This is a genomic window from Paenibacillus sp. NPDC057967 (assembly GCF_042887015.1).
GTDB lineage: Bacteria > Bacillota > Bacilli > Paenibacillales > Paenibacillaceae > Pristimantibacillus.
Window position 1 is genome coordinate 460,655 of the sequence record NZ_JBHVQB010000001.1, and the last position, 115,343, is coordinate 575,997.

Genomic DNA, 115,343 nt, shown 5'->3' on the forward strand with positions numbered 1-115,343 from the left:
CGTCTCCAGCAGCGCCGGGTCGCAGCCCTTGCGCGGTGGGTCGACGACGACGACGTCGGCTTCTACGCCTTCCTTGCGCCAGCGAGGCATGACGACCTCGGCAGGTCCTGCTTCGAAGCTGGCATTGTCGATGCCGTTCAGCGCAGCGTTGCGCTTCGCGTCTTCGATCGCCTCTGGCACAATCTCAACGCCGTATACATGGCCGGCCTGTCTCGCCAGGAATAGCGAGATCGTGCCAATGCCGCAATACGCGTCAATGACCCTCTCCTTGCCGCTCAGCGCCGCATATTCCACCGCCTTGCGGTACAGAGCCACCGTCTGCGCCGGATTGATCTGATAGAACGAGCGCGCTGAGATCGCGAATCGAATCCCATCCAGCTCATCATAGATGAACTCGCTGCCCCACAGGACGCGCGTCTCATCGCCGAAGATCGCGTTAGTATGCTCTTCGTTCACGTTCAGCACGATGCTCTTCAGTCCCGGCAGCGAAGCGCGCAGATGCTCAATCCACTCTGGCTGGCGAGGCAGCCGCTTGCCGTTCGTCACTAGCACAACCATGATCTCGCCGGTCACGACGCCGGTACGAGCCATAATATGACGCAGAACACCCTTACCCGTCGATTCATCATAAGGCTGGATGCGCAAATCCCGCGCCACCTTCTTCACGACGCGGACGACCTCGTCGTTATGCTCATGCTGGATCAGGCAATCGTCCATATCGATAATGCGGTGCGTGCCGCGCGCGTAGAAGCCGGCAACCAGCTCGCCATTCTCACCAGCTGCACCTACAGGCACAGCTGCTTTATTACGGTAGCGCCACGGATCATCCATGCCGATCGTAGGATGCACGATAACGCCATCCTGAGCGTCTCTCTCACCAGCTACACTCAGCTTGCCGATACGCGTCAAGTTATCAATGACATGCTGCCGCTTCCAAGCGAGCTGCGCCTCATAGTCGAGATGCTGCAGCTGGCAGCCGCCGCATTCCTTGTAGATATCACATGGCGGGTTAATCCGGTCCGGGCTAGCCTTGACCAGCTCCTGCAGTCGTGCGTAGCCGTATTGCTTCTTCAGCTTCATGACGCGCACGCGCGCCTGCTCCCCGGGAAGCCCGCCTTGAACAAACAGGGTAAAGCCGTTCGCCCGGCCTACCCCGTCACCATCATGCGTCAGGCCGACCAGGTCGACCGTGACTTCTTCATTTTTTTGAAACGGAGTGTCGTAGCTCGGCTTGGCCGGTCTCGCGTTCCTCACGTTTCTTCCTGATTTTCTAGTCATATAATCTCCGTTCTCTCATGCTTGCAGTTTGACTGTCCCCTTACCGATACGTCGATTCGCCTGTCTCGTCCGCGAAGATGCGCAGATGCGAAGGAAGCACCGAGAAGTGGGCAGGCAGCACGCCGCCGTATTCGCCGTCCAGATTAATCTGCACATAATCCGGTGTCGTTACCTTCAGGCTATTCGTGCGCAAATGAATGACATGCGGATCAGACAAGTGCTCACCCCGAAGAGCAAGCGTGACGAGCCTAATAAATTCCGCCAGATTCATCTTCCGAATCAGGAGTACGTCCAGCAAGCCGTCATCTATCTTGGAATCCGGCGCAAGCCGCTCGAAGCCTCCTACGGAGTTGCTGTTGCAGATCAGGAACAACATGAACTCGTCATGGAATTCCCCCACGCCCTCAGCTACAAACTTCAGCTCCGTCGGGCGAAGGCGTGTCATCTTCTCCAGACCCTTCATATAATAAGCCAATTGCCCAACCATCGTCTTCAGCTTGCTCGGCACATCATAGGTAAGCTCCGTCAGTGACCCGCCGCCAGCAATATTAATGAAATAACGCTCATTCGCCACGCCTACATCGACAGGTCTTGTATACTGTCCGATGATCAGATCGCAGGCATATTCCCAATGCTTCGGGATACCCGTCGCGCGTGCGAAGTCATTCGTCGTCCCGACAGGCAATATGCCCAGCGGCGGACGATTCGGCTTATTCGCAAGTCCATTGATGACTTCGTAGAGCGTGCCGTCACCTCCCGCTGCAATGATCATGTCATAGCCTCGATCTGCCGCATCAGCGGCGGCAAGCGTCGCATCTCCTTCGCCAATTGTCGCATGACAAGTCGCCTCGATACCGCCTTGATCCAGTCGCTGCAAAATATCCGGGAGCCGTCGTTTCATCTCTTCTCGGCCCGACGTCGGATTATAGATAAGCCTCGCGCGTTTCATTGCAACTCGCTCCTCCTTAATGGAACAACACTAACCATAACCGTTACGGGACAACCAGCCTGCCATCTGCCGGTGAAGCCATCTCTCGATTGCGGGATGAGGCAGCATGGCGCGGCCATTGTACCGGTAGGCCAATCCTTCAAGTCTTGCGGGTATTACTTTATTGGTGAAATAGCCTTGGCTTAGGAACACAGGCACGACAAGGACATCATCCACATCTTCCTGCCCCTGAAGAGCCTCCAGCTTCCCCACTGCCTGATCGGGGAGCAGCATGGCATAATCAGCCCTGCCGAATCCGCCGCGCCTTCGAACACGCTCTGCAAGCCCGGACAATCCGTCCTGCCAGCGTTCATGGAAGACTGGCTCCTTGCTGCCATGGCCGATCAACAGCACAGCCTCTCGCTCTGGGCAGGTCGACAGATTCGAAATATGCGAATATAACATCTCTGCAATGTCTTCGTCATCATCAATGGGAGAGCCGTAATGCACATTCGCCTCCACACGAAACAAACCCAAGTCTCCTTCAAAATCAGTCAGCGGCGCAAATCCGAACGCCTGACCGATCTCATCGACATGGGTACTGCCGGAAGAAACGAATAACGGGAGCACGAACATGTCCGTCACTCCCTGTCTCTCCAGCTCGTCTATACCATCCTGAATAAGTCTGCCCTCAACGATCTCCAAAAACGCAGAAACAACGGGCACATGAATGCTGCCCGATGCTTGGCGTACGGCTTCGTCTATAAGGTCGACCCAACTTTTTTCCCTGGAACCGTGACTAACGACCAGAATGCCGGGATTCATGTGGAGCCCTTCCTTCTAGCGGCCCAATCTCTCTAGTGTCATTTTATATCCATCGTTGCCGTAATTCAAACAACGCTTGACCCTGGAGATCGTCGCTGTGCTGGCACCTGTCTCCGCTTCAATCTGATTATAGGTGCTGCCTTTGCCAAGCATACGGGCTACTTCCAGACGCTGCGACAAAGATTGTATCTCGTTAACCGTACACAAATCATCAAAGAAAACATAACATTCCTCAACCGATTTCAATGTAAGGATCGCTTCAAATAGTTGGTCTATTGCTTTATCATTCAGCTTCTTCAGCTGCATTCGCATTCACTCCCATGAGTACTATTGCTATCATTGTAAAGGTTTAAGGATTTTTTTTCAAACGTTACCGTATTCACGCTTTACAGGATGTAAGAAGAAAGGCCCGTCCGATGCGGCATTGTCATCTTGCGACAGGGCATATATCACTAATTTTATTCCATAACCGGGCATTCGTCCAATCCACCTCTTAGCCTATTCCATAGACTAATAAAAAAAGGGTTGTGATCTCCTTGAATCATCATCAATATCCCGGCGTCGGCAACCGTGGAGGCGCTGGGCGTGACCAGGATTATGCGCATCGGCAAGGGCAGAATCCACTCAGCCGACCTTATAACGGCCAGCAAGGCGCCTTTCCTTATAACGGCGATGCCGCGCCGCCGCAGAACGTCCATATCTCGCAGACGCAGGCAAGCCCAAGCCTGCTGCCGGCCGTTATACCGCCGAGCCAGCCGCCCGAGGTGCAGCCGAAGAAGGGCTTCTCGCTTTCTAATCTGACCAGTATGGCCAATCTGAATGAAATCAAAGGCTTTGTCGACCGGATGGGCGGCCTGGATGGCATATTAACAACCATTACCAAGGTCCAAAAGGTCTTCGGCAGCATCACGCAGATGGCACCGCTTGCGAAATTATTGATACCCTCATTCGGCAAAAAAGGCTCAAAGGAAAGCAGCGGAGGAAGCTCAAGCAGCGACCGCAGACCATCCAGGCGCAAGAGCCGCCGGACCGGAACAGGCAGCGGCAGATCCAAGAGCGGGACGGCAAACAGACGACGAAATACAAAAAGAAGACGTTAATCCCATCTAGAGCAAGCAAGAAGGACAGCTATCGCCCTTAACCGGGCGCCAGCTGTCCTTCGTCTTCGTACGAAGTCCGATACTACAGGAATAACGCTTTAATGATCCAGAAGAAAATCATAGCAAGGAAAACAGTAATCGGGATCGTAATGACCCATGCGATCAGAATTCTGCCCGCAACACCCCAGCGTACAGCGGAGAAGCGCTTAGCGCTGCCCACACCTAGAATCGACGAGGTAATGACATGCGTTGTACTTACAGGCAAGTGAAGCATTGTTGCAGTCAGAATAACCGCTGCAGAGCCCATATCAGCAGCAAAGCCGTTGATCGGTTCGATCTTGAATATTTTCGTTCCCATCGTCTTGATGATTTTCCATCCGCCTACAGAGGTTCCGAGCGCCATCGCTGTCGCTGCGGAGATCTTAACCCATAGCGGAACGTCCATATCCGTCTGGATGCCGGCTGCGACAAGGGCAAATACGATAATTCCCATCGCTTTCTGCGCATCGTTCGTACCATGCGAGAAGGATTGGAACATGGCCGTAATGACCTGCCCGGAGCGGAAGCCTTTGTTCACGCTATGTGGACTTGCATTCGCAAATATCTTCTTAAGCAGCCACATCAGAATAAAGCCAGCTGTAAAAGCAATCAGCGGTGAAATCAGCAGAGCTTTCAAGATATCGGTAAAACCCGATGCATTAATCGAGCCCATCCCTGCACCCGCAATAACCGCTCCGGCAAGGGAGCCGATCAGCGCATGGGAAGAGGACGAAGGAATGCCAAACCACCAGGTGATTAAATTCCAGGCTATTGCGGCAAGAAGCGCGGCAATGACAATTTCGACCCCGAACTCCAAGTCAGCGGGATTGGCGACGCCGCCCCCGATCGTCTTGGCTACTCCTGTAAAGGTGAGCGCGCCGAGGAAGTTCATAACAGCGGCCATCAATACCGCAACTCTAGGCTTCAGCGCACGAGTAGATACGGATGTCGCAATCGCGTTGGCCGTGTCGTGAAAACCGTTAATAAAATCAAAAGAAAGCGCCAAAAAAACAACGATCCATAACACATACAATTCCATAATGACGACCCCTACTCCCTAAAGTTAGCTATTGCGCATGATGATCGATTCCAGCGTATTGGCTACATCCTCGCAGTAGTCGGTCGTCTGCTCAAGTCTTTCGTAGATTTCCTTGCGCTTGATCAGCTCAATTGGGTCCTTCACGTTAGCGAACAAAGTTGTAATCGATACACGAAGCACGTCATCGCCTTGATTCTCGAGCTCATTGATAGCGATGCAATGCTCGCGGATCGCGAGTAGTTTTTTCTGTGTCAACAGGTAGATTGCGCTCTTGATCTGATGCGTAGAACGTACGAGAACGTCTGCGAACAGCGTAATGTACTCGTCTTTCTCGCGAATATGGTACATTTCGAAACGGGAGGCGCAAGCCTCGATGCCATCCAGCACGTCGTCAAGGGAAGTCGTGAGTGCCATAATGTCCTCACGTTCGATTGGCGTAATGAACGTTTTGTTCAATTCCTTCAGTATCGTATGCGTGTACTGGTCGCATTGGCTCTCGAATTCCTTCATTCTTTTGGCGAAGGCCGTTACGTCAGATAAATCGGATACACCTTTCGCAAAGTATTCCGTCGCCTCAACGATTGTGTCTGCCATTTCCTCGAGCGTTTTAAAGAAAATATCCTTCTTCTTGAACATGTCAATCCCCTTATCGACTTAGAATGTTAAGCTGTCTGTGACACATACCTGAATCAGTTTACTACCGAATTGTTAACGGAGTGTAAACATTCATGAAAAATTTAATCATATTTCTTGAACCTTAACAATAAAAATATATAGTTTTGTCCAAAAATGACGAAAAAAGATGCGAACCCGTCCGGGATCGCATCTTCTCGCCGATCTTCAGAACGCTGGCGAGGCAGGCTCGCTACGTTCTTAGTATTGCCCATTGCAACCTTTTTATTGCTGATTTAGAACCACATGGTCGGCCAGTGCCGGCTTGTTCGGAACGATGTGAATGTACGTCTTGCCAGGCAGGAACGACACCTCGCTGCCATCCTGGCTGAACCGGATCATGCCGTCCGGACTGCGAACCCACTCGATATCGATCCGCTTGCCCTTCTGGAACAGATAACCCGCTCCGCCCGATTGCAGATCGACCGACAGCCTGCCGACATTATCCAGCGTTTTGTGTCCCGTCTCGAACACAACCAGATTGGTCGCGCTGAGCTGTTCATTGTTATTCAAATCAATATGCGGCTCGTCGTTAATGCTTCTTTTGTACAAGCCGCTTGCTTCATCATATATGTATCCGACCTTATAGCTTTGCATTAAGAACGTGATGTCGATTTTTGTCGCGGATTCAGCGCCTGCTTCTACACTCCCTGTAATGGTGCCCTCTGCTGTGAAGGGGTAAGTGGCTACCGGCAAGTCGTTCTTGTAGCCTTTCTTCTCTGCACCCTGGTGCATCTTCTCCAAATTCGAGTACAGATTATGCGGAGCCTTGCGTTCCTTGCTTCTCCAATAATAAGGACCTGCATTCGTAATCTCGTCCAGGTACGGCTTGCCTTGCTTTTGCAGAATGCCATAGGCTTCCGGGCTGCCGCCTGCATGAACCATAATCGCCCCGTAAGTATCCGCAATATCGATCAGGTACGCCCGATTGCTTCGGATCGGACCAATCGTATCCTCCATCGCATCGGTACTCTGGTAGACCGCAACAAGTCTCGTTATCCCGCCCTCCGCCAGCACTTCCCACACGACATCCGCATTCGTCAAGCCAGACTGCGGACGGGCTGCCGAGAAGTTGTTAATCAACACCGCAATGGGGCGATCCTTGGCTTCATCATCCCGTTCGACACCGGTTAGCGGAGCCGAGAACGGCTTCGGCGTTGGATCAGGGGTCGGCGTATCTGTCACGATAGGGGCAGGCGATTCGGTCGGATCGGTAATAGCGGCTTTATCCCCGCCGCATGCCGCCAAGAGTAGGAATAGACTGGCCAGAAGGGCAGCCGTCGAAGTTCGCAATCCGAATTTCATTCTAAAACCCGCCTTTACTAGATTAATAGGAGATCATCCGTATACCTGTTGGAATCCGCTTACACCTCATTTTTATTTAATCACAGATGATCCGGCTTGTCTCGACAAAATTACGGATTAATTGATTAAAATCCCATTAATTGAGCAAATTATCTCCATCTCCCATCGAAACGAGGTACGTACATGAGCAGCGGAAGAGGTCAAATCTCGACCTGGCTTTCATTCTCCATTCTCATCTTAAGCGCCGGCCTCGTCTCTCATGTGATGGCGATACCCGTCATTCTTGGCGTGTCCGGGCGGGACTCCTGGGTGGCCGTACTGGTCGCTGCGCCCATATTCCTGATATGGATATTTCTCATCTTCGGTATTGTGAGAGCCCTCAAGGGACAACGCCTCCCCGACTGGATCGATAGACAATTCGGCATTGTACCGGCATGGATGTTCCGGTTATCCGCCGTTGTGGTCCTCTTTATATCGGGGTCTTACACCCTTCATGACACCTCGATGTGGACGGTTACGACCTATATGCAGCAGACACCGCTTCCTGTCATTATCGTTGCGGCAGCCCTTATCTCGATGATGGCCGCTTATGGCGGCATCAAGTCGATTGCGATGACGGCAAGCATCCTGCTGCCGCTCGTTCTGCTGCTAGGCTATTTCGTCATGAGCTCGAATATGAAGTTCAAGGATTACAGCAGGCTCTTGCCTGCCTTCGAGAACGGATGGCAGCCGGTCGGCAGCGGTCTGATCTATGTTCTTGCCGCGCTATTGGAAGCGTGGATCTTGCTGCTGTATCAGCATGAGCTGAAGTCGAAGCTCCGATGGTGGCATGTCCTCCTGCTTGGTTTGTTTCTCGTCAGCATGACGCTGGGACCTACGATTGGCGCGATTGCCGAGTTCGGTCCGGCGGAGGCAGCCAAGCAGAGGCATACGGCCTTCGAGCAATGGAAGCTGCTTACTCTCGGCACGTTATTCCAGCATGTCGACTTTATGTCCATCTACCAATGGCTGTGCGGCGCATTCGCCAGAGTGTCCATTACCCTTTATTTGATCGTCGACATGCTGGATGTGCGCAGGCCAAGGAAACGCCTTGTCGTTCTCTCTATAGTCACGCTTGCTATGATCGTGCTGTCCATGCTCCCATGGCGGGATGATGAGACGCTGGCTTACTTGCAGTACATTCATTTTCCAGCGCTGCTGATCTATGTCGTTGGCATTACGTTATTGCTGGGGATCGCTTCCCTCATTAGCAGATGGAAGGAGAGCAGACGCCATGATCTCGACCGATCACAATCATGATGGAGAAGATATTCCGAAACCGTTCGACGAGCACATGCTGCGCAGCTGGTTCCAGCTTAGCAATGATGTCATCATCTTCAACCATTCGTTCGGCACTCCTCCTGCTACGGTAACAGGCCTGTTCATCTATTGCAGCGGCATGATCGAGACGAACTTGATTAACGATATCGTCTTGCCTGAGCTTAGACGGGTTTATGCCAAGACCGAGTTCATACGCAGTGAAGCGATTAACATGGCGGCGGATCTTCAGTGGAATTCGCTTGATTACGTCCGCGACCGCCTGAACCGGCTCAAGCTGGCTTCGTACGTCTTCGAGGGCCATCTGGTGTTCTGTCTGCCCAGCCTTCAAGCGATGTGGACGATCGATATCGCGAACGTTCCTTCCCGTCCCCCGGAGGAGTCCTCGACCGAGGTGTCTATTCGCGGACCGAAGGACGGCTTTACGGAGCAGCTGTCCGCCAATGTCGCGCTTATTCGCAAGCGGCTGCGTACGAATACGCTGGCGTGTGAGTACTATGTGCTGGGTACGCGAACGCTGACCAAAACAGCCTTGCTCTACATTAGCGATATCGCCAATATCGAGACGATTGACAACATCCGCCGCAAGCTCAGCAAGATCGATGTGGAGCAGATTATCTCCACTGGCAACCTGGAAGAGCTATTGGCATCAAGCCCGATTACGCTGTTTCCGCCGACGCATTATACAGGGAGGCCGGACTTCGCTGTGGAATGCTTGCTGAATGGGCGATTCATCATTATCGTGGACGGCAATCCGACCGCCATCATCGCTCCGATCAATTTGTTCCTGCTGATGAAATCGCCGGAGGATTCCTACTTTCCGTTCATGTCCGCCAATATCGGCCGCATGCTTCGTTTCTTCGGGCTGCTCACGACCATTTTTCTGCCCGGCTTCTACATCGCGCTGACGACATTTCATTCCGATCAAGTGCCTTTCCCGCTGCTGGCCACTATTGCGATGGGCAGGCATGGATTGCCGATGGAATCCGCGCTGGAGATGTTCTTTATCATGGTCCTGATGGAGCTGTTCCGCGAAGCCGGGGTCAGGCTGCCAAGCTCGATCGGCCAGACCTTGACCGTTGTAGGCGGCCTTATTATCGGCGATGCAGCCATTCGGGCGGGGCTGGTCTCCCCCATGATGATCGTCATTACCGCCATTACGGTCGTCTCGGGGTCAACCCTTGTCAATCAATCGCTGACCAGCACGACGATTCTGCTCCGATTTTTCTCTTTTCTCATGGGTGCGACGCTGGGCATGTACGGGTTCATTCTGTCCGTCATCGCCTTCGTCCTCTACTTGTCCAATGTGTACTCCTTTGGCGTCCCTTACCTGGCCCCAGCCGCACCGCTGAAGCTGAGGGAGATGATGGCCGCATTATTCAGGCTGCCCTACCAATGGAGAAAGAAAAGACCGGAATATCTGAACACCTCACAACCTGACAAGAGAGGGAACAAGCCTTGAGAAGACCGATAGCCATTGCGATTCTGCTGATCTTCTGCTCCACATCGCTATGCGGCTGCTGGAGCGCTTCTGATGTAGAGAGCAAGTCGTACGTAAAGGCGCTGGGCATTGATTATCATGACCATCAGTTTATCGTCTACGCCCAGATGCTCGATTTCTCCAATATTGCCAAAAGCGAGACCGGCGGCAAGAACAGCTCGACACCCACTACCTACATCGGTCGCGGCAAAGGCTCAACACTCAACAATGCGGTCAACGACCTGTACCGCTCTGCGCAAATTCCGATTACCTGGGGACATATATCCGCCATCATTTTATCCGAGCGAGCGTTGAAGACGAAAGGCATCAAGATGATTGATATGCTGAACCGCTATCCTGAGGTTCGTTATAATTTGTGGATTTATGCAACCAAAGACCCCATGGAGGAGCTGCTCGCAGCCTTTTCTCTGTTCAATATGTCTTCGCTGTATACGATCCTTCATAACCCTCTGCCTAATTACAACCAGCACTCCGTTATCCCGCCGATTGAGATGTTCCGGTACATCGCGGATTATAATGAACCTGCTATGACGGCAAGTCTCCCGATTATCGGAATCAATCGCGTCATGTGGAAGGATACCGGCAAGCCCTTAGAGATGCTGACCATGGCCGGCATTTATTTTATCGCCACCAACGGAGATATGTCCTTCTTCAGCCATACCAAGCTGAGTGGCTATCAATGGATGCAGAAGGGAACGAACCGTGCGCCGTTAACTGTCGAGAAGGATGGCATCGAATATGCGAACCTGAGCATCGGCAGGCCGAAAATCAAGATCAAGCCCATCGTCGAGGGTGACGAGGTTTACTTCGATATTAATCTCAAGCTGCTTGGAGCCATGTACGAATACAATGAACCGCTTAACTACAATGAGATGGTAGAGCTGGCGGAGCAGAAGGTATCGAGACAGATTCGGGATGTCTTGCTGGAGGGCGTAAAGAATGGCGTTGACATCTTTAGTCTGGGGAAGAGCCTGTGGCATGAGGATGTGAAGGAGTGGAAGCGCATCTCGCAAAACGGGAACAAAATCGTAGTGAAGGATAACTCCATACGACACTTGAATGTGGACATCGAGATTCCCTACAACGGGAAATACAAACGAATCTCCACGCCTCTGCCCAAAGAAGAACGCGCTCTCCAGAAGGAGAACGCGTCAGGGGACAGCACTGATTAATCGGCAGCTAGATGGACCAGTGATGCCATTCTTGCTGCTGGCGGTCAAGCCGCTCCAGCCACTCTGAGGTTACGCGAATCGCTTCCTCCTGATGCGGGCGGCTGGAGTACGTATGATTGGCTTGAAATATAATTTCCTTGTCGCACAGCCCCTCGCTGCGGGTCCAGAACACCTTCTGATACAGGAAGCTGTAATCGACCGGAATCAGGTCATCGCTGGTGCCATGCACCAGCAGGACCTCGCCGCCGAAGCGCGTCGCAGACTGAAATGGCTGATGCTGCATGAGGGAGTCGAAGAACACCGGCTGCAGCGTATAGCCCGCATGATCGGTGCTTCCCGATTGGATCGCATCATCATAGCTGTCGCGGCCTACGATGCGCACGATATCATTGAACGGATACGCGACAGGAGACCATAACACAAGCCGTTTGACCCGTTTGTCCTTCACGGCGGTCATAATGGATATCGCCCCGCCCAGACTGTGGCCAAGCAATACGATGCGGCGGGGATCTACGCAATCCATCCCGGCAATATAATCAATAGCTGTTCGCGTCTGATCCACCATAGAGTCGAAGCCCAGCGATCCATAATCGCCATTGCTCTCGCCGCAGCCGCCGTAATCAAATCGAAGCACGAACGAGCCTTGCGCAGCCAGCGCTCTGGCGGTCTTCACGAATAGACGATCTACGCCAACACGGCTCCCGATGAAACCGTGGCAGATGATGATCGCTTGCCGTTTGCCCGAATCCTTGCCTGCGTTATTAGGCTCAATCTCAGTCGGATAGTGAAGCGTTGCCGTAAGCTCCAATCCCTCATGTCGTAATATCAACTGCTTCTCCATGTCCGTACCTCCGCTTTTATATACAATAATTCCTACCCGTATACTATGAATTAATTAAATCTATACTAGCACCGATCCCTTCGGCTGTCAACGCCAAGATTCGTATCTGCATATCACGCTGGCACTAAGGGGCAACCTAGAGAAGATTTCTCCGGCTTATGAGAAAGCTTCTATCGAGGCCTTACAAAGATGAGCCACCTACAGGTTTGCATAGCAAACCCGCCTCGAAAGCATAAGCTGGGTCTTATCGCCAAATCGAATTTATAGGTCCGATACACCCGCGGAAATCTTATCAATTCTATTGTGGTAACAAATAAACAAGACCTCCGACTGGAGGTCCCATCTTGTATATGGAGGTGCCATATGCCTGCCTGGATTGCTTGGCTCAAAGAAAATTGGCTGTCTATCATGTTAGGCGCGGGAGCCTTGCTTGCCGTGATCTACGTCATTGCGAACCGCAAGCTGCTGTTCTACAAAGAATAATTCACCCTTAACCGTCAGCTTTCTGAAGGAGTGGCAGATGAATCGTCACAATCGTTCCGGCTCCACGCTCACTGTCGATGGCCATCCTGCCGCCGTGGAGCTCGACGATCTCCTTCGAGATGGCAAGCCCCAGACCGGAGCCGCCATGGCTGTTGCTCGCCTTATAGAACTTCTCCATGACATGCGGGAGGTCTTCCCGGGCAATCCCGCTCCCCGTATCGCTGACCGTCACGACGGCCAACGTCTCTTCGACGGTAGTCGATACGCGAATCGTCCCCTCTGCCGGCGTGAACTTGAACGCATTGTCGATCAGATTAATAATAACCTGCTTGAGCCGGTTCGCATCCCCATTCACCACTAGAGGACTGCCCGCATAGGTAGCAATCAGCTTCACCTTCGTCCCTTCCTCGCGAACCGCGAGCTGGCGTACCGTCTCCTTCACCGGACTGTTCAAATCCAGTGTCTCCGTATGCAGCTCCATCGTACTTGCAGACAGCTTCGAGAAGTCCAGCAAGTCCTCCACCAGTCCCGCAAGCCGCTCTGTCTCCTTGCTAATGATCGAGAGACCCATCTTGACCTCCTCGTCATCCTCCTTCGGCTCACTCTCCTTCAACGTCTCGCTCCAGCCCTTTATGGAGGTCAAAGGCGTACGGAGCTCATGGGAGATGGAGGAGATAAAGTCGTTTTTGAGCTTCTCCCTCTTGTTGAGCTCGCTCACCATCGTATTGAACGTCTCCGCAAGCTGGCCGATTTCGTCATGGCTTCGCTTAGAGGCACGCTTCGACCAATCCCCCTCCGCCATATACCGGGCAGCTCTGGTCAGCTCTCGAATCGGCATAACGATCCGCTGAGCAAGGAATAGACTAAGGCCAAGGAACAACAGAACGACCGCAACGCCCACAATGAACGTCATTCGGATCAACTGGGCGACCATATCATCCACTTGCTGTAGCGAAGACGTATAGCGGATCATTGATACCACTCTCGCTTCGTTCCAGAGTGGCGCCGTCACCGATATGACACGTTCGCCGAAGTAGGGATCAACGCCGGTCCAACTCCCCGTCTCGCCGGTAGACGCCGTCTTCACATCGCCTGTCGCATACCGGATATTCGGCGAGAAGCCGTCCGAATCAATGCGCAGTTCGCCTGCGCTGTTCAGCAGTTGAATGCGGGTCGGCCCTCCCTCTGACATGTACTGGAGCAAATAATCCGCCTGATCCTGCAAGGTCAGCGAAGACAGCGATCGGCTGTGAAGCGCCATCGCAGACTCCACCCGCTGCTTAACGGAGCTCTGTGCGCTGCCGTAATAGTAATTCCACATCAACGCGGTGAAGGCCGCGCCAAGCACGCTGACGACGAGCACAATAAGCAGCAGATAGCTCCATACCATCCGGGTCTGAACGCTTCTCATTCCGGCACGCTCCGTTTCCACCGGTAGCCATAGCCCCATACCGTCTCGATGACGGATGGCTCAGAAGGATTGGATTCAATTTTTTGTCGGATTCGGCGTATGTTGACGTCTACAACCTTAAGATCGCCCACATAATATCTGCCCCAGACTTCAGTCAGAATGTGATCGCGGCTGACGCTCTCCCCTTCCCGCTCCATGAGCAGCCGCACGAGCGTCCATTCCGTAGGCGTCAAAATAATCTCTTCGTCGTTCTTCCATAATCTTCTCTCTGATACCGACAGCCGGAAGCGCCCGCTGACAAGCTCCCGCTCCACATATAGCTTCTTGATAGCGTCGGTATGCCCCGCAGGCTCGCCGGTACCGCCGCCTTGCTGTTCGGATAATCCGTTGCCCCTCTCATCTTCCTCGCTGCCATGCTCATCGCCTTCAAGGGAGGATGAAGGCAGCATACGACGATGGAGCGACTTGATTCTGGCGATCAGCTCTCCCGGACTGAACGGCTTCTGCACATAATCGTCAGCGCCAAGCTCCAGTCCGCGAATCTTGTCCTCCTCCTGCGACTTGGCCGTCAGCATAATGATCCCGATGCGGGGATACTTCGCCCGCAGCCGCTCGCATACCTCGAAGCCGTCAATCGTCGGAAGCATGACATCCAGCAGCGCGATATCGAATGGCCCTTCCGAGTCGGCAAGCGCAAGCGCATCCTCCCCGTTCTCAGCCTCTGTTACTTCCATCTCGTTTCTTTTCAAGTTGATTCGAACAAATCCGCGTATGGACTCTTCGTCCTCCAATAACAAGATACGCATCGATTCACCGCCACTCATCTCTGTCATCGTGTACTATCTTCAAATAGGAAGCGAACTGCGCCTCCGCCTTTTTCATATTCGTAAAAATCTCTTTGTCTTCCTCCGGAAGCGTATCCGGCACATCGGCTACGAAGGACACCAGATACACATTGCCGCTGTCCTGGGCGAGCTGCCGGTAAGGACGATGCTCTTCCTTCCAGGCCGCTTCAACATTGCCCCATTGCTTAATGGGAACGACATACAGCGTCGCCAGCTCCGCCTTCAGCTCCTTGGCTTCGTTCCAGTAGTCGAAGGTTACGATGCCATAGGAAGCGGCTGGGGGCCTCCCCATTGTATACGAGCCCGTCCACTCCTCCGGGATATCCAGCTTCACGCCGTACGTATAATCAAGAAATTGTTCCGCAATGACATGAAATTCATCCTTCCCGTCCCACTGCATCCACTCGTTCATCCAGATGCTCTCTGCATAAGGAACGCCCTCATAGCCGGGCGACTCCTTCGACCATTGCAGCTCAATGATGGAATCACCGTTGATGTCCCCGCTGACGGTGGGCCTTCCGCTAAAGCCTTCGAGGCCAAGCCTTTCACTCGGGTATACCAGCTTCAGCTCCTGATTCTCCCAGGCATACATATAAGTCAACATACTGTGGGCGCCTGTGCCCCCTTCCAGCAAGAGGCCGTTATGATTCTTCGATACTTTGCCGACAAGCAGCCGCTCAAATGCGTTCGTGCCTTGCGGCAGCGACATGTTCAGCACGCGGTTCAACGCGTTTTTTTGCCACGAATAGATACTGAGGTAATGTGACGGCATCTCCAGCTCGCCGCTTGTCCCCAGCGAATCGATAACGACTAGCTCCTGCCTGCCGTTGCCCATTAAGTCGCCGACCTCCGCCTGGCTGTACGGCAGCGATTGAAGCGGCTTCAGCGTCAGCCTGCCCTTATCGTTGCGCACAGCCTTGGAATTGAAGGAATACAGCTCCAGCACATTCGGACTGTCGAATGCGCCGATCCAGCCTACGAGCAGCTCGTACTCTCCGTCGCCGTCCATATCCACCAGCTTGAGCCAGGCGATATCCCTGGCCAGCGGCTGCTCCACAAGAACGGACTGGCGCCAGCCGTATTCGGTCTGGCGAAGTACGACAATCTCCGGCGTGCTGTATTCATTGTAGTAGGTGACGACCGCTTCTTCGACGCCGTCGCCGTTCAGATCGAGGAGCCGGATTGCTTCCCTGTAATCATCGCGATGAGGAATCATCAGCATGCTGAACCGGGGCAGCGCCTTCTCGATCGCAGCGGACAGCTCCTCCTTGTCCTTGGCGATAGCCGGCTTCTGCAGCAGGTCAGCCGGGGCTGCCGTATATCTGCAGCCAGCGGCGACAACCGCAAGCGCCAGCAACGAGAAGAGGAGCAGGGATGCACGGCTCCCGCTCCTGATAAGTGAATATGTGTTTTGAACCCGGAAGCGCTTCTCCATGGGGTCTCCTTTTCGGTTTGCGGTTATTCAGGTATCTCGTCGACGGTGACCATCGTGTAGCCCATCTTCCGAAGATCGTCGATCACGTACGGAAGCATGTTTACCGTATTGCGTATATGTTTCCCGCCGAATGAATGCATCAATATTATACCATTAGGCTTCGTTTCTTTTCGAATCATGTCTCTCATGTCGGCGACCGACGTTCCAGCCCAGTCCCGGGTGTCCACCGTCCAGCCGACCATGCGGCGATTTTGCTCCTTCATCACTTTTTTCAGCGTATCCGATAGAGCGCCGTACGGCGCACGGAATAGGGTCGGCGTCCAGCCCAAAGCATCGTTAAGCGCTTTGTCAGCGTCATTGATTTGAGACAGGATACCCGATTTGTCCAGCTTGCTTAGATCCTTATGAGATTGGGTATGATTGCCGATCGCATGGCCTTCCTCTTCAATGCGTTTCATAATTTCCGGATATTTCTCCACTTGTGTGCCTACAACGAAGAATGTCGCCTTGACACCCTTCTCCTTCAATGTATCCAGTATGGCCGTTGTGTACTTCAAGTCCGGCCCGTCGTCGAACGTAAGCGCGACGCGTTTCTCATCCTTTCCAGGCGGTGTGACGGCCGGCTTCTCGACATCCTTGCCGCCCTCTTGGCCCTTCCCGGCTTCATTGCCAGCGGTATTGCCGTTATGTTCATTTCCCTTCGATTCAGAGCCGGTCGTTCCGCCCTTATCATCCGGGTTCGTATTTTCATGGTTAGTGTTACCTTGCCCATCCTTGCTTCCGTTGCCTTGCTCTCCTGTATGACCATTACTGCCGCCATTTCCAGGTTTTACGTTATTGCCTTCCTGCCCACCTGACTGTCCATTGCTGCCGTTTCCACTTTCCTCGCTGTCTCCAGGCACATAACCGGTGGTTGTGCCTCCTTTGTCAACGTTATTCCCCCCTCCCGAAGCATGCTCTCCGATGATTTGCGAACCATTTTCCTTCGACGGAATGATAGCCGATAAGCCGAATGAGCTACCAGCCGTACATCCTCCTACCCATGCGACAATTGCGACCAAAATGATGAAAGCTGCCAGTCTGCGCTGTTGTTTTTTTCTTGTTTTCATCTTATTCACCTTCTATTCCGCTGATATCTCTATGATAGTAGATTAGAAGAATGAGAGAGTTACAAATTAGTAACACCATTCGAGTCGAGTAGACAAAAAAGGAATCGGTTCCCAACAAAAAGACGCCCAGGTTCTGTCGAACTCAGGGCGTCTCGTAGTCATGGCTATCCATGCAGCCTCAACTATGTTGCATATAAAAGAAACTATACAAGCGCCTTCGCCGCAATATCCGTGCGGTTCTGCTTGCCTTCGAACTGGATAACACTCGCTGCCTCGTATGCTCTTGCGCGCGCCTCTGCGATATCGCGGCCGCGTCCGACGATGCCAAGCACGCGTCCGCCGCTTGTGACCAGCTCTCCATCCTTCATTGCCGTACCGGCATGGAATACGAGCGCTCCCTGCGCTTCCGCTTCCGCGATGCCTGTAATCACGCGGCCCTTCGGATAAGAAGCCGGGTACCCTTCAGATGCAGCCACTACGCACACTGCCGCCTCGTCGCTCCACTGAATGTCCAAATCAGCCAAGCGGCCATTCATCGCTGCAAGCACAATGTCAACGAGATCGGTCTTCAGCCTTGGCAATACAACCTGAGTCTCCGGATCGCCCATGCGCGCATTGAACTCAATCGTCTTCGGACCGTCCTTCGTAATCATCAGACCTGCGAACAATACGCCGCGGAACGGACGTCCCTCGCTCACCATTGCTTTCGCCGTCGGATTAATGATGTTGACGATTGCTTCGTCGATAATGCTTTGCTCAATATGCGGCAGCGGCGTATATGTACCCATGCCGCCTGTGTTCGGACCTTTGTCGCCGTCGAAGATCGGCTTATGGTCTTGCGCCGGTACCATCGGCTTCACCGTCTCGCCGTCCACGAACGCCAAGATGGACATCTCCTGTCCCTCCAGGAATTCCTCGATGACGATCTGGTTGCCCGCGTCGCCGAACACCTTGTCCACCATCGCTTCGCGCAGAGCCTGCTCAGCTTCCTCCAGTGTCGCTGCGACTGTTACCCCTTTGCCTGCCGCAAGTCCGTCCGCTTTGATTACAATCGGTGTCGATTGCTCCTTCAAATAAGCCAGTGCCGACTCATAATCCGTGAACGTCTCGTATTTGGCCGTTGGGATATCATATTTTTTGAGCAGGTTTTTCATAAAGATTTTGCTGCCCTCAATCTCAGCTGCCGCCTTGTTCGGACCAAAGGCCGGAATGCCAGCCGCTTCGAAAGCGTCTACGATGCCGTCTGCCAGCGGATCATCCGGACCTACGAATACGAGATTAATGGCCGCATCCTTTGCAAATTGGGTCAGTTCGTCGAATTGAGATACCGCCAACGGCACGCATTCCGCAATTTGCGCGATACCGGCATTGCCCGGCGCGCAGTACAGCTCCTTCACCTTTTCGCTTTTCTTCAGTGCCCAACAGATCGCATGCTCGCGTCCGCCGCCGCCAATAACCAAAATACGCATTTTCGCAAACCTCCCAAAAAGTTTAAACGGAACTTTTCTTTCGGAGAAAAAGGATCGAGCGCTGCTCAGGGACCTACAGCGCTCATCCAGTTCTACCTTATCCATCGTCCCTTAGCTTGCTAAATTGATGCTGATACCCGCATCTTAGTGCTTGAAGTGTCTTACGCTTGTGAACACCATGGCAATATTGTTGGCGTTAGCCGCTGCGATGGATTCCTCGTCCTTAATGGAGCCGCCTGGCTGAATGATCGCTGTGATGCCCGCTTTGGCCGCCAGCTCTACCGTGTCTCCCATCGGGAAGAACGCGTCGGATGCCAGTGCGGAACCCGCAGCTTTCTCGCCAGCTTGCTCGATCGCAATGCGAGCTGCGCCTACACGGTTCATTTGGCCTGCGCCTACGCCTACCGTCATATCGTCCTTCGCCAGCAGGATCGCATTGGACTTCACATGCTTAACGACTTTCCAGCCGAATAGCAGCTGCTTCATCTCTTCTTCCGTCGGCTTGCGGTTCGTGACCACCTTCAGATCCGCTTCTGCCAGGCTGTGAACGTCGCTCTCCTGTACGAGCATGCCGCCGTCCACCGAGGTTACGAGCCATTCCGGCTTGCGCTCAGCAGCTGCCTTCAGCTCACCCAGCTTCATCAGGCGGATGTTCTTTTTCTTCGTCAAAATCTCCAGCGCTTCCGGCGTGAAGTCCGGCGCGATAATGATCTCCAGGAAGATGCTGCCCAGCAGCTCAGCCGTATCTGCGCCAATTGTGCGGTTCGCCGCTACGATGCCGCCGAAGATGGACGTCGGGTCTGCTTCATACGCTTTTTGGTAGGCTTCATGGATCGTTGCTCCGATGCCCACACCGCAAGGATTCATATGCTTAACCGCTACAACAGCCGGCTCGTCGAATTCCTTCAGAATCGCAAGCGCTGCGTTCGCATCATTGATATTGTTGTAGGACAATTCTTTGCCGTGAAGCTGCTCCGCTGTCGTCACATTGCCGGAAGCGGCAAGCGGCTTGCGGTAGAAAGCAGCCTTCTGATGCGGGTTCTCTCCATAACGAAGCTCCTGCACCTTCTCGTAGGTTACCGTATACGATTCAGGCAGCGGCTCGCCCGTCTGCTTCGACAGGTAGTCGGAGATAAGCGCATCGTAAGATGCCGTATGACGGAATACTTTCGCCGCGAGGCGCTTGCGCGTCTCAAGCGTCGTGTCGCCCTGCGCCTTCACTTCTTCCAGAACGGAAGCATAATCGGAAGCGTCTACGACCACGGTTACGAAAGCGTGGTTTTTCGCAGCGGAACGGAGCATTGTCGGACCGCCGATATCGATGTTCTCGATGGCATCCTCATAGGTAACATCCGGCTTGGCGATGGTTTCTTTGAACGGATACAGATTAACGATAACAAGGTCGATGTAATCCAGACCAAGCTCCTTCATCGCCTTCTGATGCTCTTCATCATCACGAACAGCCAGCAGACCGCTGTGGACAGCCGGGTGAAGCGTCTTGACGCGTCCGTCGAGAATTTCCGGGAAGCCCGTCACGTCGGATATGCCGATGACCGGTACGCCTTCCTTTTGCAACAGGTTGAACGTGCCCCCTGTCGAAATAATTTGTACGCCTTGGTTCGCAAGTTCTCTGGAAAACTCTACAATGCCCGTTTTGTCGGAAACGCTAATTAACGCTCTGCGAATAGCCACGCCAATGTCCTCCTCTTATTTGATCAATTGGAATTGATGCTGCCTTGTCTTTCTATACATTCTGAGTGAGCTCATAACAACTTGTTCTCTTGAATAACAAGTTGTTGAATCGAATAAAAACTTGTTCTATTGAATAGCTTCGCTTTGAAGCTTTGCTTCCGGAATTCATGTTGAGCCAGATTCATGCATGCTACTGGCTCTTGCCAACAGCCACCCTGCGACCCTCGATCGTGATAGCGCCTTGCGCGATCAGCCTGATAGCTTCCGGATACAGCTCCCGCTCCGCCTGCTGAATGCGGACGGTAAGGGAAGCCTCGTCATCCTCTTCCGTAACGGCGACAGCCGTCTGTGCAAGAATCGGACCGCTATCCAGACCGCCATCCACATAATGAACAGTAACGCCTGTAACCTTCACACCATGCTCCAGCGCTTGACCAATGGCATTAATGCCCGGGAACGATGGCAGGAGCGAAGGGTGAATATTAATCATGCGGCCCATGAAAGGCTCGACCAGCGTAGGCGTCAGAATCCGCATATAGCCGGCCAGGACGACCAGATCCACCTGGCGTGCCCGCAGCTCCTCCAGAATCTCGCTCTCGTAAGCCTCGCGTGACGGGTAATCCTTGGGTTTGAATACAAAGGCGTCTACTCCCGCTTGCGACGCCCGCTGGATGACGGGAGCAGACGGCTTGTCACAAACAAGAAGCTCGATTGTAACATCGAGCTTCCCCTCCCGCACCGCATCGGCAATCGTCTGGAAGTTCGTCCCCTGTCCCGACGCGAATATCGCGATGCGAAGCGCCGCCATTATACGTCAGCTCCTTGGAACGTTACGATCCGGCTGCCTTCCGTTACCGTACCGATACGGTACGCTTTTTCGCCAAGCTCGGCAGCGACGCTAAGCGCCTGCTCCGCTTGCTCTTCCGGAACGACAATGACCAGGCCAATGCCCATATTGAATGTTGTGAACATATCGCGGTTGCTGATGCTCCCTTTTTCCTGCATCAGGCCGAAGATCGGCAGAATCGGCCATGAACCGTAATTGATTTCCACATTTACGCCTTCAGGCAGTACACGCGGAATATTCTCGATGAAGCCGCCGCCCGTAATATGTGCCATGCCTTTGACGTTGACTTTCTCGATCAGCGCCAAAGCTTGCTTCACATAGATGCGCGTTGGCTCAAGCAGCACGTCGCCAAGCTTCGCTCCGCCAAGCTCATCCAGCTGCTGATCCAGCGAGTAACCCGCTTCTTCCAGCAACAGACGGCGAACGAGCGAGAAGCCGTTACTGTGAATGCCGCTCGACGCAAAGCCCAGAACAACGTCGCCCGGCTTGATGGTGGAGCCATCGATCATTTTTTTCTTGTCGACGATGCCGACCGTGAACCCTGCCATATCATATTCGTCTACGGAATACATGCCCGGCATTTCCGCCGTCTCTCCGCCGATCAGCGCACAACCGGCTTGCACGCAGCCTTCGGAGATGCCTTTGACGATCGCTTCGATCTTCTCCGGCACAACTTTGCCGCATGCGAGATAGTCGAGGAAGAAGAGCGGCTCTGCGCCTTGTACGATAATATCGTTGACGCACATCGCGACCGCATCGATGCCGATCGTATCATGCTTATCCATCGCAAAAGCCAGCATCAGCTTCGTACCGACGCCATCCGTACCCGATACGAGCACCGGCTCTTCATACTTGTCCTTGTTCAGACCGAACAGGCCGCCGAAGCCGCCCAGCTCTGCCATGACTTCAGGACGATACGTTCTCTTCACATGCTTCTTCATCCGTTCGACGGCTTCGTTGCCTGCCGCAATGTCAACGCCGGCCTTTTTGTACGCTTCTGACAAATGGGTCCACTCCTTTAATATCTAGTTCAACCGTTTAAACGTATGTTGCGTGTGCTGTAAGCCGAGTTTCTCGGCTTAGAAGCTGCTCCGCCAGTTAGCAGCTGCAGCTTTTGTCCGACTCTTCGTTCACTGGTGTCGGGTAGTCGTTGTCGAAGCAAGCTAGGCACATGCCGCGATTGTACGCGCCTTCGTTGCCGCCGACGGAATCGACAAATCCATCATCGCTGAGGAACGCCAGCGAGTCTGCATTGATCTCTCGGCAAATCTCCTCAACGGTGCGGAATGATGCAATCAGTTCCTTGCGGTCCGGTGTGTCGATGCCGTAGTAGCAAGGGTTTTTGAATGGCGGCGATGTAATCCGCACATGCACTTCAGTCGCTCCCGCTTCGCGAAGCAGATTGACTATGCGGCGGGAAGTCGTGCCGCGCACGATGGAATCATCGATCATGACAACGCGTTTGCCTTCCACGACTTTGCGGACGGCAGACAGCTTCATCTTAACGCCCTTCTCGCGCAGCTCCTGGGACGGCTGGATAAATGTGCGTCCCGTATATTTGTTTTTGATAAGGCCAAGCTCATAAGGAATACCCGTCTGCTCGGCATAGCCGATTGCGGCAGAAATACTGGAATCCGGCACGCCAGTCACGATATCCGCGTCCATAAAGGACTCGATAGCGAGCTGCTGTCCCATCCGCTTGCGTGCGGAATGAATATTGATGCCGTTAATATCGCTGTCCGGGCGGGCAAAATAAATATATTCCATCGCGCAAGTTGCGCGACGCTCAATCGTTGCATAGCGATCGATTTGAAGGCCGCTGTCATCCAAAATCAACAGCTCGCCAGGCTGAACGTCACGCACATACTCTGCGCCGATCGTCTCGAATGCACAAGTCTCGGAAGAGAATACATAGCTTTCTCCCAGACGACCCATCGCAAGCGGGCGCAAGCCATGGGGGTCTGAAGCAACGAGCAGCTTGTCGTTCGTCATGATGAGGAATGCGAATCCTCCAACGATGCGCTGCAGTGCTTCCTTCGCCGCCGTCACAAAATCTTTGGACGACCGAGCGATCAAATGCGCGATTACTTCCGTGTCGCTGGATGTTTGGAAGATGGAGCCGCTCATCTCCAGCTCTCGGCGAATTTCCGGCGCATTGACGATGTTGCCATTCGTTGCAACCGCAAGATCGCCGTCACGATAGCGAAAGATCAGCGGCTGAGCATTGCCCAGCTGGCTTTCACCGGAAGTGGAATAGCGGACATGTCCAATGGAGCGGTCGCCGGAGAGCAAGTCCAGCCGGTCCTTCGTGAATACTTCCTTCACCAGTCCCATGTCGCGGAAATAATTGAACTTGCCGCCATCCTTCGAATCCGCGGTGCAGATGCCTGCGCTCTCCTCGCCCCGATGCTGCAGAGCGTGAAGTCCATAATAAGATAAGCCTGCCGCGTCAGGATGTCCGAATACGCCGAACACCCCGCACTCCTCACGCAGCTTGTCAAAAATATCGTCACGGCCGATGCCCTCGTTATAATGATCGCCTGTCCATAACCATGGAACAGACTTTATTTCATCAGACATGGAATCGCATCCTTCCAAACCTTCTCCAGTTGTTGTACCGGCGCATTGATGCCGGCTTTGCCATTGACGTTAATGGTCAGGCTGCTGCCTGTTACGGTTCCGATTGTCGCATGCGCCACGCCTTGCTCCGACAGCCAAGCCGTCAAAGCGTCTGCTTGATCCGGTTTAGCCGACAGCAGGATACGGGATTGCGATTCGCTGAATAGCAAATGGTCAGGACGCAGGTCGCTTGTCAGCGATACGCTTGCGCCGATGCGGCCGCTAATGCAGGACTCAGCCAGCGCGACAGCGATGCCGCCCTCGGACAAGTCATGCGCTGACGCGACCAGACCCTTTTGAATAGCGCCAAGGACAGTGCCCTGTACGTTCTTCTCAACAGCCAGATCGATCATTGGTGGTCTGCCGGAAGCAGCGCCGTTCAGCACGTATTGCAGCTCGCTGCCGCCGAACTCTGCTTTTGTCTCGCCGACGAGGATGATGACATCGCCTTCAGCTTTGAATTTTTGTGTCGTAATATGGTCATGATCATGCACAAGGCCTACCATGCCGATAACCGGCGTCGGGTAGATCGCACCTTTGGCATTCTCGTTGTACAAGCTAACGTTGCCGCCGATAACCGGCGTATCCAGCACCACGCAAGCCTCGGACATGCCGTCTGCGGATTTCTCCAGCTGCCAGAATACTTCCGGCTTCTCCGGGCTGCCGAAGTTCAGGTTGTCCGTAACTGCGAGCGGCTCAGCACCGGAGCAGACAATGTTGCGCGCTGCTTCCGCAACTGCAATGCGTCCGCCCATTTCCGGATCAAGGAATACGTAACGTCCGTTGCAATCCGTTGTCATTGCCAGCGCTTTGCGCGTGCCGTCGATCGTGACGACAGCTGCGTCGGAGCCTGGCTGAACAGCCGTTGCCGTACGAACCATGTAATCATATTGGTTGTAAACCCACTCTTTGCTCGCGACCGTCGGAGAAGCCAGCACTTTCTCAAGGGCACCGTTCAGGTCAGTAATTTCTGCAAAAGCGGCTGTGTCGACCGATGCGCTTTCGCGGAAGTAAGCAGGTTCAGCAGAAGGCTTGTTATATACCGGGCACTCGTCTACGAGAGCTTTGACCGGCATATCCGCCACTTCTTGGCCTTGATGGAACAAGCGCAGACGTCCGTCGTCCGTTACTTTGCCTACTTTGGCACAAATAATGCCCCAGCGGTCAAAAATCTCTCTCGCTTGCTCTTCATGCTGCGGCTCGATAACGAACAGCATTCTTTCTTGCGATTCAGACAGCATCATCTCGTAAGGTGTCATGCCTGTCTCGCGTTGAGGAACTTCGTCCAGGTACAGCTCAAGGCCGTTGCCCGCCTTGGAAGCCATCTCCGCACTGGAGCATGTCAGGCCTGCTGCGCCCATATCCTGAATGCCAAGCACGATGCCGGAGTTAATCAACTCAAGCGTTGCTTCCATAACCAGCTTCTCCATGAATGGATCGCCAACTTGGACAGCGGTACGCTTTTCTTCCGATTCTTCAGACAGTTCAACCGATGCGAATGTCGCGCCGTGAATGCCGTCGCGGCCCGTAGCCGGTCCGACGTAGAACACAGGGTTCCCGACGCCTTTTGCCACGCCACGCTGGATTTTATCATGATCGATCAAGCCTACGCACATCGCGTTAACGAGCGGATTGCCCTCGTAGCTCTCGTCGAACATGACTTCGCCTGCAACCGTCGGGATGCCGATACAGTTGCCGTAGCCTGCGATGCCGCTGACTACATTTTCGAACAGGTATTTCACCCGATCATTGTTCAGGTTGCCAAAGCGCAAGCTGTTCAGCAAAGCGACTGGACGCGCACCCATGGAGAAGATGTCACGAATGATGCCTCCTACACCCGTAGCAGCGCCTTGGTAAGGCTCAACCGCCGATGGATGGTTATGCGATTCGATTTTGAACACGACTGCTTGGTTGTCGCCGATGTCGACGATGCCCGCGCCTTCGCCAGGTCCCATCAGGACGCGCGGTCCGGTGATCGGGAATTTTTTCAAAATAGGCTTGGAGTTCTTATAGGAGCAGTGCTCCGACCACATGACGCTGAACACGCCAATCTCCGTGTAGTTCGGCTTGCGGCCCAAAAACCCGCAAATCAGGTCATACTCATGGTCTGTCACGCCGAATTGCGTGTAAATGCGTTGATCCGCGATTTGTTCCGCTGTCGGCTCCTTAGCCGTTAACTGCTGCGCCATGTTGTTCCCTCCATGCATTCAAAATCGATGTAAACATCCGTTTGCCGTCTTCCGAGCCGAGCAGTTGATCAACCGCACGCTCTGGATGCGGCATCATACCGACTACGTTGCCTGCTTTGTTACTAATTCCTGCGATGTTGTCGACGGAACCGTTCGGATTCGTGTCGCCTGCGTAACGGAAAATGATCTGATCGTTCGCTTTCAGCTCAGCCAAGGTCTCGTCGTCGCAGTAGTAGTTGCCTTCGCCGTGAGCGATAGGAATATCGATAATCTCGCCTTGCGAGAATTGGTTCGTGAATGGGTTGGTGTTGTTTACCACTTCAAGAGGCGTGCCATGGCAACGGAATTTCAAGCCCGTGTTGCGAATGAGAGCGCCAGGCAGCAAGCCCGCTTCCGTCAGGATTTGGAACCCGTTGCAAATGCCAAGAATGAACTTGCCTTGCTCGGCTGCTTTCTTCACTTCGCTCATAACGTCCGCAAAACGTGCGATTGCGCCGCAACGAAGGTAGTCGCCATAGGAGAAGCCGCCCGGCACCAGAATGGCGTCATATGCGGACAGATCAGTCGCAGTATGCCACACATAATCGACCTGTTGGCCGACCGTGGACTCTACCGCCTTGTAGCAATCAATGTCACAGTTGGAGCCTGGAAATACGATTACGGCAAACTTCATGTCTCTTATCCCTCCAGTTCAAAGCGGTAATCTTCTACAACCGTATTCGCCAGCAGCTTCTCGCACATTTCTTTCAAACGCGCTTCCGCTTCAGCACGGTCGTTCGTGTCCAGCTCAACCTCGAGATACTTGCCGATACGTACTTTGCCTACTTCTGCAAAGCCCATGGAATGAAGCGCGCCTTGTACAGCTGTTCCTTGCGGGTCCAAAACGTTTTCCTTGATCGTGACGTAGACGGTTGCCTTCATAATTGCCTCCTGAATATGGTTGAATTTTGGATAAGTGTAGTCGTATGGCTTGCGATTCGACGGCAGGGTGGTAAGTTGCATGGTTCGTGCTTTGCGCGTCAGTGTATTTAAGTCGGTGAGACCGACTTGAAAACTAGTTAGTGTGGCTCTCGGACCGACTAAGTCGGTTGGAGCGACTTATTGGATCATTGAGCTGATGCGGAATGGATTAAGTCGGTTGGGCCGACTTATTTAACCACCGCTGCTCGTTCTGAGTCAAATAAGTCGGTTTTATCGACCTATTTGAACGTTTGTGGTGCATCTGGAGCTTTTAAGTCGGTTGGGCCGACTTAATTGAACTAACAGTAACTGAAGTAGCAATTGCAAGCCGAGTTTCTCGGCTTAGAGCGCCTCCCGCGCGGCTAGCGAGGCCTGCAAGCCGAGTTTCTCGGCTTAGAGCGCCCCAGCGCCCCAGCGCAGCTTGCAGCGCAATCCGCGCTGGCTACTTCAGCTCGCCGCCGGTCAGGCGGCGGTAGATCTCGCGATAGCGGGCTGTCGTCGCGATGACGACCGTCGCCGGCAGCGGGTCCGGCATGCTGTTGCGGTCCCAATCAGAGCCGAGCAGGTACGTGCGGACCGGCTCCTTGTCCATGCTGTCGATCTCCACGTCGAACGCGTAGTTCCCCTCGGACCAGAAGCGCGAGGAATCCGGCGTGAAAATCTCGTCAATCAGAATCACTTTGCCATCGATAAGTCCGAATTCGAATTTGCAATCTGCGAGAATGATGCCACGTTCCTTGCAATACTCATGCGCGAAGCGGTACAGCTCCAGGCTGCGGTCGCGAAGCTCGGCAGCCAGCTCGGCTCCGACGAGCTCGCTCATGTGCTCGAACGAGATGTCTTCGTCGTGGCCGACATCATTTTTTGCGGCCGGAGTGAAGATCGGCTCCGGGAAACGCTCGTTTTTGCGCAGGCCTTCCGGCAGCTCAATGCCGTTGATCGCGGATGTCGACTGGTATTGTCTCCAGCCGCCCCCCGTAATGTAGCCGCGCACCACACATTCGATATCGATGCGCTCGGCCTTGCGCGTCACCATAATCCGGTTTTTCAACAGCTCCGGCTCAGTAATGACATCGCCCAGCAGCGCTACATCCGTATGCACAACGTGATTCGGCTGCATCTCCTTCGTCACGTCGAACCAGAAAGCGGACAGGCGGTTAAGCACATTGCCCTTATCCGGAACAGCCGGGTCCAGCACATAATCGAATGCCGAGATGCGGTCTGTAACGACGATCAGGAAGTGCTCTCCCAGATCATACAGCTCGCGTACCTTGCCTTTGTAGACAAGCGGAGCTTTCACATAATCCACAGCGGTGGACAAAGCTTGCGATTGAACAGCCATGAACGCCAACTCCCCCTTAGTTCAAGCCCAAACGTGCAAATATCGTATCGACATGCTTCAGATGCCATGCCGGGTTAAAGCAATCGTCAATCTCTTCGGCGCTAAGCACCGATGTAATTTCAGTCGTTTCTTCGATGATGGAGCGGAACTGGCGCTGCTCCTCCCAAGCTTGCATCGCACGCGGCTGAACCGTGTCGTATGCCTGTTCGCGGCTGAAGCCCTTGTCGATCAGCTTCGTCAGTACGCGGCCGGAGAACGGTACGCCGTACGTCGCGCTCATGTTGCGCTTCATATTTTCCGGGAATACGGTCAAATTATTAATAATGTTGCCCAGACGGTTCAGCATGTAGTTCAGCAGCATCGTGGAATCTGGCAGGATGACGCGCTCAGCGGACGAATGGCTGATGTCGCGCTCATGCCACAACGGCACGTTCTCGTATGCAGTCAGCATATGGCCACGGATGACGCGGGACAGGCCGGACATATTCTCGGCGCCAATCGGGTTGCGCTTGTGCGGCATAGCCGACGAGCCTTTTTGTCCCTTCGCGAACGGCTCCTCCACCTCGCGGAATTCGCTCTTCTGCAAAGCGCGAATTTCAGTAGCGAATTTGTCCAGTGATGTTGCGATCAAAGCGATAGTCGCCATATATTCCGCATGACGATCGCGCTGCAGCGTCTGTGTCGAGATCGGAGCTGCCGTAATGCCCAGCTTCTGGCATACGAATTGCTCAACGAACGGATCAATGTTGGCATAAGTGCCGACAGCGCCGGACATTTTGCCGAACTGTACGCCGTTCGCCGCATGCTTGAAGCGCTCCAGGTTCCGTTTCATTTCTTCATACCACAGCGCCATCTTCAGGCCAAAGGTCGTTGGCTCGGCATGAACGCCATGCGTACGTCCCATCATCGGGGTATCTTTATACTGGATAGCCTTCTCGCGAAGGATCGAGATGAAGCGCTCAATGTCCTTCAGCAAAATCTCGTTTGCCTGGAGAAGCAAGTAGCCCGTCGCCGTATCAACGACATCCGTCGAAGTCAGTCCATAGTGAACCCATTTGCGCTCCGGTCCTACCGTCTCCGATACAGCACGCGTGAATGCAATTACATCGTGACGCGTCTCTTGCTCAATCTCATAGATGCGGTCAATCTCGAAGCTTGCGGATTTGCGCAGCGCTTCTACATCTTCCTTCGGAATAATACCTAGCTCCGACCATGCTTCACACGCACATAGCTCAACTTCCAGCCAAGCCTTGAATTTGTTCTCCTCGGTCCAGATGGCTCTCATTTCCGGTCTGCTGTAACGATCTAACATGAACCCTCACACCTTCCAAATCTTAGTTTCATTTATCCAATCAAGCGCTGCTTCCGTTGATTCTGCGAGCACATTGACATGCCCCATCTTCCGTTTGTAGACAGCGTCTTTTTTTCCATACAAATGCACCTTCGGCGCAAGGTTCAGCCGCTCTGCCGCTTCATCCTTCACAGCCAGCCTCTCAAGCAGCGGCTCGACATGCTGGCCCAGCACGTTCACCATAACGACGGGAGTCAACAGCCCCGTATCTCCTAGCGGCAATCCGCATACCGCGCGGATATGCTGCTCGAACTGCGATGTACGACAAGCTTCCATCGTATAATGGCCGCTGTTATGCGGGCGCGGCGCAAGCTCGTTTACATAAAGCTCGCCGCCTTGCGTAACGAACATCTCGACCGCGATCAGGCCCACGACGCCAAGTCCCTCAGCCAGCCTTACCGCAAGCCGCTCCGCTTCGCGAAGCACCTTGTCCTCCAATCGAGCCGGTACGATCGACAGATGCAAAATATTTTCCACATGAATATTTTCCGCAGGCGGGAAAGCTTTTATTTCTCCATTCGAGCTGCGAGCCGCGATAACCGAAATTTCCATCGCAAAATCGATGAATTGCTCCAGCACCAGCTGCGTGCCCGCCTTGGACAAGGCAGCAAATGCTTCGTCCGTCTCCGACAGATCGCGAATGACCCATTGGCCTTTTCCGTCGTAGCCGCCGGTCGCCGTCTTCAGCACACATGGCGTTCCGAAGCGCCCTACCGCTTCGCGAAGCTCTTCGCTGCTGCGAATCTCGCTGTAGGGAGCTACGCGGACACCCGACGCTTCAATGGCACGTTTCTCGCGCAGGCGATGCTGCGTCGTATAGAGCAGCTCGCTGCCTTGCGGCACATACGATTCCGACATGAGCATTGCCGCCACATCGGCGTCTACATTCTCGAACTCATACGTAATAACGTCTGAGCGGGCCGCCAGTTCGCGAGCAGCATCACGATCGTCATACGCAGCGACGATCTGCTCCGCAACTTGTCCCATCGGAGAGTCCGGCGTCGGATCGAGCGCTACGAACCGATAGCCCATGGCGCTTCCTGCGTTCGCCAGCATGCGTCCCAGCTGTCCGCCGCCAAGAATGCCCACCGTCGCTCCAGGTAGAATCGTTTTGTCATGAAGTGAAGCAGCACGGCTCGCCTTATCCGTTCCTTCGATCATAACGTCTCACTGCTTTCCAGCACTTCCGCCTTGATCCGGTCACGGCGAGCTTGGACACGGGCTTGAACGTCCGGGTCGAATGCGCCCAGGATCTGAGCCGCCAGCAAGCCGGCGTTCGTGCCGCCAGCATTGCCGATCGCAACAGTCGCTACCGGAATGCCTCCCGGCATTTGAACGATCGACAGCAAGGAATCCAGGCCGTTCAAATTCGAAGACTTGACGGGAACGCCAATAACCGGCAAAGTCGTTTTTGATGCGACCATGCCGGGCAAGTGTGCGGCGCCGCCCGCTCCCGCGATAATAACCTTAAGTCCGCGCTCTGCGGCAGATTCCGCGTATTCGAACATCAGATCCGGCGTACGATGCGCCGAGACGACCTTTTTCTCATACGGAATATTCAGTTCCTCCAGAACGTCGCAGGCTAATTTCATTGTGTCCCAATCCGACTTGCTGCCCATGATGACGCCCACCTTAGCAGACATGTGTTCAAACCCACTTTCTTTATCCAGATTGTTGTTTTATAAGCAAATAAAAAAGACCCGCAGCAATCTTCAAGTACGATATGCCAAGGACCTCTCGAGGAAGCCGTCCGCGATGGAAAGCTTCAATGAATGTTGCTGCATAAACGATGTGCGTAACCACCAGAGACAACACAAGGCTGCTCTTGATAAGAACAACCCTTCATCTGCTCGCGGACCGTCACGCAATGATTGAGCCTAAGGCCTATGCCCCCGCAAACCGGGTTCACAGACGTCTCACACCACTGCTTTTCATGCAGCTTATTCAAACTCGTAGTCCAGAAATAACGGGTTCCGGGTAGAGACATTCGGGCCTACCCCGAATATATACGAGAATGCGATGGAATGGGCGGCATGTTCCGCCTCAAGCCTATTCTAGTTTATCCAATCGCCACTAGCATGTCAACAAAATACGAACATTAAATGACATGTAATTGTAAAAGTTCGTTTTTTAGTCGTATTGAAGCCAAGATAACTGTCATCCGTTGCCAATAACCGTGCCAGCTTGCCCAAATTGGCTCTTTTCCATCTTATATGACTACAAGCCTATAACGCTGAATATAGATGAAGATAGAGAGTACATCGTGGGAGGGTGTTGCATGCAAATCCATACGGTCAAAAAGGGAGACTCGTTGTGGGAGCTGTCACAAAAGTATGGCGTACCGCTGGAGCATATTTATTCCGCCAACAGCTTTACGGCGCAAAGCCCGCTTGTCATCGGTCAGGCTGTTATCATTCCGACCCCTGGCGACGGACTAACACATAAAGTGCTGGTTGGCGAATCATTGTGGAAGATCGGACAACGTTACGGCGTATCGATTCAGCAGCTCGTGGAAGCCAATCGTCTGACGAATCCAGCCCTGATTATGCCCGGACAGATGCTTACGATTCCGAAGGTGGCCAAACCCGTCATAGAGGTGAATGCTTTTACAGAGAAGCTAGGCAGCAATGGTATTGAGCTTGTGGGCCAGATCGGCGATTATTTGACGTTTCTCAGCCCCTTCAGCTATCGCGTACAGATGAACGGCTCGTTGACCCCGCTTGATGATTCTGCGATTATTAACGCGGCTTACAGCAAACGGGTAGCTCCGATGATGGTTATTACCAATTTCGAAAGCGGCACCTTCAATCCGGATATCGCTCATTCCGTTCTGGCTGATCAAGACAACCAGTCCGCATTAATCGCCAACATCATGGATGTAATGAGAGAGAAAGGGTATCTGGCCATCAATGTTGATTTCGAATATGTGCCTCCTGCGGACCGCGAGCTGTACAACGCATTTTTGGAACGGCTGGTTGAAACCCTGCACCCCTATAATCTGCAAGTCTCCACCGCGCTCGCGCCCAAAATATCGGCAAGCCAGACTGGAACCTTATATGAAGCGCATGACTACGCAGCGCATGGACGAATCGTTGACTTCGTCATTCTCATGACGTATGAATGGGGCTGGTCAGGAGGCCCGCCAAGAGCCGTCGCTCCGCTAAACGAGGTGGTCAAGGTGCTGAACTTCGCCCTTTCCGTCATGCCTTCGGAAAAAATCGTCATGGGCATGCCCCTGTACGGCTATGACTGGACGCTGCCGTATGTACAAGGCGGCCGATGGGCTCCGACAGTCAGTCCATACGAGGCCGTCAACCGGGCAGCCAAATATGGCGCTACCATTCGCTATGATGAAGAGTCCCAATCCCCTTACTATCATTATTATGACGAGGAAGGCAAGGAGCATGTCGTCTGGTACGAGGATGCCCGCAGCGTGCAAGCCAAGTTCGATATTGTCAAAGCCTTTAAATTACGCGGCGTAAGCTACTGGGTGCTTGGCGTGTCGTTCCCGCAGAACTGGTTCGTTCTAGGCGAGAACTTCACCATTAAGAAGCTGGTGTGATACAAGTAGGCGTATTAAGGCATGTCCAAAAGTTCTTGATCGCAAATCCAGATGTACAATGTATACAGCGATTTAATGAAATAAGTTAATAACTTACGTTGCAGGTTATCCCATCAATTCCCCATCCATTTCAGCTTGTCTCGCAACATTAAAAAAGGGCCGCGGCATCATCAGCCGTCGGCCCTTCTATTATACTCGTGTTACAGTATAGCCCTTCTGTTCAAGCAGAGTAACCAGTCCATGCTCTCCTGCCATATGAAGCGCTCCAACTACGACAAAATAAGTTTCGTTTTTGCCGTCCTTCAGGAATGCGTCAATCTTCTCCGCCATCAGCACGTTGCGGTCCTGCAGCATCGCTTTGTAATATTCTGCATCGGCCTTCTGCGTTTGTGCAGCCATTGCGGTAAGCGTATCGAGATCGCCATTAATCCACATATCAGACAAGTCCCTTACTGGCTCATCTTCAACATAGAAGCTTATAATGGAACCAACTAACATCTCTTCTTGAATACGATCCGAGAAATTATTAAACATATTCAATTGGGATTGCGAATTCTCCAGGCCGATAATCGGAAGCTTGGACTTCTCCGCCAGATTCATGAAGAATTCATCGATGCCCAGCTCAGACTTGTATTCGCTCTCTTCACGTCTGAGGCTGTCCAGAACAATAGAAGCGAACCATGGCTTGTATTGATCAAGCGCATAGGTTGGGTATTCCAAATCCGTCAACAGCTCAGTGACATACTGATACGTCTCGGTTGAAACATGATGTGCCAGCGATGTACCATCTTGATACTTGCTAATGCTGTCGATAAAAGCAGTCATATCTTCTTCTTTTGTAAAATCAATCTCTAGAGCTAGATGATCCGCTTCCATAAATGCATCCATAATTTCATCTCTCAGAGGATACATGGCTTCGTTCGCCACATGAATGGAACCGAGCATGTAGACGGTATTACCGTCCTTCTCGACCTTCCACATGAAGCCGCGGCTTTCCTGTACGGTATCAATGGAGATTGTACGCTCTGCTTCATTCCAATCGATCTCATAGCCAGTCGCTTCTACAATGAAGCGAAGCGGCACATAAGTAGCCTTGTTTTGGATCTTAGGCGCTACTGTTAGTTGTTGAGGCTTGCTGTTGACGTACGCCGTTGTATGATCAATTTGAAGGCTGATAATCGCTTCATTTCTAGGATTAGTGCTTGTCGCCGTTACGACGCGGTTCTCTTCATCCCAGTCAATCTTAAAGCTCAGCTTTTCCAGCAGCATTCTGACTGGTACTAGCGTAGTGCCTTTCTCTACAATCGGCGCATTAGAGCCGAACTGCACTTGCTCGCCATCAACCCAGATGGATAACGGCTTGGAAGCGGCCCCAGCACCCGTCGCAAAGCTGAGTGCCATGACGAGGGCAATAAGGAGACTCAAAAACTTTTTCATCTCTGTTGCCTACTTTCTCTATAATAGGATATTAGTCTTGCTCAATAAGTAGCAATACCACATTTAAGAATACCTAGGAATCATTTGGAAAGGTAGCTATAGTTTTCTATAGTTGCGCGCACAAAAAAAGAGCCCCGCACATGCGGAGCCCTTCGACTTAACTATACATTGCTTTACCCTTGCATCCAGATCGTCTTCTCCGAAATCGGCGTACGCTTCGGCTCAGGCGGAGTCATATCGGGATAGCCCAGATAGATAAACGCGACAAGCTCTTCATCCTCGCGAAGCTCGAATGCTTCCTTCATGCGCGGATCGAACATCGGCGCGCCCGAGCGCCAGATTGCGCCAAGCCCATAGGCATGCGCCGCAAGCAGCAAATTTTGCACGGCAACCTGTGCCGCCGCAAGCTCTTCCTCGCGAACAGCTCTCGGATCGTCCCCCGGCGAGCAGATCGCCGCAATGACGACAGGTGAGCGGTATGCCTTCAAGCGCTCCTTGCGCAGTCGTTCTTCCAGCTCCTCGCCTTTAAGCTCAGGCGCATTCGCTGCTCCGATTCTGGCATATCCCTCGCCTAACGTCGATCTTCCTTCGCCCGTCATCACGACGAAGCGCCATGGCTGTGTATTGTGATGGCTCGGCGCCCACGATGCCGCTTCCAATATCGCTTCTAACACTTCACGCTCAACGGCATCCTGCTTAAGCCGGCCGATAGAACGGCGACCGCGGATCGCTTCCAGCACGCCTACGGCATTTGCCTTGGCATGAAGCTCCCCCAAATTTTGAACTGTGGTCATCCCCATCTCTCCCTTTACTCAAATAATGAACGGTATTGTCCGTACCCTTCTTCCTCCAGCTTATCCTTCGGCACGAACCGCAGGGAAGCTGAATTGATGCAATAGCGCAGTCCCGTCGGGTCTGGACCGTCTTCGAATACATGACCAAGATGGGAGTCGCCCTCCTGGCTGCGCACCTCTACCCTAACCATGAAATGGCTGTTATCCATATGCTCCGTTACAGCCGACTTCTGAAGCGGCTTTGTGAAGCTGGGCCAGCCGCAGCCTGCGTCATACTTGTCCTTGGAGCTGAATAACGGCTCTCCCGACACGATGTCGACATAGATGCCATCTTCCGTATGATCCCAATACTCGCCAGTGAACGGACGCTCCGTGCCGCTGTTTTGCGTCACCTCGTATTGAATCGGTGTCAGATGTTTCTTCAGCTCACCGAGATCCTTCTTCATCTTCCAATGGCTTGAGATAAAGGAATCGCGCCCGGAGCCTTTGCGGTACATTTTATAACGATACGGATTTTTCTTATGGTAGTCCTGATGGTAATCTTCCGCGGGGTAAAAGTCTCCGGCAGGCTCGATCTCCGTCACAATCGGCTTATCGAAACGGCCACTGGTCTGGAGCGCCTCCTTTGAAGCTTCTGCTTGCTGGCGCTGCTCTTCCGTATAATAGTAGATTCCCGGCCGGTAAGAAGAACCCCGATCGTGGAATTGGCCTCCAGCATCCGTCGGATCGATCTGACGCCAGAAGATGTCGAGCAGCCGCTCATATGAGAATAGAGAAGGATCATAAGCAATTTGCACGGCTTCCGTATGCCCGGTCGTGTCAGAGCATACTTCCTCGTAGGTCGGATTGACGGTATGTCCGCCCGTGTAGCCCGATACAACGGATAAAATGCCCGGCATTTCCTCGAACGGCGTAACCATGCACCAGAAGCAGCCTCCCGCGAACATGGCCAACTCTTTATTATGTTGTCCCATGAGGATCATCCTTTCCAATTGACGTTTCTTCCTAACTATTTCATTATACATCACGAACATCTGTCCGACAAAAAAGCGGCAAGCCACTACCAATAATTGTCTATAGCGAAGTTGGCGAATAATGGCGACAAGCCGCTCTGGCGTTTGTTACAATAGGATGACATTCGCAACCTTTATGCCGCTATTGGTCGTTAGTAGTATAGACGGACAAGCCGCGACTGGCGCATGCCATGCAAGCAGCGGCCGCAATTCGCACAGGACATCCCTTTTCACGTTCGTTCATCCATCGCACATTTCCAGAATCAACAGACTAAAGAGGTGAATGAACACAATGAATGATTTGCAATTAGAGCATGCATCCTCAAGCCGCAAGGAGACGGGTACGCGCAAGAAGAAAAACAATGCGTCGTTCCTGATTTTCATCGGAATTTGGATTCTATTAATTGGAGGCGGCCTGTTCGGCGCCAAGCTCTACAGCGACAAAATGCAGCGGGATATAACCGCCGATATCGAAAGGCAAACCTCCGCACAAATCGCCACTATGCAGAAGGCTTATGACGACCGGTTGGCCGCCATGGAGACTACCTATGCAGGCGAGATCACGCTGCTGAAAGAAAAGATAGATGCGCTTAACGAGCTTCTAACCTTCACGAAAGATAATGCCGACAGCAAGACGGACAACAGCAACAAGCTGTATACGCAGCTGAATGAAGTGAAGAAACAGTTGAACGAACTGAAGAAAAGCTTGGATGTCCTCAAATGAACATAACCGTAAAAACATTGAATCGTACGGCGCTGCTGGCGCTCTCTCCTTTTATTGGCATTCTGCTATGGCTCCTTTTCTCTACGGCAGCAATTGAGCTGTCGCAAGACAGCCTCACCGAGTCGGGCGTGGAGGAGCAGACCTCAGACCGCGTTTATATGAAAGAAGCAGCAACTGGCCTCGACCAGGCACGAGACATTGCCGTACATACCAGCCAATCGATTAAGACGGAGATCGAGCTGTACAACAAAACCAATGCGGAAATGAATGCGATCGCCAAGACGGCAACCGCCCAGGCCAAACGACCTCTCCAAATCTATGACAGCAATATTACAGCCAAGCTCGGCAAGCCTGCCGCCACCATCAATACCGACAAGCTGAGAGCCCAGCTCTTCTATCTGAAGAATGACAGCTTCCGAAGCTATGCGGTCAAGATCCAGCTGAAATCGAATGACGCGATGAAAATGGTGATGGGCGGCTCCGAGCTGGGAAAATCCATGACGACACTGGAAGCAGTCAAGCAGCATAAAGCAGCAGTTGGCATCAATGCCGGCGGTTTCGCGGACGGCGGCGGCAAGCGGTACCCGCTGAGCACCACCATTGCGGATGGCGAATACGTATCCGGCTTTCAGGCTTCCTATTCCGATCTCTTCTTCGTTGGATTGAGTGACAAGAATAAGCTGATCGGAGGCAAGTTCACAAGCAAGGATCAATTGGATGCCAAAAAACCGAAGTTCGGCGCTTCCTTTGTACCGGTTCTTCTGAAAAGCGGCGTGCCGCAGCAGATTCCAGCCAAGTGGCAGACGAGCCCTAAGCGTGCGCCGAGGACGATCATCGCCAATTATAAGGATGACCAGCTTCTGCTGCTTGTCACGGATGGCTACAACGAAGCCGGAAGCTCCGGCGCAACGCTTGCAGAATTGCAGACGCTGCTCCGGGGTTACGGCACAATCGATGCCTACAACCTCGACGGCGGCGGCTCCTCATCGCTTATTTTCAACGGCAAAGTCATTAACAAGCCATCAGACGGCAATCTACGCAAGCTGCCGACACATTTCTTATTTTTCAAATAAGGGCGGAACGCCTTGGTCCGGAGAGAATCGATATTCTCACCGGCCAGGCACTCCGCCCTTATGTTTTGCGACGCAGCTTCAGGCCGATAATCGTCCGCAGCTGATCCATATCCAGCTCTGATTCCAGCTTTAGCCGCTCTGCTTCCAGCGGCGTCACCGGATAAAATCGAATCCCGTCCCCTGGCTTCAACTGGGCAAATACCGGAATATCTACGGAGGCGACTTGTCCAATACGTGGATATCCGCCTGTCGTCTGCCGATCCGCCAGCAGCACGATCGGATTCCCGTCCGGCGGGAGTTGAATCGTGCCATGGACGACAGGCTCGGATATAAGCTCCGTCATGCCCTCGACCAGCGTCAGACTACGTTCGCTTTGCAGGCGGTATCCCATCCGATCTGAGGATGAACCGATACGGAACAACGCATGGTACAGATTCCGCTGCCCTTCAGCCGACATCAGATGCTGATGCTCGCCCGGCATAATTCGGACGGCATGGACGTCTCTCGACGCAACGGCGAAACCGCCGGCATGCCATAACGGCCACATCAGCCCGCCCGAAGGCGACGCCTTTAGCTTGTCGATGACTAAGGCTTGTCTATTCTGCAGCCTTGCCTCCAGCCGATCCCCCGCGCGCAGCGTTCTGCCACCCAATCCACCGATGCCCCCGCGCAAGTACGTGCTGCGGCTGCCCATGCTCACAGTCGCCTCCAGCCCGCCGGCAATCGCTACATACGTACGACAGCCGGACTGGTAATGGCGGAACGATAGAACCGTTCCCTCGGATACCCAGACTGGACGCCATAGCGGCACTTCATCCCCTGCGTCTGTCTGGACTCCCATATCGCCGCCGCATATCGCGATCCATAGATCACGCTCCGCCCTCAGCTCCGTACCGGTCAAGGTCAGCTCCAATACAGCCTCCGTATCCTCATTGCCGACCAGCCAGTTCGCGACGCGCGCCGCCGGCACATCCATTGCGCCGCCAATGACAACGCCATACTGCTGATAGCCGTAACGTCCAAGGTCTTGAATCGTCGCAAGCAGCCCGGGCTTCCGTACTGTCAAGCTCATCTTCCGCCTACCTCCTGTCCGTGATGAGAGCCACTCCTGTACAGGGCTTCCCATTCCATGAATTGACGCTCGCTGATCGCCTCGAATTTCACTTCATCGCCTGCCCTTAACAAGCTCGGAATGGGCTGATCCGGCAGGAAGAGTGGCAGCGGCGTTCTGCCGATTAGCTGCCAGCCGCCGGGCGTTGCCAGTGGATAGACGCCGGTCTGCGCGCCCGCAATGCCGACGCTTCCAGCTGGTATCCCGGTTCGCGGCGTCTTGCGCCGAGGCGCGGCAATGCTTGATGACATGCCGCCCATATAAGGAAAACCCGGAGCAAAACCAATCATATACACGAGGTACAAGCCGCTCGTATGAATGGAAACGACCTCTTCCTCCGGCAATCCGCAATGATGGGCCACCCCCAGCAAGTCCGGTCCGTAATTCCCGCCATAGCAGACGGGAATCGTCACTACACGCTGCTGCTGCAGGCTGTTCTCCACTTTCTCCTGCAACTGAGACAAGAGCTCCTTCACTCGCGCGCATACCGTGTGGAATACCGATTCATGCCCCCGCTCCTGCGGAGACCGGCTGCGCCATATCGTAAGCGGATCATAATGAACGGCAATCGCTGCGAACGATGGCACGCATTCGATCATACCTTCGAAGCGCTTCGACTCCAGAAGCTGCATCACGGCCATGATCCAACGATGCATGCTCTCGTCGATCGCTTCTCCCGCACGGACCAGCACGCTTGAGTCTCCCAGCGGCACGAACTGAACATTACGCCATTCCTTCATAGAAGCTCCCCCTTATCACATCCGGCTGCCAGGCGCCCCAACCTCAATATTCGCCGCTGCCAGCGCCGACCTCAAAGCTATTACATGCTTATACGCATCCGGCGTGTCCCCATGCACACATACGGTATCCGCTTGTATCGCAAGCGGCGTTCCTTGCCTGGACATGACCTCGCCGCTCAGAACCATATCGACTACTCGGACGGCCGCCGCCTCCGAATCATGAATGACGGCGCCGGGCAGGGAACGGCCCGTCAAGGAGCCGTCTGATTCGTAGGAACGATCTGCGAATACTTCCTGAACGACACGAACTCCAATTCTCTCGGCGGCGCGTATAAGCGCACTTCCTGCAAGCCCATACAGCAGCAAGCTTCCATCCACCTTGTATACCGCTTCGGCAATTGCCTCCGCCAACGACTCGTCTTGGGCCGCCATATTATACAACGCGCCATGAGGCTTCACATGCGCCAGACTAGCTCCCTCCGACCTTGCAAAAGCTTGCACGGCCCCGATCTGGTACACCGTCATCTCATAGGCTTCACGAGGCGAAATGTCCATCCGTCTTCTCCCAAAGCCCGCCAAATCAGGCAGCCCGGGATGCGCGCCAATGGACGTGCCGCAGTCTATGGCCAGCTTGACTGTGCTTCTGATCGTGCCCGGATCGCCTGCGTGGAAGCCGCAAGCTATATTCGCAGACGATATATGTCTCATGATCGCCTCGTCTTGTCCCAATGAATAGGCGCCAAAGCCCTCGCCCATATCGCAATTCAGATCTATACGGCGCATGCTCTCCCAACACTCCGTTTCATCGTTTTCCTTCATTATACCGCATGACCTCTCTATGCAGAACGAACTCTCTCCGCTGATGATTGAAGGTCACAAGTGTTCGATCCTGATCCTGCCTCCTAACGGAACGGAGAGACTCTATGCTTCGTTTTTTATTTGTTTATAAGTTCTAACGGAACTAGAATGCCTTATTTGTCCCATCCGACCCATATTTTGTTTCATTGAGAGCAAATAAGGGCTCTCTGTTCCTTTACGTTTAAAATTGGTAGAAAAACGGGCAAATAACGTCTCGTAGTTCCCTTACGAATTTCAAAAAATAAACAATAAAAAAAGAAGCAGCGCCGGCCCAGCGCTGCTTCTTCGATCATTTGATTATTCGCCGCCCATAAAGGCATAGCGGGCAATAATGAGAATAGCTAGTATCCACATCAGGATGTGGATTTTGTATTTGCCTTTGCCAGCGATATTCGCTACAGCTGCCAGCAGTACGTACGATACGATACCGAAGGAAATACCGTTTGCGATGCTGTATGTGAAAGGCATCATGGCGAATGTCAGGAATGCCGGAATCGCATATACCATGTCAGAGAAATCAATATCCTTCACAGATTGCACCATCAATACGCCAACGATGATCAATGCCGCGGAAGTTGCTGCGCCTGGCACAAGAGCTACGAGCGGAGCAAGGAAGATCGCAAGCAGGAAGCAGATGCCTGTCGTAACCGCAGTCAGACCGGAACGGCCGCCTTGCGCGATGCCTGCGGAGCTCTCGACAAAAGCAGTTACTGTGCTTGTACCGAGAATCGCGCCGCCGCCAACGCCGATGGCATCGACCATCATCGCTTTGCCGACGCGCTTCTTGCCCTCTTCAGGATTTTTCATAATGCCTGCACGGTTGGCCGTACCAACAAGCGTACCGAATGTATCGAACAATTCAACGAATGTAAATGTCAAAATAACCGTAATGAGACCCACTTCAAAAACGCCTGCAAAATCAAAATGCCATACGTTCATTTCGGAGAAGTTGGGAATCCATGTTTTTCCTTCGAGCGCATCGCTAAAGTTCACATGACCCGTAAGCAGCGCAATTACTGTTGTACCCAAAATACCGAACAGAATCGCGCCAGGAACGCGGAGTACCATCAGAATCGCGATTAGCGCTACAGCAATCAGCGTGAAAATAACGGTCTCATCTTGGAAGCTGCCGAGGCCAATCAATGTCGAACCATCGTCAAACGTCGTGATGTGCATGAGACCACTGCCTTTAAGGCCGATCACGGCGATGAACAAGCCGATACCGACAGTAATGGCATGCTTCAGGCTGTCTGGAACAGCCGTGACCAGCATCTGGCGAACTTGCGTAACCGTAAGAATAATAAAGATAATACCGGAAATAAAGACGGCTGTAAGTCCCATTGCTGGCGTAATCTCTTTGCCTGTTGCAGCTGATGAGATGACGACAGCAGCAAAGTATGCATTAAGACCCATGCCTGGCGCTAGTGCGACAGGGAAGTTGACGAATATGCCCATTGCGATGGTGAAAATACCCGCTGCAAGCGCAGTAGCCAGGAAAACAGCATCCCAGCTAAGACCTGTCGGCGTCAAGATTGCCGGATTGACAGCCAAAATGTAGGCCATCGTCATGAAAGTCGTCAGCCCCGCCATGATTTCAGTTCTGACATTTGTTCCCAGTTCCTTCAAGCGAAAGAAACGTTCCATTTTGATAAATACCCTCCCAAAATTGTGTTGGAACAAACAAAGAAGCCTAGTTAAAAATGCTGGAGTGCATTTTGACTAGGCTCTGCAAAAAGGTGAAAGCGCCATGCAGGGCCGCTGCGATGGGCTTCCACTCTCTTCGTAGCCTGATCATTTACGGTGATCGAGTAGAGACTCTCAAGCCGATTCTTGAGATTATACGAAAAGTTCTATGCATTTGTTATTATTCGTCTCTCATCATAAAAGGGAACAGCACTTTTGTCAATAACTTTCACGAACAATTACTCGTTTTTTCTCCAAATCATTCGTGTTCATCCAAAATATTTCCGTTATTAATCATTTAGCATCGGAAATAGCAGCTTCAACTCGTCATCGGCAGGCCGTCTGCCATAATCGGCAATTTCGAACGGCTCCGCGTAGACGGTGGACGCGGATTTATTATCGCCGTACAGCCGGTCCAGCGCTGGCAGCATTTCCGAAGAAACGTCGATAAAGCTGCTCCAATAATGCAGAATGTATTCGCGCCGCTCCTCCCAAGTGCTTGGAACCTCGTTCAGCAAATTGCGCTGCCAAGGCGCAAATTCATAGAATTGCGAGGCGTGGGCGTCACAGCTCAGCAGCTTTTTCTTGATCGTCCGTCCGATATCGACGACGATATCAGGCGAATAGCTCGCGCGCTTGCCATAGTCCGGCATCAGCAGGAAGAGCGGCGATTGATCGAGGCTTGGGGCATCCGGCACCGCATTCGGCACCTTCGCAATGAAGTCCGCAGCGTCGCGTACGATTTTCCCCGCATTCCGGTTGTCGACGTGGCCCGGACCGTCCGGATGGAAGGTAATGACGATATCTGCTTTCCAATTTCGAATTTGACGGATGACTTCCTCTCTTACTTCATAGCTGTTGGACAATCTGCCGTCCGAAATGTTCAGAATGCTATATTCAAGGACGCCCAGCCGCTTCGCCGCCTCATGGGCTTCTTCGGTTCTTCTGTCGACAAGCTCCTGGCCGCTAAGCGAATAGTGTCCGCAATCTCCGTTCGTCAAGGATACGAATTTCACCCGATGGCCCAGCTCTGCGAATAAAGCTGAAGTGCCTCCCGCGTAAATTTCCGCTTCATCCGGATGTGCTGCAATTACGATTATATTTAATGTTTTAGTCATTTCTCTCTCCTCCTAGGTGTCAAACCAATCTCCGGCTTTTATCCTTTTACTGCGCCAGCCGTAAGTCCTTTAATAACGGTTTCCTGCGAAAACATGTATAGCACTAGCAGCGGTATGATCGAAATCGTGATCGCCGCCATCATCGCCCCGTAATCGGTGCCGTAGGCGTTGGATACAAGAGACAGCAGCACCGAGATCGGCTGCATATCCCGGATCGGCAAGTAGACGAGCGGCAGCAGCAGCTCATTGTACGACCACAGGAACACCATAATCGAAACGGTAGCGAATATCGGCATGCATAGCGGAATCGTAATGCGATAAAAGATTTTCCAGATCGACGCGCCGTCCATGACTGCCGCTTCCTCCAGCTCGCCCGGCAAGGAAGCCATAAAGGCGGTCATCATAATAATCGCAAAGCTGAGATTGCCTGCCACCTGCGGCAAAATAACCGACAGATACGTCCCGTTTAGGCCAATCTTTTCAATAATAATGAAGTTTGGAATAATAACGGCGAACTGCGGCAGCAGCATGCATATGACAAAAAGAAACGTAAAATATTTTTTGCCCCTGAACGAAAAGCGGGCCAAAATAAACGAGGCCAAGCCTCCAAACAGCGCAACGCCGAACACGACGGAGCCTGATATGAGCATACTGTTCATAAAGCCTTTGACAATATTGATGTTGCCGTATTCGTTCAGCTTCAAGTAGTTCGAGAAAGCAAAGCTTTCGGGCCATGCAAACGATTGGGTCAAAATTTCTTCCGACGATTTGAAGCTGTTCAGCAATACCCATAACAAGGGCAAGATTGTCGTGCTTGCCCACAGAATAAGCAGCGCGTATACGACGAATTGGGTCAACCCCGGCTTTTCCATTTTATTAACCATCTACTTATCACCTTCTTTAGCGGGCTGCTCGGCATGTTTTTAATAGCTGACAGCCTCTTTTTTCACCAGTCTGTTGAGCAGCACCGTAATGACGATGCCAAGCACCATCATCGCAATGACGATCGTACTTGCGTAGCCCGCGTTTTGGCCGTTGAAGGCCTTGGCGTACATATAAGTGCTGAGCAGCTCGCTGGAATTGAGCGGTCCGCCTTTGGTCACAATGTACACGACGTCGAACACTTTGAGCGCCCCGGCAGTAGCGAGCGTCAAACAGGACGCAATCACGTCACGAAGGAGGGGTATTGTAATGTAGACCGATTTACGCCAGCCCGTAATGCCGTCCAGCACAGCCGACTCATAGATGTCTTCCGGGATTTTGGACATGCCGGTCAGAAAAATAACAAAATAGAATCCGACGTATTGCCACAAAATCGGAACGAGCACCAAATAGATCGCGCTGTTCTCTGTCAGCCACACTTGCTCGGACCATCCGAGAGCCCTCACGATCGCGTTCAACAAGCCGTAATCATAGTTGTAAATTAGCGAGAACATGAGGCCGATAGCGGTTCCCGAGATTACGATCGGAAAGAAAAACACCGTCCGGAAAAATTTGAAGCCTCGTTTGATGCTGTCTGTCAACAGTGCCAGCAATAGGCCGCCGCCCGCTTGCAGAAATACAGCACCCAATATGAGGATCAGCGTATTTTTCAAAGCAATGCCGACGATGGGGTCATTGACCAATTCCTTGTAATTATCAAGCCCGATAAATGTTTTATTGTTGGAAAAGTTATACCATTCGGTAAAGCTGTAATAGAGCGATTGAATGAGCGGGTAAAGCAAAAACGTAAACAGTAACAGTATCGTTGGCGCCAGGAAAAGCACAATGTATCTCTTGTCCCTGAAGATCACGACTGAACGCCTCCTCTTTCCTTGAGCATAGGAGAGCGCCGGAACTAGTCTGTCCCTTGTCCGGCGCTAACGGATTATAAATTATTGAATTTTATCGTTGAGCTTTTTGGCTTCGGCCAGTACTTCCTCAGCCGTCTTTCTACCTGCGCTTACATAGCCGATGCCATTCAGAAATTGGGTATACGATTCACGAGAAACATAAGAGTCAATCGGCATTACAAAGTCTTTAGCTGCGCTGACCATCGCGTTGCCGTCAACAAGCAGCTGCGCTGTATTCTCAGATGCCTTTGTTTGTACCGCATAAGTGCCGCCAATCGCCGCAAATTCACCCGCAATATCCGGCGACGTCATAAATTTGATAAATTTCAGAGCCATGTCGTATTTTTCTTGATCCTTACTGTTTTTCATATACCAGCCGGAACCGAAGCCTGATACGATTACACCTTCGCCCTTGCCGCCCGGCACGAGCGGGAACGGGGAAATTTGGATGTCCGGATCTTGAGAAAGACCGGCCGCAGTCCACGAGCCGTTGAACATCATAGCGGCTTTGCCGCTTGCGAACAGCGATTGCGCCTTATCGTCATCCAGCGTCAGCGAATCCTTAGGGAACGCATTTTTTTCACTGAGCTCCTTGAAGATGTTAAGCGCTGGCGCCCAGGACGGATCATACGCTTGTTGCTGGCCTTCCGGTCCTACTTGCGACAGAATTAGCGCCTCTTGCAGGTATGGGGTCGTTAGAGAAGTCGCGAATGGAATAATATCGGTCGCCGCAAACGTATCGACTGCCTTCATGAACGCTTCGTAAGTCGACGGAGCCTCCAGATTGTGCTGCTCGAACAGCGCTTTGTTCCAGAACAGTCCTTCGTAGAAGCCGATGTACGGAAGCGCATACAACTTGCCGTCGTACTTGACTTTATCTACAATGCCGGCGTTGAACTGCTTCGCCCACTCTGGATCCTTGGCAAACTCCTCTTCCCACGATACGATACTGTTCGAATCGGCAAGAATAGCCGTTTCACTGCCATTGAAGTAAAACAGCACATCTGCCAGGTTGCCGGTTGCTGCGTCCGCTTTCACCTTCGTGCGCAGTGCCTCCTGATTGACCGGCGTCGACTCGTCAACGATTCTCACGCCCGGGTTCTCGTCCTGGAATTGCTTAATCGCTTTCGTCCATACCGGAACCCAAGGATCTGAACCTGCAAAGGATGTCGCCACGCGGAGCGATATCTCTTTGTTGCCGCTCTTCTCTGGCTCCTTCTCCGCCTTGTCGCTTCCGCCGCATGCCGCAAGCAGCGTCGACAACAGCGCCATTACTACTAACAGTCCAACCGTTTTGTTAACCGCCTTTTTCTTCATTACTCAACTCTCCTTCTGACTAAGTTCTTTTATTGAAACTTGCCTGCCGGCTATGCGGCAATCAAGCAGCAACCAAAAATAAAGCGCTTTAAGTTACTTAAGTTTATTAATTAATTAGGCGAAAAGAAACGCTATAAAGCGCTTGCTTTCCTCCTACTCCTTCAGCAGGTCGCGGAATATAGTCTCCAAGCCAATCGACAGGCCTCCGAGAAGCACCGCTTTCGTTTTGAGCCCCGTATTCACAATATTGGCAGTCGTTCCCGGACGCAGACGCTGCACTTCCGCTTGTACGGTGCCGGTATATTCGGAACCCAGCGTTACAAAGCCGCCGCCCAATATGACGGTCTCCAAATCAAGCAAATACAGCATATTCGCCACAAACACCGCTATCGCCCGTGCCGCCTGGCGAACATGCTTGACGCACAGTTCGTCCCCCGCCTGCGTAGCTTGAATAATAGCGTTGAAATCAGCCTTGCCGTTAATGCTGCACGTTACGCCGGCATCGATATCGGCTTGCACGGCGTCAACCAACGCCTTAACGGAGGTCCACTGCTGCAGCCGCATCTTCTCCCCCTCCGCTTCGGGAGCGCTTCCGGAAGCATTCATGACATAACCTTCGATCTCGCCCGCAGCGTGGCTGCTGCCCGAATGGAGCTTGCCGTTCAATACGATGCCCAGACCGACGCCGACATCCGCGCTGACAAACACCGCGTTGTCCTTGCCTTGCGCGGCGCCGAAGCTGATTTCTCCAATGACCGCCGCATTGATATCCTTCTGAAGCTGGACCTTGGCGCCGAATCTCTCCTCAAGCGGCGTTCTGAAATCGACGTTCCCGAGTGCCTGCAAATATGATCCGCACTGGACCATACCAGCTTCGTTATTGACCCGGCCCGGCACAGAGATCGAGATGACAAGCAACCGGCTGGCGTCAAGTTCGTTTCTGCTCAGCAGCTCTTCGATCTTTTCCTGCAGAAGCCCAAACAATTGCTCCGTCTCAAACTGCTCCAGATCGAACTTGACCTCGGAGATGACTTCCGGCTTCAAATCAGATAACGCAACGGTAATGCAAGGATTGCTCAAATCAATGGAGATGATATAGCCATATCTCATATTCAGGCGAAGACGGCTTGCCTTCCGGCCGACTCCCGTGGAATCATCCTCGGTTTCCCTTACTATTCCGAGCTCCACCAACTGATCCACGTTTGTACATACGCTCGGAACGCTCAGCTTCAACAGCTTGGACAGCTCGCTTCTCGTGGCGTTGTCATGTCTGCGGATCGTATCGATTATTAAGTTTTGATTGGTGATTCGGACATGCTTTTGCTTTGCGGATACCTTAGACATTTATAGCCTCATTTCATATTGCATATTAATTAATTAACTTAATTAAATAATGTGAATGGCCCATCTGTCAATACCATTTTTCTGTACTCCTGAACGGCTACGCGAAATGACATAAGCGAGATTAATGGTTTATTGTACCATCTTTCCGAACGAAACGTTTTCATCACATTTTAGATACGTTGTCTGCGCATATCGAGGCGCCAATTGCCGCATCCTGCCCACCGCAACTCTTATGAGTTGCCGCTTGCAGGATGCGGCTCATCTATTCGTTACTCCACTATGAACGGCAGCAATACCGCCAGCCCTATAATGACGATGATAAACAGCCAGCCCAGCTTATTGCCAAAGTTGAGCGTCCAGCCAATGCCGAACCTTTTTTCGACGAAGATAGCCGGGTCCTTGGGATTAAAATAAATCTGCCCCATCTTCCAATACTGGTCCAAATCCTGTGTTGGCACCGTCTGGCTTTGATTATCCGAAGCATGCTTCAGCCTGCTGCCGCCCTGGCCAGTGACGAAGGAGAGAATAATGGAGGAGATCGTGATGACGCCGACAATGCTGAATGTCGCAATCATCGTTCCGTTAATGCCCCATTCCTGCAGTTGTCCGATCGGGAACAGCGCAAGCAGAGCCATTACCGCAAAGCCCGTAAAGATGAGATAACCCGACCAAATTCTGCGGAATTTGATATTGCGGGCTAGTGAGCCTTCCGGATCGCTTCCTTCTACAATCTGCTTGCTAAGCCCGATCGCATAGTTGCTAAACAGAAATACGATAAGCAGGAAGGCTTGCACAATGCCTGGCCACATGACGGACATGTAGCTTTTCTCCACACTTCGCGTCACTTCGCCATCCATCCCATATTTCATCGCAATTTGTGACGGGAACTGATCATAATACAATACACCGATCAGGACAGTAGCCAGAATAAGCAGGACATGCGGAATGAACCAAAAGTTAGATAACGTAAGCTTCGCGTTTCTGAACTTGGTGCTGACGACGACGCGCTGCACACTCTCGGTGTTCCAACCTTTGACCGATTTCAGGCGTTTCACGGCATAATGGTTTTTCAAATACATCATGAAAGATAGAATGAGATAGCCGAATACATGAGCCATCAGCAGAATGCTCCAGCTCTTATCATCCGTTGTCCCTCGGGAGAAGATCAGCAGAGAGGCTGTCAGAAGGACGCCAGCGCCCCCGTTCACCCATATAAACTGATTACGCAACCCCTTAATATCCGCGTCCTGCTGCGCCGCCTCCGGCACCGTCACGCCGAAGCTCTCGATGCGCCGTGTCAAAAACGGGATTATCGTCGAAATAAACACAATAGGCACCATCAAAGTTAGTACCAGTATCATCATCCAAGTATCATTCATCCTTATCCGCCTCCCAGTTCATTAGATCTCATATCTTCGTATACAGCCGAGCATACTGCATCGAGCTCTTCCTTCAACATCCCTCTGCAGATCGCCTCTGCGAGCAGCGGCCGAAGCTGCTTCGCCAGCCGTTCCTTGAACGCTGTGTCTGCTGGCGGGAAAGCATCCGGCTCGATGACGACGCCTTGCTTCCGATTGATCTGTACGTAGCCGTCTTGCTTCAGCAAATGATAGGCTTTGTTCACGGTATGCAGGTTAATGCCAAGATCGGCAGCCAGCGATCGCACCGAGGGCAGCGCTTCACCGGGCAGCAGTTGTCCTCTTGCTATGCCTTCAATAATGCCATTTACCAGCTGAGTATAGATTGGCGTCTCCGATTGGAGATCGATATCGAGCAACAATGTCTCATCACCTCAATCGTTTGTCTGTTATATATCAAGTATAACAACTATAACGAGTATACGCAATACTCATTTTCCACAATAAACTCGTGAATAACACAAAGAGGCATAACCCCGCGGGGTTATGCCTCTTTGGTGGAAGGCCTGATCTTATTTGAAGAAGTTAGGCAAGTATTCTTTATTAGCTTCAAGCATCTCTTCCAGCAGCGTTTTCGCTACGGATACGCTTGGTACAAGCGGATGGTGAACCAGTGCTTGCAGCGCAATGCCTTTGTCGCCGGAAATAGCCGCTTCTATGGTCAGGGACTCATACGTTTTCACAGCATGCAGCAGTCCTGTTACATGCGCAGGCACGTTTTGCAGCGGAATCGGGATAGGTCCTTGCGCCGTTACAACACAGTTAACCTCAATGCTTGCATCCTCAGGCAGGAAGTCGATAATGTTGCCGTTGCGAACGTTCAGCGTCTGGATGTCACGTCTGTCCGTGTAGAGGGAATACATCAGGTTAACCGCTGCTTCGGAGTAGTAAGCGCCGCCGCGTTGCTCCAGCTGCTTCGGCTTTTCTTTCAGATTAACGTCCTTGTACAGCTCGAACAGCTCGGCTTCGACACGGCTTACCACATCAGCACGTGTACCGTTTTTCTCCAGCGATGCTTTCATGTCCTCCAGCATTTTGTCGGTCATGTAGAAGTAACGCAGGTAGTACGTCGGAATCGCGCCAAGCGAGCTCAGGAAGTCTGCATCCCAGTCAAACGCTGTAACGTTGGAAGCGGTGTACTCGCGGCCTTTGCCGATCAGCTCAGGCAGCTTGTCTTCGCCATTCACATAGGCAGCCGTTACCCAGTGCAAGTGGTTGATGCCTACGAATTCCGGCAATACGTCGCGCTCGGTAACACCGTATTCCTTCGCCAGGAACTTGTAGAAGTTGATTGGCGAGTTGCACAGACCGACTGTTTTGACTTTGCTGTATTTCTGAACGGCTTCTGTTACGATACCTGCCGGGTTCGTGAAGTTAAACAGCCATGCGTCCGGAGCTAGCTCTTCGATGTCCTTACAGATATCGAGAATAACCGGAACAGTACGAAGCGCTTTGAACATTCCGCCCGGGCCAGTCGTTTCTTGGCCGATTACGCCATGCGAGATTGGGATATGCTCATCGCGTTTTCTTGCTTCCAGCAAGCCGACACGCATTTGTGTTGTTACGAAGTCTGCGCCAGCAATCGCTTCGCGGCGATCCAGCGTCAGATGTACTTCCATCGGCAGGCCAGCTTGCTTAACCATACGTTTTGCCAGCTCGCCTACGATTTCCAGCTTATGCTTGCCTGCTTCAATATCGACGAGCCACAGCTCGCGGATTGGCATCTCATCGAAACGCTTGATAAAGCCCTCTACGATTTCCGGTGTGTAAGAAGAACCTCCGCCGATAACGGCGATTTTCAACGCTTTTTTGTTAGACATAGCAGGTATTGCCTCCCTTAAGTGTTATGATTTGTGTTCAAGACTTCTATAGGTACACTTGAATTAAAAAGTAATGCTTCTTAATTCTGCATCTGTTGCGGCGTCAATCTCAATTCCGCTGTTGTCCATTGCGCTCATGACTGCGCCGATAACAGGGTCAACAGCCAGCCTTACTACACTTGCATTCGGAGCCGTCTTGGCTAGCACTTCCTTGATCGCGTCAACCATATGCGGCGAGCTGCCGCGCGACATAACGCTGCCTATCAGCACAACATCGAACGTATCCTCCTGCATGCCGAGACGTTTGATTAACGCATTGACCGCATTGGCGTGCTCGAAACCAGCTTCGCGCAATATGCGAATCGCCACCGCGTCGCCTTGGCCTGCCGCTTCAAACATCAGCTTCCCCAGATCCTTCGGCGGGCGCTTGCCATTGTCAAGCGCATCGTCATACATCTCCTGCACCGAAGCGTAGCCGAGCTTCTCTGGCACCAGCTTCGTCAGGATGGAATATTCTTCGCGTCCCTCCCAGCTTCTAATCGCCGTGCGGAATGCATGTACAGCCAGATCGGAGCCCGAGCCATGTCCGTCGCCGAACAAGTATCCAAAGCCGCCGTATTGCAGTTCCTCACCCTTCGCGTTGCGCGCTGCGGAGTTGAAGCCTGTCCCGCTAATAATAACCGCACCGTACGAGCGGCGTGTACCGGCTCTCATGCCGATCATCGTATCACAAGCAATTGCATGTCTATCATACCCGAGTGAAGCAATCATCGGTCTTAAAATCGCGTAATCCGGTTCACGGTCCGCACCGGCAAGGCCGAAATACGCGTACGTTACTTGCTCCTTCGTAATACCGGCTTCATTCAATGCTGCATTGCAGGCAGATTCGATATTGGTGCGAGCCTGTTCGAACGCTGTCTGGTGGTTGCCGTTGCCGCTCAGGCCCTGGCCCAGCACCTTCCCCTTCTCGTCTACCAGCAAGGCATGCGTCTTGGTGCCTCCTGCGTCTATACCAAGAAAAATGATATGTTCCACGCTCCTTAGCTATTCCATAACTTGGACTTCGTATGCTTTCTTGTCTTGATGTATCCATCATAAAACAAAAAACACCGTCTCTCTAATAAGAAAGAACGATGTTCTAATACTATTTTACTGTTTTATGACCGAAGCTCGGATGGAAGCTTGCCGATATGCTGCTTGAACAGCCGGTTGAAATTCGACAAATTGCGGAATCCGCATTCCGATGCAATATCAATAATCTTCCCGTCGGTTGTCTCGATCAGCTCTACCGCTTTCGATAACCTCAGCTGGATCAAATAGTCCATAGGCGATGTACCGACGACTTGGGTAAATAACGAGCTGAACCTTGAGCTGCTCAAGTGCGCACGATCGGACAGCTCCTTCAGCGTCCACGGATGCTCCATACGCTCCTCCATTTCATGCAGTACGTTCCGAATGGTCTCCGTGCCTCTGGCATGAAGCGAGCCATTGCCTGAATCCTTGGAGAAATACCGGTTCACATACGCAAGAAATCGAACCAGCTGAGCCCGAACGACTGCTTCGTAATGTGGCTCCTTGCGCAAATATTCCTCTCTCATCTCTGCCAGCAGCGACCACAGCTTTAAGAGCTGAGGATGATCCCTGTCGAGCACATTATCGAACCGGAAGCCCATCTCACGGAATGGAACCAGCAGCTCAGTATCGTACCTCTGCTCCAATGCCAGGTAAGAAGGATCGAACATGACGATGCCCATCACCAGCGATTCCGTCTCCACTGCCCGGTGCAGATCATTGGAATTGATGAGAACAATATCTCCCTCCCGGAAGTCATATCGAGCGCCATTGATCAGATAATATCCGCTCCCCCTATAGATGAAATTAATCTCTAGCGGAGTATGCCAATGCAGCCGCTGGAACGGCGGGCTAACGCCTTCGGTCTGCGATACAAGTATCGGAAAGCCTTGCGGCAAATCTATATGATCCCGGACTACGGGTGGTGACAGCTTCATGGATGGGTCCTCCTGTTAGTATGCCTGCAATTATTGTACATTATAGCAGAGGTGGCATAATACGATCTATCGGTCAGAAGAATTGTAACTGTTAGAAAATTTCATCGAACATCTTCACCATCATTTCTAATCGTTGCCTTGGTCGAAATCCATCATTTCCAGTCCTACGAACGAAAAAAACTTCTTTCCTTGCTAATCAAAGCAAGAAAAGAAGCTTTCGTATTTTAATACAGATCAATAAAATATGTACTGATTTAAAAATCCGATACTTTTTAATTTATATAAGTCCGTCACTTTGGTTTCACAAGTCCTTACGACCACGTATGAGTCGCAGCTGCTTGTCGTTTTAATTAACTTTTCTCCTAATAAATCTACCCCAAGGTTAACCCAAATATTATTTTCAGTCTCTTTTTTTATTTTATTCTTAAGAGCCTCATGATAATCTTCAGTTGAGGGAACCGTAATAACCAGAATAACAAAAACAATGATTAACGCTGCCGGCAACCATTTTTTCATGTCTAGATCCTCCAATATCTGCAGTCAACTTTTAATAAACCCTATACCGATCAAAGACCATTAATAATTCGTATTTTGTTACCGCATGGACTTTAGACCCATCTAGTTCAATGCTCCTACTCTACCATATTTTATATAATCCGGCTATTATAGAGATTGAATTATTTTCTCCATAAAAATACTCCCTTCTATCTGCGGCATAACACAGATCAAAGAGAGTCATTTTTTACACGAATGCCACCATATCCACTCGATCGTTGCCGTCGGCTTGGAGGTTATGTCATAGACAATACAGTTGACATTGTCGACTTTGCTGACTGTTCTCTATTTGCAATAACTCCCTGAAATCAGTTTTAATAATCTGAACTTATTATTACCTCACTTCTTAGGCCTATTTTTGATAAGCACAATAATTCCTCCTATACAAATTCCAACAATAGCCCAACCTGCAATAAATAATATCGAATTCATAATACACACTCCTTAGCTGTTACTCTTTTTAGTGATTATATTTTAGTTAACACAAATAGTAATGATATGCTATTTATTCGTTCATTAGCGAATTGTGAGAAGAGCTCACCCGCAAGTCTTCTTTTATATCCGATCAATAATTATAGTTTAACACTCTTTAATCCTTCATTATAGTGATCAGTTTGTAACTATTGATCATATTATTTCTCCAGAAACCTCTTAGAGCTGTTTCATATAACGGTTCTCGAGGTAGCGCGGCACTTATATATGCGATTGATACTCATACAAAGTAGGGCTATCCCGCAAGATCAATTTAATGACCTTATGGGATAGCCCCTTGTTTCCATACGAATGATTGCGTTAGAGGAAACGAACGGCTGCGAGCATTCGTCCCAGAACGACTGCGGCTTGTGCCCTCGTCATGCTAACTTTGGGAGCAAACCGCTCGCCGTCCATTCCTCTCAAGATACCGATACGCGTTAATCCGGCTGTTTGACTACTCGCCCATGATGCGATAGAGTCACCGTCCGAGAAGCCGTCTAGCAAAAGTGTATCTTCGTCAGTCGCGCTCACAGTGAAACCGGCGTAGGACATCGCCCTGGCGAGCAGCACACTCATCTCTTCTCGGCTCACTGTGGCATCCGGTCGGAAGCTGCCGTCCGCATAACCCTCTGCCAGACCCGCAGCAACTGCGGCGCCTAACCAGCCCTCGTACCAGGCGCCTGCCGACACATCTGCGAATGACGTTGCTCCCACGTTTTCCTTGAGTCCCAGCGATCGAACAAGCAACGTCATAAATTCGGCTCGGGTTATGGCGACCTCCGGCTGGAAGAACGACTCCGACTTGCCTTGTATGAGCAGCCGCGAAGCAAGCCTGTCGATATCGGCTTTCGCCCAATGCCCTTTAATATCTTCAAAGGTTTTTTCCTGTTCCCCCACAATCGCGAACAGGCCGGTATAGACGCTGCTGATCATCGCTCTCTTCACGCCGTCTTTCTCCTCGAATCGGGCCGGAACAAACCGGATATCGCCCGACTGCGAATCGTACATGACGGCCATTGCCTTCGACAAATCCACCGAATCACTTAGTTCGAGCGTTATGGCGGCATAGGTATTGCCGAACTCGCTTAGCTCAAAATTTTTGTTTCCTGCCTGGATGATGAGCTGAAAGTCTGCCACTTCCGTTAACGTCCTCAATCCTGCCGAACCGATCCGGTTGGCGAAATCGATAGCTTCGCGGCTGTCTTCACGGTTCATGCTCACGCTGAAGGATATATCCGCCAGCTCGAAGTTCAGCCCCTCGGCCAACTGAGTGAATTTAATCCGCAAAGCGCTGATCGGCACCTCGAACGAAACGCCTTCCGCCTTCACCGTCCAGATCGACGTATCGGCTTGAAGCAGCTCCAGCAGCTGTTCGGCGGTTATCGTTCCGCCATCAGCACCCGCTTCCCCTCCGCTCTCCTCCGGCGGCAATGAAGGAGAAGGCGTTGGTGTTGGTGTTAATGTCGGTGTTGACGTTGACGTCGGTGTTGGCGTTGACGTTGGTGTTGACGTTGACGTCGGTGTCGGTGTTACCGTTGGTGTCACTGTTGACGTCGGCGTCGGTGTTGGTGTCGGCGTCGGTGTCGGTGTTGACGTCGGTGTCGGTGTTGACGTCGGTGTCGGTGTTACCGTTGGCGTCGGTGTTGGCGTTGACGTCGGTGTTGACGTCGGTGTCGGTGTTACCGTTGGTGTCGGTGTTGACGTCGGTGTTGGTGTCAGCGTTGGTGTTGACGTCGGTGTTGGCGTTGGAGACGGCTCTTGTCCGCCTTCGCCACCGCCATTTTCCCAAGCGGGCACATCTCCCGCCAGATGATATACCTTCACATTATCGACGAACAGCTTCGCGTCCGCCGCGCCGTAACCGGAGCCGAATAGAATCGTATCTATGCTGTCCACTTCCGTGAAGAACGGCACTCCTGCTTCCGCCAACACGCCGTCGAAATAAATATCGTACGAATGATTCGGAATATCGATGTCGAGCTTGACGACATGCCACTTTTTCAGCTTCGTCGGAGCATTGGCAATAATCGTATTAGCCGACGCATTCGTCCCGAAGTAACGCAAATAATTGTTGGAGCTTGACGTCAAGCGCACAGCTCTCGTGCTGCCGGACAACAGCTGGAACTCCGGGTATTTGCCTCCGGCCAGCTCTTTGTATGACCATTCCGCTATAAGACGGCCCGATTGCGGCTCGAAGGTGCGTGATATAGTGGCTCTGAATGTAGAATCGTTGTCGTCGAGAAGCACGCTGCGATTCCGTTCCTCTTGGTCATACCAGACGTATACAGGCGCACTTTGCTCACGCTGAGTGATGATCCAGTCGCCAGGAAGCGCACCAGCTTCATACGACTCAAAACCATCGACAACGAGTGGCGCCGCCCCCGTGACGTATACCGTTATATCGTCCACATAAGCGACCGCATTCTCATTGTGCCATCCCGACTGAAATTGAATGCCGTCCACCACGTCGACATCGTTGATAAAACGGTATATGCCTGGAACCCGCTCACCATTGACGTAGAGCATCCATTCCTGCCGTTCGGCATGAAGACGAATATGGATCGTATACCAGTGAGCCGGCTCCGTTACAAAGAGCAGTTGCTCTCCCCCACTGGAGTCTACACGATACAAACCATCCGGCTTTGCCACTAACTCTGTCGCGATCTGATCCTCTCCGATCATGCGGAAACGCAGTCCGCTGTTCCCTCTCGGATCGGCGTATGCCCAGGAGAGATCGAGAATTCCCGCCTGCTCTTCAAACCGTCCGGTCACCGTAACCGCTCCGTCTGGATTCCGGTCCATCAATTGCAGAACATGATCAGTGTCACTGTCACTGTCAATTGCGGATACGATGCCAAGCGTAAGAGGATCCTCTTCGATACTTAACCTTGCTGGTCGATTACCCGGCTGCTCTTGATCGAAAAACGAATGCACATGCGCGATCGGCTGTTCCGCTCCTGTCGATGCCTTAACATTCTCGATAGGCGGAACGTCCTCTTCCGCATCCGGCCTCTCTTTCGCAGGATCGAGATCGAACGACGCATGGAACGAACGGCTGAAGGAGCCTTCTACGCTCACGAGCAGCTTGATCGTCGGATGAAGCTGCGTCACGATCACTTCCTCGTCCGCAGACAACACGGAAGCAGCCGAACGGTCAATTTCGAGCTCAATGACACCCGAATTGACGAAGCTCGGATCGGACAGGGCTAAGTCGAGCGTAGCGTCCTCATTTTCTTTTAGCATAACCGATGCTTGCCTGCTCGAGGTCACGCCGGCCGCCGTTGTTGTCCGGTTCTGCCAGAAGTTAATGCCGATCTGATTGCGGGATAGATCCCTCACCGCATGAGCCGCATCGGAATTTTCGATAATGCTTATCGTTGGTGACTCGGCGAATAACGCCGTTTCCTCCGCAGTCCGGTTAGGAAGCAGGACGTAGCTGTATGTCTCATTCGTCGGATTCGTCCCGTGATCGAACCAGATCGATACATAATTGCGGGTTCGAATATCGGCAGACGTACTATCGTTCCGGTTAATATCGTACCAGGAACCACTGTTCGCCGTACGAGAGGCGTGGAGCGTCGCCGAGTCCGGGAAATAGTAACCGATGTCGGAGCCAGGCATATTCCCCTCCAGATTGGCCCAGTCTACGCCGGTTAATGTATTAGACCAGCCCAGATCGGCAGGCGCCGCATCTCCGTCGACGATAAGCGCGTTCGTGCCGTCATCGCCGATCTTGCGCTGCTCCACAATCGTTTCGATCACCCTTCCGTCGCTGCTGGTTATGCCCGATCCCAGCGCCACGATCACATCATCGAACATAAACCATGATTTGTTCGCTCTTAGTGTCGTGCCGACTTGCTGCAAGTTCATCCCCGACACGCCGTCGGTTCCGAGCATCGCACCTCCGGCCCAAGTGTTGTCCGGCGTTGTCTCTCCATCTCCATACTGATAATGATCATTTGTTCTCGGCCGGGTATCCACGGTCGTCCCCGGAAGACGGTAACGATTGACGGTCGGCCAATAATCGTCCGAGTATTGTTTGGCATCGCCGTTGTACAAGTAAGTCATGCCATCTCCGGTATACCAGCCTTCACCGTTCTCTCCATTCGTCAACTCGTAGGTCGCGATTCGGTTAGAGCTTTTGCTGATTCCTAAGGCGAAACCGTCCGCAACGTGAACCGTCCGGTTCATCGCCCCGAACTCCTTATGAAAAGACGAACCGCCTTGCGGAACGATCGACGCGTCTTCCATAATATTCTCGAGCGGGGCGATCAAGTCGAGCTTTAAGGCGGAGTAGACGTCCAAGTCTGGATCGGTGGACAGCACCCAATGCTTGATCAAACCTCGGATACGAAGCGCCTCGTTCTCTGGAGCAGACATCGCGAGTCGGAGCATCCCCGATATCATGCCGATCGTCGCGACGTGACCGCTGAGCGCTTCCCTTGCGATCGCCCTGCCGCGCACCATATCCATCATTTCGCCACGGTATACGACCGGTGCGACCGAATCAAATAACCAGCTGTACACATTCTCCACATCCGCATCCATCACTTCCCACGGGGACTCGTCCAGCAAATAAAGCAGCTGCCCCAATCCCCGAATCAACACTTCTCCGTAGCTTCCTGTATACGGAATCGTATTGTGCTGGATAAACGAACCGTCTTTATAGAATCCATCGCCCTCCACCACATAGTTGAACAACGGAGCGATCTGGACCAACACGTCATTCAAACGATCTGTGTCCTTGGTGAGTATGCCCATCAGTGTCTCGATCGTCATAATATCGGATCGGTTGGCGCCAATCTGCACGAATTCCGGGCCCATAATATCCCCGATGAACTTATCTGCCGTCCGAACATACCGATCAATCTGCTCTTCGGACAAGTCGTCGTACAATATCACCATGATATCCATAACGCGAAGGGGAACGCCAATGTCGAAATTCCACCAGTTGCCGTATTCCTCGATATGCTCGTTGTATTCGTGTTCATATATCCAATCCAGCGCGGAGATGATGTCCTGCTTCATTGTAATATTGTGGTATAAGCTACCCCCTTTCGTGGAATACGCATAGGCCATATCTCTCAAACGTGTCATGTATGTGTTGATAAAAGAGGAATCCGTCACCGACGGCGGCACATCCGTCCAAAGCGATGTCCGTCCTTCGCCTCTTAGCATCGTCTCCCACCTCGTAAGGGCCAAGTCATTGATCGAGGCGATCTGCGCCACGATGACGGGTTCTCCAACATCCAGATCATGCCCGCCGTCGAGCACCGCCTTCCACTTGAGCCTCAATTCATCGAACGCGTCAACAGGCACATCAGCCTCTGTCACTTCAACCTCGATCTCTGCCGTGACCGTCCCGGCTAGGCTCGTTATAGAAGCCGTTATGATCGCAGAGCCCGGGGCAAGTCCAGTTATGTTTCCGTTCGCATCGACGCTGGCTGATTTCTCATTGTCGGAAGCCCACTGAAAAACCGGGTTCGTCGCATCTTCCGGCAAGTAACGGGGAGTGACGGTTATCGTATCTCCGACATCGACGCGGGCCGAAGGAGGGAGCGTAATGGACTCGATCGGCGTATTCCTTTCGACGACGGTGACAACGCTTTGCGCCGACGGCCCGTCCACGCTTGTCGCCGTAATAACAGCCGTGCCTGTACTGACAGCGGTTACAATACCGTTCACATCGACATCAGCGACCGATTTGTTGTCGCTGGACCATATCATCTCTTGATTCGTTGCCTGGGCCGGAATAATCGTTGCAGCCAGCGCTGCCGTCCTTTCGGTTTCCAATTGCAACGAAGCTGGCACGACCGCAACGGATTCAACGGCCGTATATTCGCTAACGGTCACAACGCTTGCGGCTGCAATCGCATCATTTTCTTTGCTTCTTGCGGTTATCACTGCCGTGCCTGCAGTGACGGCGCTGACCACACCCCGATCGTCAACCGTCGCGACCTCTGGATGATCCGACTCCCAAATGGTATAGCGGTTCGTGCTATCCGCAGGCGAATATGTCACCTTAAGCTCCGCCTTATCGCCCGGCACCATATTTATTGCGCTCCGATCCACAGACAGAGCTTCAACCGGAATCCAGTCATACACCTTGATATCGTCCATCGTCATAACGCCTTCCGTATCCGCCGAACCAAGCTGGGTGAAACGGAAGGAACGGAAGTTGTCCCATCCGGAGAATGCAGCAACCGACGCTCGAAGCTCGCCGTTCACATAAGCCTTTAACTCCCGTGAAGCCATATCCGCATACAACTGAATATGGTACCAAACGCCGCCTTCATACAGCCCTAGTTGCTCCGTAGCGTTGGCCCCGCTTGAGGACGGATAAAGCAAAAGAATCTTTCCGTTCTTGTCCATCGTGACGCGGATTTCACCGATGGTTGTTGTGTTCGGCGATTGGGTCAGTGTTGCCGTGAACAACCTTCTCTCGAGCGCCGTATTGTCGAACTTAAATCTGCCTTCCATCACGATAACCGAATTTGCGCCTCCGCTTCCCGGAATCGTCAAGTTGTTTTTCTGTATATTCGGATTGTTAACGCTTTGATTCGGAGGTATGTTCGAGACGATGCTCATGCTCCTGCCTTCGACACCAGGCACAGTCTCGCCAATGCCATATACGGAGCCCGCTACCGTACCGAAGAAGCTCCAGCTCCCGCCTCCGTCCGAAGTGCTCGTCGGATTCATGAGCGATGGCTCTGCCGGATAATCGTCAAAATTCAGATGAAGATATTTGTTCGATGCGGCTTCGATCGTGCCGATCCAGCCTCCTCCCGCAGGAGCAAGCAGCGAACAAATCAATGTAATGACCACCAATAATGCCGTTTTTCTACGAAACATACATCATCCTCCTCTTATGCATTCATAATCTTGCCGGTGGAACGATTCAGCTCGCGGAACAGGTCAACAATTTGATTTGACATCTTTGAATAGACGGAGTCAGTCGGCTCGTCAGCATTCCCCTTTCTTATTTCAGCTAGACTATGAAACAGATATAGCCCGTATATGTACAATGGAGTAGACATAATCGGGCTATCTATTTTAAGCTTGAGGATCAAACTCATCATTTGTCATTTTTAAATAGGCTATCAAGTACTGCTCTAGCTTCTCAGATACAGGATGCTGCTTGGCATGGTCCAAATGAAGTGGGGAGCATTGTAAGGGATCCGATCTCAAATCATACAGTAATCTTTGTACTGGAGAATCAGGCGTATATCCCTTATCTACAACATAGGTAAAGCTTCTGGATCGTACCCCTCGCCATCCATAGTGCAAGTGATTTAATCCATGCTGTTGAAATCGTTCGATGGCAGCCATCTGGCCTGGGAACGCACTTATATAGGCTACCTCGGCCCACTCATCATCAGGTCTTCCTTGCTGCTCATCAAGAATATGGGATATCATGGATTGTCCTTGTACAGAGCTTGGTATGTCCAATCCAATTAAATCCAATAGAGTTGGCATAATGTCGACCGTATTCAACACACATCGCGTACGCGCTGGCATTATTTGCTGTGGGTAGCGAATCATAAACGGTACACCAATTGATTCCTCATGCCAGGAATGCTTGGCAACTAAGCCATGCGCCCCCATTAGCTCACCATGATCAGCAGTAAGCACGACTATCGTATTGTCTGTCAAATGTAATTGCTCCAGCTTATCCAGCACTCTCCCGAATTGCTCATCTATTCCTGTAATGGCTGCATAATAATCTGCAATCATCTGCTTCCAGACACTAGCTCCACCAGCTACTTCTTCACCGGTATGCACTAGAAACGGGTCCCGGATCACAACATTTGGCAATGGTTCAATAGACTGGCTCTCATACAGCTTCTTATACGAATCTGGAACAAGATCAAATGGAGAATGTGGCGGATTCCAAGATATGAATAAGGCGAACGGCTCGTTGCTCTCCTGTACGCTGTCCAAATATTGCAGGGCCATATCCGTCTCATGTTTGACTGACCATTCATCAATCTGTATCATTTCCTCAGAATCCTGCCAATAGTGTGGAGTTAAATGCTCATCATACGTTCCATAAGAATACCAGTAGTCGAATTGATGACGCTTTGCTCCCGGTGGCGTATAAGCATCCCAATCCCTCGCCCCAGACCTCGGAAGCAGCTCGAAGTTTTGCTCCGGGCAATCCAGATGCCATTTGCCAATATAAGCCGTAGCATAATCCGCTTGCTTCAGAGCATCACTTATGGTTACTTCTGATTGCTCCAGCCCTATTGTTAACCCAAGCTTGCAGTTCGTGTATACACCTGTACTTAATGCGTATTTCCCTGTCATTAAGGAAGCGCGATGCGGCGAACAAATAGGCGTGCATGTTATGGACTGTTCAAAGCATAATGATTGCTCGGCGAACTGGTCAATACGGGGTGTAAGGACAGGCTCTTTTCCCATAAACCCTACTGCATCCCTTCGCCACTGATCTGCAAATATATAGACGACATTAGGAAGACTCTTCTTCATAGGATCACCTCTTACCCTTTTACTCCTGAACCCACTACTCCCTTAACAAAGTAATCCTGAGCCAACATATATACGAGAACCGTAGGTACAATAGAAGAGACTGCTGCTGCCATGAGCAACGAATATTCCGTATTGTATTGACCAATAAAATGCTGCATCCCCAGCTGCAAGGTGAATAATTCATCCTTCGTCAAATAGATTAACGGTCCCAAGAAGTCATTCCACGTATGCATAAAGGAGAAAATAACTAGCGTTGCAATGGCTGGCTTCATTAAAGGAAGAACGATTCTGGCATATATGCCAATCTCGGAAAGCCCATCAATCTTGGCTGCTTCTAGTAATTCATCTGGAATGGAAGAGAAGAACTGCCGGAAAAGAAATACGCCAAATGGATTAACTATACCTAGCAATACTAGGGCCGCATGCGTATCAATTAGTCCGAGATTCTTCATTAATATAAATTGTGGAATCATGATGACCTGATAAGGAATCATCATCGTGCATAGGTATAAGAAGAATAGGCCATCTCGTTCGGGAAACTTTATTTTTGAAAAGGCATATCCCGCCAAAGAACAAGTAACTAATAAAATAGCAATCGTGATCACAACAAGCTTAATCGTATTCCAGTAGTACAAGTGAAAAGGAATTTCCGTCCAGACTTTATAATAATTTTCCCAGTACACGGTTTCTGGAATCCATTTGATTGGGAATGTAAATATTTCATTATCCGCCTTAAGCGATGATGACATCATCCACAGAAACGGAAACACCATCGTGATCGACGTAATAATCAACGCAACATATAGAAAGCCCTTCTTGAACAGGTTAGATCTTCGTACAGATGGTTGTGTGCCTGCTGCTTGACTCATTACTCTCAATCTCCCTCCACCATCGTGATACTCATATTAGTAGTTAACCCATTTTTTTTGTGCTCTGAATTGAATGAAAGTGATGATAAGAATGACTAAGAACAAGACATAGGCCATGGCTGATGCATAGCCAAAGTCAAACTGCTTAAATGCCGTATTGTAAATCGTGTATACGAGCACCTGTGTCGAGCGCCCTGGCCCGCCTTGTGTCAATACATAGATCATGTCGAACACTTTGAAGGAATTAATAACGCCCATAATAACGGTGAAGAAAATAACCGGAGATAAGGAAGGAAGCGTAATATGGAAAAACTTATGAATGATTCCTGCCCCATCCAGATCAGCAGCCTCATACAAATGATCAGGTATGCCTTGCAGACCTGCCAAATACAAAACCATATAGTAGCCGATATGATTCCAGATATATACGATAGATACCGCAATTAATGCCCAGCTGGTTGAAGAGAACCACCCCGGAGGATTATCCATGCCTAGATTCATCAGAATCGTATTAACGGGACCTTTTGTAGGATTGAAAATTAATTGCCACACCACTGCTACTGCTATCGTCGATGTCACATAGGGTAAAAAAACGGCTGTCCTAAACAGCTTCAGCCATTTGATCCCTGAGTTTAACCATACAGAGACAATTAGAGCCAGGAATAGCGTAATTGGCACAGTGATAAGCATGAAGACCATGCTATTCCTGAATGAAATGATGAAATTATCATCATGGAATAGCTTTGTATAATTATCAAAACCGATAAATTTAAAAGCACCAAATCCATTCCATTCCACGAAACTCATTCCGAATGAGAAGAAGACTGGAATAAGAATAAAGGCTAGAAAACCAATAATATTGGGCAATAAGAACATGTATCCATTGATTCGATTGCGCTGTGTCATCGTTAAAGGCTTCTTACCGAACAAGTCTACCCTCTCCTTTAGAAGAAAAGAGCCTTGTCTAGAAGACAAGGCTCTTCATATAATCTAAGCCCTTCTATCGATGCATGACATCATTGTAGTTATGCTCGCTTATTATTTAATGGAGAATTGCTCCTCATAGATGCTTGCCCATTCCTTCTGAACGCGCTCTTCCATTGTCGCTACAGCTTCTTGCGGCGTTTTGTCACCGATGAATACTAGCTCGCCTTCTTGCAGGAAGATACCGTCGACGACAATCGTTTTCACACCTGGCAGCATAGGGTATTCCGCATATTCGCTTGTTTCGTAGAAGTAGTTCAAATGCTCAGGCTGTCTACTTCCGTCGCCGTAGAATGCTTGTTTCACAGCATCGTCTGTGTAGCCGGTAACGAAGCCTTTGGCAGCGAATACTTGCGCACCTTTGCTGCCTGTAAAAAATTCAACCACTTTATAGGCTTCTTCTTTATGCTTAGAATTTTTATTGATCATTAGGGCTACAGGTGTAGCTAAGCTTGTATTGCTCTCAACGCCCTTTGGATGAGGAATAGGTACTACATCCCACTTAAAGGACATTTTACCTTCATCCTCAGCTTTTCTCAGCTGGGCTACATGCCAATCCCCAATAATACTCATTGCAACCGTTCCACTTTGGAAAATGGCATTATAATGAGCTCCAGTAGACTTCGACTCCGCCCACGGCATAATAGAGCCATCCGCCTCCATATCCAACCTTAATTGCAAGGCATCAACGAATGGTGATAGATCCTTGTCGATGACAGTTGCACCTGATTGAACGGCAGACATATACCAGGTCTGGGCCCAAGTGTGCAGGAATGCGCCATAGGTTTTATCAGCACCCGAGCCAGATGTAACCTTAGCAGCTAGTGCGCGAAATTCATCCCAAGTCATATCAGCGCTTGGATACTCGACGCCTGCCGCATCAAAAATATCTTTGTTATAGAACAACATCCAAGGAGATTTGCGAAATGGCAATCCATAAATATTACCGTTAATGGTCATTTCTTTATACAGCTCACCATAGCCGGATACATCCGTATTATTGGATTTAATATAATCATTAAGAGGCTCAATAATTCCTGTGTCCACCATCTTGTCTAGTATCCCGCCGAATAAGTCATACTCTACTCCGCCGGATAATTGAGTTCTTAATTTTTCATAATATTGATTGGCTGGAAAGCTAATGAACTTGATTTGAATGTTAGGATGTTCTTTTTGGAACTCCGCATAAGTAGCTTCAAAGGCTGGCAAATCATCAGGTAAAACGGGTATCGTAAAATTCACGTTTTTGTCTGTACTTTCTCCCGTATTAGAGGATGGATCCGCATTCTGATTGTTACTCTCATTCGTTTTAGAATTACTACTACATGCAATCAAAGCGCTTACAATTAGCAACAAAAGCATCCCTGTAACAAACTTTCTTTTCAATTTACATTCCCCTCTCGCCCATGCTATACTTGCTCACAACAAAATTATAGTTTAATTCACAATTTGTTTTAAGTTGAAAAAAATATACCCCTTTTTTAATTAAAACTAATAAAAGAATGATGACTTACCCATCACAAAAGTATTCCTGTAACAGGTTTTTTTTCAATTTACATTCTCCTTTCGACCATGTTATACTTGCTCACAATAAAATTATTAATTAATTTACAATTTGTTATAAGTCGAAAGAAATATACCCCTTTATAAATTAAAATTACTAAAAGGATGATGACATATGATCTATTTATCCTTATTTTTTTTAATTTATACCATTGCATTAACCTATAATAAATCCAAAAACATGATAACCATTAGCTTAATCGGCATCATCATTGGTTGGTTGATTTCCATTTTCTCGTATTTGTTTTATTTAAGTAAATTCAACGTATACTGGGCGGTTATCAATGATTTCTACAATTTCAGCAAAGGCACTTGGAATCGCATTGTATTAGAAAACGTTGATGCCCTCCTATTCATTCGTTTACTTAATTTTGGTATTTTACTTTTTCTTTTTAGCTTTCTACTCTTTTCAATCTCCTTCACCCATAGCAGAAGCAGAATCAATAAGCTTTACTATTACATACCATTAGCGATCTTATTTATCGTTCAACTCTGCTACTATGATCCTTTCATACAACTAAAGCTTCAGAATCATTTCTTCTCGTATGACCACGCGTCAGGCATGAATTATAAGCGTGTAGCTAACATCATTGATATCATCTTTCAATGCACGAAATTTGCGCTAATTATGATTACATTCAGCTTGCTTATTCATTATTTAATCAAAAATTTCAGAATTCATTTTATTAGGCAATATACGATTTTTAATATTATGTGTTTATTTCCAATCACTATCATTCATATCATGATGTTCTGGTGGGCACCTGCCGTTCTCATACGAGCAACCCATATTGACAGCTTTCATAATTATTTGAAGCCTCCCATGAATGCTGTTTTATTCAAATATAATATTTTTACCATTATTTCTCTGATCGCCTTTGCTGCCATGGTTTTTGCCTTTTCCAGATATCAAACCAAGCAAAAGCAGCATCATGTAGAAGCCGACGAGATTAACAAGAGGATCAATACCGCTTCCCTGGGCGTCAAAGCATTTACCCATTCGATTAAAAACCATTTATTAGCTATACGCTCTGAAACGGAATATTTAAAGGAAAAATTCAAGGATGATGCCGACACGCTATACAGCCTTGAGCTCATATTCAAATCTTGCTACTACTCGTATGACATGATTAACAATGCATCTAGCAAGCTGGAATCGATTGATATTGTGTTAAAGCCGGTAAAGCTGCATATTCCAGTCGAGCTGGCTCTTCAGAAGCTGTCATCAAAGGATCAAGCGGTGAATATTGAAGTTATTCGCTTATCGCATGGAAGCAAAGCTTTGCTCGACACTGCTCACATGACTGAGGTTTGCTTCAATATCATTAAAAATGCTCTAGAGGCCATGCATCAGACGAGCGATAAGCAGCTTACGATTACCATTGAGGATCAGGACAAATGGGGTTGTATTTCAATAGAGGACAACGGACCGGGGATTCCGCCGGAAAATCTGAATGAAATATTCTCCCCTTTCTTTTCCACCAAATCATCCGTTAGCAATTGGGGAGTAGGTTTATCCTACTGTCATAAAATAGTTACATCTCATCAAGGAAAAATCGAAGTTCACAGTACGGTTAACAAAGGTACGAGCTTCAAAATACTTCTCCCTTTACATTAAATTGGCTGGAGGCTGAGACTTTATGGAGAATATTAAATTAATTATTTCTGATGATATGGATGCGCATCGCAGAAGGCTTGAAAGAATTATTACGAAGCAGCCTAATATGACTTTACTTGCTTCCGTAGACAGCGGTGCAGCCACGATTGCTAAGGTGGAACAGGAAGTTCCCGACATTATATTGATGGATATTGAAATGGAAAGTAAATATGCGGGCATCGAAGCGGCCAATAAAATTCATATCAGCTATCCTCATACGAAAATCATCTTATTAACGGTTCATGAGGACGATAATATTGTATTCGCAGCCTTTAAGACAGGCATCGTGGATTATATCATCAAGTCATTTCCTGAGGAGGAGATTGTCGAGGGGATTATTGCAGCCTATCGAGACGATTCACCCATACGTCCCATGATTGCCAAGAAGCTACGTAACGAGCTAGTGCGGTCTAAAAATCATGAATCCTTGCTGATGAATACCTTGAATATCATCTCCACTCTAACAGCTAGTGAGCTAGAGGTGCTGAAGCTGCTGTGCCAGAACAGAAACCGCCGGCAGATTGCTCTGCTCAGATCTGTTGAAGAGGAAACCATCAAAAAGCAAGTAAATAGTATTTTGCGTAAATTTAATAAGAATCGTACCAAGGAAATCGTAAAATTAGTTAACGAGCTGCAAATTTTTAATTCCATTTCTTATTTCAACTAAATACCGCTATAAGGAAGGACATTCCTTACTCCAAGAACTGTCCTTCCTCTAGCTGCTTGTTTACCAGTACGGATTCCAATCCTTCAGCACCCTGATTAAAGCCTCCATATAGAAGTAATCTCCCCAAATCGTACATTCATCCACACCAAGATCAATAGGCAGACTATATACGCCATGTGCCAATATCCCTGTGCCCTCTTGTCTTTCCTTGATCACATAGTTCTCTGTTAATGATGTCAATATAGCTAACGCTGCTTCTTCATACAAATGACGATCACTATCTAAGACTGGCAAATGATACGCTAATTCTAGCAAGCCGCATGCAGCAATAGCTGCGGCGGAAGTATCACGCTGCCCGTCCTGTTGTAAAAACACTAGATCCCAGTTGCAGATTAAATCCTCTGGCAAATGATTCAAGAAGTAATTGGCTGTTGCTTTGGCTTGCTCGATGTATGCCATATCCTTCGTATAACGATAAGCTAATGGCAAACCATACATCGCCCAAGCTTGGCCTCTAGACCAGCAAGCTTCATCCGCATAGCCTTGTCCAGTCCAGCCTCCTAATGCTTCACCCGTATCAATATCGAGTCTAAACATCTGATAGATGGCTCCATCCTCACGGATCATATGTCGGGCCACATTATCCATATGCCGTTTGGCTTTCTCATAATAGGTTTGATCGCCTGTTACTTCGGCGGCCCAGAACAGCAGCGGAACATTCATGGCGCAATCGACAATAAATACACCCTTTTCCTTATGCGTATCATCTTCTAAATAACCGCGAACCTGTATAATGCCTGATTTCTCTCTAAATCTCATCGCCAGCAGCTTCGCCGCATCAAGAGCAATATGCTTGGACTTCTCATCCGCTGCTAATTTATAGCCAGCCACACAAGATAAGCTATATAAAAAACCAATATCATGATGATTCAATATATCTCTAGTGACTAAACGCTCTTGGAAGCTATCCACATGCTTCTGCGCCACCTCTGCGTATTTATCCTCAGTTGTAAGCTCATAGGCCAACCAAACCATGCCGGTCCAGAAGGAAGAGGTCCAATCCGAATAATAGGCCAAATCCGCATTTTTGACAGGCTGATACTGAAGGTCGACAGAGTGTGCTGACGGAAATTGATCTGTGAATAAGGCTAGATTACGCTCCACTTGCTGAATAACATCCTGCAATGCCTTCTCATAAAATGATTTATTGTTGTTGCCTTGAAAACGCTCCTGCTTCTCAACCTTTGCTGTCTTTGGTAGGTTAGCTGTCATTTAATGATTCCTCCCACAATGAAATAACAAAAAGTTAAGATGATTATAGCTTCTCTATCTCATTGAGATAAGGAGTAAATATTATGCCCCCCCTTATCGCGCCAACCGAAACAGGCTGCTTCATCACGATCCGAAATCGCGATGAAGCAGCCTTTGATTGACAGAGCCATCCTTTCGACCGACTGCTCTGATTATGAAAATTAACGGTTCATCCAGCCGCCGTCTACGCAAAGCACATGGCCGCTCATGTAGTCGGATGCCGAGGAAGCAAGGAAAATAGCCGCGCCCGCCAAATCTTCGCCGGTTCCCCAGCGTCCGGCAGGAATGCGCTCCAAAATTTGAGTGCTGCGAACCGGGTCATCGCGCAGCGCTTCCGTATTGTCCGTGGCCATATAGCCCGGAGCAATCGCATTCACCTGTACGCCTTTCGACGCCCATTCGTTGCCCATCTGCTTCGTAAGGCCGACAACCGCGTGCTTGCTCGCTGTGTAGCCCGGCACGTTGATGCCGCCTTGGAACGACAGCATCGATGCGATATTGATGATTTTGCCGGAGCCTTGTGCGATCATCCGCTTGCCTGCTTCCTGGCTTAAGACGAAGACAGAGTTCAGATTGACATTCAGAACATCCTCCCAATCCTTGTAGCTGTGCTCAGCGGCAGGCGTACGGCGAATGATGCCTGCATTGTTCACCAGAATATCGATACGGCCGAATTCCTCAACCGTCTTGTCGATAATGCCCGACAACTGGCTGCGGTCCGATACATCCGCTTGGATCGTAATCGCTTTGCGTCCAAGCTCGTGCACCTTGCTGGCCGTCTCTTCGGCCGGCGTGCTATTCGTTACAAGCGCAAGTTCCGCGCCCGCTTGCGCAAGCCCGACCGCAATCGCTGCGCCTAGCCCGCGGCCCGCGCCCGTTACGACGGCAACTTTGCCCGTCAGGTCAAAATAATTCATGAATCTAGTCCTCCCTCATTTGCTACGCACGCACCATGCGGACGCCTGCATTCTCGTATTTAAGCGCAACAGACTCGTCAATCGCCGCATCCGTAATGATCGTATCAATATCGCCCAATTCGGCGAACGTAATAAGCGCTCCCCGGTCGAACTTGCTATGGTCGGCCAGGCAATACACGGTCTTCGCACATTCCATGTACACTTTTTTCAAAGCGGCCAGTTCTTCCGTAAAAATCGTCAAGCCGTACTCCAAGTGGATTCCGGTCGCTGACAGAAACAGCTTGTGAACGTTCAGCTTGCGAATCCATTCATTCGCCTCCGTCCCGATCAGCAGATTATTCTGGCGGTAGCCGCCGGGAACGATAAGCCGGATCTGGTCTTTAACCGTCAGCTCTCTGATAATAAGCAGATCGTTCGTCAGTACCGTAAGCGGCATATTGCCAAGGCGCCTAGCAATCTCAAGCGTGGTGCTGCCGGCATCGAGGGCGATGATGTCGCCCTCTTCGATCTCCGCGATCGCTTTATCTGCAATCGCCGCCTTCTCCTTCTGGTACTTCACGTTCGGAATTTGGAGCGGGAGAAGGCTGTCTTCCCCTCCCGATTCCAAGACTGCCCCGCCGTGAATCCGGCGAAGCAGTCCCTTTTCTTCCAGTTTCTCAAGGTCCTCGCGGACCGTCTTTTCCGTAACGTTGAATTGCTCACTAAGCTTGGACACCTTGACGCTGCCCAGCTGCTCCAACTGCTCGATAATATGCCGATGGCGTTCCGCTGCAAGCATCGGCGCTTATTTCAAGTCTTTCATCGAGATGAATTCTTGATCCGAGAACGTGTAGTTCTCACCGGCCATCGCCCAGCAGAACGCGTAGTTGCTCGTACCTGCGCCGGAGTGGATCGACCAAGGCGGAGAAATAACAGCTTGCTCGTTCGCTACGACCAAATGTCTCGTTTCGCTAGGCTCGCCCATCATATGGAATATGCGAGCTTCTTCACTCAGGTCGAAATATAGGTATGCTTCCATACGGCGGTCATGCACGTGAGTCGGCATCGTGTTCCAGATGCTTCCCGGCTTCAACGTCGTCACGCCAAGCATCAGCTGGCAGCTTTGGATGCCGTCGGCATGAATGTATTTGTTCAGGACGCGCTCGTTGGACGTTTCCAGCGAGCCCAGATGTGTGGGATTCGCTTCTTCTGCCGTCATTTTGCGGGTCGGATACTCAGCATGAGCATTGGCGGATACGATATACACTTTCGCTGGATCGTTTTTGTCCTTGCTGGCGATCTGCACGTCTTGCTTGCCTTTGCCGACATAAAGCACGTCAAGCTTCGAAAGCTCATAAGCTTCGCCGTCTACGGTAATAACCGCAACGCCGCCGCCAATGTGCAGCAATCCGACTTCACGGCGCTCCAGGAAATATTCGGTCTTCAGCGTTTCCTGATCTTCCAGCCTCAGCGCTTCGCCAACCGGGGACGCGCCGCCGACGATCAGGCGATCATAATGGGAATATACCATGTTGATTTTATTAGGCTCAAACAGCCCTTCAACAAGAAACTCTTGGCGCAAGCGTTCGGTTGTGTACGGTTTGACGTCAGTAGGATTAGTAGTATGACGGACTTCCATTCGGAATAGCCTCCTTAGATTCATACCGGTGCGGTTGAACGATAAGCGAACCGATATGGTTTGTTTTTGTTCGTTTTCACCATAACACACTTTTTCGAACATAAAAAGACATTTTATTACTGCGAACAATCAAATTCTGGATAGCTATTCCTCGATTGAGCTTGAAATCCTGAAGCCATTCCTTCATTTTGGTCATAAAAAAACTCCCTTCTATCTGGTAAAAAACACAGATAAAAGAGAGTCATTTTTGGCACTTTTTTGTTGTAGGTGACCTTGAACTTTCAACACCATCATCGCTTAGAAGCCTTATGTATCAAGGCCTCTAAGCGATTTGGTATTAAATATTCCCAATCTATTCCCACTCAATAGTTGCTGGTGGTTTCGAAGTTACGTCGTAGACGATACGGTTGACGTTGTCAATCTGACCTGAATTTATCAATTCTTTTTTGGATTGATTTCAAAGATATTTGGATTGAACCACAAGATAAATAGTTCTATAATTTCAGATTAATACATAAATTAGCCATAATTGCCATGTTGATTTATTGCGCAAGAATATTACGTGTAAACAAAAACTAAGGAGGGTTAATGATTATGAAAAGGAAAGTTACTGTTTCAGCACTTATCACTGCTTTATTATTTAGTATTCTGTTTTCAGCTGGGGTCATCAATGCTTATACTACTACTACATATAATCAGATATCGGATTATAATCCAAGTTCAATGATACTACAGGGTACGTTATCGGATCATACTTATACTAACTATCATGAATTTTATGCCCCTAAGTCAGGATACGTAGAATTTATGGTATACTATGGGCCAGGTATTAATTCCATCGGATTGAATACGCAATTACTAGACAGTAGCTATAACGTTTTATATTCAGGTTTGCACACTTCGAGATACGTGAATGCTGGAGAAAGATATTACTTGAAAGTAACTAGTCAAGGAAAAATTTACAAACCCTATGATTCTTCCTTTTCCCAAAATTATATTTACAGTGCTTTTTATACACCTTAGTGATGGGAATACTTTCTATCTTTAATAACATAAAGTTATAAGTAGGTGGGGATAAGCTTAAATAGCTTGTCCTCTTTTGTTTGGATTAATGAGATTAGCTGGGCAAAATATAGACTAGCCTAGGAATCAATATCTAATCCTTTGTCTGATACAGAAAATTTTTCTTCTGTGTTGCTTCAAAGCAAACTCAAAAAAAATGAGAAACCCGCGTTTAAAAAACAACACGTGGATTCCTCTTCCATCTTAGCCACCTATACAGGTGGCTAATCTTTAAATATACGATCTAAAGCTTTTTGTCTATCTTCCTCACTTGGCATACTATACCTTGAAATCATCTCAGCACTCGCATGTCCGCTTAGAAATGTACTTCATAATATGCATTGAAGTCACTTCTTCCGCTTCCTCAATATCTAGCTCCTCCTTAGTAAACTCCATCCAACGATGAAATCTATACATGCAACCTGAGATATCTTCCTTTTCTTCTGCCTTGGATTTCTTGATTCATCTTAAATCATCAATCAACTCATTGATTATCGACATAAAAAACTCCCTTTCATTTGTTAAATAACACAAATAAAAGAGAGTAATTTTTGAAGACCAATAGTTGCAGGCGAATGAAATAAGATTTTCAATCGTTGACTGAGACCCCTTATACAGCAAGGATTCTCAGTCAATAATCAATTGAAAAACTCCCAAATCACTCCCACTCGATTGTTGCTGGCGGCTTCGATGTTACGTCGTACACGATGCGGTTGACGTTGTCGACTTCATTGACGATACGTACGGAGATTTTCTCCAGCACGTCCCAAGGAATACGAGCCCAGTCCGCTGTCATGCCATCGATGGATGTTACGGCGCGGATGCCAACCGTATAGGAATACGTACGCGCATCACCCATAACGCCTACGCTCTTCATGTTCGGCAGAGCCGTGAAGTATTGCCAGATCTCGCGGTCAAGTCCCGCTTTGGCAATCTCGTCACGCAGAATCGCATCGGATTCGCGTACGATGAGCAGCTTCTCTTCCGTCACTTCACCAAGTACGCGAATCGCCAGACCCGGACCTGGGAACGGCTGACGCCATACGATAGCTTCAGGCAATCCGCACTCTTCGCCAACTTTGCGAACCTCGTCCTTGAACAGAGCCTTCAAAGGCTCAACCAGCTTGAACTTGATATCTTCAGGCAATCCGCCTACGTTGTGATGCGATTTGATCGTTTGTGCCGTTGCTGTGCCGCTCTCTACGATATCCGTATACAGCGTACCTTGCGCCAAGAATTCGAAATCGTCCAGCTTGTCCGATTCTTCTTGGAACACATAGATGAACTCGTTGCCAATAATTTTACGTTTTTGCTCTGGATCGTCGACGCCTTTCAGCTTGCCGAGGAAGCGTTCTTGGGCATCGATTTTCAGTACCTTCATATCGAACTTGCCAACGAACGTTTCCATTACGCCCTCAGCCTCGCCTTTGCGGAGAAGGCCATGGTCAATGAACATGCAAGTAAGCTGATCGCCGATTGCTTTATGAAGCAAGATCGCCACAACCGAAGAGTCTACGCCGCCGGAAAGCGCGCAAAGCACTTTTTTGTCGCCAACTTGGTTACGAATGTCTTGGATCGTGTCTTCGATGAAGGATTCCATCGTCCAGTTGCCGTCGCAATCGCAAACGTTATAAAGAAAGTTGCGGATCATCTCATTGCCGAATTGGGAGTGACGCACTTCCGGATGGAATTGCACCGCGTACAGCTTGCGGTCCGCGTTGCTCATGCCTGCAATCGGAGCGTGCTCCGTGCTGGCATCTATGTTGAAGCCTGCAGGCGGCTCGATAACCAAATCGCTATGGCTCATCCATACCGTTTGAACACGGTCAAGACCATGAGCGATGTGGCTGCCCTCTACAAATTCCACTTCCGCTTTGCCGTATTCACGCTTGCCAGCGCGCTCGACTTTGCCGTTCAGCTGATGGGACATCATTTGCATGCCGTAGCAGATTCCGAAGATCGGAATGTTCAGATCATAAATCGCCGGATCGACGAGTGGAGAATTTTCTTCGTATACGCTTGCCGGTCCTCCCGAGAACACAATGCCTTTGGGCTGCAATTCACGGATCCGTTCTACCGACGTGTTGTAAGGCAGCAGCTCGCTATATACGCCCAAATCGCGAATACGGCGTGCAATCAGCTGGTTGTATTGTCCTCCAAAATCAAGGACAACGATCATTTCATTTTGCTTCGTCATTACCGAGCCTCCCTCAATTGATGTAGTAATTATATATAAGGCCCTTCAAGGGAGTCAAGGCGATAAAGCCTGCCATCTCGGTTCGCACACCAGATTGCGTAGAATGAGATTCCCATTTCAAGGGATTCATCCTTAATTTGTGAATCCAGTAGTATCGGAGATTGGTGGAATACGCCCTTTTTCACGCGGGCTAGCTGCTGTTAAAAGGGGCTTTTTTCGGTCATTTGGTCAGGTTTGGTTATGTAGTGGTTTGTGGTACTGCTATTTCGGGCTTTTCGCCTGTTTTGGGCATTTAGTGGTTTTTGGCAAGGCTATTTCGGGCTTTGTGTCTCTTTTGGTCATTTAGTGGTTTGTGACACTGCTATTTCTGCCTTTTCGCCTGTTTTGGTCATTTAGCATTTTCTAGAAACCCTACTCCTTACTATGAGCTCTTTCTCTCCAAATTATAGCAGCACTCAGATACAATCGATACAAAACACACAGCTTGTGCTAGTCAACTACCTTCCCTTCTGTCCTCACAAAAAACTGTCCCCTCAAATCCAACTTGAGGGGACAGTCATTGAATGCCTATGGTTGAGCATCACCGGGGAGCAGAGGCGCAGCTTGCTTCTTGCTATGCCTGGAATCCTTCCACGCGGAGAGCTTCGTACAGACGCTTCGTAATTCCTCATTACTCGGCATATCGGCTAGCTGTCCAGGGGCTCCGAAGCTTGCTGCTTCCAACCACTTTGATAATTTGTCCAGCTCACGGCCCAACTCCGCATCCATCCGCGAGCTAAAAAATCGAACTAGCTCCCGAATCGTGATCGCTTCCGTAATCTGTTCCAGCTCTTCCCTATACTTAGGAGAAGACTTTCGCTTCTGCCACAGCAGCTCTAGCACAGCTTCCGCTACGTCGATCAAGCTGCTGCGCTGCCACTCCACGGCTGCCATGGCCGCGATGGCCGTTTTTGGACGACGCGGTCCGAGGCCGGGTTGATCCTCTGGTGTATCTGCAACTGCTTTTTTAGTTGCTGAAAAGCCTGCGCCAGAATCTTTCCGTGGTGAACCTTGCTCGGATTCGAAATCATGCCTTGTTGCAGCGGCGATGCCCGAGCCAACGTCTTTCATTGTTGCCGTTGAATCTGCAACGGCAACATCCCGAGGCGCCGCGCTGGCGAGCGCCGCAACCTGGGCGCTTGCCGCGCGATAGCGCCTAAGCGCCAGCAGCAGGCGCAGCCGCTGGCGCTGCGCGCCAACGAGCACGGCGGCGGCTAGCGCCAGTGCCGCCAACACCGCAGCGGCGGCCGCAAGCGGCGCCTCCGCTGCGCGGGTCCAAGCTTGCGCCGCCGCATCCATGGCGGCGCGCGCTCCGCGGGAGACGGCTGCGGCGGCTCTCTCCGCAGCCGTCTCCAGGCGCTCGGCCAGCGAGGCGTTGCCCGCGCCTGCCGCAGCGCTTCCGCCAGCGGCGCCATGACCCGCCGCCGCTGACAGAACATCGCCGCCGACAACTCCGGCGGCGGAAGCCAGCCCGGCGACGCCGTCATAACCCGGCGTCGGATCGAACGGCACCCAGCCCGCTCCGGGGAAGTATACTTCCACCCAGGCGTGGGCGTCCGTGCTCCGCACTTCATAGAGCTGGGTCGCGTGCTTGGCAGCGCTGCTGCTTGCTTTGCGGACATTCTCTTCGCTCACCGGCGTGCCCGGACCAAAGCCTTTGACCCATCTCGCCGGTATCCCCTCCGAGCGCAGCATCACGACCATCGCCGTAGAGAAATGTACGCAATACCCGCTCTTCTGCTCGAACAGAAAATGATCCACAAAATCCGCACCGGCAGGCGGAATCTGACTTTCCGATTTGGAATAGCGGTACGTATCCTTCAAATACTGCTCGATCGCCTTCACCCGATCGTATCGGCTCGTCACGCCGCCACCCGCGATTTCCGCAGCCAGAGCGCGGACGCGGCCCGGCAGCGTATCCGGCAGCTGCAGGAATGGAGCTAGCTCCTCCTCTGTCCAGCCCTTCGCATCGCCCGCTTGTCCTTGCGCCACCTCGGAGTCGGGCTCCAGCGTCCTTAATGTTGCCGCATCCGTTACCGGCAAGCGGCTTTGTACCGTATATTGCTCCAGCCTTATCATGTCGGACTGTGCATATAGCGCATCCAGCTTTTCGTTAAATGCATAGCTGCTCAATTTGCGGCGCGGGTCGGAAGCTATAAGCTCCGTCACACGTCCATTCGTCCCCGACATGAAGATCGGCATCGCTGGAATCGGTCGCTCCCAGATGATCGTTTGCGAGATAATGCCGTCATCCGCCTTGCTTGAATTAGAGCCTGTTTGGCTGTCAGTGGTCGCGTTAACGCCCAATCCGTGTTCTTGCATACGGACAGGCAGCAGTCCGAGCTCGGTATCGGCATTGCTCCAGCCTCTGCCGTCATAGACCGCCTTCGCCTCGCCTCTCCAATAGGTGCTAAGAGGTGAATAGCCCCAGAATACAACAGCCGGATGATCGCTGATCGCTCCGCCAAGCGTCGTATCGTCAAAGCCGTAGCCGGTCAGGCCGCTGCCCAGCGCAGAAGCATTCATCCCCCGCAGCGTTGTAACGCTTCCCCCTTCACGGCTCAGCGAAGCGATTCCGCGCTCCAGCCGTTCCGTCACCGAGGATGTCCAGCGCGCGGGTTCCATCGTCCGCTCCTTGCCCCCAGCGGCTAATAGGGCAATCCCTACAAGAATAAGCAGTGTGAACAAGGAGCCCGCAAGCCACTTGCCCTCCACCTGCTTCAAACGATCCAGGCCTGCGTCCAGAATCCGTCTTGCCCGCGGCACCGATACGATGGCTGCCAGCAGCAGCCCTTCAACCGCTACGCGGATTAAACCGTCCAGCACATCCATGCCAAGCCATGCATACAGCGCCAGCAAATAAAGCATCGAGAGCGCAGCGATGCCGAGCGCAGCCTGCCGCAGCCAGATCAATGCCTGAAGCGCGGGCGCAAGCATCGCCCAGCCTACGAACAACATCAATGTTCGAAGCTCTCCCGACATGGTCCACAGCCCGCTTTTGACAATCATCGTAATCTGCTCGGCGATCAGGACGGGGAATCCCAGCAACCATTGCACCGTTGTCTGACTATCACCTTTGAACAGCCACATCAAAGTAAGGAGAATCAATATCGCATGCACCACTACCGACCAAATGCCACTAATACGGAAAATACCTGCCGCCAATATACATCCAATCACTGCAAGCAAAGGCACAGGCTGATAGAGCACCGGCCACTCTCCCGCGCTCGTCCACGGCAGCAGCCATTCCGCCAGCAAGCCGAACAGCAGCAGACTCGTAATCATTCGGTAGAACAGTGAATCCTCCGCTGTCATGCGGCCATCTTCCTTATCCCAAAGCATAGGCGTCCTCCCCCTTACCGGCGGAAGCCCATGCTTCCTTGCTTTGCGCCGCATGCAGCCAATAGCAGCGGATGCCGCCAGCCTCCAGCAATCGACCAGTCTCCCGCATCGCAAACGAAGGAACGGCGCTTCTCGTTACCCCATACAGCTCGAGCTTGAATCCGTATCCGCCAGCCTGTTCCGCAAGCTTCAACCAGCGACCCGCATTTTGCCAGTCAGCAGAATAGACGGTGAGCATCCGTTCACCCTTATATCGTTCATCCTCAAGCTCAGCCAGACCCGACCATTCCTGTTGCGTATCTGAAGGGGTCAATCGGGCAAGCATATGTCTCAGCTCCGATATTCGCATCCATTGCTCCGAGCCAGAGGCTCCCGTTAGAGGATAGGTCCATTCATTTGCATAAAGCATGACGGAACCGCCCGCTTCCGAGCTCCGCTGAACATCCAGCAGCGTCCAACTGATGCAAGCATCGAACAGCCGGCTGTCTTTGCCATAAGGCGCGGCAAATTGATCCATCCACACAAACCGCTCTGTCCTGCTCTCGTCGCCATCATGCAGCTTCGTATACAGACCGCGGCCTCGCGCGGCAGCTCTGAAGTCCAGATGCCGAAGTGAATCCCCTTCGCGGTACGGACGGCTGTCCGGTCCAAGCCCAGCTTTGCCGAGCAGCTCCGCATACGCATCTGTCCCCTCGCTGACGAGGTTTGCGGACAAGGCATAAGCAGATGAGTCTGGCTGCCGACGGCCCGTTGTCTGAAATGGACTTGATCCATCGTTTTCCGGAAGCGTTGGCAGCACCACCAATTCCGTCTCCCATTCTATTTCTTTGCGGATTGCAGTCAGTCCGAACAGGTCTCCGCATGTTACCGTCACAGTTCCGAAACGGTGGACACCACGAGCCAGTTCTTCAAGCGAGTAGTGTATCACAGACGATTTGCCAAGCATTGGCGACAACACGGTTGTATACGGAATGGAGCGATTATTAAGCGCGCTCGCATTGCTGACCGTCTCTTTAATTGCGATCCACACCACCGGTACGCGCCACTTGCTCTCGAGGCTGAGCGTGACTTGAACGGATTCACCAGCTTCTATCTCTGTCTCCGATACCGTGCGCTTCAGCACTACGCTTTTGGCTGCCGCTATCGGCAGACCGGCGCTAATAACTCCTATGCCAGCCAGCAAAACGAACATAAACCATTCCACTGCTCCGCCTCTTGCGACAACTGCAACTCCTGCGCATAACAGCCCGGCGAACAGGACCGACCATGCCGCCCATCTCGTGCGATAGCGACTCCGGCCTGTCATACCCGTCTCCCTCTTCCGGAACCGGCTGTCGCTTCCTTCGGAAATGGCGTCTCTCTTGTCACACGGCGGATCAGCGCAGCAGCGCTTCCTCCTTGGCGCGGGGAACCTGTCCGCAATGCGATGCGATGAGCCAGCACCGGCTCTGACACGGTCAGCACATCATCAGGAATGACATACCCTCTTCCCTCTACATAGGCATGCGCCTGCGATGCACGCAGCCAATCCCTGAGCGCTCGCGGACTTAGCCCGAGCAGGACATCCGGCGATCTTCTTGTCGCCTCGCCAATCGCAACCATATAACGCATAAGCGCTGGATGCACATGGACTTGTCTTGCTTCCGCCTGCATTTGCAGCCATTCCTGGACGGCAACAACCGGGCGCAGCCTCTCCGGCTCCAGTCTTTTGCCATCGGCATATTGCTCCAGCATACGCTGCTCATGCTCAACACCGGGATAACCAATCGATAATCTCATCATAAAACGGTCAAGCTGCGCTTCAGGCAGACTGCTCGTACCTTCGAAGCTAAGCGGATTTTGGGTGGCAATGAGCATAAAGGGTACAGGAAGTCTTCTTGTTTTCCCTTCAATCGTCACCCTGCGTTCCTCCATCGCCTCCAGCAGCGCCGATTGCGTACGTGAAGAAGCACGGTTGATCTCGTCAATCAACACCACATTGGCCATAATGGGCCCCGGTCTGTAGACCAAGTCCTGGGTTCGCGCATCCAGCACCACCCCGCCGATGACATCCGCAGGCAGCATATCGGATGTGAACTGTATCCGTTTGAATTCACCGCCAACCGCACGAGCAAAAGCTCCCGCCAGCATCGTTTTGCCCACACCCGGCACATCCTCCAGCAGCACATGCCCGCCTGCCAGCAATGCCGTCAGCGTATGCTTAATCGTATCCTGCTTGCCCAGCAGCACCGAATCTACCTTGAGCAGCAGCCTGCGCAGCAGCGTCTGCGGCGGCTCAGCCCAATGCCTGGCATGCTCCGATTGCGGACCCTCGTGACCTTCATATAAATGGGAAGTGATCATACACTCTCTCCTCCTGAAAAATAAATCTATCTATTTTTCAGTGTCGCCAGCTTTATCACCCTTTAGACCTGCTAGATTCCCACTTTGCCCGTTAAATAGCCAGCTTTCCCCTCTATCACTACTCTTTGATCCAAACCTCACGGCGATCCTTCGTCATCGTATAGTCTTCGATATCAATGCCGAATTCGCCAAGCGTGGCACGCAGAGGCACATCGAGATGAGCGTCCGCATCTTCAGACGGCGGCCATGAATCCATCATCCAGAACAGCGATTTCCCAGACAGACTCGCTTCTACAACACCGGATTGCTCATCCCGCTCCGCAGCGCCTCCCATCCATTCCACCAATTCTTTCAGCGGCACATGGATAGAACCTGCTACAAGACGATATTGCCCTGCCTTCAAAACAAGCGAAGCCTCACCGCGATGTACAACTAGTGCAGGCTCTCTATCAGCTGACTGCTGGCGTGCTCCGCTAGCATCCAGCGCTTTGCCGAACTGGATAATGGCCGCTTTCTCCCCTTCCGACACTTTTCCCCTTGCCCACTTCGACTTGCTAGCCAGCTGGAATTGGATCGGCTTCACGCTATCATCGAGGGGCTCGAATGTGTACCCCAAATTTTTATAGTAATGAATAATGGCAGGCAGCGCTTTGACGGACGCTTCATGTCCCGCACTGTCATGGATGAGGACATTCAGCGTGTCGGCCAGCTTGGATTTTTTAATGTTGGCAATAATCTCCGCAGCCGGAACACCCCTGCGCTTGGAGTCTCCGCTGTCCACATTCCAGTCATGCACGCGGTATCCCGCCGCCCCCAGCGCATCAAAGTAACCTTGGTCAAAATTCGAATAGGTTCCTCCAGGCGCCCGCACCAAAGTCGTCCGCACACCTGTCGCCGCATAGATTGCATCGTCGGTACGCATGATTTGTTTCGCAAATTCAGCAAAGCTGCCGTACAGCTTCTCATATTTATGATTGTAAGTATGATTGCCGATCGTATGACCTTCGTCTACGATTCGTTTGGCAATATCGGGATTGCGCTCCACCTGCTCACCAAGGGCAAAAAACGTCGCTTTCACCCCTTCGCGCTGCAAAATATCCAGCACCTCCGGTGTATACTTACTCGGCCCGTCATCAATCGTTAGATAGACAACCTTATTCTTCGGCGGGCTCAGCGGCTCTGACGGCTGACCGGCCGTTTGAGAGACAAGCTTGATGCCTTCTCCCTCACCTGCCGTGCCATTGGTGCTTTGACTCGTCTTTTCACCGTTGCCATCCTCCGTCTGCTCACTGTTGCTGTGCCCCGCATTCCCCGAGTTGGCTTCTACTGAATTACCGGAGCTGGCTTCCGCTGATTTGCCGACGTTGTCGTCTCGCTTATCCTCGTTATTATTCTGTGTCGACTTATCATCATTCCCGTTTCCAGTAGATCCTTTCTCTTGTGCGTTGTTTTGGTTATTCTGCTTCTTGCCCGCTTGTACCGCAGCCTGTTCTAGTTCTTCCCCGTTTTTAGCCGCAGCTGGCTCCGGATTCTCTTTAGCTCCACCTTCTGCCGGTTCTCCTAGCAACGGACGGGCTTCATATTGATGGGACACGGTCTGAACATAGCTTGTCTGCTCCAGGCTGCGCGCCGCTTCACCTTTGTACAGTAGACCGCCTCCAAACTCCATCACGCCAAACCAAAATACCGCCGCACAAATAGATGCCTTCACTACTCGCCGCATCGTCATTTCCACCCTTCTCTATCATCAAAATGGTTCTTATTCGAATTGATAGAGTATATGAAACAAGCCTCTAGTAAATGCCACTAAATATTAATTTCATACCAACGCCAAAAGCCTCTTCCGAGGCTCATTCTTCAGCGCTTATGCGCCGTTGTTAGACTTGTTTCAAAAGTCACTTCACCCTACTCATTCGTCTAATCCACTCTCGATGACTTATTTCCTCACTCTATTATTTAGTTGGTTAAATAAGTCGCTCTCACCGACTTACTCCACACTCTACCGCGCTACCGGAGCATCTAAGTCGGTCTCACCGACTTACTCCACACTCTGCCGCTCCACCGGAGCATCTAAGTCGGTCTCACCGACTTACTCCACACTCTACCGTGCTACCGGAGCATCTAAGTCGGTCCCACCGACCTATTCCACACTCTGCCGCTCCAACGGAGCATCTAAGTCGCTCTCACCGACTTACTCCACACTCTACCGCGCTACCGGAGCATCTAAGTCGCTCTCACCGACTTACTCCACACTCTACCGCTCCACCGGAGCATCTAAGTCGGTCCCACCGACTTACTCCACACTCTACCGCTCCATCTGAGCATCTAAGTCGGTCCCACCGACTTACTCCCCATTCTACCGCTCCACCAGAGCATCTAAGTCGGTCCCACCGACTTACTCCACACTCTACCGCTCCACCGGAGCATCTAAGTCGGTCCCGCCGACTTACTCCACGACCATGCCCAACCGCCGCATCCAACAAGCATTCGTCCCCTACTCCAAACGTGTCCACCCTCATACTACTTACTAAACAAAAAGAGCGAGATTCGACGCTTTTTCAACGTCGATCTCGCTCTTTTTTCACTCGCTTGCTGCCAGCTGTCGTGAAGAATTACTACAGCAGGCTTACTCGTTCATGCTCCGCGCAGCTCACTGGTTTACTTATTCAAACTCCGCGCCGCCTCCAGCACTTCCTGCGCATGCCCCTTCACCTTGACCTTGCGCCACTCGCGGACGAGCTTGCCTTTGGCGTCGATCAGGAATGTGGAGCGGACGATGCCCATATACTCTCTGCCGTACAGCTTCTTCAACTGCCATACGTCGTATTTCTCGCATACCTTATGATCCTCATCGGCCAGCAGCAAGTAAGGCAGCTCTTTCTTGGCAACAAAGTTTTGATGCGACTTGATGCTGTCCCCGCTTATGCCAAGCACCACCGTATTGGCATCCACGAACTCGGAATAGACATCCCTCATATCGCATGCCTGTACCGTACAAGTCGCCGTCATATCCTTCGGGTAGAAAAAGATCACCACATTGCGCCCTCTCAGCTCCATCAGGGATACCGTCTCTCCGTTCGAAGCCTGCAGCTTGAACTTTGGCGCTTTTTTCCCCACTTCAAGTGTCATTGCATGCTCTCCTTCCTTATTCCTATGAACCCGCTCCGCGATACCGCTTCACGCCATGATTCCAGAAGGCCAGTCCCAATCCGAATACGATCAGACCCATCACCGGCGTAAGCAGTGCCAGCTGGGAGATATCGTCGCTCTTCTGCTCCAGGAAGTAGGAAGCCGGAATGACGCCGACGAAAGCGAATGGCAGCAGCCAGGTCAGCATAAAGCGGATGATTTTATTGTAAATGTTAACGGGATAGCGGCCATAGTTCTGAATGTTGTACATCAGCGGAACGATCCCTGTCGGTGCGTCGCTATAGAATGAGATCGCGTTCAGCGCCGTGTACAAGCCTGCGTAGATCAAAACCGCGCCAATGATGAACAAGAACAGCATAACCAAATCCATTATGCTGAACGGCAGCCCCATCTGTGACCAGCAATACGCCATAATCCCCGCGCCAACGAAGGAGCCAATCAGCGAAGGCGGATCGACATTCTCGAACAGCACCTGGAACAAGCTATGCGCCGGCCGGGTGAGTACCCTGTCCATCTCTCCCTTTACGATGTAGCGCTCACTGAAGTTCCAGATGCTGAACAGCGTACCGAAGATGCCATACGGGATCATGAAGAAGCCGTAGACGAAGACCACCTCCAGCTCCGACCATCCGCCGAGCGATGCCGTATGCTGGAACACGATTAGAATAAAGATCAGATTCATCCCCTGGAACAGCAGGTCGGAGATAACCTCAATCCAGAAGTCGGCCCGGTAGGTAAGCCGGGTTTTGGCGTAGTTTTTAATATATTCCCAAAATAACGATGCATATCTCACGTTTTAAGTTACCCTCCTTGCACGAACAGCCGCTTGCGCGCCGCACGCCATGTCAGCCAGATCGGAATAAGCAGCAGCAGGAACCAGAACAGCTGCAGCAGCATGACGCTTCCCGCCTCCTCAAGCGGCGTTCTGCCTGTGAAGAAGGAGCTTGGCAAATACGTGATCGCCTGGAAGGGCAGCCATTCCATAATGCCGGAAAGCCAGCCGGGGAAAAACGCAATCGGCACCACTACGCCGGAGAACAGATCAACCATAACGCGCTTCATCCGCATCATGCCTTCGTTATTTTCCACGAAGAAAGCGAACAGGCCGGTCATGATGTTGATCTGGGAGTTAATCAGAAAGCTGAAGAACAGCATGACGAGATAGATCAGCCATACCTTCGGATCAGTCGGCAGTGACACCGGAAAGATCAGACAGACGATGAAGAGGCCCGGCACCATAAAGAGCAGCAGCCGGAACAGCCCTTCTCCGAAGCCCTGCATCATTTTCACAAACAAATAGTTATAGGGACGGATCAACTGCACGGCTACGCTGCCATCCCTGATCTCATTGGCAATCTCGCGATCCAGGTTGTTGAAGTAAAATGCCCGCGCCATCCACGATACCGCAATATAAGTCGTCATCTGCGGCACGGTGAACCCCGCCAGCGTATCCTGGCTTCCATAGATCGCCTGCCACAGGAAGTAGTACGCGCCAATATTAATGGCATAAATAATAATGCCGCTATAATAATTAACCCGGTAGGCTAGCATCATCAGGAACCGGATTCGGATAAAATCGGCGTACGCGCTCATCATGATGTAGCGACTTCCTTCTTGGCGACATCCGCCGAGCCCGATTGATAGATGCCCCTGACAATTTCATCCGTGTTCGTCTCGAAAATTTTAATATCGCGAATATCCGCTCCGCCAACAACTCTTGCCATCGCATCCGATACGCTTACTTCATGCGGTACGAACAGCTTGGCCGTTACGTCGTTCTCGATCGTCCAGCCCACGTTGATGCCTTCCGTCAATTGCTTCAGCTTCGCGATCGGCGTATGCTTGGCGAATTGGAACTGGATTTCCCGTCCTTTGCTCCACTTCGTCTTCAGCTCGTCCAACCCGCCGTCATAGATAACCCGGCCGTCATCCAGCATAATAACCCGTGAGCATAACGCTTCAATATCCTGCAAATCATGGGTGGTAAGCAGAATGGTCGTGCCTTCCTCTTTGTTCATCTGCATCAGGAAGTCCCGAATTTCCGTCTTCACTACGATGTCGAGACCGATTGTCGGCTCGTCCAGAAACAGGATAGACGGATTATGCAGCAGCGATGCCACTAGCTCACAGCGCATCCGCTGTCCGAGGCTCAGCTTCCGGACAGGACGATTGAGCAGATCGCCCAATTGCAGACGTTCCACCAAATTGTCAAGCCGCTTGCGGAAGTCGGCTTCCGGCACTCTGTACACCTTGCGAAGCAACCGGAACGATTCGATCACGCCAATATCCCACCATAACTGCGAACGTTGTCCGAATACGACGCCGATGCCGTTCACGAACTTTTCTCGATCCCTATAGGGAACGAAGCCGTTCACCTTCAACTCGCCTGCTGTCGGGACCAGAATCCCGGTAAGCATCTTGATCGTTGTCGACTTGCCCGCTCCGTTCTCCCCTATGTAGCCGCAGATCTCGCCTTGCGGAATCTGGAATGAAATATCCTTTACGGCCCTTACTTCTCTATACTCACGTTTAAACAGATCTTTGAGCGCGCCAGACAAGCCTTCGCGGTTTTTTTGCACCTGAAAATCTTTGCGCAGATCCTTGACGTCTATCGCCAGCATACTGTTAACAGCTCCTCTCGGCTCGACATTTCCTGGGAAATAGCGACTATATTGTTCCCTATTTGATAAAACTTGCATCAGGTTGGTCCTGAGCTTTATAATTTTATGATATGTAATCATACATCAGTTATCTCGATGCGTAAACTGTGCTGAACCGATCCATCAATTCCATTCAAGGGTGCGGATATGTTCCATTCATACAGTCGGACAACATCGGATAAGGAACAATTCTAATCGGCGTAGAGTGAAAGGAGACCAACGAACGCAATGCGTACACGGTCAAGCAACAAAGGCAAAAAGAAATGGAAATGGGTTTGGATAACTCTCTCGGTCGTTGTGCTGCTTATAATTGCCGCCGCTGCCGTATGGGGTGCCGGTATTATCAAAGAGCTGGACAACTTCCAGAAGAAACCTGAAGACTCGATATTCAAGGGCATAGAGCCGGACAAAACAGTCGAGATTCCCAAATGGGAAGGCAAAGAGCGTGTAAACATCATGCTTCTCGGAGGCGATGCTCGCGACGCTGAGGAAGGCGAAATTGCCCGCTCCGATTCCATACTGGTCGCATCCTTTGATCCGGTTACAAAAAAAGCCCATCTGTTCTCCGTCCTGCGGGATACGTATGGCGAGATTGAGGGCTACAGAGGCCGCATCAACTCTGCTATTACGGTCGGCGGACCATCGCTGGCGATGAAGACTGTCGGCGAACTGCTCGGCCTGGAAATTCAATATTATGTCTACACCGACTTTGAAGGGTTCAAGTCTCTCATCGATACGATCGGAGGCATCTACTTCGAGGTTGAGAAGGACATGCGCTACACAGACAATGCGGACAAAAACCGCTACGATATCAATCTGAAAAAAGGATACCAGCTGCTGGACGGCGACAAAGCGCTCCAATACGTCCGCTTCCGTCATGACGCCATGAGCGACTATACGCGGACCGAGCGTCAGCGCAACTTCCTGAAGGCAGTCGCCAAGGAGCTTCAATCCACCTGGAACCTGATTCGGATGAAAGACATACTGGAGAGCGTCTCCCCTTACATCGAGACAAACCTGAGCGTCTCCGATATGCTCAAGCTGGGCCAGCTTGGTGTCGACAGCCACGTCGGCGGCACGGCGCAAATCCCGCCAATGGAGCTAGTGCAAGAGATGAACGTCGGCGGAGCATCCGTCATCGGCGTTCGCGACAAGGATGCGCTGCTGGGATTCGTTCAAGAGATTCTCTCCACCGACGAGACGATTCCGGTTCCATCGGAGTCGCCTGACCCGAACGCCAGCAATTCCAGCGGCTCGTCAAGCGGCGGAGGCGTGTCGGGAAGCACTGGCAGCACGAGTAGCCGCAGCTAACGTATAACTCCATGGAGAAAGAGCACATAGGGTGCTCTTTTTCTCTTTCCCCGATTCGGTTACACTAATAAGGTTGGACAAGCGGACACGGAGACGGATTGTTGCACCATGCAGATCCGCGATGCCCGTAATTCACCTTTATGAAGATAGCTAAGCAAGCTTGTATGATAGAAAGGAATGATAGACATGTCGAAGCATAGACCAACCTCTGAGACTCTCTATGAAGAGGCTCTGCAGCATATTGTAGGAGGCGTGAACAGCCCTTCCCGTTCATTCAAGGCCGTAGGCGGAGGCGCTCCCGTCTTCATGAAGCGTGCCGAAGGCGCTTATTTCTGGGATGTGGACGATAACCGCTATATTGATTATTTGGCAGCATACGGCCCTATCATTACCGGCCATGCCCATCCCCATATTACAGAAGCTATCGTACGCGCCGCACAGAACGGTACGCTGTACGGCACGCCGACGGAGCTGGAGATCAAGCTCGCCCGCATGCTGAAGGAAGCCATCCCGTCGATGGACAAGGTCCGCTTCGTGAACTCCGGCACAGAGGCCGTCATGACGACGATTCGCGTAGCCAGAGCTTATACCAAACGCAACAAAATCATTAAATTCGCGGGCTGCTACCACGGCCATAGCGACCTCGTATTGGTAGCCGCAGGCTCGGGGCCTTCCACGCTTGGCATTCCGGACAGCGCAGGCATCCCGGCCAGCATCGCCCATGAGGTCATTACGGTGCCGTTCAACGATCTGACAGCGCTTGAAGAGGCGCTCCAGCGCTGGGGCGCCGACACGGCAGCCGTTATGGTGGAGCCGATTGTCGGCAACTTCGGCATGGTCATGCCGCATGAAGGCTTCCTGGAGGGTCTGTGCAAGCTGACTCGTGAAGCTGGAGCGCTGGTCATCTATGACGAGGTCATCAGCGCATTCCGCTTCCACTATGGTTCATCTCAGACCTATCAGGCATTTCCCGACCATGCAGCGATTGAGCCGGACTTGACGGCACTGGGCAAAATCATCGGAGGCGGCCTGCCAATCGGCGCTTACGGCGGACGCCGCCACATTATGGAGCAGGTTGCTCCGCTCGGCCCTGCATATCAAGCGGGCACGATGGCGGGCAATCCCGCGTCCATCGCAGCGGGCATCGCCTGCCTGGAGGTACTGCAAGAGCCGGGCATCTACGACCGGATGGAAGGACTCGCCTCGAAGCTGGCCAAAGGCCTTCATGCCGCAGCCAAGAAGAACCGCATCCCGCTTACGGTCAACCAAATTAGAGGCTCCTTCTCCGCCCACTTCTGCGATCATCCCGTTACGAATTACGACGAAGCGCAGGATACCGACGGCGAGAGATTCGGCAAGTTCTTCCGCCTCATGCTGGATCAGGGCATTAATCTCGCCCCTTCCAAATACGAGGCCTGGTTCCTGACGACCGCTCATACGGAAGCGGACATTGAAGCTACAATTGAAGCCGCTAATCACGCCATGGCATCCCTATAAGAGGTTGTTCAACTCACATTATAAGAAACTCATCTATAAGAGAGGAGCAGCATCCATCATGAATGTCACCACCCGCTTATCGGAAGCCGGCGATTTCGCTGCACTGGCGGAGCTGAACAATGGGCTCTGGAATGATGATACGTCCCCTGTCCCGATTCACTGGGACAGTGCGGAGGAATACGCCCAATATCATTCGCCCGGCTCCGAGATTGTAGCGATATGCAATAGTCAGCTGTGCGGCTATGTGAGTCTTAAGCAACCGACCAAGCTGGAATCGAACAACCATGTTGTCGAGCTGGCTATTGGTGTCGATTCCCGGTTCCGAGGTATCGGCGCCGGGAGAGTGCTGCTCGATGCTGCCTATAATTGGGCGAAGCAACACGGCAAGCGCAAGCTGTCGCTTCGCGTACTCTCGACGAATACGTCCGCTATTGCCTTTTATGAGAAATGTGGATTTCAAGTACAGGGCAGATTGGTTGAGGAATTTTATATGAACGGCCGTTACGTTGACGACATCTTCATGTATAAAATGATTGAGTCGTAACACGCTTAAATCCAATACAAAAGGGAGGCAATGCTGCTTTAAGCGGCATTGCCTCCCTTTCCTATATCGAAGCTATTCATAGGGTATTGCGATCAAGCGGTCATCCGTGCTGCCAGGCGAACCGCGTCCGTCGCGGTTATTTGTAATAAAATAAAGAGTCCCGTCCTTCAGCACCAGGTCGCGTATCCGGCCTTCACCCTTATGAATGATTTCCATCTCGCCGCTCTGGGGCGTATAGCGATAAATCGCCTCGCCGCGAAGGCCTGCTATGAGCAACCTTCCTTGATCATCAATGATTGTGCCAGACGGCGCGATCGCCTCGTCTCCTGTATGGTAGAGCGGTGCAATCATGCCTTCCCGATTGTCATCGCCAATGACGACAGGCCAGCCGTAGTTGCCAATCGGCTCAATCCGGTTAATCTCGTCATGTCCGCCGGGTCGTCCCGACGGCCCATGCTCTGTGCTGTACATAACGCCATCCTTTGTCCACGCCAATCCTTGCGGATTGCGATGGCCGTATGAATACACGTATGAGCCTGGAATCGGATTATCGTCAGGCACACTGCTATCTGGCGCCAAGCGGAGGATTTTCCCTGCGAGGCTATCCTTGTCCTGAGACAGCGCCTGCTCCTGCGCGTCGCCCGTCGTTACGTACAGCATGCCGTCGGGACCAAAGGCCATCCGTCCGCCATTATGATACAGATCGCCCGGAATGCCTTCCAGCAGCGCTCTCTCCTCGGCCCACTCCGAACCTTCCTTCTTCAGCAGAACGACACGGTTCAGCGTCCCCTCCGGTCCGCGATACGTATGGTAGGCATAGGCTAGTCCGGACTCTTGAAAATCCGGTGCCAGCAACAAGCCCAGAAATCCGCCCTCGCCCTCGTGGTGGACAGCCTTGCCCAGGCGGACCGTCTGACGGTCGATATCGCCGTCCTTCACTTGGACGATGTTGCCTTCCCGCTCGCTCATATAGATTTCATTCCCATGGAAGGCAATCGACCATGGAATACGCAAGCCGGCGCTGACCGTGCCATTGTGGGCTGCTGGGGGCGAAGGTTCTCCTGCGGGTTCGGATGGCGCAGGTTGTTCACCGTTGGAATTGCCTGATGAGGGTTGCTCCGCAGCAGTTGATGGCGATGGACCGTTCTCCTCAGACGGCGCGTCCGTCCGGCTGCATCCCGCTATCACAATCGCCAGCGTCATCGCTGCAGCCCCAAGCTTGATCCATTGTGTGTTCATCTCTCCTGCCTCCTATCCGGTCCTTGAATCATCCTTACCCTGTCGCTCCTGCTCTGTCCAACGCCGTCAGCAGCTCTTCATGGAAGTGGCCGTTGCTCGCTGCCACGTTGCGCACGGCAAGCGAATAGGAATCGCCCTTCGTATTGGTCACAATCCCGCCTGACTCCTGAATAAGCAGCACACCGGCTGCCATATCCCAGCTGTTCAGTCCAATCTCCCAAAATCCGCTTAGCCGCCCAGCAGCAACATAAGCAAGATGCAACGCAGCCGATCCGGCGAGTCTCAGATTGCGCACTTGCGGAGCAAGCTCGTTGATTCCCCGCAAATTAATCGGCAGCGCGTCATTCCGATCCGCAGGGAATCCCGTTGCAATCAGGCTCTCCTTTAGTGTCCGATCCGTCGATACCTGCATGCGTCTGCCATGCACGTAGGCTCCCTTGCCCTTCTCGGCGACAAACAGCTCATCCCTCACGGGATCGTAGACGACGCCGACGATAATGTCCCCGCGATAGGCAAGCGCGATAGACACGCAGAAGAACGGAAACCCGTGCACGAAATTCGTTGTACCGTCAATGGGATCTACGATCCATAAGTACTCCGAGTCGCTGGCTTCCTCCAGCGCCTTGGCGGAGGCTTCCGGCCCTGGCTCGCAGCCTTCCTCCCCCAGAAACGAATGATGGGGGAAGTGCGTGCCGATCAGCTTCCGAATGAGCCGCTCCGAACCCTTGTCCACTTCGGTGACAAGGTCATGCTCTGAATATTTTATTTCAAGGCTGGCGTAATTGCCCAGCTTGGTCATGATCCATTCCCCGGCCTTCGCCGCACAGTTAATGGCGACAGCCGTGAAGCTTTTACCGCCAACTACGAAGGCATTGTTCCCTTCTGTCACTTCGTATCACACTCCTCGCCGATTATTGGTCATCCCCTGGTGCGTTATAAATTTTCAGCAACACATCTATCATATTTAATACGTATGAAGCCCGTGCCGGGTTTCGCCTGCAAGTATGCATATCGGGCTTTATACATGAGCTACCCCTTCCCAAATAAGCTGAATCGATAACGCAATTAACGTGATCCGCAGGAGCCACAATAACCCCTTTCCGCTCATTCGCATAGCAATGTACGCGCCTAGCTTGCCTCCAATCCATGCCCCCGGTACAAGTGCCAGAACGAGCAGCCAATTCATTTCGCCTAGCGCAACATGCATCCCGCTTCCCAATATGGACGAGAGAAAGATGACAAACATGGAGGTGGCCGTTGCAACATGCGCCGGGAATCGGAACAAGAGCACCATGAGCGGCACGAACAGCGAGCCGCCCCCTATTCCGAACAGCCCGGATATAAGCCCGACGCCAAAGCCGATCGCCAGCGCAGGCAGCACAGCATAGCTGTAGCTGTGACGTACGCCCGAGGCGTCGACCAGCTCGCGCTTGACCGGCCACTCTTTCGTAAACGGTTTCATATAATCACGGGCAATCAGCAGTCCCGCCATGCCAAGCATGAACAGTCCGAATCCAAGCTGGAACACACCCATCGGCAGCTTACCGGTAATGGCAGCCCCGAGCAAAGCGCCTGGTCCGCTCGTTGCGAAGAACAGCCATGCGCTTCGCTTATCAACCAGTCCCCGCTTGGCATAGGATAGCGTTGATGCAAGCGCTGTCACAATGAGTACCGACAGGGATACCCCTACCGCAACCGCATGGTCGATAGGAGCTCCTATAAGAGACGGAGCCGTATACAGCAGAGCCGGGACAATGATGATGCCGCCCCCCAGCCCCACAATGCTGCCGAACATAGCTGCGACGACGCCCAGCAATACAAGTAAAATCCATTCCATAGCTAATCAGGAGAAATCTCGACGCTTGCTCCGTCCAAGACCTTAACTCCTACCCCTCTTTTCTCAAGGTCCTTCATATCCTCCATCAGCCGAAGCAGCGCAGCGTCCTTGCTCTTCGCCTCCAGCATACAATCAACCGCCGGACACTCACGCGCAGCAGCCTTCAGAAACTGGAGCAATGGCTCGGGCTCCACATAATCGGCATGGCCTCTTGGATCGGACAAGCTCTTCGGGCTGGATGCATGAATTTTTGGCGGCAAATCGCTATGCTTGGCAAGACCGAGGCGCCCCCGCTCCAGCTCCCAGGTACGCATAATGCGAGGCCATAGGCCGTTATAAAGCTCGTCCTCCTGAATGCCGCCCGTATTGACGGCATGATGATGGATATCGAGCACCATCGGGACGCCGACCGACTCGGCGGCTGCCAGCGTTTCCGACACGTTGAACGTCTTGTCGTCATTCTCCAGCGTCATCCGATGTTTAATGCGCTCGGACAATGCGCCGAATTGCTCGATGAACCTTGCTCCCGAGACCGCCTTGTCGCCATAAGCTCCTCCGATGTGGATATTGCATTTGCTCCTCTCATCCAGCTCCATCAGCTCCAGCATCCGGACATGATGCTCCAGATCCTGCTCCGACTTCGCCAGCACCTCCGGCCTTGGCGTGCTGAATACACAGAAGTGGTCCGGGTGGAACGACACTCTCATGCCGGTCTTCTTCACGTACTCGCCTATATCCCGAAAAGACGAAACCAACGGAGAATAAGCATCCCAATCCGCCACGCCCTCATGTGTGGCCAGCGGAATCAGCTTGGATGAAAACCGGTACATCGCAATATCATGGGCATGGCTATGCTTCAGGATGCGCAGCGTGCTCGTCAGGTTCTCCTCCGCAATGCGCTCAAGCCGCCTCAGGCCAGCTTCCCGGTCATCCAGGTTGGACAACGTTTTGTACGTCATCGTTCGGGACGGGGAGGCATTCTCCAGCAGCGTGCTCATGGCTACGAAGCCGAATCTGACAATCATACGTTACCCCCGCTCTCCAAAAAACATCTCATACGCCAGCGCCGTCTGGACGCGCGCTTCCTCATCCGTCAGCTTGCGCACCAGCTCCATCTCCACCTGCGTCACTTCTTCGCCTTGAAAATTAATTTCCGCAATCGATGCCGAGATACGCACAATCGCAATCGCCTCGTTATTCGGCGTATAAGCAATGACCTTCTGTCCCGTCGGATAAACGCGGAACCCGCTCTTTACCATTTTGCCCTTGCCGTATTCCAACAATTCATATAGTTCCTGCTCCGACTTGAATTTGCATACCGAATTGAATTCCGTCTGAAATCCCATCGCAACCTCATCCTCTCTTCACTCTATAATGGCATAGCCGCGCAACAGGCTCCTTGATGGGAGCATTGCGCGGCTTCATACGAACCCAACCTGCATCTTAGCCTTTAAGCGACTCTCCCGTAAAATCGATTCTCTGCTTGTCCCTGTGCCGCTCAAGCGCCAATTGGATCAACGTGCTCAGAAGCTCTTTATAAGGAACCCCTGTCTCGCGCCACAGCAGCGGATACATGCTGAACGGCGTGAAGCCAGGCAGCGTATTCACTTCATTAATCAACAGCTGGTTGTCTTCCTTCCGCAGGAAGAAGTCAACGCGGGACAGGCCCGATCCGTCGATCGCCTGGAAGGCGCGGACAGCCATCTCGCGGATGGATTCCGTCAATTCGGGCGACAGCTCCGCCGGAATGATCATCGTGGACTTGCCATCGATATATTTTGCCTTATAATCGTAAAATTCATTGGAAGGGGCAATCTCGCCCGGGACAGACGCTTTCGCATCATCGTTGCCCAGCACGCTGACTTCAATCTCGCGGGCATCGATAAATTCCTCTACGATCACCTTACGGTCGAAGCGGAACGCGTAATTGACGGCCGCGATTAATTCCTCGCGGTTCTTCGCCTTCGATACGCCGACGCTGGACCCCAGATTGGCCGGCTTGATAAAGCACGGATAACCAAGGGAGATTTCGCATTCCATCACAAAGAAAGAAGCATCCTTCTCCCATTGGGTCCGGTTGAAATGACGGTAGATGCATTGCGGCAACCCATCCTGCGCAAAAACCTTCTTCATCATAATCTTGTCCATCCCGACTGCGGATGCCAAGACGCCTGCTCCCACATAAGGTACATTGGCCATCTCGAATAAGCCTTGAATGGTGCCGTCTTCCCCGAACGTGCCGTGCAGCAGCGGGAACATGACGTCTACCGTCTCATCGGCTTGTTCGGATAGCGATGGGTGTCCGCTGATCTTCGCTTCGCCTGCCGATGCAAGCGCAGTGCCTGCTTGGTCGAGCGTGCTGAAAAGCGGCGCAAGCGAATGGCTGGACGTTACGCCCTGCTCGCCGCCGAAGCGCAGCGATTCCACGGAATCCGGCGCTGCCAGCATCGTCACTCCGCTTTTCCATTCGCCACGCTTCGTAATATAGAAAGGTTTGATTTCATATTGGTTATAATCAAATTCACGCATAACGGCAAATGCCGTCTGCAGCGAAACCTCGTGCTCTCCTGATTTCCCTCCGTACACGAGTCCGATTCTTACTTTGCTCCCCATAGACTATCCTCCGGTATGATATAATTTCCATTACAAGCTTTTGCATGCTCAAAGAAGATCGGGTATATGAAAAAAACGGTAACGGGTTCCTTTGGTCCAAGCGTAAGAGTCCCGATAATCCCAATAACGATGCCGGCTGGCGACCGTATTGGCATTTACTAAGGGTTGGCCGGCTGCATCGAAGGCCGTCACAATCGTACTGTGCTGATACCTTCCATCGCCGGTCCAGTCATATGTAATGACATCGCCAAGCTGTAATTGGTCGGCCGATTGCACTTGCTCAGCCCGAAGACCTGACTTGCGCGCAGTCGACAGATACTGGGTGAGCGAATTGGAGACTGCCCAGCTGTAGCTCCACCACTCCTGGCCTTTGCTCCGTCCCTTGTACCACCATCCGCTTCCCCTTTTACCAGTATAGTTCATAGGGGCATTGCCTGCAAAGATGCACTGGGAGACATAATTCGTGCAATTCACGTCGAACAACTCGTAAGAAGGGTTCCCTTCATTCCACCACCGATCGGCATAAGCCGCAGCCAAATCTCTCCTGTAGCGAATACCGGTAATCCGGTTTTTGAATTGAGGCATTAGGTCATAATTTAAGTAGGGTAAAGACGGCATGACATATACCTCGTCGTGTGAAATCGCTTCCGGCTCTTCATGCCATTCCAGCGACGATGCGCCATAGCGGGGCCTGCGCTCCGCTATGAGCGGCTCCACCTGCAGCACTTCCCAGCGGCTGCCCGCCGCCGAGAGCCACAGCCGTTCGTATTCATAGCGCTCTTCCATATAATAGCTGCCGCCCTGTTCCATCCTGCGCCTGATATGAAGCCGCAGCAGCACGGATACTTCGCTTGCGGATTCGTTCACGCGCACCAGCTCCGCCTTCGTCTCGCTCCCTGCCGGGAGGGCGCCGCGCAGCAAATCCCGCTCCCGCATTCGCGCAAGGCGGCCGGAGAGCCTCTCGCCATGGACAAGATCAGCCATATAATCGGTAAGCACGCGTGGATGCTGCTCCGTCTCGGCCTGATTATAGAGATTCACGTAACGGTGAATGGACGCCTTCCATTCCTCACGGTCTCCCGCCTGAAACACGCGCGGCGGCGCGGAGCTCTGTATGAGGGACGTCGGCTTGGGCTTCGTCTCAAGAAGATCGCGCCTGTCGCTCTGCTTGATTCGGACAGCTGTGGCAGGTTCCGCCTGCTGCAATCCACGGTCAAGCGCAGCAGCAGACGCGACGGCGCGGCTTTTGGGCTTGCGATCCGCACGCTTCTTCCGTCCGCCTGCGGATGGGCGGTTACCTGATTTGGACAATCGCGTTCCCTCCCGATTCTGCCTGGCGTAGGCGCTTCCTGCTCGAACGCCCCTGCGGCAGGGATTAACTGCTTCATTATATGAAGGCATTCGGTCATTCATGTACCTTTTCTGTAAGCGGCGAGGCATCCATTCAGGCCAGACAGGATGGGAAAAAGGCTAACATTGGACTTTACGTACCCCCACTTTTAACGTTATACTAGACACATAGGGTTTTTGAAATTGTGTTTCGTCTAATGAAACTACAAAATTTACTACATGAAAAGGAGAATAGCGATGTCTAAACAAAATGAGTATTCTGTTCGCACAACGCTGGAGTCGGGCGGCAAATCGTACGCCTACTACCGTCTGGGCGGATTGGAAGAGCAAGGCCTTGGCGACATTTCCAAGCTTCCTTTCTCGATCAAAGTATTGCTGGAAGCAGCGGTGCGTCAATTCGACGGTCGCGCCATTACACCTGAGCATGTGAAGCAGCTTGCCAACTGGGCTAACGGCCGCGAAGACAAAGAAATTCCTTTCATTCCTGCACGTATCGTGCTTCAAGACTTTACGGGCGTTCCGGTTGTCGTTGACCTTGCCGCTATGCGCGACACGGTGAAGAAAGCCGGCGGAGATCCGAAGAAAATCAACCCGCTCGTTCCTGTCGATCTGGTTATCGACCACTCGATCATGGTTGACGCATTCGGTACTCCAGAAGCTCTGGAATACAACACTAAAGTAGAATTCGAGCGCAACGAAGAACGTTACCGTTTCCTTCGCTGGGCACAAACGGCATTCGATAACTTCCGCGCTGTTCCTCCTGGAACAGGTATCGTTCACCAGGTTAACCTGGAGTATCTGGCATCCGTGGCAGCTACGAAGACGATTGACGGCGAGACGGTCGTATATCCGGACTCCCTGGTAGGTACGGACTCCCATACTACAATGATCAACGGTCTTGGCGTTGTTGGCTGGGGCGTAGGCGGCATCGAGGCGGAAGCCGGCATGCTTGGCCAGCCGCTATACTTCGTTATGCCTGAGGTTATCGGCTTCAAGCTGACAGGCAGCCTGGCAGAAGGCTCCACAGCGACTGACCTGGCCCTGACCGTTACAGAAACGCTTCGTAAAAAAGGCGTTGTAGGCAAGTTCGTCGAATTCTTCGGCCCAGGCTTGTCCAACATTAGCCTGGCTGACCGTGCAACGGTTGCCAATATGGCTCCAGAGTACGGCGCTACAGTCGGCTTCTTCCCGGTTGACAGCGAGACACTTGACTTCATGCGCCAAACGGGCCGCCAAGAAGATCAAATCCAGCTCGTTGAAGCTTACTACAAAGCGCAAGACATGTTCCGCACCGATGCTACGCCGGACCCGGTATTCTCCGATGTGATCGAGCTTGACCTGTCGACGATCGTGCCTTCCCTGGCAGGACCGAAGCGCCCGCAGGACCGCGTGGAGCTGACTTCGATGAAGGAAGCCTTCAACAGCATCATCCGCACGCCGATCGACAAAGGCGGCTATGGCCTGTCCGATGAGAAGATCGAGCAAGTGGTTCCGGTACAGCACAATGACGGCGTTCAGACCAAGATGGGCACTGGCGCAGTCGTGATCGCGGCGATCACTAGCTGTACGAACACATCCAACCCAAGCGTTATGCTGGGCGCAGGCCTCGTGGCGAAAAAAGCCGTTGAGCGCGGTCTGACTAAGCCAGCTTACGTGAAGAGCTCCCTGACGCCAGGTTCCCTGGTCGTTACGGAATATTTGAAAAAAGCAAACCTGCTTGAATCGCTTGAAGCGCTGGGCTTCCACCTTGCAGGCTACGGTTGCGCAACTTGTATCGGCAACTCCGGCCCGCTTCCTGACGAAGTAAGCAAAGCGATCGCAGACAACGATATGACGGTAGCGGCTGTATTGTCCGGTAACCGTAACTTCGAAGGCCGCGTTCACGCTCAGGTGAAAGCGAACTACCTGGCTTCTCCTCCGCTTGTTGTCGCTTATGCGCTGGCAGGAACAGTGAATATCGACTTGGCTAATGATCCAATCGGACATGACCAAGACGGTCAGCCTGTATACCTGAAAGACATCTGGCCAACAAACGCTGAGATCAAGGAAGCTGTAGCCAAATCCTTGAACCCAGAAATGTTTAACGAGAAGTACGAGAACGTCTTTACGCAAAACGAGCGTTGGAACGCAATCGATGTACCGGAAGGCGAAAGCTACGAGTGGGACGCGAAGTCCACTTATATCCAAAACCCTCCGTTCTTCGAGAACCTGGGCTCCGATCTGTCTGACATTGCTGACATTCCTGCAGCTAACGTACTGGCGCTGATGGGCGATTCCGTTACGACGGACCATATCTCCCCTGCCGGCAACATTACCGTTAACAGCCCAGGCGGCAAATACCTGATCGACAACGGCGTAGAGCGCAAAGACTTCAACTCCTACGGCTCCCGTCGTGGTAACCATGAAGTAATGATGCGCGGCACATTCGCGAACATCCGTATCCGTAACCAAGTGGCTCCGGGCACAGAAGGCGGCGTAACGACTTACCTGCCTACTGGCGAAGTGATGTCCATCTACGATGCTTCCATGAAGTATCAGGCTGAAGGCAAAAACCTTGTCGTTATTGCCGGCAAAGAATACGGTACAGGAAGCTCGCGCGACTGGGCTGCCAAAGGTACGTACCTCCTGGGCGTAAAAGCGGTCATCGCTGAAAGCTTCGAGCGTATTCACCGCTCCAACCTGGTAGGCATGGGCGTGCTTCCGCTTCAGTTCCAGGAAGGCCAAAGCTGGAAGACGCTTAACATTACAGGAACGGAAAAGTTCGATATCTCCGGACTTTCCAACGATGTTCAGCCTGGTCAGACGGTAACCGTTAAGGCTACACGCGAAGACGGCTCGACCTTCGAATTCCTAGCGATCGTTCGTCTGGACTCCCTCGTTGACGTAGATTACTACCGCAACGGCGGCATCCTGCAAACGGTGCTTCGCCAAATGATCGCCAACATGCAATCCTAATCGCGGACCTGCGGCACGGCTAAGCCAAGCCGCTTCCACGGTGATACAAACACTCCGTTCTCTCGCTTATGCGAAGAACGGAGTGTTTTTTTGTACTTGGGTCATCTTCCGAACGACCGATTAACGTGTCATCGTCCCCATACGTCTCGACGACTCCATCATAACGGGCGCATAATCACGCATCGTAGCCAGCTTCAATCGGCTGGCAGGCCCCGACACGGACAAGGCCGCCACCATCGCTCCCGACCGGTCGAAGATCGGCGAGGACAGCGCTGCCGCCCCCTCCTCCCGCTCCTCGAAGCTGGTCGCATACCCTTGAGACAGAACCTCCTGCAATTGCAGCTTATATTGCTGGATATCGATAGCCGAAGGCCATGTCGGATCATGCAGGATGCTCTCTTGCGTCGCAGGATCGGAGTAAGCGATAAGCACCTTGCTGGAGGCGCCAGCGTACAGCGGCAATCTGACGCCTACAGGAGCAACTCTGCGTACAGCCTGGTTGCTCTGAACGGCCTGCCTTCTGATCCGCTCCGTGCCGTCCCGCACATAGATGCTGACCGTCTCGCCCAATTGATCGCGAAGCCTGACCATCTCGGGAAGCCAGATGGTCGCCAGATCATCCGAACGCGACAGGTTGGCCGACAACTCCCATACCTTAAGACCCAAGTGATAGCGATCTGTCTCCCGGTCACGCTCGATGAATCCCTTCTCCTCCAGCGTAGCCAGCATTCGGTGCACGGTGCTCTTATGAAGGCCTACATGCTCCGCAATTTCCGTCATCGCCCAATCCGTCTTTGATGTAAAGCAAAGCAATATGTCAAGCGCGCGGTCCACTGCCCGGACCGTAGATTTCCCCTCTTCCAACTTCCAGCACCTCCTCGTTCTTATTGTTTGAGCCCTCATTGGCATCTGATTTGAATCTATACCTAAACGATTCGAGTTTCATCGGCTGAAACCCTCTTTCAAAATGATTGAAATTGATTCTCAATTAGTATACCTCATTCACCCGACAATCGTAAAGCATTCCGCAACATTACAGATTGATTACAAGCCCCTAACAATCACACGACACGAATTGACAGGCTGCTAGGACTTTACTACCATTAGTATTAAACGATACGATAACGCTTTCATCATAGATTCCAACAAAGGGGGATGCTAGGTATGAACACCACGATTACGACAACACGCCCTCTGGAGAGCTTCGCTCCTGCGCTGCCCGCTCCCGCCATTCAGACGGAACTCGCTGTCCTTCCGCGAGCAAGAACAAGCGGACGGCACAAGCATCTTCTATTCGCTTCTATTGCGGCCTTGCTCGCAACCGTCCTGATCGCCATCATCGTCTTCCACGGTTATGTTGCCTGGATGCTCGCTTATCCTTACGTCGCACCATTGTCTTCCAATCCGCAGCATGCGATTGGAACAGCATACGAGGACGTTGTATTTCCCAGCCATAGCGGAGAGACGACCGTCAGCGGCTGGTATGTGCCTGCCGCCTCCGATAGCGAGGACAGCGCTGCTTCCACCCGGACCGTCGTATTCAGCCATGGCTACGGCGCCAATCGCGAGGAAGACTGGGTTCCCATGTATGATTTGACAAAGCTTCTGCATGATTTGAGATATAATGTGCTTCTTTTTGACTACGGCTATGCTTCCACGCAATACAAGGCTCCGGCAACCGGCGGACGCGAGGAGTCCCAGCAGCTGCTCGCAGCTGTCGAATACGCCAAGTCACGCGGAGCCGAGGACATTGTGGTATGGGGCTTCTCCATGGGCGCCGGAACGGCGCTGCAGACGGCCCTGCAGACGGACGAGATCGATGCAATGATTCTCGACAGTCTCTTTATTCCAAGCTCGGAAGCTTTGTTCGACAATCTCAATCAATTCGTTCCGCTGCCGAGATTTCCATCGCTGCCCCTCATTGAAACCATGATCCCGCTCTGGACGGGAAGCAGCTTCGGCTCCGTTCCAGCTGACGAAGTAATCGCGACGCCTTTCGATATGCCGATCTACATTATCCACGGCACCAAAGACGTCAAGGCTCCTTTCGGCACAGCCGAGGCGATTGCCGCCAACCAGAGCAATGCTCTGTCCCGTTCCTGGATCGTCCAGGACGGACAGCATGAGCTGCTGTTCCGCGCTCATCCTCGCGAATATGTGCAGCGCACGGCACTCTTCCTGAGTCAGGTCGACGGTCAGGTCCAAGCCAAACGCGAAGGTTGATCGAAAGACGTAAAAACGAGCATGCCCTCCATCCCAATGCTGCGGATAGAGAGCATGCTCGTTTATTCGTTAAAGCGATATGGCCATTATTGCTTAAGCAAAGCCAGAAACTCGGAACGAAGCGCCGAGCTTGTCCGGAATTCGCCGCGAACCGCCGATGTGACCGTCTTGCTGCCCGGCTTCTTCACGCCGCGCGCACACATGCAGAGATGCTCGCCTTCTACGACGACCATGACGCCATGAGGCGACAGCTCTTCATCCAGAATGTCGGCGATCTGCGATGTTATGCGCTCCTGAACTTGCAGCTTGCGTGTAACAGCTTCTACTAGCCTTGCCAGCTTGCTTAGTCCAGCAATCTTGCCGCTTGGAAGATAGCCGATATGGGCTTTGCCGAAGAACGGAGCCATATGATGCTCGCACTGGCTATAGTAGACGATATCCCGTACAATGACCAGTTCTTCATGCTGTTCGTCAAACGTAACGCCGAGCACTTCGCGCGGGTCTACCTCGTAGCCTGCGAATATTTCCTCGTACATGCGCGTGACCCGGGCAGGCGTCTCCAGCAGCCCTTCACGCTCCACGTCTTCCCCAATCAGCTTCAAAATTTCCTTCACATGAAACTCGATTTGCTCCCGGTTGTCCGATACCTTCGCATTGACGTAGTCTTTTCTTCCCGCCATTCGTCCTTCGCTCCTTCCGGCTCCTCGCTATAATCGCTATTTGCGAGGAAGCTTTTGGTTTTTCATCATATTTTGGGCGCGTGACATCTGTTGTTTATTCAGGTTGTATCCCATCTGCTTCGCCATGCGCTGAATCATCTCAGGATCGTTCTGCATCTTCTCGAGCTGCTTCCGCAAGTAGAAGACGCCCGCGATAAAGCCGCCTACGGCTCCGACGATCAGCGTTGCGATAGGAATTACGATATTATACCATTCCATCTATGTCACCTAACCCTTTCAATAATGGTTGATTAAATTTACTATTGAACCCTAACATCCCTGTATCATAGCATGTTCGTGCCTGTTCCGCAACGAATCGAACACGACATTTTGCATAAAAAATCGAGCCCTCGCCCGCGATTAACGCTAAGGCCAAGCGGCTCGATTCAACGTGTATTATTCTTGCTCCGCAGCCAGCATATGAATGGCGGAAGCAATCGCGTCGCGCGCCTCGGCATCGCTCTCTTCGCGCATCGCTTCATGCAGCGCTTCAGCGGCCTCTTCCCCTCCGATTCTGCCTAGCGACCATGCAGCCGTCCCTCGCAATACAGGCCTCGGGTCAAGCTTTAGCACGCCGATCAGATCGGGAACAGCCGTCTTCTCCTTGAAATTGCCGAGCGCGATGACCGCATTCCGCTGGATCGGCTTCTTCCCCCTCCAGGCAGAGGAAGTGAATCCGTACTGCTCTTTGAACTCGCGGTTGCCGATCGTCAGCATCGGAACCAATAATGGCTTCGCCAGCTCGTTATCGGGCTGCAGCTCCGGCTGATGCGTCCAGTTTTTGCCCCGGTTCACGGGACATACGACCTGGCAAGTATCGCAGCCGTACAGCCGGTTACCAATCTTGCGCATATATTCGTCAGATACCATGCCTTTGGTCTGGGTCAGGAAGGATATGCATTTCTGTGCATCCAGCTGGCCCGGGCCGACCAGCGCGCCCGTTGGGCAGGCGTCGATGCATTTGGTGCAAGTTTCGCAGCCTTCCGTCACAGGCGTATCCGGCGGCATTGGCAAATTCGTAATCATCTCGCCGAGATAAATCCATGATCCGAATTCAGGCGAGATGATCGCACAGTTCTTCGCGCTCCAGCCAAGCCCTGCACGCTCCGCTACGGCGCGGTCGGACAGTGCGCCCGTATCAACCATACTCTCCACTCTGGTCTCCGGTACGCGCTCCTTCAGCCATGCTTCCAGCCGCTCCAGACGGTTGCGAAGCACCTTATGGTAATCTTCGCCCCATGCCGACCTCGCCATAATGCCTCTTCTCGCTCCCGGCTCGGATTTCGGAGGATCGATCAGCTTAGAGGGATAAGCGATTGCAATCGCAATAATGCTCTGCGGATTGTCGAACAGAAGCGACGGATCGGTGCGCTTATCCAGATCCGGCTCTTCAAAGCCCGACTCTCTTCCCAGCTCCCGGTGACGGATCAGCCGGGCCTTCAGCGTCGTGAACACTTCAGCCGACGCTACGCCGACCGCATCGATGCCAAGCTCCTTCGCCGCATCCTTCATCTCTTGCTTCAATGTAATCCAATCGTATTTCATAGCCTACAACCGCTTTATCGCTTCACGGGCGAGCTCATCGCACCGATTATTGTATTCATTATCGCTATGGCCTTTTACCTTTACATACTCCACCGTGTGCAGCTTCATCAGCTCCCATAGCTGCTTCCACAAATCCTGATTTTCCACGGGCTCCTTTTTGCTGTTCTTCCAGCCGTTGCGCAGCCAGCCGTGAATCCAGCCCTTCTGGAAGCAATTCACGACATATGCGGAATCACTGTATACATGTACTCGGCAGGGCTCCTTAAGCAGATTGAGCCCTTCGATAACCGCCTGAATCTCCATCCGGTTATTCGTCGTCGCCCTCTCTCCGCCCGATATCTCCTTCTTATGCGCGCCGTAGAACAGAATCGCTCCCCACCCGCCGGGACCGGGATTGCCTGAGCAGGCGCCGTCCGTATAGATCATCACTTCTTTCAACTTCCGCACCTCCTGCTACAGCGTCTTCATTTCTTTAAGCGGCCATACGATAAAATCAGCCCTGCCTGTTATCCAGTCGCTCTGTACGGGACCGAAGCTTCTGCTGTCCAAGCTCGCCCGTTCATGCCGATTGTCTCCCATTACAAAGTACAGCCCTTCCCCAATCACAACGGGTCCGTAGCTTTCTCCCTCTATGATGGAATCGGTATAGCCCTCATCTACAAGCTCTCCGTTCCGGTACAGCTGTCCGCCGGCAATCTCGATACGGTCGCCCGGCTTGCCAACGACACGCTTCACCAGCAGCCGCTTCCCGTCTTCCGCTTCATAAGGGTCCTTCAGAACGACGACATCGCCGATATCGGGGCTTCCGAACAAAAAGACAAACTTATTGACGTAAAGCCACTCCTTCTCCTGCAGCGTCGGCTCCATGGAATGCCCTTCGACCGTAGACAGATGGAAGACAAAGTAATGAAGGAACAGAACGATAGCGATTGCAATAGCAGCCGTCTTCAACCAGTCCAGCAACAAAGCCTTCGGATTCATTCTTTCACCTCATTGCAGCTCGAGAGCCATTGCTCGTAATAAGCGAGAGCCGTCTTGTCCGAAAAGGGAGAAGCGCCGCGCTCGACGCGTCCCAGCAACTCGTTCATGCCCTCGCGTACTTTAACTAGAACGGACTGCGGATAATGATATTGATGCCTATGCTGCTCGAATTCGTCCCGATCGACAATATACCGGTTGCCGTCAGCCGTCCGGATGACATCCAGATCATAATCGATATAGGTCAAGATGCCATCATGAAGATACGGCGGCGAGGCGATGTTGCAATAATAACGGATGCCTCCCGTCTCCAGCAGCGCAACGACATTAAACCATTGCCCCGGTATAAAATAAGAAACCGCCGGCACTCGGCTTACCCATTGCTTGCCATCGGATTCCTGTATCGGCGTCTGCCGGTTAATGAGGACGATGACCGACTCCTCTTGATGTTCCTCTATGAGCAAATGACTCGGCACAATCCAATTCTGCTGCCAAAGCCGATGCATATGACCGTCATGCTTGAAACTTTTTATAATACAAGGTTCGAATGTGTTCATGCCTTTCGTGCTCCTCAAGTTCCTTATCATGCACTTTTTGAACAACCTCTTATAGTAATAAGAAAAGCATATCCGCAAGCCAATTGCAATGGCCTTACAGATATGCCCATGTCAAACACGAATGAATAACAATCTCTATCTAACCTGTTACGATACTAAGCTTTTGGAACGACCGGAAAAAATCCGAGGTTGCAAATCCCAATGATTCGTAGAGCGGGAGAACGGGTTCGTTATGCTCGTCCGCTGTAATCAGAATCTTGGATACATTGCGTTGCACAAAGCGCTGGCGCAAAGCCGTTACCAATCCTTTGCCGACGCCGCTGCGCTGATGCCCGGGCGATACCGCAATTCGGTAATAATAGCCTTTGTTGTTATCGATCGTGCCGATAATCATGCCGACGATTTCTGATTCTTTGACAGCGACTAGAACGAGATCGCTATCCCATGATAATTGACGAGCAAATGCTTCCATCGTTTGCTCATAACATTCCGTTGTCAGAACTTCTTCTAGCAGTTCCGTAAGCGGTTTGTAGTCGGACAACTGGAAGGAACGAACATTCATTCAATTAACACCTTCTACCATGTCATAGTCTCGTACCCGTATATAATACGACGAAATCATTTGTATTCCTTCTTTTTTCTTTAAATTTCTTTAAAAAATGTTTAAAATCGCCCGTTTTCTCATGAAAACGCTTTATTATAAGCGCTTACATTAAATATTGCTCCATTATTTCATGATATATTTTTCCATTCCCTATTAAGTTGTCGAGTGAGCAATTCCTTACGTTCTTACCGACCAGCCGTCAATCGTTCCCATTTTGCGTTCCCTGTTTCATTCTGCGCATAATTGTCTAAGGATAGGGATACGCTACTTTGCGGGCTTCAACGATGCCTGTATGCCCGTCTGCAACGGCAAGCGACTTTTTCAACATAAATGTTGATTTATTCGCTCCGATAGGGGATAATGAAGTGGATCAACTACATATTCAGGAGGTAATAATCATGGCACATCAACTACCTGCTTTGCCTTATGCGCACAATGCGCTTGAGCCGCACATCGATGCGACTACAATGGAAATTCACCACGGACGTCACCACAACACGTACGTGACGAACCTGAACGCTGCTCTGGAATCTGCTCCTGAGCTGCAAAACAAATCGATCGAAGAGCTGATCGGCGATCTGGCTAGCGTGCCTGAATCCATCCGCACAGCTGTACGCAACAATGGCGGCGGCCATGCGAACCACAGCCTGTTCTGGGAAACGATCGGCCCTAACGCTGGCGGCGCTCCTACTGGCGCTCTGGCAGCGGCAATCGACAGCGAGCTGGGCGGCCTTGAGGCGTTCAAAGCTGACTTTGCAAAAGCGGCTACAACTCGTTTCGGCAGCGGCTGGGCATTCCTGGCTGTAGCGAACGGTAAGCTGAAAGTATACAGCCTGCCTAACCAAGACAGCCCGATCATGGAAGGCGAAACGCCAATCCTAGGCCTGGACGTATGGGAGCATGCTTACTACCTGAACTACCAAAACAAACGCCCTGACTACATTGCAGCTTTCTGGAACGTAGTGAACTGGGACGAAGTCGGCAAGCGTTACGAAGCTGCCGTTAAATAATAACCGAGCACTGAAGAAGCCTCCTCCCGCATTGGCGGAAGGAGGCTTCTTTCTTGCCGAGGCAGCCCGTTAGACTTTCGCTTGCTCCGCGCGAAAGTGGCTGGGCGTGCAGTCGTAATGCTTGCGGAACACCTGCGTGAAATGGCGAACGTCGGGATATCCGACAAGCTCGGCGATTCGAGTAATCGACAAGTGGGGATCGGCGAGCAGCTCTTCCGCCCGCTCCATCCGCAGCTTCGTCACATACTCCTTGTAGCCGGTTCCTGTCTTTTGCTTGAACAGCTTGCTGAAGTATACCGGATTCAGATAAACAACTGAAGAGACAATCTCCAGCGACAAATTCTCCTGAAAGTTGCTTTTCATATATTGAATGGCGATGTCGATGACGTCGTTTTTGCCCGCCGCCGCAGGATCGTCTCCGGTATGGGCTTCCTTGTCCGTCGTATGGAACTTCTGAATTTCATCCGGTATGTTATAGAAATCGTATAGCAATTCGCTCATATAGAACTGATAAGGGACTTGCAGGCATCGCTCTAGCTGCTTGACTGCCTCTTGCTTGAATGCAGCACTCTTCATATCCTCCTGCAGCGTCAGTACCCCTACAAGAAAATCGCCGTCCAGATTGACGATAAAGCCCCTCCCGTGCCGCTCGATCAGCTCCGTCATCACATTCTCCACAATGAAATTGCCTAGCGTCAGCTCCGGATCATTGTCCAGCTTAATCGCCAGCAGATGAAACTGCTCATGCTCATCCCGTATGGAACGAAGGTCAAAATTGCCGATATCAAGCCCCTGCACCCATCTGCGGAATACCGCCTCGCGCAGATAGTTCAGATTTTGCTCCAGCAAGCCTCTGCCTGTCGGCCCGGCCGACTCCAGTCTCCACTCCTCCAGCAGCGACGTAACGGAATGAACCACTTGATCCTTGCCGAACGGCTTCAGAATATAATCCTTCGCGCCCAGGCGCAGCGCTTCCTGCGCATAGGCAAACTCGGAATAGGCCGATACGACAATCCACTTGATTCCTTTATGCGTATGTCTTGCCTCTGCAAGCAGCTCCAGACCGTTCATGCCCGGCATCATAATATCCAGAAAGACGACATGAATGCGCTCGCCATGAAGCAATGCGAGCGCATCATCCGCCGATGCAGCCGTGCTGACCGTTACGTCATCGAACACGCTGCTTATCGTTCGTTTCAATCCTTCCCGGATCGTCCTTTCATCGTCAACGATGAGTATGTGCATGTCTCTCCCCCCTTGACGAACTTCAGTCCTGTTATGCTCTAGGCATGATGGCAGGCACCATGACGGTTACCGTTGTGCCGGCATTCTCTTCGCTGTCGATACGCAGGCCATAGCCGGCGCCGTACTCCAGCACGAGCCTCCTATGCACATTAAGGAATCCCGCGCCGGAGCCCTGCGATTCACCATAGATGGCAGGCTCCACTGTTAGACTCTGACGCTCCTCCTCCTTCAGCTGGCTCCATTCCAGGCGTTCTGCGCGTTTCAGCGACAGCTGCAGCTCCTGAAGCTTCTTGGGAGGAATGCCTACGCCATCGTCGTGAATATGGATGAATACCGTCTGGCCTTCTCCCATTGCCGTGATGGTGATCGTCCCTTCGACAGACTTGATCGACAGTCCGTGAATGACTGCGTTCTCGATAAGCGGCTGCAGCGTCATCTTGGGCAGCAGGGTATCCATCAATTCCTCGTCTACTCTATGCTCGATATGGATTCGTCCGTCGGAACGAGCCCCGATTATGGTCATATAATAGTGGATCTGATCCAGTTCTTCCTTCAGCATCGCCGTCGAGCTGCGCCAGTCGCTGCTGTAGCGGAACATACGTGAAAGCGAATTAACCAGATTGGCCAGCTTCTCATTCTCCTGTTCGTCGAGCAGCCAGTAGATCATCTCTAACGTATTGTAGAGAAAATGCGGATTAACCTGCGACTGCAGCGCATGAATTTGGGCGTTCTTCTCACTCGCCGTCGCGATTTTGTTGCGTTCCACCAGCCCGTTGATTTCGCTGACCATCCGGTTGAAGTGTTCATTCATATAATTGATCTCATCATACGAAGCCCGGGTGTGCAATTGCGGGCTCAGGTCGCCTCTCTCTACCCGCCTCATCTCCTGCACAATCGACTTGATCGGCTTGGATACCGATCGGGACAGCAGAAATGCGATCACAATGGCGGCAAGCACAATCGCCACAGACACAATGACAAAGTACCGGTTCGCAGCAGCCTGCTCTACCCTTGCTACTGGCTTCGGCGTAACCGACAGCAGCTTCCAGCCCAGCTTCGGGTCCATTGCTGTCACAATGAGACGATCCTTATCGCTGGCATCTGCCGCATCCTCCATGAACGGATAACGATCCAACTCCATGAACTCCGGAGGCGCCGGCTCATCATCCGGATGCGAGGTGACGAGCAGAGAGCCCGACGACGAATAGACGTAGGAGCGGCTCTCCGGCTTGATCATCAGATTGTTCATCGAGGAGATGAAGGTGCGCGGGTCCGCCTCAATGACAAGAATGCCGAGCGGCCTCGTCGTATAGAGATTGGTCATGACCCGGCCGAAGGTGAAGACCGGCTCCTCCTGCTCCTCGCGAATCGTAAGCGAGTTCTCGCCCAGCATGCCGCCCCATACGAGCGAACCGTCCGACTCGCGCAGCTCCTTCATCCATTCGCTCTTCATAAAGCCATGATTGATCTTATGTGTCGTCGACTCGTAGCTGTAGACGTTGCCGACTGGCGATATAATGTGGATGCTCTTCACATCGTTGTAGCTGTAATAGATCGTGCCAAGCGCGCCCATCATAAGCAGCTGCTTGTTGAACTCATCCATCACTGTCGGTTCTTCGCGGGACAGCAGGCGCTGAATCTCTGCATTGCTCATAATCGATTTGGTCAGACTGTCATAACCTCTGGCAAGCAACGAGAAGTTATCCATCGCTTGAGACACGTTGCGCTGCGCGGCTTCGCCGACTCGCATGTCGATCTGTTGTGCGGTGTATTGATAGAAGATGCCGGTCAGAACGATCAGCAAAGCGAGCGTGGACAACAAGATCCACAACAAGAGACGCGCGCGAAACGTATTCAGCCGAATTCCAAACAAAGCGTTGCCTCCTAGCATGCAAGCCGCTTATCCTTTGACGGCCCCTGCCACCATGCCTTTCGTAATTTTGTCCGAAAGGATGAAGTAGAACGTGATGACAGGCAGCGCTCCAAGCACCAGATATGCCCCGATGGAGCCATAATTCGCTGTGTACTGCCCGACAAAGCTGTTCACGCCGAACGGCAGTGTCTTGAGCGAATCCGCCGACAAGAAGGTAGCAGCGATAATATATTCATTCCAGATGGAGATGAAAGTCAGTATGGTAACGGTCATGATTGGCGGCACGGTAATCGGAAGCACAATGCTGAAAAAGATCCGATAGATAGAAGCGCCGTCGATCATGGCGGATTCTTCGATTTCATGCGGTATTCCTCTTAGGAAGCCCGACAGGATAAACACCGCCAGCGGTATAGAAAAAGCAACGTACGGGATGATGATGGAAGCATGCGTGTTCAGAATGCTCATGTTTTTGAATATGACCATCAATGGCAGCAAAGTCGATTGAATCGGAATCATGATGCCGACCAAGAACACCAGCATCACGATATTGCCGTAACGCCATTTGAACCGGGTGATGGCATAAGACACCATCCCGCTAAGCACAATCGTAAGCACAAGTGTAATGCCCGTAACCCATATACTATTGCCAATATACTTCAAGTAATTGCCCGAAGTAAATGCGTCTACATAGTTCTCCCACATAAACTTCTTCGGCAGGGCAAAAAATTGCCCCGATACGATCTCACTGCTCGTCTTGAACGAATACAATAACAGCCATACCAGCGGATATAGCTGGGTGACGACCAAAATGCTCATAAAAATCCATGCGCCCGCGCGCCTTACAATCCGGAAATCCATCTTCGTCATTCTCCTTTCTCTAAGAGGCGGCTTCTTCCGCGCGCTTGAACGCCAGATTCAACAATACCGTCATCACGAGACAGAAGACGACCAGGAATGTGGAAATTGCGCTTCCGTATCCGTATTTGAAGGAATTGAACGTCATGTAGTACATATGTGTCGAGATTACCTCTGTCGTATTGGCTGGTCCCCCGCCCGTCATAACAACGATAAGGTCAAAGGCTTTCAGCGAGCCGATGACGGCCAGTACAACCGAGATTTTAATAACAGGCGACAGCAACGGGAGCGTAATGTAACGGTCGGCCTTGAAGCCTTCCGCCCCGTCGATGCTGGCAGCCTCGTAGATGTCGCTCGAAATATTTTGCACACCGGTAAACTGAATAAGCACATGGTACCCGATGTATTGCCAGAAGATAACGAAGCAGAGCGCGAAGATTGCCCAATCGGTATCGGCAAGCCATGTTTTGGTCCATGACTCCAGACCGAACTTCACGAGCATCTGATTCAGCATGCCCCCAAGCGATGCAGGGTTGTAGATCGACTTCCACAATTGGCCGATGACAACAACGGACAGAATGACGGGAAGAAAATAGCTGGAAATGAGGAAATTCGGACGTCTGACATAACGGCTGACCAGAATGGCGATGATGATTGCAATCGGCACCTGCAGCAAGGATGCGGCCGAGATGTACAAGGTCCGCAAGACAGACGGCCAGAAGATCGGGTCCTGTGTGAACAACACTTTGTAGTTGTTCAGACCGACGAATACCTGATCGCCCATGCCTGCCCATTCCACTAATGAATAATAGACCGATACCAGAATCGGCGCGAACACGAACGCCATATAAAACAACAGACAGGGAAGGACGAACACCGCTAAAGTCCATTTGCCTACTCTCAATACTCCGTTCACTAGCTTACCCTCCCATACGCTTGGAGCCACAAAGGGAACCTCACGGCTCCCTTTGCGTCACGCCTCTTTATTTTTTGTTCAATTCCCATGTTTTCTGATGCTCAGCTGCCAATTCCTCAACGTTCACGTCTTTAATGAGCAAGCTTTGCAGACCAGTCAGATGAGTTTGCGTGGTTGCCGGCTCGATCACGTTGTCAAAGTTCATGTCGCCGCCTTGAACTTCATTGAAACGCTGCATCGCGTCAACAGCCAGATCGGAGTAGCCGGCAGCCTTGAAGTCGCCTTCAACCTTTTGAGCCAGACCTACAGCAGCTTTATGCTCGAATGCCACTTTCGGGTAGTTCACCAGCAGGTATTTCAGGAATTTCTTGCTCTCATCCAGATGATCGCTGTTCGCGCCCAGCGCATAAGCTGTGCCTGGTGCGATTACATAGTCTTTCGAATCGCCTTTGCCGCCTACAGTCGGGAATGGCAGGAAGCCTACTTTGCCGCTAACCGTCTCGGATGCGTCAATAGAGGAGATCTCCCATGTACCCATGAAGTACATTGCTGCCTTGCCGTCACGGAACTGTTGGGAAGCCGTATTGTTGTCGTACGTAGCTGCGCCTTCTTGGTAAGCGCCTGCGTCGATCAGCTCTTTTGTTTTTTGCAGAGCTTCCACGAATATCGGATCTGTAAATTGCTTGTTGCCTGCTACTACGTCATCCAGGAATTTCGGTCCGCCGTTCACACGCTGCAATACGTTCGTGAACATAAAGGACAGCGGCCATTTGTCTTTGCCGCCCAGCATCATCGCTGGAATGCCGGCTTCTTTGAACTTAGGAATCGAAGCGATAATGTCTTCGAATGTGGTTGGCGCTTCTACGCCAGCTTTCTCGAACAGCTCTTTATTATAGAAAATGCCTGCAAGATTCATGTTGTAAGGAAGCGCGAATACATTGTCGTCGAAGGAGTAGTACTCCAGTACGCCTTCCAGGAATGTGCCCTTCAGCTCGTCATCCAGCATGTCGTTCAGCGGAGCAAGCACTTTGCCGTTCGCGAACGGCTGCAGCTGAGCGCCCGGGTTAACCATCGTAATGTCGGCTACTTCGCCGGATGCCGCTTGTGTTTTCAGCTTAACCTTCTGCTGTTCGGTATCCAGGCGATCCCATTCGATTTTGACGTTCGGATTTTCTTTCATGTAGTTATTTACGATTGCTTCTTCCACCTGATATTGAGGAGTCGACTTGTCTGTTTGCAAGGTTTGGAGAGTCAACGTTATTTTTTTGCCTTCAGACTTCCCGTCAACCGGTTTATTCGTGGAGCCTGGCTCTTTGTCGCCTCCACAAGCGGCAAGCGTCAAGGTCAGTGCTGCCGCGAGCACCAAGCTAATCGCGCGTCTTTTTTTCATTCTTAAAATCCCCCTCGAGTTGATATCGCTTACAACTATTACTCTACCCTTTTAGACCCGCTCTTCGAAATACAAAAAATCAACTTCTTGTGTTGAATTTTTCTACATTATTGGCTTTCTTGCGAAAGGTGAAGCACACCGTATAGGCAGATGCCGCATAAGATGCAGGAGGAAAATCGCCTAATGATTGATGAAGGAGATGGAAGGATCTCATGACGAATACTTACGACGCTATCCAGGAATTGCCCGTACCGCCGCAACAAGCACGGCCTTATGCCGTGAAGAGCGGCTGCGGTTGCGGAGGGGAACGCGCGCTGCTGCCTATACCCGGCGTTCTGCCGGGACCTTATTTCCCGGGACCGTGGGGACCCGGATCTTGGGGGCCGGGCGGACCTCATGGACACGGACCTTGGGGGCCCGGAGGACCGGGCGGACCTCACGGCCACGGGCCTTGGGGGCCCGGAGGACCGGGCGGACCTCATGGACACGGACCTTGGGGACCCGGGGGGCCGGGCGGACCTCATGGACACGGACCATGGGGACATGGAGGACCGGGCGGACC

The 115,343-nt window shown here is 51.8% G+C and carries 96 protein-coding genes, 2 pseudogenes and 2 riboswitches (1 of these 100 cut by a window edge); of the genes and pseudogenes, 16 read left to right on the plus strand and 82 right to left on the minus strand.

The window, feature by feature from the left end:
* The 4 genes in view from rlmD to ACFVSO_RS01920 are tightly spaced (at most 40 nt apart) and all read right to left on the minus strand, a layout consistent with a single transcriptional unit that may run on beyond the window.
* Positions 1 to 1,278: the 5' portion of a 23S rRNA (uracil(1939)-C(5))-methyltransferase RlmD gene (rlmD, locus tag ACFVSO_RS01905; RefSeq protein ID WP_387469508.1), read on the minus strand. The gene continues 171 nt to the left of window position 1, outside the view; only the first 1,278 of its 1,449 coding nucleotides appear in the window; the start codon lies at positions 1,276 to 1,278; the stop codon falls past the left edge of the window.
* Positions 1,279 to 1,318: 40 nt separating this feature from the next.
* Complete coding sequence (locus ACFVSO_RS01910) at positions 1,319 to 2,227, minus strand: diacylglycerol kinase (protein ID WP_387469510.1); 909 nt, start codon at positions 2,225 to 2,227, stop codon at positions 1,319 to 1,321.
* Between the two features lie 30 nt (positions 2,228 to 2,257).
* Positions 2,258 to 3,031 (minus strand): sirohydrochlorin chelatase, encoded by a 774-nt coding sequence (locus ACFVSO_RS01915; RefSeq protein ID WP_387469512.1) that lies wholly within the window; start codon positions 3,029 to 3,031, stop codon positions 2,258 to 2,260.
* A 15-nt stretch (positions 3,032 to 3,046) separates the two neighbouring features.
* The gene (locus ACFVSO_RS01920) at positions 3,047 to 3,337 is read right to left on the minus strand and encodes a YerC/YecD family TrpR-related protein (protein WP_116046509.1); all 291 of its coding nucleotides are present in this window, start codon (positions 3,335 to 3,337) and stop codon (positions 3,047 to 3,049) included.
* A 230-nt stretch (positions 3,338 to 3,567) separates the two neighbouring features.
* Between ACFVSO_RS01920 and ACFVSO_RS01925 the strand changes: the two genes are divergently transcribed.
* The gene (locus tag ACFVSO_RS01925; protein WP_387469515.1) at positions 3,568 to 4,131 is read left to right on the plus strand and encodes a tyrosine protein kinase; all 564 of its coding nucleotides are present in this window, start codon (positions 3,568 to 3,570) and stop codon (positions 4,129 to 4,131) included.
* An 82-nt stretch (positions 4,132 to 4,213) separates the two neighbouring features.
* Here the strand turns inward: ACFVSO_RS01925 and ACFVSO_RS01930 are convergent, their stop codons facing one another.
* From ACFVSO_RS01930 to ACFVSO_RS01940, 3 genes are all read right to left on the minus strand, one after another.
* Entirely contained in the window at positions 4,214 to 5,209 is a 996-nt protein-coding gene (locus ACFVSO_RS01930) for an inorganic phosphate transporter (RefSeq protein ID WP_387469517.1), read from the minus strand.
* Positions 5,210 to 5,233: 24 nt separating this feature from the next.
* Positions 5,234 to 5,845 (minus strand): DUF47 domain-containing protein, encoded by a 612-nt coding sequence (locus ACFVSO_RS01935; protein WP_387469519.1) that lies wholly within the window; start codon positions 5,843 to 5,845, stop codon positions 5,234 to 5,236.
* A gap of 261 nt (positions 5,846 to 6,106) precedes the next feature.
* Positions 6,107 to 7,186, minus strand: a complete 1,080-nt coding sequence (locus ACFVSO_RS01940; RefSeq protein WP_387469521.1) for a DUF3048 domain-containing protein — start codon at positions 7,184 to 7,186, stop codon at positions 6,107 to 6,109.
* A 183-nt stretch (positions 7,187 to 7,369) separates the two neighbouring features.
* Here ACFVSO_RS01940 and ACFVSO_RS01945 point away from each other — a divergent pair, with 183 nt between their 5' ends.
* From ACFVSO_RS01945 to ACFVSO_RS01955, 3 genes are read left to right on the plus strand one after another with little or no spacing between them, the layout of a single operon-like run.
* The gene (locus tag ACFVSO_RS01945; protein WP_387469523.1) at positions 7,370 to 8,485 is read left to right on the plus strand and encodes a GerAB/ArcD/ProY family transporter; all 1,116 of its coding nucleotides are present in this window, start codon (positions 7,370 to 7,372) and stop codon (positions 8,483 to 8,485) included.
* Positions 8,460 to 9,965 carry a spore germination protein gene (locus ACFVSO_RS01950; protein ID WP_387469526.1) on the plus strand — a complete coding sequence of 502 codons (1,506 nt, stop codon included), beginning with the start codon at positions 8,460 to 8,462 and terminating at the stop codon, positions 9,963 to 9,965. The genes ACFVSO_RS01945 and ACFVSO_RS01950 overlap by 26 nt, the downstream gene beginning before the upstream one ends.
* Positions 9,962 to 11,176, plus strand: a complete 1,215-nt coding sequence (locus tag ACFVSO_RS01955) for a Ger(x)C family spore germination protein (protein WP_387469528.1) — start codon at positions 9,962 to 9,964, stop codon at positions 11,174 to 11,176. The genes ACFVSO_RS01950 and ACFVSO_RS01955 overlap by 4 nt, the downstream gene beginning before the upstream one ends.
* A 7-nt stretch (positions 11,177 to 11,183) precedes the next feature.
* Here the strand turns inward: ACFVSO_RS01955 and ACFVSO_RS01960 are convergent, their stop codons facing one another.
* The 17 genes from ACFVSO_RS01960 to purE form a co-directional block, all read right to left on the minus strand.
* Positions 11,184 to 12,017, minus strand: a complete 834-nt coding sequence (locus tag ACFVSO_RS01960) for an alpha/beta hydrolase (protein ID WP_387469530.1) — start codon at positions 12,015 to 12,017, stop codon at positions 11,184 to 11,186.
* A 490-nt stretch (positions 12,018 to 12,507) separates the two neighbouring features.
* Entirely contained in the window at positions 12,508 to 13,911 is a 1,404-nt protein-coding gene (locus ACFVSO_RS01965; protein WP_387469532.1) for a sensor histidine kinase, read from the minus strand.
* On the minus strand, positions 13,908 to 14,717 hold the full coding sequence (locus ACFVSO_RS01970) for a response regulator transcription factor (protein ID WP_387470530.1): 810 nt from the start codon (positions 14,715 to 14,717) through the stop codon (positions 13,908 to 13,910). The genes ACFVSO_RS01965 and ACFVSO_RS01970 overlap by 4 nt, the downstream gene beginning before the upstream one ends.
* A gap of 4 nt (positions 14,718 to 14,721) precedes the next feature.
* Positions 14,722 to 16,191, minus strand: a complete 1,470-nt coding sequence (locus ACFVSO_RS01975) for a hypothetical protein (RefSeq protein WP_387469535.1) — start codon at positions 16,189 to 16,191, stop codon at positions 14,722 to 14,724.
* A gap of 23 nt (positions 16,192 to 16,214) precedes the next feature.
* Positions 16,215 to 17,300, minus strand: a complete 1,086-nt coding sequence (locus ACFVSO_RS01980) for a polysaccharide deacetylase family protein (RefSeq protein ID WP_387469537.1) — start codon at positions 17,298 to 17,300, stop codon at positions 16,215 to 16,217.
* A gap of 203 nt (positions 17,301 to 17,503) precedes the next feature.
* Positions 17,504 to 18,769: a phosphoribosylamine--glycine ligase gene (gene purD, locus ACFVSO_RS01985; protein ID WP_387469539.1), complete on the minus strand. Its 1,266-nt coding sequence runs from the start codon at positions 18,767 to 18,769 to the stop codon at positions 17,504 to 17,506.
* A gap of 144 nt (positions 18,770 to 18,913) precedes the next feature.
* Complete coding sequence (gene purH / locus ACFVSO_RS01990) at positions 18,914 to 20,461, minus strand: bifunctional phosphoribosylaminoimidazolecarboxamide formyltransferase/IMP cyclohydrolase (protein ID WP_387469541.1); 1,548 nt, start codon at positions 20,459 to 20,461, stop codon at positions 18,914 to 18,916.
* A 190-nt stretch (positions 20,462 to 20,651) separates the two neighbouring features.
* Complete coding sequence (gene purN / locus ACFVSO_RS01995) at positions 20,652 to 21,269, minus strand: phosphoribosylglycinamide formyltransferase (RefSeq protein ID WP_387469543.1); 618 nt, start codon at positions 21,267 to 21,269, stop codon at positions 20,652 to 20,654.
* Positions 21,269 to 22,312: a phosphoribosylformylglycinamidine cyclo-ligase gene (purM, locus tag ACFVSO_RS02000; protein ID WP_387469545.1), complete on the minus strand. Its 1,044-nt coding sequence runs from the start codon at positions 22,310 to 22,312 to the stop codon at positions 21,269 to 21,271. The genes purN and purM overlap by 1 nt, the downstream gene beginning before the upstream one ends.
* A gap of 94 nt (positions 22,313 to 22,406) precedes the next feature.
* Entirely contained in the window at positions 22,407 to 23,888 is a 1,482-nt protein-coding gene (purF, locus tag ACFVSO_RS02005; RefSeq protein ID WP_387469547.1) for an amidophosphoribosyltransferase, read from the minus strand.
* A complete protein-coding gene (gene purL / locus ACFVSO_RS02010; protein ID WP_387469549.1) occupies positions 23,873 to 26,116 on the minus strand; it encodes a phosphoribosylformylglycinamidine synthase subunit PurL in 2,244 nt (747 codons plus the stop codon). Before purL ends, purF begins: the two co-directional genes overlap by 16 nt.
* The gene (gene purQ / locus ACFVSO_RS02015; protein ID WP_387469551.1) at positions 26,094 to 26,789 is read right to left on the minus strand and encodes a phosphoribosylformylglycinamidine synthase subunit PurQ; all 696 of its coding nucleotides are present in this window, start codon (positions 26,787 to 26,789) and stop codon (positions 26,094 to 26,096) included. Before purQ ends, purL begins: the two co-directional genes overlap by 23 nt.
* Positions 26,790 to 26,794: 5 nt before the next feature.
* Positions 26,795 to 27,040, minus strand: coding sequence for a phosphoribosylformylglycinamidine synthase subunit PurS (purS, locus tag ACFVSO_RS02020; RefSeq protein ID WP_206098834.1), 246 nt, complete (start codon positions 27,038 to 27,040; stop codon positions 26,795 to 26,797).
* Between the two features lie 478 nt (positions 27,041 to 27,518).
* Complete coding sequence (locus ACFVSO_RS02025) at positions 27,519 to 28,418, minus strand: phosphoribosylaminoimidazolesuccinocarboxamide synthase (RefSeq protein ID WP_387469552.1); 900 nt, start codon at positions 28,416 to 28,418, stop codon at positions 27,519 to 27,521.
* Positions 28,419 to 28,434: 16 nt separating this feature from the next.
* Entirely contained in the window at positions 28,435 to 29,730 is a 1,296-nt protein-coding gene (gene purB, locus ACFVSO_RS02030; protein ID WP_119800434.1) for an adenylosuccinate lyase, read from the minus strand.
* A gap of 6 nt (positions 29,731 to 29,736) precedes the next feature.
* Positions 29,737 to 30,930 carry a 5-(carboxyamino)imidazole ribonucleotide synthase gene (purK, locus tag ACFVSO_RS02035; protein WP_387469554.1) on the minus strand — a complete coding sequence of 398 codons (1,194 nt, stop codon included), beginning with the start codon at positions 30,928 to 30,930 and terminating at the stop codon, positions 29,737 to 29,739.
* A complete protein-coding gene (gene purE / locus ACFVSO_RS02040; RefSeq protein WP_387469556.1) occupies positions 30,927 to 31,412 on the minus strand; it encodes a 5-(carboxyamino)imidazole ribonucleotide mutase in 486 nt (161 codons plus the stop codon). The genes purK and purE overlap by 4 nt, the downstream gene beginning before the upstream one ends.
* Before the next feature lie 290 nt (positions 31,413 to 31,702).
* A riboswitch (purine riboswitch) is annotated at positions 31,703 to 31,801 on the minus strand.
* Between the two features lie 246 nt (positions 31,802 to 32,047).
* Here purE and ACFVSO_RS02045 point away from each other — a divergent pair.
* Positions 32,048 to 33,331, plus strand: a complete 1,284-nt coding sequence (locus ACFVSO_RS02045; RefSeq protein WP_387469559.1) for a glycoside hydrolase family 18 protein — start codon at positions 32,048 to 32,050, stop codon at positions 33,329 to 33,331.
* Between the two features lie 189 nt (positions 33,332 to 33,520).
* Here ACFVSO_RS02045 and ACFVSO_RS02050 read toward each other — a convergent pair whose 3' ends face one another.
* From ACFVSO_RS02050 to msrA, 3 genes are all read right to left on the minus strand, one after another.
* Positions 33,521 to 34,768, minus strand: a complete 1,248-nt coding sequence (locus ACFVSO_RS02050; protein ID WP_387469561.1) for a TraB/GumN family protein — start codon at positions 34,766 to 34,768, stop codon at positions 33,521 to 33,523.
* 173 nt (positions 34,769 to 34,941) lie between these two features.
* Positions 34,942 to 35,562, minus strand: a complete 621-nt coding sequence (locus ACFVSO_RS02055) for a nitroreductase family protein (protein WP_387469563.1) — start codon at positions 35,560 to 35,562, stop codon at positions 34,942 to 34,944.
* Positions 35,563 to 35,576: 14 nt separating this feature from the next.
* A complete protein-coding gene (gene msrA, locus ACFVSO_RS02060) occupies positions 35,577 to 36,536 on the minus strand; it encodes a peptide-methionine (S)-S-oxide reductase MsrA (protein WP_387469565.1) in 960 nt (319 codons plus the stop codon).
* Between the two features lie 331 nt (positions 36,537 to 36,867).
* Between msrA and ACFVSO_RS02065 the strand changes: the two genes are divergently transcribed.
* Together ACFVSO_RS02065 and ACFVSO_RS02070 are read left to right on the plus strand one after the other, a co-directional pair.
* Positions 36,868 to 37,299, plus strand: a complete 432-nt coding sequence (locus ACFVSO_RS02065) for a hypothetical protein (RefSeq protein ID WP_387469567.1) — start codon at positions 36,868 to 36,870, stop codon at positions 37,297 to 37,299.
* Complete coding sequence (locus ACFVSO_RS02070) at positions 37,296 to 38,372, plus strand: phosphodiester glycosidase family protein (RefSeq protein WP_387469569.1); 1,077 nt, start codon at positions 37,296 to 37,298, stop codon at positions 38,370 to 38,372. Before ACFVSO_RS02065 ends, ACFVSO_RS02070 begins: the two co-directional genes overlap by 4 nt.
* Positions 38,373 to 38,430: 58 nt before the next feature.
* Here the strand turns inward: ACFVSO_RS02070 and ACFVSO_RS02075 are convergent, their stop codons facing one another.
* The 21 genes and pseudogenes from ACFVSO_RS02075 to ACFVSO_RS02175 form a co-directional block, all read right to left on the minus strand.
* A complete protein-coding gene (locus ACFVSO_RS02075) occupies positions 38,431 to 39,444 on the minus strand; it encodes a 5-oxoprolinase subunit C family protein (RefSeq protein ID WP_387469571.1) in 1,014 nt (337 codons plus the stop codon).
* Complete coding sequence (pxpB, locus tag ACFVSO_RS02080; RefSeq protein ID WP_387469573.1) at positions 39,441 to 40,223, minus strand: 5-oxoprolinase subunit PxpB; 783 nt, start codon at positions 40,221 to 40,223, stop codon at positions 39,441 to 39,443. Before pxpB ends, ACFVSO_RS02075 begins: the two co-directional genes overlap by 4 nt.
* Before the next feature lie 15 nt (positions 40,224 to 40,238).
* Positions 40,239 to 41,006, minus strand: a complete 768-nt coding sequence (locus ACFVSO_RS02085) for a LamB/YcsF family protein (protein ID WP_387469575.1) — start codon at positions 41,004 to 41,006, stop codon at positions 40,239 to 40,241.
* Between the two features lie 372 nt (positions 41,007 to 41,378).
* Entirely contained in the window at positions 41,379 to 42,725 is a 1,347-nt protein-coding gene (locus tag ACFVSO_RS02090; protein WP_387469577.1) for an NCS2 family permease, read from the minus strand.
* Between the two features lie 119 nt (positions 42,726 to 42,844).
* A riboswitch (purine riboswitch) is annotated at positions 42,845 to 42,945 on the minus strand.
* Positions 42,946 to 43,054: 109 nt separating this feature from the next.
* Complete coding sequence (locus ACFVSO_RS02095) at positions 43,055 to 43,882, minus strand: PIG-L deacetylase family protein (protein WP_387469579.1); 828 nt, start codon at positions 43,880 to 43,882, stop codon at positions 43,055 to 43,057.
* A gap of 38 nt (positions 43,883 to 43,920) precedes the next feature.
* Positions 43,921 to 44,766, minus strand: coding sequence for a carbohydrate ABC transporter permease (locus ACFVSO_RS02100; RefSeq protein WP_387469581.1), 846 nt, complete (start codon positions 44,764 to 44,766; stop codon positions 43,921 to 43,923).
* Positions 44,767 to 44,805: 39 nt separating this feature from the next.
* On the minus strand, positions 44,806 to 45,675 hold the full coding sequence (locus tag ACFVSO_RS02105; RefSeq protein ID WP_387469583.1) for a carbohydrate ABC transporter permease: 870 nt from the start codon (positions 45,673 to 45,675) through the stop codon (positions 44,806 to 44,808).
* Positions 45,676 to 45,756: 81 nt separating this feature from the next.
* Positions 45,757 to 47,031 (minus strand): ABC transporter substrate-binding protein, encoded by a 1,275-nt coding sequence (locus tag ACFVSO_RS02110; RefSeq protein WP_387469585.1) that lies wholly within the window; start codon positions 47,029 to 47,031, stop codon positions 45,757 to 45,759.
* A 153-nt stretch (positions 47,032 to 47,184) separates the two neighbouring features.
* Complete coding sequence (locus ACFVSO_RS02115) at positions 47,185 to 48,375, minus strand: ROK family transcriptional regulator (protein WP_387469587.1); 1,191 nt, start codon at positions 48,373 to 48,375, stop codon at positions 47,185 to 47,187.
* Positions 48,376 to 48,644: 269 nt separating this feature from the next.
* Positions 48,645 to 49,754, minus strand: a complete 1,110-nt coding sequence (locus ACFVSO_RS02120) for a DUF1648 domain-containing protein (protein WP_387469589.1) — start codon at positions 49,752 to 49,754, stop codon at positions 48,645 to 48,647.
* 2 nt (positions 49,755 to 49,756) lie between these two features.
* The gene (locus ACFVSO_RS02125; RefSeq protein ID WP_387469591.1) at positions 49,757 to 50,155 is read right to left on the minus strand and encodes a GntR family transcriptional regulator; all 399 of its coding nucleotides are present in this window, start codon (positions 50,153 to 50,155) and stop codon (positions 49,757 to 49,759) included.
* A gap of 150 nt (positions 50,156 to 50,305) precedes the next feature.
* Positions 50,306 to 51,613 (minus strand): 6-phospho-beta-glucosidase, encoded by a 1,308-nt coding sequence (locus ACFVSO_RS02130; protein WP_387469594.1) that lies wholly within the window; start codon positions 51,611 to 51,613, stop codon positions 50,306 to 50,308.
* A 63-nt stretch (positions 51,614 to 51,676) separates the two neighbouring features.
* Positions 51,677 to 52,648 (minus strand): N-acetylglucosamine kinase, encoded by a 972-nt coding sequence (locus ACFVSO_RS02135; protein ID WP_387469596.1) that lies wholly within the window; start codon positions 52,646 to 52,648, stop codon positions 51,677 to 51,679.
* A 122-nt stretch (positions 52,649 to 52,770) separates the two neighbouring features.
* Positions 52,771 to 53,622, minus strand: coding sequence for a helix-turn-helix transcriptional regulator (locus ACFVSO_RS02140; RefSeq protein ID WP_387469598.1), 852 nt, complete (start codon positions 53,620 to 53,622; stop codon positions 52,771 to 52,773).
* A 234-nt stretch (positions 53,623 to 53,856) separates the two neighbouring features.
* Positions 53,857 to 54,138, minus strand: a complete 282-nt coding sequence (locus ACFVSO_RS02145; RefSeq protein ID WP_387469600.1) for a hypothetical protein — start codon at positions 54,136 to 54,138, stop codon at positions 53,857 to 53,859.
* 219 nt (positions 54,139 to 54,357) lie between these two features.
* Positions 54,358 to 54,462: pseudogene (locus ACFVSO_RS02150) on the minus strand (GMP synthase (glutamine-hydrolyzing)); the annotation flags it as partial.
* A 507-nt stretch (positions 54,463 to 54,969) separates the two neighbouring features.
* Entirely contained in the window at positions 54,970 to 61,503 is a 6,534-nt protein-coding gene (locus ACFVSO_RS02155; RefSeq protein WP_387469603.1) for a polysaccharide lyase family 8 super-sandwich domain-containing protein, read from the minus strand.
* Positions 61,504 to 61,704: 201 nt separating this feature from the next.
* On the minus strand, positions 61,705 to 63,141 hold the full coding sequence (locus ACFVSO_RS02160; protein WP_387469606.1) for a sulfatase family protein: 1,437 nt from the start codon (positions 63,139 to 63,141) through the stop codon (positions 61,705 to 61,707).
* Between the two features lie 11 nt (positions 63,142 to 63,152).
* Positions 63,153 to 64,010 carry a carbohydrate ABC transporter permease gene (locus tag ACFVSO_RS02165; RefSeq protein ID WP_387469609.1) on the minus strand — a complete coding sequence of 286 codons (858 nt, stop codon included), beginning with the start codon at positions 64,008 to 64,010 and terminating at the stop codon, positions 63,153 to 63,155.
* 36 nt (positions 64,011 to 64,046) lie between these two features.
* Positions 64,047 to 64,940: a carbohydrate ABC transporter permease gene (locus ACFVSO_RS02170; protein ID WP_387469611.1), complete on the minus strand. Its 894-nt coding sequence runs from the start codon at positions 64,938 to 64,940 to the stop codon at positions 64,047 to 64,049.
* Positions 64,941 to 65,048: 108 nt separating this feature from the next.
* Complete coding sequence (locus tag ACFVSO_RS02175; RefSeq protein WP_387469613.1) at positions 65,049 to 66,380, minus strand: ABC transporter substrate-binding protein; 1,332 nt, start codon at positions 66,378 to 66,380, stop codon at positions 65,049 to 65,051.
* A gap of 292 nt (positions 66,381 to 66,672) precedes the next feature.
* On the opposite strand from ACFVSO_RS02175, the gene ACFVSO_RS02180 reads away from it, so the two are divergent.
* Both ACFVSO_RS02180 and ACFVSO_RS02185 read left to right on the plus strand, forming a co-directional pair.
* Positions 66,673 to 68,175, plus strand: coding sequence for an ATP-binding protein (locus ACFVSO_RS02180; protein WP_387469615.1), 1,503 nt, complete (start codon positions 66,673 to 66,675; stop codon positions 68,173 to 68,175).
* Positions 68,176 to 68,197: 22 nt separating this feature from the next.
* The gene (locus ACFVSO_RS02185; RefSeq protein ID WP_387469617.1) at positions 68,198 to 68,881 is read left to right on the plus strand and encodes a response regulator; all 684 of its coding nucleotides are present in this window, start codon (positions 68,198 to 68,200) and stop codon (positions 68,879 to 68,881) included.
* 60 nt (positions 68,882 to 68,941) lie between these two features.
* On the opposite strand, the gene ACFVSO_RS02190 is transcribed toward ACFVSO_RS02185, so the two are convergent.
* The 5 genes and pseudogenes from ACFVSO_RS02190 to ACFVSO_RS02210 form a co-directional block, all read right to left on the minus strand.
* Complete coding sequence (locus ACFVSO_RS02190; RefSeq protein ID WP_387469619.1) at positions 68,942 to 70,153, minus strand: glycoside hydrolase family 88 protein; 1,212 nt, start codon at positions 70,151 to 70,153, stop codon at positions 68,942 to 68,944.
* A 200-nt stretch (positions 70,154 to 70,353) separates the two neighbouring features.
* Complete coding sequence (gene kduD / locus ACFVSO_RS02195; RefSeq protein WP_387469621.1) at positions 70,354 to 71,109, minus strand: 2-dehydro-3-deoxy-D-gluconate 5-dehydrogenase KduD; 756 nt, start codon at positions 71,107 to 71,109, stop codon at positions 70,354 to 70,356.
* Positions 71,110 to 71,131: 22 nt separating this feature from the next.
* A complete protein-coding gene (locus ACFVSO_RS02200; protein WP_387469624.1) occupies positions 71,132 to 71,887 on the minus strand; it encodes a DeoR/GlpR family DNA-binding transcription regulator in 756 nt (251 codons plus the stop codon).
* Positions 71,888 to 71,893: 6 nt separating this feature from the next.
* Positions 71,894 to 72,727, minus strand: a complete 834-nt coding sequence (gene kduI, locus ACFVSO_RS02205; protein WP_387469626.1) for a 5-dehydro-4-deoxy-D-glucuronate isomerase — start codon at positions 72,725 to 72,727, stop codon at positions 71,894 to 71,896.
* Positions 72,728 to 73,079: 352 nt separating this feature from the next.
* Positions 73,080 to 73,151, minus strand: a pseudogene (locus tag ACFVSO_RS02210) (GMP synthase (glutamine-hydrolyzing)); the annotation flags it as partial.
* A gap of 170 nt (positions 73,152 to 73,321) precedes the next feature.
* Here ACFVSO_RS02210 and ACFVSO_RS02215 point away from each other — a divergent pair.
* Positions 73,322 to 73,750: a hypothetical protein gene (locus tag ACFVSO_RS02215; RefSeq protein WP_387469628.1), complete on the plus strand. Its 429-nt coding sequence runs from the start codon at positions 73,322 to 73,324 to the stop codon at positions 73,748 to 73,750.
* A 697-nt stretch (positions 73,751 to 74,447) separates the two neighbouring features.
* On the opposite strand, the gene guaA is transcribed toward ACFVSO_RS02215, so the two are convergent.
* The 9 genes from guaA to ACFVSO_RS02260 form a co-directional block, all read right to left on the minus strand.
* Positions 74,448 to 75,986: a glutamine-hydrolyzing GMP synthase gene (guaA, locus tag ACFVSO_RS02220; RefSeq protein WP_387469630.1), complete on the minus strand. Its 1,539-nt coding sequence runs from the start codon at positions 75,984 to 75,986 to the stop codon at positions 74,448 to 74,450.
* Between the two features lie 567 nt (positions 75,987 to 76,553).
* Complete coding sequence (locus ACFVSO_RS02225) at positions 76,554 to 79,367, minus strand: transglutaminase-like domain-containing protein (RefSeq protein WP_387469633.1); 2,814 nt, start codon at positions 79,365 to 79,367, stop codon at positions 76,554 to 76,556.
* On the minus strand, positions 79,354 to 80,673 hold the full coding sequence (locus ACFVSO_RS02230) for a DUF58 domain-containing protein (protein WP_387469635.1): 1,320 nt from the start codon (positions 80,671 to 80,673) through the stop codon (positions 79,354 to 79,356). The genes ACFVSO_RS02225 and ACFVSO_RS02230 overlap by 14 nt, the downstream gene beginning before the upstream one ends.
* Positions 80,670 to 81,710 carry an AAA family ATPase gene (locus ACFVSO_RS02235; RefSeq protein WP_387469638.1) on the minus strand — a complete coding sequence of 347 codons (1,041 nt, stop codon included), beginning with the start codon at positions 81,708 to 81,710 and terminating at the stop codon, positions 80,670 to 80,672. Before ACFVSO_RS02235 ends, ACFVSO_RS02230 begins: the two co-directional genes overlap by 4 nt.
* 118 nt (positions 81,711 to 81,828) lie before the next feature.
* On the minus strand, positions 81,829 to 83,439 hold the full coding sequence (locus ACFVSO_RS02240) for a polysaccharide deacetylase family protein (protein WP_387469641.1): 1,611 nt from the start codon (positions 83,437 to 83,439) through the stop codon (positions 81,829 to 81,831).
* A 929-nt stretch (positions 83,440 to 84,368) separates the two neighbouring features.
* Positions 84,369 to 84,839: a thioredoxin-dependent thiol peroxidase gene (gene bcp, locus ACFVSO_RS02245; RefSeq protein ID WP_387469644.1), complete on the minus strand. Its 471-nt coding sequence runs from the start codon at positions 84,837 to 84,839 to the stop codon at positions 84,369 to 84,371.
* Positions 84,840 to 84,861: 22 nt separating this feature from the next.
* Positions 84,862 to 85,653, minus strand: a complete 792-nt coding sequence (locus tag ACFVSO_RS02250; protein ID WP_387469646.1) for an ABC transporter permease — start codon at positions 85,651 to 85,653, stop codon at positions 84,862 to 84,864.
* An 8-nt stretch (positions 85,654 to 85,661) separates the two neighbouring features.
* A complete protein-coding gene (locus ACFVSO_RS02255) occupies positions 85,662 to 86,456 on the minus strand; it encodes an ABC transporter permease (RefSeq protein WP_387469648.1) in 795 nt (264 codons plus the stop codon).
* Positions 86,453 to 87,481, minus strand: a complete 1,029-nt coding sequence (locus ACFVSO_RS02260) for an ABC transporter ATP-binding protein (RefSeq protein ID WP_387469651.1) — start codon at positions 87,479 to 87,481, stop codon at positions 86,453 to 86,455. Before ACFVSO_RS02260 ends, ACFVSO_RS02255 begins: the two co-directional genes overlap by 4 nt.
* A 267-nt stretch (positions 87,482 to 87,748) precedes the next feature.
* Here ACFVSO_RS02260 and ACFVSO_RS02265 point away from each other — a divergent pair, with 267 nt between their 5' ends.
* From ACFVSO_RS02265 to ACFVSO_RS02275, 3 genes are all read left to right on the plus strand, one after another.
* Entirely contained in the window at positions 87,749 to 88,831 is a 1,083-nt protein-coding gene (locus ACFVSO_RS02265) for an LCP family protein (protein WP_387469654.1), read from the plus strand.
* A 186-nt stretch (positions 88,832 to 89,017) separates the two neighbouring features.
* Positions 89,018 to 90,328 (plus strand): glutamate-1-semialdehyde 2,1-aminomutase, encoded by a 1,311-nt coding sequence (locus ACFVSO_RS02270; protein WP_387469657.1) that lies wholly within the window; start codon positions 89,018 to 89,020, stop codon positions 90,326 to 90,328.
* Between the two features lie 58 nt (positions 90,329 to 90,386).
* Positions 90,387 to 90,872, plus strand: coding sequence for a GNAT family N-acetyltransferase (locus ACFVSO_RS02275; RefSeq protein WP_387469660.1), 486 nt, complete (start codon positions 90,387 to 90,389; stop codon positions 90,870 to 90,872).
* A 72-nt stretch (positions 90,873 to 90,944) separates the two neighbouring features.
* Here ACFVSO_RS02275 and ACFVSO_RS02280 read toward each other — a convergent pair whose 3' ends face one another.
* From ACFVSO_RS02280 to ACFVSO_RS02310, 7 genes are all read right to left on the minus strand, one after another.
* Entirely contained in the window at positions 90,945 to 92,111 is a 1,167-nt protein-coding gene (locus ACFVSO_RS02280; RefSeq protein WP_387469662.1) for a PQQ-dependent sugar dehydrogenase, read from the minus strand.
* Positions 92,112 to 92,145: 34 nt separating this feature from the next.
* The gene (locus tag ACFVSO_RS02285) at positions 92,146 to 93,000 is read right to left on the minus strand and encodes an inositol monophosphatase family protein (RefSeq protein ID WP_387469664.1); all 855 of its coding nucleotides are present in this window, start codon (positions 92,998 to 93,000) and stop codon (positions 92,146 to 92,148) included.
* A 129-nt stretch (positions 93,001 to 93,129) separates the two neighbouring features.
* Positions 93,130 to 93,948 (minus strand): sulfite exporter TauE/SafE family protein, encoded by an 819-nt coding sequence (locus ACFVSO_RS02290; RefSeq protein ID WP_387469667.1) that lies wholly within the window; start codon positions 93,946 to 93,948, stop codon positions 93,130 to 93,132.
* A 2-nt stretch (positions 93,949 to 93,950) separates the two neighbouring features.
* The gene (uvsE, locus tag ACFVSO_RS02295) at positions 93,951 to 94,973 is read right to left on the minus strand and encodes a UV DNA damage repair endonuclease UvsE (RefSeq protein ID WP_387469669.1); all 1,023 of its coding nucleotides are present in this window, start codon (positions 94,971 to 94,973) and stop codon (positions 93,951 to 93,953) included.
* Between the two features lie 3 nt (positions 94,974 to 94,976).
* Positions 94,977 to 95,294, minus strand: coding sequence for a hypothetical protein (locus ACFVSO_RS02300; protein WP_387469671.1), 318 nt, complete (start codon positions 95,292 to 95,294; stop codon positions 94,977 to 94,979).
* Positions 95,295 to 95,391: 97 nt separating this feature from the next.
* Positions 95,392 to 96,561 carry a D-alanine--D-alanine ligase gene (locus ACFVSO_RS02305; protein WP_387469674.1) on the minus strand — a complete coding sequence of 390 codons (1,170 nt, stop codon included), beginning with the start codon at positions 96,559 to 96,561 and terminating at the stop codon, positions 95,392 to 95,394.
* A 48-nt stretch (positions 96,562 to 96,609) separates the two neighbouring features.
* Positions 96,610 to 97,653, minus strand: coding sequence for an amidase domain-containing protein (locus ACFVSO_RS02310; RefSeq protein WP_387470533.1), 1,044 nt, complete (start codon positions 97,651 to 97,653; stop codon positions 96,610 to 96,612).
* Positions 97,654 to 98,148: 495 nt separating this feature from the next.
* On the opposite strand from ACFVSO_RS02310, the gene acnA reads away from it, so the two are divergent.
* A complete protein-coding gene (gene acnA / locus ACFVSO_RS02315; protein WP_387469676.1) occupies positions 98,149 to 100,866 on the plus strand; it encodes an aconitate hydratase AcnA in 2,718 nt (905 codons plus the stop codon).
* Between the two features lie 120 nt (positions 100,867 to 100,986).
* On the opposite strand, the gene ACFVSO_RS02320 is transcribed toward acnA, so the two are convergent.
* Positions 100,987 to 101,730 carry an IclR family transcriptional regulator gene (locus ACFVSO_RS02320; protein WP_387469678.1) on the minus strand — a complete coding sequence of 248 codons (744 nt, stop codon included), beginning with the start codon at positions 101,728 to 101,730 and terminating at the stop codon, positions 100,987 to 100,989.
* 300 nt (positions 101,731 to 102,030) lie between these two features.
* Between ACFVSO_RS02320 and ACFVSO_RS02325 the strand changes: the two genes are divergently transcribed.
* A complete protein-coding gene (locus tag ACFVSO_RS02325; protein WP_387469680.1) occupies positions 102,031 to 103,089 on the plus strand; it encodes an alpha/beta hydrolase in 1,059 nt (352 codons plus the stop codon).
* An 86-nt stretch (positions 103,090 to 103,175) separates the two neighbouring features.
* Here the strand turns inward: ACFVSO_RS02325 and folE are convergent, their stop codons facing one another.
* From folE to ACFVSO_RS02360, 7 genes are all read right to left on the minus strand, one after another.
* Entirely contained in the window at positions 103,176 to 103,769 is a 594-nt protein-coding gene (folE, locus tag ACFVSO_RS02330; RefSeq protein ID WP_387469682.1) for a GTP cyclohydrolase I FolE, read from the minus strand.
* 36 nt (positions 103,770 to 103,805) lie between these two features.
* Entirely contained in the window at positions 103,806 to 104,027 is a 222-nt protein-coding gene (locus ACFVSO_RS02335) for a YneF family protein (RefSeq protein WP_387469684.1), read from the minus strand.
* 177 nt (positions 104,028 to 104,204) lie between these two features.
* A complete protein-coding gene (queG, locus tag ACFVSO_RS02340; RefSeq protein ID WP_387469686.1) occupies positions 104,205 to 105,353 on the minus strand; it encodes a tRNA epoxyqueuosine(34) reductase QueG in 1,149 nt (382 codons plus the stop codon).
* A gap of 3 nt (positions 105,354 to 105,356) precedes the next feature.
* Positions 105,357 to 105,791, minus strand: a complete 435-nt coding sequence (gene rnhA / locus ACFVSO_RS02345) for a ribonuclease HI (protein WP_387469688.1) — start codon at positions 105,789 to 105,791, stop codon at positions 105,357 to 105,359.
* A gap of 15 nt (positions 105,792 to 105,806) precedes the next feature.
* Positions 105,807 to 106,334, minus strand: coding sequence for a signal peptidase I (gene lepB, locus ACFVSO_RS02350; RefSeq protein WP_387469690.1), 528 nt, complete (start codon positions 106,332 to 106,334; stop codon positions 105,807 to 105,809).
* Entirely contained in the window at positions 106,331 to 106,888 is a 558-nt protein-coding gene (locus tag ACFVSO_RS02355) for a DUF402 domain-containing protein (RefSeq protein WP_387469692.1), read from the minus strand. The genes lepB and ACFVSO_RS02355 overlap by 4 nt, the downstream gene beginning before the upstream one ends.
* Positions 106,889 to 107,027: 139 nt before the next feature.
* Positions 107,028 to 107,450 (minus strand): GNAT family N-acetyltransferase, encoded by a 423-nt coding sequence (locus tag ACFVSO_RS02360; protein ID WP_387469694.1) that lies wholly within the window; start codon positions 107,448 to 107,450, stop codon positions 107,028 to 107,030.
* Between the two features lie 440 nt (positions 107,451 to 107,890).
* Here ACFVSO_RS02360 and ACFVSO_RS02365 point away from each other — a divergent pair, with 440 nt between their 5' ends.
* Positions 107,891 to 108,502, plus strand: a complete 612-nt coding sequence (locus tag ACFVSO_RS02365) for a superoxide dismutase (RefSeq protein WP_387469696.1) — start codon at positions 107,891 to 107,893, stop codon at positions 108,500 to 108,502.
* 69 nt (positions 108,503 to 108,571) lie between these two features.
* On the opposite strand, the gene ACFVSO_RS02370 is transcribed toward ACFVSO_RS02365, so the two are convergent.
* The 5 genes from ACFVSO_RS02370 to ACFVSO_RS02390 form a co-directional block, all read right to left on the minus strand.
* On the minus strand, positions 108,572 to 109,747 hold the full coding sequence (locus ACFVSO_RS02370; protein ID WP_387469698.1) for a response regulator transcription factor: 1,176 nt from the start codon (positions 109,745 to 109,747) through the stop codon (positions 108,572 to 108,574).
* A 31-nt stretch (positions 109,748 to 109,778) separates the two neighbouring features.
* Positions 109,779 to 111,620: a cache domain-containing sensor histidine kinase gene (locus tag ACFVSO_RS02375; protein WP_387469700.1), complete on the minus strand. Its 1,842-nt coding sequence runs from the start codon at positions 111,618 to 111,620 to the stop codon at positions 109,779 to 109,781.
* A gap of 27 nt (positions 111,621 to 111,647) precedes the next feature.
* Positions 111,648 to 112,478 (minus strand): carbohydrate ABC transporter permease, encoded by an 831-nt coding sequence (locus ACFVSO_RS02380; RefSeq protein ID WP_387469702.1) that lies wholly within the window; start codon positions 112,476 to 112,478, stop codon positions 111,648 to 111,650.
* Between the two features lie 19 nt (positions 112,479 to 112,497).
* Positions 112,498 to 113,391: a carbohydrate ABC transporter permease gene (locus ACFVSO_RS02385; protein WP_387469704.1), complete on the minus strand. Its 894-nt coding sequence runs from the start codon at positions 113,389 to 113,391 to the stop codon at positions 112,498 to 112,500.
* A gap of 67 nt (positions 113,392 to 113,458) precedes the next feature.
* The gene (locus ACFVSO_RS02390; protein ID WP_387469706.1) at positions 113,459 to 114,781 is read right to left on the minus strand and encodes an extracellular solute-binding protein; all 1,323 of its coding nucleotides are present in this window, start codon (positions 114,779 to 114,781) and stop codon (positions 113,459 to 113,461) included.
* Positions 114,782 to 115,343: the final 562 nt, after the last annotated feature.

Bases quoted from the DNA above. Each gene is read 5' to 3' on its own strand.
- ACFVSO_RS01910 (WP_387469510.1), bottom strand. From the start codon at position 2,227: ATGAAACGCGCGAGGCTTATCTATAATCCGACGTCGGGCCGAGAAGAG.
- ACFVSO_RS01915 (WP_387469512.1), bottom strand. From the start codon at position 3,031: ATGAATCCCGGCATTCTGGTCGTTAGTCACGGTTCCAGGGAAAAAAGT.
- ACFVSO_RS01920 (WP_116046509.1), bottom strand. From the start codon at position 3,337: ATGCAGCTGAAGAAGCTGAATGATAAAGCAATAGACCAACTATTTGAA.
- ACFVSO_RS01930 (WP_387469517.1), bottom strand. From the start codon at position 5,209: ATGGAATTGTATGTGTTATGGATCGTTGTTTTTTTGGCGCTTTCTTTT.
- ACFVSO_RS01935 (WP_387469519.1), bottom strand. From the start codon at position 5,845: ATGTTCAAGAAGAAGGATATTTTCTTTAAAACGCTCGAGGAAATGGCA.
- ACFVSO_RS01940 (WP_387469521.1), bottom strand. From the start codon at position 7,186: ATGAAATTCGGATTGCGAACTTCGACGGCTGCCCTTCTGGCCAGTCTA.
- ACFVSO_RS01945 (WP_387469523.1), top strand. From the start codon at position 7,370: ATGAGCAGCGGAAGAGGTCAAATCTCGACCTGGCTTTCATTCTCCATT.
- ACFVSO_RS01950 (WP_387469526.1), top strand. From the start codon at position 8,460: ATGATCTCGACCGATCACAATCATGATGGAGAAGATATTCCGAAACCG.
- ACFVSO_RS01960 (WP_387469530.1), bottom strand. From the start codon at position 12,017: ATGGAGAAGCAGTTGATATTACGACATGAGGGATTGGAGCTTACGGCA.
- ACFVSO_RS01965 (WP_387469532.1), bottom strand. From the start codon at position 13,911: ATGAGAAGCGTTCAGACCCGGATGGTATGGAGCTATCTGCTGCTTATT.
- ACFVSO_RS01970 (WP_387470530.1), bottom strand. From the start codon at position 14,717: ATGCGTATCTTGTTATTGGAGGACGAAGAGTCCATACGCGGATTTGTT.
- ACFVSO_RS01975 (WP_387469535.1), bottom strand. From the start codon at position 16,191: ATGGAGAAGCGCTTCCGGGTTCAAAACACATATTCACTTATCAGGAGC.
- ACFVSO_RS01980 (WP_387469537.1), bottom strand. From the start codon at position 17,300: ATGAAAACAAGAAAAAAACAACAGCGCAGACTGGCAGCTTTCATCATT.
- purD (WP_387469539.1), bottom strand. From the start codon at position 18,769: ATGCGTATTTTGGTTATTGGCGGCGGCGGACGCGAGCATGCGATCTGT.
- purN (WP_387469543.1), bottom strand. From the start codon at position 21,269: ATGGCGGCGCTTCGCATCGCGATATTCGCGTCGGGACAGGGGACGAAC.
- purF (WP_387469547.1), bottom strand. From the start codon at position 23,888: ATGTCTGATGAAATAAAGTCTGTTCCATGGTTATGGACAGGCGATCAT.
- purL (WP_387469549.1), bottom strand. From the start codon at position 26,116: ATGGCGCAGCAGTTAACGGCTAAGGAGCCGACAGCGGAACAAATCGCG.
- purQ (WP_387469551.1), bottom strand. From the start codon at position 26,789: ATGAAGTTTGCCGTAATCGTATTTCCAGGCTCCAACTGTGACATTGAT.
- ACFVSO_RS02025 (WP_387469552.1), bottom strand. From the start codon at position 28,418: ATGGCTGTTCAATCGCAAGCTTTGTCCACCGCTGTGGATTATGTGAAA.
- purB (WP_119800434.1), bottom strand. From the start codon at position 29,730: ATGTTAGATCGTTACAGCAGACCGGAAATGAGAGCCATCTGGACCGAG.
- purK (WP_387469554.1), bottom strand. From the start codon at position 30,930: ATGATCGAAGGAACGGATAAGGCGAGCCGTGCTGCTTCACTTCATGAC.
- purE (WP_387469556.1), bottom strand. From the start codon at position 31,412: ATGTCTGCTAAGGTGGGCGTCATCATGGGCAGCAAGTCGGATTGGGAC.
- ACFVSO_RS02045 (WP_387469559.1), top strand. From the start codon at position 32,048: ATGCAAATCCATACGGTCAAAAAGGGAGACTCGTTGTGGGAGCTGTCA.
- ACFVSO_RS02050 (WP_387469561.1), bottom strand. From the start codon at position 34,768: ATGAAAAAGTTTTTGAGTCTCCTTATTGCCCTCGTCATGGCACTCAGC.
- ACFVSO_RS02055 (WP_387469563.1), bottom strand. From the start codon at position 35,562: ATGACCACAGTTCAAAATTTGGGGGAGCTTCATGCCAAGGCAAATGCC.
- msrA (WP_387469565.1), bottom strand. From the start codon at position 36,536: ATGGGACAACATAATAAAGAGTTGGCCATGTTCGCGGGAGGCTGCTTC.
- ACFVSO_RS02065 (WP_387469567.1), top strand. From the start codon at position 36,868: ATGAATGATTTGCAATTAGAGCATGCATCCTCAAGCCGCAAGGAGACG.
- ACFVSO_RS02070 (WP_387469569.1), top strand. From the start codon at position 37,296: ATGAACATAACCGTAAAAACATTGAATCGTACGGCGCTGCTGGCGCTC.
- ACFVSO_RS02075 (WP_387469571.1), bottom strand. From the start codon at position 39,444: ATGAGCTTGACAGTACGGAAGCCCGGGCTGCTTGCGACGATTCAAGAC.
- pxpB (WP_387469573.1), bottom strand. From the start codon at position 40,223: ATGAAGGAATGGCGTAATGTTCAGTTCGTGCCGCTGGGAGACTCAAGC.
- ACFVSO_RS02085 (WP_387469575.1), bottom strand. From the start codon at position 41,006: ATGCGCCGTATAGATCTGAATTGCGATATGGGCGAGGGCTTTGGCGCC.
- ACFVSO_RS02090 (WP_387469577.1), bottom strand. From the start codon at position 42,725: ATGGAACGTTTCTTTCGCTTGAAGGAACTGGGAACAAATGTCAGAACT.
- ACFVSO_RS02095 (WP_387469579.1), bottom strand. From the start codon at position 43,882: ATGACTAAAACATTAAATATAATCGTAATTGCAGCACATCCGGATGAA.
- ACFVSO_RS02100 (WP_387469581.1), bottom strand. From the start codon at position 44,766: ATGGTTAATAAAATGGAAAAGCCGGGGTTGACCCAATTCGTCGTATAC.
- ACFVSO_RS02110 (WP_387469585.1), bottom strand. From the start codon at position 47,031: ATGAAGAAAAAGGCGGTTAACAAAACGGTTGGACTGTTAGTAGTAATG.
- ACFVSO_RS02115 (WP_387469587.1), bottom strand. From the start codon at position 48,375: ATGTCTAAGGTATCCGCAAAGCAAAAGCATGTCCGAATCACCAATCAA.
- ACFVSO_RS02120 (WP_387469589.1), bottom strand. From the start codon at position 49,754: ATGAATGATACTTGGATGATGATACTGGTACTAACTTTGATGGTGCCT.
- ACFVSO_RS02130 (WP_387469594.1), bottom strand. From the start codon at position 51,613: ATGTCTAACAAAAAAGCGTTGAAAATCGCCGTTATCGGCGGAGGTTCT.
- ACFVSO_RS02140 (WP_387469598.1), bottom strand. From the start codon at position 53,622: ATGAAGCTGTCACCACCCGTAGTCCGGGATCATATAGATTTGCCGCAA.
- ACFVSO_RS02145 (WP_387469600.1), bottom strand. From the start codon at position 54,138: ATGAAAAAATGGTTGCCGGCAGCGTTAATCATTGTTTTTGTTATTCTG.
- ACFVSO_RS02155 (WP_387469603.1), bottom strand. From the start codon at position 61,503: ATGTTTCGTAGAAAAACGGCATTATTGGTGGTCATTACATTGATTTGT.
- ACFVSO_RS02160 (WP_387469606.1), bottom strand. From the start codon at position 63,141: ATGAAGAAGAGTCTTCCTAATGTCGTCTATATATTTGCAGATCAGTGG.
- ACFVSO_RS02165 (WP_387469609.1), bottom strand. From the start codon at position 64,010: ATGAGTCAAGCAGCAGGCACACAACCATCTGTACGAAGATCTAACCTG.
- ACFVSO_RS02180 (WP_387469615.1), top strand. From the start codon at position 66,673: ATGATCTATTTATCCTTATTTTTTTTAATTTATACCATTGCATTAACC.
- ACFVSO_RS02185 (WP_387469617.1), top strand. From the start codon at position 68,198: ATGGAGAATATTAAATTAATTATTTCTGATGATATGGATGCGCATCGC.
- ACFVSO_RS02190 (WP_387469619.1), bottom strand. From the start codon at position 70,153: ATGACAGCTAACCTACCAAAGACAGCAAAGGTTGAGAAGCAGGAGCGT.
- kduD (WP_387469621.1), bottom strand. From the start codon at position 71,109: ATGAATTATTTTGACCTGACGGGCAAAGTTGCCGTCGTAACGGGCGCG.
- ACFVSO_RS02200 (WP_387469624.1), bottom strand. From the start codon at position 71,887: ATGCTTGCAGCGGAACGCCATCGGCATATTATCGAGCAGTTGGAGCAG.
- kduI (WP_387469626.1), bottom strand. From the start codon at position 72,727: ATGGAAGTCCGTCATACTACTAATCCTACTGACGTCAAACCGTACACA.
- ACFVSO_RS02215 (WP_387469628.1), top strand. From the start codon at position 73,322: ATGAAAAGGAAAGTTACTGTTTCAGCACTTATCACTGCTTTATTATTT.
- guaA (WP_387469630.1), bottom strand. From the start codon at position 75,986: ATGACGAAGCAAAATGAAATGATCGTTGTCCTTGATTTTGGAGGACAA.
- ACFVSO_RS02225 (WP_387469633.1), bottom strand. From the start codon at position 79,367: ATGCTTTGGGATAAGGAAGATGGCCGCATGACAGCGGAGGATTCACTG.
- ACFVSO_RS02230 (WP_387469635.1), bottom strand. From the start codon at position 80,673: ATGACAGGCCGGAGTCGCTATCGCACGAGATGGGCGGCATGGTCGGTC.
- ACFVSO_RS02235 (WP_387469638.1), bottom strand. From the start codon at position 81,710: ATGATCACTTCCCATTTATATGAAGGTCACGAGGGTCCGCAATCGGAG.
- ACFVSO_RS02240 (WP_387469641.1), bottom strand. From the start codon at position 83,439: ATGACGATGCGGCGAGTAGTGAAGGCATCTATTTGTGCGGCGGTATTT.
- bcp (WP_387469644.1), bottom strand. From the start codon at position 84,839: ATGACACTTGAAGTGGGGAAAAAAGCGCCAAAGTTCAAGCTGCAGGCT.
- ACFVSO_RS02255 (WP_387469648.1), bottom strand. From the start codon at position 86,456: ATGATGAGCGCGTACGCCGATTTTATCCGAATCCGGTTCCTGATGATG.
- ACFVSO_RS02260 (WP_387469651.1), bottom strand. From the start codon at position 87,481: ATGCTGGCGATAGACGTCAAGGATCTGCGCAAAGATTTTCAGGTGCAA.
- ACFVSO_RS02265 (WP_387469654.1), top strand. From the start codon at position 87,749: ATGCGTACACGGTCAAGCAACAAAGGCAAAAAGAAATGGAAATGGGTT.
- ACFVSO_RS02270 (WP_387469657.1), top strand. From the start codon at position 89,018: ATGTCGAAGCATAGACCAACCTCTGAGACTCTCTATGAAGAGGCTCTG.
- ACFVSO_RS02275 (WP_387469660.1), top strand. From the start codon at position 90,387: ATGAATGTCACCACCCGCTTATCGGAAGCCGGCGATTTCGCTGCACTG.
- ACFVSO_RS02280 (WP_387469662.1), bottom strand. From the start codon at position 92,111: ATGAACACACAATGGATCAAGCTTGGGGCTGCAGCGATGACGCTGGCG.
- ACFVSO_RS02290 (WP_387469667.1), bottom strand. From the start codon at position 93,948: ATGGAATGGATTTTACTTGTATTGCTGGGCGTCGTCGCAGCTATGTTC.
- uvsE (WP_387469669.1), bottom strand. From the start codon at position 94,973: ATGATTGTCAGATTCGGCTTCGTAGCCATGAGCACGCTGCTGGAGAAT.
- ACFVSO_RS02300 (WP_387469671.1), bottom strand. From the start codon at position 95,294: ATGGGATTTCAGACGGAATTCAATTCGGTATGCAAATTCAAGTCGGAG.
- ACFVSO_RS02305 (WP_387469674.1), bottom strand. From the start codon at position 96,561: ATGGGGAGCAAAGTAAGAATCGGACTCGTGTACGGAGGGAAATCAGGA.
- acnA (WP_387469676.1), top strand. From the start codon at position 98,149: ATGTCTAAACAAAATGAGTATTCTGTTCGCACAACGCTGGAGTCGGGC.
- ACFVSO_RS02325 (WP_387469680.1), top strand. From the start codon at position 102,031: ATGAACACCACGATTACGACAACACGCCCTCTGGAGAGCTTCGCTCCT.
- folE (WP_387469682.1), bottom strand. From the start codon at position 103,769: ATGGCGGGAAGAAAAGACTACGTCAATGCGAAGGTATCGGACAACCGG.
- ACFVSO_RS02335 (WP_387469684.1), bottom strand. From the start codon at position 104,027: ATGGAATGGTATAATATCGTAATTCCTATCGCAACGCTGATCGTCGGA.
- queG (WP_387469686.1), bottom strand. From the start codon at position 105,353: ATGAAATACGATTGGATTACATTGAAGCAAGAGATGAAGGATGCGGCG.
- lepB (WP_387469690.1), bottom strand. From the start codon at position 106,334: ATGAATCCGAAGGCTTTGTTGCTGGACTGGTTGAAGACGGCTGCTATT.
- ACFVSO_RS02355 (WP_387469692.1), bottom strand. From the start codon at position 106,888: ATGAACACATTCGAACCTTGTATTATAAAAAGTTTCAAGCATGACGGT.
- ACFVSO_RS02360 (WP_387469694.1), bottom strand. From the start codon at position 107,450: ATGAATGTTCGTTCCTTCCAGTTGTCCGACTACAAACCGCTTACGGAA.
- ACFVSO_RS02365 (WP_387469696.1), top strand. From the start codon at position 107,891: ATGGCACATCAACTACCTGCTTTGCCTTATGCGCACAATGCGCTTGAG.
- ACFVSO_RS02370 (WP_387469698.1), bottom strand. From the start codon at position 109,747: ATGCACATACTCATCGTTGACGATGAAAGGACGATCCGGGAAGGATTG.
- ACFVSO_RS02380 (WP_387469702.1), bottom strand. From the start codon at position 112,478: ATGGATTTCCGGATTGTAAGGCGCGCGGGCGCATGGATTTTTATGAGC.
- ACFVSO_RS02390 (WP_387469706.1), bottom strand. From the start codon at position 114,781: ATGAAAAAAAGACGCGCGATTAGCTTGGTGCTCGCGGCAGCACTGACC.